Here is a 115343-nt window from a genome sequence, read left to right on the forward strand (position 1 = left end):
TGGCCAAAATTGAAACCAGTAAAGCATTCGCCAGAGAGTTGATGGAAAAATACGGTATTCCAGGTTTGCCTAAATATAAAGTATTTACAAGTATAGAAGGAATAAGAGAGTTTTTATCAGAGTTAGGTGAAAATAATTACGTTGTTAAGGCCAATGGATTAATGGCGGGCAAGGGTGTAAGAGTAGGAGGGGAACATCTGTTGTCATTTGAAGAGGCTTTACACTATTGTAAAGAGATTTTTGATCATAATCAGTCTTTAGTTATTGAAGAAAAATTAATAGGTCAAGAGTTTTCATTTATGTGCTTTTCTGATGGCATCTCATTAATTCCAATGCCTATTGTGCAAGATCATAAACGAGCTTATGAGAATGATGAGGGTCCTAATACAGGTGGTATGGGGAGTTATTCAGCGGCAGATCACAGTTTGCCATTTTTATCTCCAGAGGATGTTCGTACTGCTTTTGAAATTAATCAATCAGTAATCAATGCGCTTATGGCGGAAATGTCTGATAAATATATAGGGATACTTTATGGTGGATTTATGGCTACCGCACACGGGGTGTACGTGATTGAGTTTAATGCTCGCTTTGGAGATCCTGAGGCTCTTAATGTGCTTAGCTTGTTGGAGTCTGATTTTGTCAGATTATGTATTGCGATGGCTAACGGCAATTTACAAAAAGAATCTATTCGCTTTTTGAACCAAGCCACAGTTTGTAAATACGCTGTCCCTGATGGTTATCCCGATAATCCATTGCGCCATGTTGAAATTGATATTTCTGCTGTCGAACCTAAAGATACTCTATATTTGGCTGCAGTGAATTTTAAGGATGGCAAACTCTATGCCACAGGTTCGAGGACAGCCGCTTATGTCGGTATAGCGAATACTATCAGTGAGGCAGAAGAAATTGCTGAACAACAGATAAAAAATATAAAAGGCCCTTTATTTCACAGAAAAGATATTGGCACATCGCCTTTAATTAATACACGCGTTGAAGTAATGCGTAGGTTGCGTGCCTTATGATTCGTTTAGGAATATTAGGATCTACGCGTGGAACCAATATGTTGGCTCTTGTTGATGCAATCAATGAGGGAACTCTTAAGGCAAAGATAGAGCTTGTTATTAGTAATAAACCTGATGCCATTATTCTGGAAAGAGCCAAATCGTTGGGTTTGAATGCACAGTTTGTCAATCCTGAGGGATTAAACAGAATTGATTTTGATAAAAAAGTAAGTGACATACTGATCAACCATCAGATTGATTTGATTGTTTTGATTGGGTACATGAGAATTTTGTCGGCGGATTTCGTAAATAAATGGAATAATCAGGTAATTAATGTACATCCCTCTTTATTGCCAGCATTTGCAGGGAAAATGGATATAGATGTACATCAAGCCGTTCTTGATTCCGGCCTAAAGGAAACAGGTTGTACTATCCATTTTGTCACTGAAGAGGTGGATGCTGGTCCTGTTATTTTGCAAAAAAAATGCCTTGTCTTAGAAGGAGATACTGCTCAAACGTTAAAAGCAAGGGTGCAGCAGTTGGAAGGAATGGCTTTGGTAGCTGCAATTAACCTGATTGCATCGAAAGGTCTTTAATACTAGATTGTATTTCCACTCAGAGCAGTATGGTCTTCATTTCCATGAGAATAGTTTTTTTCTTTTTCAATTGTAAAAAAAGTGTTTAACGAAGTTTCTTTAAACTCAAATAAATGGATTCCATTCAGTTTAATACTGGTGTCTGTATGGACTCGATTATTTAAAGCGGATTTTAAAACATGTGAATATAATTTTTCACGTAAGCTATCGCAAACACTCGGTTTATTTTTAGAAAAATATTGATTACAATAGCTTTTGGCAATTAATTGAAAATCTTCTTTAGTTAATGTTTGTCGTTTTTCCTGTTCAAGGTTAACAACAACAATATCAATTGGAGCACTTAATTCATTACCATTTTTTCTTACTATAATAATGAGATGCGGTTTTCCAGTGAGTCGAACCAACTCACTGGAGAATCCGGGTAGTGATGCAGGTAGTGTTTTTAATAATGTATTTAATTGTTTGATAAATAGAAAATTATTCTGTAATCCAAGCCATCCATTTTCGTGGGTTCTTGGATTCTCTAAAAAATCTTGAGATGTGAAACCTATATTTAAACTTTCACTGGCAAGTAGCCTGGAAAATTTTTCTTGTACATGATCTATGCCGGCATTTATTTGGTGTTTAATATTATCAATATGAGATACTAAAAGACGTTTTTGCATTTCAGGAAAACTTGATAAACTTCGGTAAAGTTCCTGCATCCACTTATTTTCCGAGTTTTCTATGAAGAAATTCTCTTCTGCCATTTTTTCTAAAATTTTGTGAGCAATAACTGGTTTTTCACTAAAAATACGATGTTCACGTTGTGGGTAATAAGATTTATCAACAGCACCTTTTCTCTGAAATACTGTTTTTGCAGTGATATCGCATGTTTCATCACCAGATAATAAAAACCATCCGCCACTGGCTGTAAGAGCGGATAAAGCCAGTTTTTCTAATACCAGAGTTTTAAATTCTTGTGCTGTTTCATCTTTATTATCTTCCAACTCCTTTTTGATTTGATCAACATAAGAGTAAAGTAAGGTTGTTTTCAAAGGCTCCTTGAGTTCATGTGGTTTTTCTTGCTCGGCGTTAAACTTAAAGTACAAGTCTTGATAGGAAGACATTAAGTCATTATAAAAAGTGTCAGATTTCAGTCTTTTTTTGGCCATTTGAAATAAAATAGTCATCGCCAATGAACGATAGTCGTGATTCCCACAAAAATTAATGCAGCCCCCCTTCGTGTTTTCACGCCATGTCCCATCTTTTTGTTGGAAGACTACACTGGCCTTTAACTGCTCTTCCAATGTTATTTCATAAGGCAGATAAGCGCTGGCAAGATCAAATTCAACATTATAAGCTTCTGTAGTGATGTGAGTTGGGCCTATGCCAGGTAATTTCAAATAATTTACTTCATCTGCAAGTGGTCGTTTACTAAATAAAGCTTCATCAAGGATAACCGGCTTGGGTTTACTATATTCAGCAGCAAGAGAGTGAATATAGGCATATATTTCACTTCTTACTGCAGGATGTACATAACCTACAGCATCGACTCGAACACCATCAAAACCGTACTCGATCATGTAACGTTTGATATAAGGTTGCCAAAATTCGGTTATTATTTCTTTTCTTATGCTTTCATCATCGTAATTGAAGCCGCGAACATCTTTGAAGTCTTCATGAACTCCTTTGAACCAATGAGGCTTATCCTGACACAAGGGAGAATCAATGGCGACATGATTTAAAACCAGATCAAACATTGGGACTATTCCGAGGTTCCTTGCATTTTGAGTGAATAACTGTAAAGCTTCTGAGTTTAATCGTTGGGTTGTCTCCATGGAGTCTTCAGGGGAGCCCAAACTGAATTGAGGATTAAATAATAACGGGTGACTCATGGCATATAAGCTTCTAGTGACCTCATTTCCTGTTTTTATACCATTATTTTTATCCGTTTTAAAAAAGCCGCTAATGTCACCGGGCATTTGCATGGGATTAATCCATAAGGCATTAAACTCCATCTGCTTTAAGACAGGCAAATAATTAATCATGTCCTTAATAGAATGAAACTGAGTTGGGTACATGTCATAACATGCAATAATCCCATTTCCTTCTGTTAAAAAATGATATCCCATAGAATCGATCACCGTAGAAAATTATTAAACTACAAAACTGAGAAAAATCGAATTGTTGGTTACAACTCCACTTTTATAAGTCGAATCGCTTGCTATTATAGCGTTAAATAGACAAAGTAGGAGTTACTTCATTTTCCAATTTTTCTTCTTCTGGCATATCTTTTACTTCGACTGCGAATTCATCCAATATCCCTTTGGCTTTTTCAGATGCTTTATCATAAATTTTATTAAACAAAGTAGAGGGGATTTTGCCTTTGGCAATAGTTTCTGATATTGCTTTATCCCAAGACTCTATCTGCGTTTTATTGCCATGAATCAGGCCCTTGCCAAAGTAGGCATTATTGATAGCACTTATTGAATATTGATGCTCAGATAATTTTCTGGCAATCAAGATCGCTTCTAATGCTTCCTGGTAAGATAAAGAAGGGGCGTTCGATAAAATGGCTAAATTTAAACAAGTCTTATAAAATAATAAATATCCTGGAGTCCAATGATATTGACTGGCCTTTTGAGCATAGTTCAAGGTTAACAAAGAATAATCATTCAAACCCATTTTGTATTTTTCATAAGCCCAGGTCGATAAAGAGTTATAAGCATAAAAACAGTGTTGATGAGCGCTCTTCTTAAGAAATTCCAATTCATTATCACCAAATGGTTTACCTTCTTCTTCCCGGCATTCAGCTGCTTGTCCATAAAAATAGATCCCTTTTACTAATTGGGACACTGTGAGTGGGGGGTATTCTTCAAACGAAAAATGTTCTTCGTTAAAATTTTGCAGATGAGTCCGCCAAATATCAGCTTGCTCTGCTTCTTCACAAAAATCTGTAATTGTTTTACTTAATTCGGTGTATTTAATGAGGGTAGTGAGATCAAGATTATTTAAGAGCATTTTCGCCTTGGCAAAATTGTTTTCTTTTATCAGATTTTCGATGATGTTTATTTTCTTTAATTCGCTATATGACAACTTCAGCCAATCATTATAGGAGCTACCCATAAATCCTCCACAAAATTTTTAAGTTCAAGACATGTTAGAGGTTAAAGTCTAAGTCTTGACACCAACATTCGTTAATAATTGGTGATATAAATATGGTAATATTTTAACACAACTTGATTTATTTAAAAACTACCAATATCTATTTAGCCGCTCAATAACCTTCAAAAATGAGAAAAATTACAAGATAACTTTCCCTATTGATTATACAACGGCTATTTTTGCTTGATTTTTAAGCTCAAGAGGCATAATCCTGAGATATGTACTATATTTTATCTAAAAGATAATGATATGGGCATATTATTATGGCAGAATCAAAATTAGACATAGTCAATAAAACAGAGCGTGAAGAAAGTGTAATACTGGATGGTAATGGAATTTTACGTTGTTATAACATGTTTCCTACTCAATTTGGAAGCATAGAGGAGATGGTTGACTATCTTCCTCAATTGCAGGCCATGGGATTTAATGCTGTATGGATAAATCCTGTACAAACAGCAGGGGATGTTCAGGGTTTATTTAAGCGTGATAAGACAATTGGCGTCAGAGCTTATAATGAGGTGACAAGAAGTCTATATGCTATGACAGATTGTGATCTGATAAGTCCTTATTTTAACCCGCTCCCTCCCAATGTTGATCCTAAGTTGAAAAAGCAGCTGGATATGGAAGCAATGCAGAAGTTCACTTCAGAAGCCCGCAATAATGGTTTGGTACCGATGTTTGATTTGGTTTTAAATCACGTTGCCGCCGATTCACGGCACAGAAAAGAACATCCTGAATGGTTTCAAAATGATGTGCATCCTGATTTTAAGGATGCTATCGCGTTTAACTACAGTGACCCCCAAATCCGAGATGAAATTATTGAACAATTTTGGAAGCCTTATATTTATAAGTACATGATTGATTATGGCTTTGAGGGTGTTCGCATTGATGCTGTAGGCTATTTAAATCCAGAATTACGCAAACAAATTTATGCTTATATTTATGATCTTGCGGAGAAGTTTAATAAACCTAAACCCGTTATATTGGATGAACTTCTTTTCAGTGGGAGTCAGAAGCTTACCGATGTGGTTGATGGATTATTGCTTCCAGAAAAAGGGCCAACCCATATTACTCGAGGTACCTATTATGCGCAAAGAGATGGTTATGGTGGTTTACCCGGGTGGTGTAAGGAAGAGGAGGGAGTTAAGGCTCAAGTAGTATTCCTGGATAAACAAAAGAAATTGCATTCCCATGCCAAAGGCGGATGTATTGCTTTCTCTGGTAATCATGATCATAATTCCTTAGCCATGACAATATTGGAAGAAATGGCAGAACACCGTTTGGCAAATCATCACACTTTGCACGGTGCGCAAGAAAAATTTAAACATGATAGGAGCTATGATTATGACGAAGCTTTAGAGTCAGTCCTGCGCTATTCTTTTGTGAAAGATATTCAAAATGAGATTCTAAACGGTAATGAATCAACAATCAAAGAAGTAGAAACAAGAATGCGTGAAAAAATAGCTTTCTGTGCTTTAACATCAAGCGGCGGGTGGTATGCTCTATCAGGTGATGAAACAGGCGATTTATTGGCAAAACCTGTATTCAGAAGGGCCCATGCTCTGGAACAAACCTATTATGCACAACGCATTCATATAATCTTTGATAAAAAATATCCTGACAACAAAGCAGCTATGGAGGTATTAACCGAAATGGCTATAGAGAATATCCAAAAAGAAAAAGCTGGAAGCATCTATAACAGTTTAGAGCATGATAAACATTCGCAAGAGCGATTACTCGTTCCATATCTGGAGACTTTGCAAAATCAAATTAATTGTGGCGATACAGTTGTTTGCAACGCATTTCGAGAAAAACTTGCTCAGAAAAATATAGCGATTGGTTTTACAGACGAAAGTTATACTCCTGCTCCCAGAACACCTCAAAATGGTTGGAATGGCCAACATGATATGAGAAAATTTATGTTTGAAATCAATAGTATATTAAGTTCCTTGCCGAGTTCCAATATGGGATTTTGGAGTGAAGTTATCCCAATCCAGTCAAAATCAGGGTTGCTTGCAGTAGTACGTAAGAATGGGCTAGGCTTGAGTTCTGAAACTGATATTGCAATCGTTAATGTGGATCCAAGTCAAAAAGTTGAGTTAACCAGAGACGATATTCATCAATTAGCCTGTAATTTCCAGAAACGAGTAATTCCTGAATATACTTACTACAATGATGGTAAAGACAAACAGTATAATTGGCATACAAATAATCCTGATTTTAATATGGCTTATCATACAGTGATGTTCTGTATCGAAGCCAAAAGGATACATGTTGATGATTCGATCAAAACTAATTTCCCTGTTCATTCAGCAAATCCCTATGGTATGTTTAGCAAAAAGCAATCATCGAAAATGAATATAGCCAAGATAGCAAAAATGTCCGGGGAAGATACCACTTTAATTGAAAAAGGTACTAATGATACTGAGGGTATCATACACGATGGTGAGCAAATTCAACCCACAATAACTGTAGAAAACAAAAAATAAAGAAGTACTATAATAAAAGTTGTTTCAACTTGGCGACAGGGTATTATTTTGATAAATTGGATACCCTGCAATATAACTAATTACAAATACCGTATAACAATAGGGAATTCTGAATACTGCTCGGCCATAATAAGCGGTAAGATACAGGACTTACGAAAAACCCCAATCTCTATGTTAAAAAATGTTTTTAATTCGGTCATTTAGTTTATCTAAACTCCCTCATTAAAAGCATTTTTTGCCTTGACCTTGGAGTTTTTCGTAAGTCCTGAGATAGTAAGTTTAGGTTAATATGATTATTTTCTAAGTCATACCTATTTCATCTAACAACTACGGGCTGTAAATCTGTTGTTGTTTTTCCTCATTTGTATTGCTAGGAGGGGGAATTAGTTTGCTGATTCTCTGTTCTAATTCTGATTGGTAGGATTCACTTGAGCTTTCGGAAATAGCAAAAGCGTTAGTTAGTAGGATTCCTCTTACAGCATTAGTAAACCAATAATCCTCTTCTTTGTTTTCTGTTACACATTTATCCAAAACTGTTCTAATATTTTCAAGGCTAGTAACTTTTTTTGATTCAAATTGATCAAGTAATGAGTTGATGGCGATATTAGGTCCTGAGCCAAATTTTTTATCATAATATTCTTTATAAATGCTGGATGCTAGATCTTCTAAATAAGCTAAAAATAAACCTTGTAAATGTGCGCGCTGGTCTTCGGAAATTTTACCCCATAGAAATTTTACACCTGCTCGAGAAATAATAACATCATCAAGCTTAGCATCCTGAAATTGATTTCTAAATACAGGCTCACGGAACAGGTCCTTTTCTGCTTGATAATAAAGATTTAACATTTTTTCTCTTAAGCCTGAAAAAGGGTTATCACTAGCCATAACTAGCCTCTAATCTATAAATTGATGTATGTCTAAATTATAGATCATTATTATGAGAAACAAATTTTAAGGTCAGTTCAATTAAATTCAGCATTTTGAATGCTTACACTGATAAGAAATATAAGTCATTATGTTTTTGACTTGATATGTTTTGACTACTGATAGTCCATATGACTAATACACTAGTCTTTTCAATCAGTTCATGCTAATTATAAAGAATGTCAAGGACGACAAACATTGGTAAAATATCAACCAATATTATAAATACTCAAGGATTGCTATGAAAAAAATAGCCATTATTTTATCATTATTTCCTTTTTTGATTTGTTGCGGCTTGGCAAACGCAACTGTTTCACAAAAACGGTTTCCAGGAGAATCTTATCAGGATGCAATGAAACGTATCATAAATAGCAAACCACAAAATGAACTGAAGATGTTAATTGCCAGGGGAACTCCTTATTCAAAGAAAGTCTCTTTACAGAAAATAGATTACTCCACCGTGCCGAAGGTTAGCAGCTATGACGAGTTGACGAACATGTTTAACCTGATACGAGATACTCGTTTTTTGAATTCACCTGATAAACCTGATTTTCAAAGAAGAATCAGTTGGCTTTATCCTGATGATGGTTGCTTTGCCAGAGCAGCACTATCCAGAATTAAACTGGATACTGAGCATTTTGTTATTCCAGCAAAAATTTTTGCTTTTGGTGATTTGGAAATGCAAACACCATACTCTTCTGAGGGAACAGTAAGTTGGTGGTATCATGTGTCAGCTGTTGTCAACTACATGGGTACCATTTATGTGCTCGATCCCGCTGCCAAACCAGAAGGTCCAATGTTGATTGATGATTGGTACAACAAAATTGGGATAATCGATAAAATGGAGGCGGTAGTTTGCAATCCCTATACCTACGATCCTTTTGATCGTTGCTATGATGCAACAAATAAAACAGATAACAAAGCGTTAAATGATCAATTGAAATATTTGGATAAAGAGTGGGTTAGAATCGAATCATTAGGTTTTGATCCGTCTGTTTTATTAGGTGATAATCCTCCATGGATAGGTGACATGGGTAATTCTACTCTTTTGTCTTATAAATCATGATTTTTGTGAGTCGTTGTTACGATACCCAATAATTAATACGCTTTCGTTCAATCTGGCGAAATATCAAGTTCGATAGATAAAAGAGTATTCGTTAAACTCGGTTAACATTTGTAGGAAAATCTACAAGTTAGTATGGGATAGTAGTTCTGGAATACAAGGAGGTCACACCCATGATAAGATTTTTTATCATTTGCTTTATTTTTTTGGTTTCCCATCAGGCATACGCTAATCCCTATTGGGACCGCTATAAAGTGCCCAGAGACAGTCATTACCCAAATTTAAAGTTTCATTACATCAATCCTGATTCTTTGAAGATTGTGCAGGAAAATGTAGGGATTGATGTATTAAGAATTCAAACCGATTGGTTTGAAGAAACAGATTCTTATCAGGTTGGTACAGTAATAATAGAGTCCTCTGGAACACCGGCATTATTATCACGAAGTATTCACAAACCCAAATGGGGGAGTTATTTGGGGGTTTTAAAAAGCAGATTCGGTGGTGATACGGCATATTATGATGCGATTGGTACTGGTAAGGAATATCGCAAGCTGGCACGTGCTATTAATTTGCGTTTTCCCGTTCCTTCCCATGATATGATCTTTGAACTTTATGCAGAAAACCCGCAAACAGGTTTAATGGAAAAGGTTGTTGAGAAAAATATCATTGCTAGTGAATTAACAAGAGATAATCGTCATTTCAATGATTTGGAAGTGAGGCAACTATTATCCGCAGTGAAAACTCCCTCTTTAAGAGTGAATATATATGCTGAAGGGTATACTCAAAGTGAGAAGTTGAAATTTTGGAATCGAGCGATTAAAACTGTGCAGGCATTACAAAGTCAACAGTTTCCTGGTATCGATTATATGGATTTTTATGCAGTCTTTAATCCATCTCATAAGCGTTTGGGAGTCGCTGAAGATTTAGGTTTACCAGTACCAGAATTTGATTCTTTTCTGGGTTTATATTATCCATACTGGGATAATTTTGGACGTTGGTATCATATAGTATATCCTACACGAGAGAACAAGTTTCGTCAGGGATTGGCGTCAGCACCTTATGATTATCCAATAGTATTGGTTAATAACAGTCAGTACTGGGGTGTAGGTAATTACAAATCACACACCGCAATACCTGCTGATAATTCAACTTATTTTACCTACATTCTGATACATGAATTGGGTCATTTTTTTGGACTCAATGAAGAATATGAGGGTGGTGGACGGACTGAGTTGGAATTTGCCCCTGAGATGAAGGAACCGTGGTCACAAAACATCACTTTTCTGACTACTCCAAGCTATTCGGGATTAAAATGGAATGAATTAGTCAATCCACAAATGTCTATTCCTACTCCCTATAGTGACTGGCAGTCAACCCCTCCGCAATATGGGGCATATCGTGGCGGCTATGGAGATTCACCATCTCATCAGGGTGCAAGTCATAAGCCAGGCTTGAATTGTGTTATGGAATCTCACGCATCATTTTGCGATATTTGTCAAAAAGGAATTATGGATGTAATTCGTTTCGATTTGGGAACCTAAATTAGGGGTTTCAGGTTGGAACCCCCAGATCAGAGTTTAGAAAAATTAATAATCAACATGCTACTCTTCCTATACAAAAAGAGAGTCTACCTGAGTTTTGTCCTGAACAGCGGGGCATTGGCAATAGAAATGCTCACCTAATAATTTCTTAACAATTAAATGCTAAAATTTGTCATTTATTTTAAGTAGTAGAGTCCAACTTATGGGAAAGAAAGTATATATCATTGGCATGGGGCCGGCTGGCTTGGCTAGTGCTCTCGCATTATTAGCTAAAGGGTATTCCGTTGAATTAATTGACCGCCGATCCGAAGATGATGTTTTTAGTCGCAAACAAGGGGTATTCTTAAAGGATGATACGATCAGAGATTTTTTTGCTCTAAGTCAACTGGCAAGCAAAGGATATTCCTTGGAATTCAAAGATAATTTTATCTGTAAATTAATCCGTCCCATTGATGAATCCAACTTGAAATTGAGTGCAGAAGATCAATTGGATTTAGCTTTCTTTGAATTAATTGAAAAAGAGCGCACTGTAATTCCTATCGCAGAGTTGCAGCGTTATCAGTATAGTAAATTGAAATATATTTATGCCAAAGGTGGCTTTACTTTTCAGGACGAAGAAGATCCTTATACTGTAAAATTCAATAATGCAGAGCAGCAGCTCATTTTTCACTTGGGAGACACGCAAATTGCCAAGGTTGATGCTGAGAATCAGGAGTTAACCTTGGATCATAATGGTAGCATACAAAATCACAGTTTTGATTTGCTAGTTGACGCATCCGGAAAAACATCAAAATCATTTACTCAGTTGTGGAATGCGCAAAATCCAGAGTTCGCAATTGGTTATGAAAAGTTAGATAATCCTGATCACAATGCTTTTGGTGTGATGTATCTGTCGATCAATAATCCGCCTTTGGCAATGATAGCTAATCCGGTGTTAAGTCCAATTGAGGGGACCAGCTTCATCCCTTTAGATAAGATTACTCCGTTAAAGGCCATGGGCTGGACGCATGATTATCCACCTTTAATTTATTTGAAATATTCAAAAAAGAATGGAGCTGTTTATCTCACTGGAGAAATTCCTGAATCGATTCTCAAGGATAATAATAAAAAAGAGTTAAAACAATGGTTTGACTTGGTATTGCAATTGTTATTTAACAATACGAATTTTAAAACGAGCGCCCCTGGTTTAGCTTCTGTTTTTAAAACAGATATTGAAATTGCTGATAAATTCGCTTTGCCCCTTCCTAAGGGGGGTGTGTTTTGCTTGGTTGGAGATGCTTTGATGTCTGCTAATTTTTTATTGGGTTGTGGCATTAGCAATGCTTTGGATGATGCTAATCAGTTACCAGATATGGTTGATAACCAATTTAGCCAAAGTGAAGCTGAAGCCTATCGTAATCTTCGCTATTTAGATTATAAAGATGATTGGTTGTTTTTTAGGGAGCATATTGCTCTCAGGCTAAAGTCTCTACAGCTTGAACAGCAGTTGGATTTAAGTAGGCAGGAACTGGAATTGAAGCAACGAGAGTTGGAGAATATCCAGCAACAATATTCATTTTATTAGTCTTTTTATCCTCCCTGCGACAAGGCAAAACCATACTTTAACTATATGATGCAAAACTTAAGTCATTCCTGCGCAGGGGCTGAGAAATCTATCCTTTCTTATATTATACCAAATGCTGGAAAATCAAAATGTGGTTCTCATGCTTGGAATCCAGAGGATTTAATTTTGAAGCAACTCACATTAGCGCTGTCGGAATGAGTAAATATGAGGGCAATTAATAGTTGTTTTTTAGCAAGCAAATTCAAGAGTTAAAATCTGACTTTGCTTGCCAGCAATTAATCTTCTTCTCGGGACACAGTAATGACTGATGCTGAACCTCTTGCCTTCGTATTTGGGTTATACATTGCTTCTGCATAGGGCGGCGGAACTATGTATTTGCCAACGTTCGTTGCTTTTATTTTATAAACTAACTCTTTTGCAGTTAAATCTACCCAGCCAAAGAAGTTAACCCTGTCTTCCCGGACATCGGCATAATCCATATTGTCCGTTTTTACTGAATCTCTAACGACCTCAAATCCGCCTGGCAAGAGATCCTCAATGGCAATGTTGCTCAGATAATTATTATCTAATGACCGGACTTGCAGGTGTACTTCAATTTCTTCACCCAAAGTCGCTGAATCAATGACATTACCTTTCTCATCCCGGTATTCTCTGAAAATTTCTATACCTTGTTTTAAAGGTTCTGTCGGGATTACTTTATCAAACCCTGATTGAACAAGTTGATAAAAGAATGTTTGTTTGTCAGGATTATTAAAGCGGATTGTTTTGACTGTTTCATCAATATTTAATTTTTGATAATTATTTTGATCGGTAGGGATGTTTCTCTGCTGATTGTTTGCCAGTACTTCTGTTATGGACAGCTTATCAGATAGCTCTATTGATTCATTTTGTGAGTAAGCACCCAAAGCCAGACTGGAAAAACCTGATAAGACTGTATTGATTTCATCATTATTTATTGCTTGTACCAAATTCATGAGTATATTGTCGCTTACTTGAGGCAGTAAATTAGGAAAATGTTTTGCAACAAGATAGAGATATTGTGCATCTGCGATATTGCGATCATAAAAATCAGTCGTAAATGCATTATTTGTTGGTGGTTGATATTGGCCAATCAATTGATTCGCTTCACTATAACTTTTTAATAATTGATAGGTGGCTGCAATGTAAACTGCTGTGATGTCTTTTAGCCAGTTTTTTGAAGAATCTTGCTGTAAATACAATTGCAAATTGGCTAAATAATTTGTAGTGACTAATTCATTACGGGTTAAAATATAGATGGCGTAGGCTTGAATTCTTGCTGAGTCTGCATCTGTGGGATTGCGACTAGCCAATTCTTTAAGGTAATTAATGCCATTGTAGAACATCTCTCCGGGGACGTTGAATCCTTGTGCTCTTGCTTCAGTTAAGAAATGCATGGCATAAACTGATGCAAAACTATTCGCTGAATTGTCACTTAGACCAGGCCAATAGCTAAACCCACCATTAGACATTTGTCTTTGGCTTAACATTTGAATTGTGGTATTAATTTTTTCGTGAATTGGGCCACTTTCCGAACTGAACCAGGGTAAACTGTTCATAACCAGCCAGGGCAGGGCCTTGCTTGTCAATTGCTCCGTACAACCATATGGGAAATTATCCAAATATCTTTGTAATCCAAAGATTAGAACTAATGGACTGGTCGATATAGTCGCTTCTACCTTGCGATGCTCCGGATATAAAGTCTGGATAACCTCTAACGATTTTTGAGAATCTTGTGATTTGCCACTATTAATATATGTTGTGAAAGGATTGGCAGGCCTGACGCTGAGCGTGCTATCCATCTTGCTTGTTTTATCTCCTGATTTGGCAGTGATAGCAATCCTTGCTGATCCCAACAGTGATTTAGCGCGCAATTTAAAATACACAGTTTGCTCATTGCCTTCGCTGATTTCCAGAGACTCTTTCGCACTACCGATTATTTCTAGCTCTGGTGATGCGGTAAGTTCTACTGCAACTTGAGCGTGTTCTCCTGAATCTTTAATATTATTTGCCACAGTGGTTGATATTTCAAATTCATCTCCGGGTGCAACGAAAGTAGGCACATTTGGACTTATAATAAAATCACCGCGAACCTCTGCTGAAACTTCGCGAGATCCCACTGAGTCATTAGCAACTGCCACAGCGATTACCCGAATGGATCCGTTAAAATAATCAGGTATTTGATAAGTTAATTGCCTGTCAGTACTGTCTGTGTCAAGAATACCGGACCAGTAAACAACTGGTAAGTCAGTCTTTCTTTTGAATGGATTGAGGCGACTTGCTAAAGCCGCTTCACCTTCATCACCTCCAACAGCAGATATTTCTCTATCCTGGATAAACTTGGGTAGAATTTGATCAACTGTTTGTTGGGTTAATACTTCTAATGCTCGTTTCTGGAAAAAGAAGCTAAGTGGATCGGGTTTAGTATAATTGGCAACCTGCAATATTCCTTCATCCACTGCAAATACGATGATCTTACCGGGTTTGTCTGTGTGATAATCAATCGTAAAAGATTCTCCGGGACGGGCTAATTCAGGTGTTTTTAGTCCAATTCTTATATCGTGCTTATCATGGTTCACATTGAATGGAGCAACGCTATAACTTAACGGGCTAATGAAGAGTTCAGGAGATTCCCAATCACGAATAAACGCCACATTCACATATCCATTACCCTGAAAATCAGCAGGTATGTGGATGGTTTGTACAGAGTTTTGGGTTTCCGTCTTAAACCAATGCACAGCATAGACTTTGTCTCTCTCAATAGTGATCAAGCCTGAGCCAGTATAAGGAGCAGTGATTTGGATTTCTATATCTTCATTGGCTTGATATTCCTCTTTATTAAGTTTGATAGATAGTTCGGCATTTTTAGCGAGAGGAGCCTGGCTGGTACCAACTACGCTAAATTGCAGCTGGCTAAGAATACTATCATCCTTATCTAATACGTTGAGGGAGTAATCACCAATAGTATTCGTTGGCAGGCTGTAGTTAATGCCAGATTCTTTAATTTCGAATGGATTGGTATTGATGACTGTTGATTGTATTGTGGATTGATATTGATAAGTGCCGTCAGCTTTTTTAACCAGAGTTGTGACGGGGCGCAGGGAAATTAATTGTATCTTTAAATTTTTTACGTCTTCTTTACCCAACTGTGGATTAATTGCAATGTAATTAACATTTCTGACGCTGTTCTGTTTAATAAAATGCAAGTCGCCATCAGCTTTATAGCCAATGAAATAGGGTAAAGGGCTGACCAATGTTCTAGTTTGTGTAGTAACACTTCTCCCACTACCAGGCTCAAAGCCTTTAGCAAAAAAAGTTAATTGATAAGTTGCCTTTTCAAAACGTTCAAGATTCAGGCTAAATTCAGCCTGCCCATTCTCGTTAGTTGTTGCTTCTGCCAGGTTTTCTGTAAAAACTTTTGGGGGCTTTTTCGGATCATACAGTGGATCCGCAAAAATATAATCAGGATAGTTGTCAAATTGCACTCGCTGAGGAGTTAATAAAATTTTGCCGCTTACCCTTCTATTGGCAGCTGGGGCACCATACAAGTTCCAAAGATCTACCTTTGCTTTCAGATCAGTGGGTGAGCTCCAGCCATCAAAAGGTTTGGGTTCAAAGCTGGAAGTAATGCGCATTCTGTCGGGTTGGAATTCGGAAATACGGACACTGGTTGAACCGAGAAGATTTTGCGGGTGGTTATCTTTTACCAAGTATAAATAAACTATATACTGACCAGTGGGAGAATTGGCACTGGTAGTAAAATCAAGCTCCATATAACCGGTGTCATTTAATGTCACTTTTTGGTCTTTGATAGTAGTTCCCCTGGCATCTACTACAGTGGCTTGTAATGGCAGACCAGAAGGTTGTGGTTCTGCAAAGGCTCGTTTTACAATCATTCCAACATGCACTGTGTCTCCGGGCCTATATATTCCTCTATCAGAAAATAAATAAGCTGTTAAGTTCTGCAAATCCTGATCATTGGTATAGATTCCTCCAATATCAAATTTTGAAAAATTCAATTGCCTGTTGTAGTTATTGAATGGAATAAAAGACACATCATTATTCAGGTTTGCCAAATACACGGTTGGTTCTCTGTCTTCAATAAAATCTTTCAGAGTAGGAAAATTTGATCGCCCTTGTTCATCTGTAACACGAGATAAAATGGGCAAGCCATTTTTACCTAAAATCGTAACTGTTGCCCCTGCAACTGGGAGTCCTTGTGTAATGGAGCTAATAAAGACATCATGACTCCCGTCATTATTGTCTTTTACCACCATCCCCAAATCCGTAATCAATATCAAACGACTGGCCTTAACATCGAGAGCATATTGATTAGCTACATCCCAACCTGTTGCTTGTAATAAGAACAATCCTTGCGGTCCTGAGGCATTGGCTTCAGATGCTAAATATTTTCCCAGATCCAGGGATGTGTATTGCTGTCTGGTTAAATCAGTGGAGTCATATTGCTGGATTTCCGAGAAAATTTGACTGATGTTTTGTTGATTAAAAGAGGGATTAATAAAATAAGGATTGCTGAAATCGCCTTGGGTTTGCGTAACCAGCTGATTGACATTATCAGGCAACACACGCGCGAATTCATACTTAACTGCAGGCACTCCGCGTATCAGAACTGACAGTTTTTTCTCGCCACTCAGTGCTAACAAAGAGCCTTTATGCAAAAAACTGATTTCTTTGGGGTATTCTGGTACTGGCACGACAGCGGTGTAATCATTGCTTAATTTAAAACCACCAAAACCCTTCATTCCTTTATCAATCTTGATATACAGGTATCTAGGAGTTTGAGCTTTAAATTTGAAGCCATGCAACGTAGTATAATTTTGCTCAGAAGGGATTACCTCTTTGGGTAATGGAGTCGACAGAGACAAAATGTTATTCGTTACTTCACCTGGATTTCGCCATTCGTAATTGGATTTTTCTGGTTCTGCAGCAGTAGCAGGATAATTCTTAGGGAGCAAATAGACATGTACTGATTTATTAAATTCACTTTCATTAACACCCAAACTGGTCTCAATACTAAGTACCTGTTCGGGCCTGTCTTTATCATTACGGACTATATTAGCCGATGTTGAAACTATTTTTAGAAAGTTACTTGCATCGGGTATCAGCAAATTTTTACTAATTGATTGCCCAAGAATTGCTGAATCAGTTGAAGAACTAACGTTTTTATCCAAAGTTAAAAGTAAATAACGCGATACATTTTCTATTTTGATATTTGCCGAATGAAGATAGGCAATTCGTTTATTATTATCATAAGTATAAGAAAAAGGAACGGATTCTGCAGTGAGGTCTGCTTTTCCATTTTTAATGGTTTGGAATACAACGGAAGTATTTTTTTCAAGATTTTTTGGATTTACAGGATAGTTGAACTCTATAGTGGCTACAGCATGCCTTGTTTCTGTATTCACGGGATCTTGATAAAATTTGAACTCGCGGATTGTGGCCTGAAAGGGCTTTGTTGTAAAGGATAAATCATAACTTTCAATATTCGCATTGGGTGCAAAGAAATTTTTTGCAAAATGAATAGTATATTTTTGCCCTGCAGGCCAATCTTCAGCGGGAATAAAAATTAATTGGCTATCACTATTCCAGCTCCATTTACCCGCAATTTGTGGAGCCATTTCTATCCCTTCATCAATTTCTTTGCCAATTAAATTAATGGGGGCAACTGATTGTGGGATAAATTCATTACTTCTAATGCCGAAATCAATAATGAGATTATTGGGAACAAGGTTTTCCTCATTAGGTGTGATGTCTGGTATTGTGATGGATGCAGTAGTATAAGTTGGTTTTGGCAAATTATTATACCAATAAGCACCATATGCTCCTGCGCCCAATAACACGATAAATAATAGAGTTGTTCCCCAAAATATTTGGGGAGAATTTTTTGATTTGTGTTTTAAATAAACTAACCAGGTTGGGTGATTCCATTTTATTTTTCCGAATAGAGTTGAAAATATTGAACACAATACATTCATAATTAGGGAGAATGGGTTTTTGTTCATGGTAATATGGAGTCCTGGTTGGTCTAAGTTTATTTTAGGATCTGGTAATGAGGGTGCGGTAAAGCATACACCCCCCGCAATAAATTATTAATTTATAATTATTAGTCTATCCTTTGCCAATTCTAATGCATTTCAATATTAATTTGAATATAATTTAACCTTTATATCATCCCTGTTGTGGGCAATGAGAAAAGTAATAAAATATCTTAGCATAATCCTGGGTTCGTTATTTGTCAGTGGGTTTTTATTATTATTTTTTTCTCCCAAACCTTCTTTATTAGAAGAATTCAATTTTTCTAAAGCGGTATATGATGATAATCAACAATTATTAAGATTAATTTTAAGTGACGATGACAAATACAGACTTTATGTACCGTTATCTCAAATACCCAAAGAGTTAATCGAGGCTACACTTTTACAAGAAGATCAGTATTTTCGCTGGCATAAAGGAGTGAACCCTTTTTCCATGGTGAAAGCCATTTGGCAAACTTATGTGGTTAAATCGCGCAGAATCGGGGCTTCAACAATCACAATGCAGGTGGCGCGAATTCGTTTTGGAATTAACTCCAAGAAAATTTCTGGAAAATTATGGCAAATTATTAGGGCGTTACAAATAGAGCGTCATTATGATAAAGATAAAATTCTTGAGGCTTATTTCAATTTGGCGCCTTATGGTGGAAATATAGAGGGAGTAGGGGCGGCGAGCTTAATTTATTTTAATAAGCCTGTTAGTAAACTTGGTTTACCAGAGGCACTAACTTTAAGCATTATCCCTCAAAATCCAGTAAAAAGGACATCAAAAAACAGTGAATTAAAAAAAATAAGAAATCGTTTATTTGCCAGATGGCTGAATCAACATCCGCAGGACCAGGAGAAGCAGCCTCTGTTTGGACTGCCTTTAGTTATGCAAACCAATCAAAACCTACCCTTCCTGGCTCCTCATTTTGTAAATATGGTACTGAAGGAAAATCCTGGTTTATCACAAAGTATTTCAACAACTTTGGATTACAGGCTTCAGTTAATAGTTGAGCGAATTACAAGGCATTATTTAGCAAGAAAAAAAATGTTTGGTGTTCACAACGCGGCGGTATTACTTGTGGATAGCCGTACTATGAGTATTAAAGCGTTGATGGGATCTGCTGATTTTTTTAATAACAAGATAAGTGGACAAATCAATGGTGTAGAAACCAAAAGGTCACCTGGCTCAACTCTGAAACCATTTATTTATGGATTAGCCCTTGATCAAGGTTTAATTCACCCCAATACAGTTTTAAAGGATGTACCACAGAGTTTTAATGGTTATAATCCGGAAAACTTCGATTATGATTTTATGGGACCCATCAAAGCAAAAGATGCTTTGATACTTAGTCGTAATATCCCGGCCATCGAGCTTTCCAATCAATTAACTAATCCAACATTACATAAATTACTTGAACAGGCGCATGTAACTCAGTTGCGTTCCGAATCATATTATGGCTTGTCTCTTAATTTGGGTGGTGTTGAACTCACTATGAAAGAGTTAGTCGGTTTATATGCTATGCTGATTAATGATGGGGTCTGGTATCCAATCAATTCATTAAAAGGGGTTCCGCGACAAAAAGGTCGACGCTTGCTTAGCACAGAAGCAAGCTTTTTAGTTTTCGATATGCTAAAAAATACTCCAATGAAAGAGTCGAATAATGAGGGCAGCTCACAATTACCAATTGCCTGGAAAACAGGAACTTCCTCAGGATACAGAGATGCCTGGACAGTTGGAGTTTTTGGTCCTTATGTATTGGCAGTTTGGATAGGAAATTTTGATAATCAGGCAAATCCGGCTTTTATAGGTAAAGAAATTGCTGCGCCTTTATTTTTTGAATTGATTGATGCAATAAAACATGAAAGAGGACCAATAGCTCGAGTTGAAAAATACCCTGAACACATGCATTTGGAAAAAATAGAAGTATGCAAAGCCTCAGGTATGCTTCCTGGTAAATATTGTACGGATACAGAATGGACCTGGTTTATTCCAGGTAAATCCCCTATTAAAACCGATACAATTTTTCGAGAGGTGGCAATTAACGGTAAGACGGGGCTTCGTACTTGTCACATCGATGAAAATACTCGTTTTGAAGTGTATGAGTTTTGGCCCTCCGATTTATTAAGAATATTCAGGAGGGCAGGGATTCAACGCCATACCCCACCATTTTTTGAACCGGGTTGCGCTTTGTCGGGAAATAGTGGTATTAGCCCCCAAATTACATCTCCCCAGGCAGGGGTAAGTTATCTTGTCCATGCTAATACCCAATCAAACAAGATAATCCCATTAACAGCGGTAACAGATGCTGGAATTGCACATTTATACTGGTTTATCAATGAAAGTTTTGTAGCTGAAACAAAATCAGATGAACCTTATCTCTGGCAGGCGAAACCTGGTAAATATGTGGTAAGGGTGGTAGATGACCGTGGTTTATCTGATGCGCGGGATATTACTATTCAGATGGTTAGTTGACGCATATTTGATGATGTATAAGTGATCCCTTGTCCTAATCGGAGCAAGGGATTTAAAATTAAACTGAGGCCGAGTTTCTTGACTCTTCATCTTCGTTCTCTTCTTCAGATTCAGCATCAGATTCCGCTTTGTCTTCTGATACAACTTTAGGCTCAGCATAGGGATCCTTGGAAAATTCACTAGGAGCCCAGCCCACTAGCAAGGTTCCTCTGTATATTAATTGTAATAGAAATATTGCCTTGCATAGATCAGCATCCGTATATTGCTCACACTCTGTTCCAGTAAAAAGCAAGGCGATGCCAAGACCCATTTGTGTTGCCGCTATACTACCTTGCAAAAGATGGATCAGTTTTTCAGAAACATGAGTATCAAATCTGAATAGGGAATAAATTGAGATTAAAGTTTGAGCGAGTTTTGTTGGAATTGATGCGGCAGGATCAAATGTTTCAAGCGTTGTGCTCAATACTTCGGATCCGGCATTAGCGCGTTGCGCGTTGCGATGTCCCGGTGTCGAGGCATACGGAGCTCGCATAGAAATAGCAGACAAACATTTTCGAAAAGATTCAAACATAATCATATCCTTATAACAATTTAATACGTGATATCTTTAATAAAAGCGGACATTAACAGACAAGTTATTTTGATTCCAGTATTTCTTGATGAATTTAGCATCAATCTACATCAAAAAATGTTCATTTGATTTGACAATTCAACATCGCTTTCAGATTTTAAAATTAATTTTTAGCCAAATTAGGATTTCTAAAACGCCTGATAATTTTGGGGTGTTCGATAAAGATGAGCTTACTGACATAAATAGTTGCTATAAATTGAATACATCCCATGATGATAAACAAAACATCAAATGATGTTTTGGCAATAATTAGACCACCACATAACAAGGCGATCCCAGTGTAAATACTTGACAACCCATTGGCCAAACCCCAAGTAAGTCCTTCATGCGTTTTATCTTCATAGCGGGCATACAGAGCATACCAGGTTGTAGTAGAGAGTCCACCTGATATTCCAAGGCCAATTTGCAATAAAGCCAGTTGCTTTTTGCTTGTTATAAAGATGTAACAAAAGGTAAATATGGTTTGGAGTGCATACCCCGCAACCAGCAATTTTTCTTTATGGATAAAATCTGAAATATAACCCAAGCCAATTACTACAATTCCAACTGAAATTAAATACAAAGACCATACCCATGATATGTCTAAGGGAGACGAGTTGAACCTTTCGCAAAAAATACCGAAGAGCGGGCCTAACATTCCTTCTGACAAGTACCACAAATTATTGGCAAATAATAATGTACGTTCTTTTTTACTAAACATTAATTCAACTTCAAGTTAAGTCAATCATGACTAACATACAAGTTTAAAAGAGATTTTCATATAGATTTTAGAAATTTAATTTTTATTTTTGATATTACAATTTGCCATTCGTGGTAAGATAATGGGGCTCAGTTTTTTATAAATCCATTTTAAATAGCGCATGAATACTGTTCCCTTAAAACCCCAACGCCTTTTATCCCTTGATGTATTTCGCGGGATGACCATTGTATTGATGATTTTCGTTAATGGTCAGGCAGCTATTGATCCCTATCCGATTTTTGAGCATGTGGACTGGAATGGTTGTACTTTGGCGGATTTGGTTTTCCCATTTTTCTTGTTTATCGTCGGCTTAACGAGTGTTATAAGCCTGAAAAACCAAATGGAACGAAAAACAAAAACCTCATTATATTCTCCCATCATAGAGAGAAGTGTTGTTTTGTTTCTTCTAGGATTATTTTTGAATGTTTTTCCCCATCCTATTGAATTTGATAGCATAAGGATATATGGGATTCTGCAGCGAATCGCTGTTTGTTATTTAATTTCCGCTTTCATTTATCTGAATACTTCAATTAAAACTCAATTTTTTATTTTTCTTGTTCTTTTATTAGGATATTGGATTATTATGACTCAGGTACCTGTCCCAGGATATGGAGCAAATCAATTAACCAAAGACGGAAGTTGGGTTTCATACTTTGACCAGTTATTTTTTTCAGCCTCCCACTTGTATGAAAAAACGTATGATCCCGAAGGTTTTTTAAGTACTTTTACATCTATTGCCACTACTTTATCAGGTATCCTGGCCGGTAGTTTACTAATCAATCCATGCAATCAATTCAAGAAATTTTATCTATTAGCAGGGGTTGGCTTGCTATTTTTGTTATTGGGATGGTTATGGAATATGAGTTTTCCTATTAATAAAAATTTATGGACTAGTTCTTACGTACTCTGGACCAGCGGCCTGGCTCTGCTTGCCTTTGCTTTTTGCTATTTGCTGATTGATAGACTTGGGGTTAAAAAATGGTCCGTTTTTTTTAAAATATTTGGCATGAATGCATTATTTGCTTTTGTATTTCATGTCCTTCTTTTAAAACTGCAATATGCTTTTAAAATAACAACACCTGATGGCTCTAAAATGGCATTGATATCCTATCTCAAAGATTATTTTTTTGGAGGATTCAGTAATCACAATGCAGCATTGCTGTATTCTATGTGTTTTCTTTTCCTGAATTTTCTGGTTGTTTTGATTTTATATAAACGTAATGTATTTATTCGAATATAAAGAAGTAAGGTAGGTTGGGCCTCGCAGATTGCTCAGCGCCAACTGTGTACATCGCCAGTGAGAAATTATAATAGAGTGCAATGTGTGTTGTCCCTAATGGAGATGGACACTATGACTCGGTAAAGAAGAAAGTTCATTTTTATTCTCTTCTTGCCGACTCTTTGGGGAAATAAAAAATAATGGAGCACTTTTGCTAGTCGGATCCGTATTCAAAGTATTTGGGGCTTTTTCTTCTTTAGGATTGTCACTTGAAAACTCATTTTCATTCAAATCACTGGAATTATTTTTTCCAAGAATTCCCTCAAGAATATTCTGATTTCTAAAATTGAAATCAATGTATTCTAGTGTTTTGTTAGAGTTCAGAGCATGTTGCAGCATAAGGTACTGTGCCAAAGTAATATCCTGGTTAAATTTTAGTTCTTTTAATTGACATCCAGGATCACGTAATAAATCACATAGACTGTGAATTATTTCGTTAGAAGGTGTATATCGACAGGTGTTTGAAATGGATAGAGACGTTATATTTTTATTGGTTTTTACCAGATCGATGATGGCTTGTAGTCCCTCATTTTCAATATAGTTATCATCCAGCACCAATGTTTCAATATGAGCATTGAAAGTTAACGCTTTGGCAATCTTTATCGCATCGTCACCCATATAAGCATTTTTGGACAGATCCAGTTTTTTCAAAGCCTGGAGATTATTCGCTAATAATTCGCATAAACTATCCACATTAAGCCTGCTTAGATTATTGTCAATGAGTATAAGACTATTTAAATTGGGGCATGCACTGAGCCAGGTGAGTACGTCTGGCGAATTGACTTGTCCAAGATTAGTTTTACCAAGGATTAAAGCAACCAGTGACGAGTTGGATTTCATAATATTAGTCAGCAATTTCAAATCATGTTCTTCGAATTGCATGTCATCAATAGCTAACATTTTTAAGGCTGCTGTTTGGGGTAAATATTTCAAGGTATTTCTACCTGAATTAAAACCACGAAGGATTAGGAACTCAAGAGTTTGATTCGGTTCTTTCGTCTTAAATAGCGGTATTTGTGTTTCTTTGGTCACTGAAAGGCCCAAATTCAAATAATTAAGCGGGATTTTATTGATAGATCGTGCTAACTGGTTGAGATGTTTATTGTGAAAAGGAGTTTCCATCGCTAAAAAGTCTATAGTTAACTTATTTAGAGCAGGTTTGTTTTTTAGCATGTTAACCAATGCCTCATGGAGTGGCGCCGCTATTTTTTTTAACCGATAATCGTCTATAAAATCTAACCAACCAATTGGCAGGTTATGTTTAAAATAGAAATCGAAGTCCAGTTGCACTTCAAATGTTAGTTTTTGTAGCAATGAATTTTTAGCAATAACCTGACTTAAATCCCATAGCGCTTTAGAGTTTTCCCTGGTGATGGTCATTGACAAGTCAAGATCTGTTACGGATGTGACTTTTATATATTCAGCTAAAAATAATACATCTTCATAAGATAGAGGGCCTAATAAATCCAAATCTTTGATGGCAAATGCCCCATTCTTTGTTGCATTAATACATTTGGCAAGTGATAAAGTTAACATAATTACTCCTCAAGTCCTTTTGAAAGAAAATAATGATGAACTCATCTATCTTCTACTTCAGGTACTTGAAAGTAAAGAGTTACCTGCAATTTATCTAAAGAGTAATAGAATGTGATAGGACGAGAGAAAATATTTCATTAATCCATACTGTCCCTTGCTTCCAATAAGTCTCTTAATGGTTTGGGAAGTATGGACCGGAGCTCTTTAGTAAGTTTCGCTTCATTTCTTTGCCAGATTATTCCTAAATAAATGATACCAAAACCTATGGCAGTCAAAGCAACAGGGAAAAGCATACTGAATTTAAACACCTGGAATGCCAGATGCCCCAGATAATAAGAACATCCTAACGCACCAAAAATAACGAATACTTTTCTGTTTAAAATGACTCCGGTCAGAATCATGAAGAGGTTAATGCACATATAGATAAATTTGGATATTTCACTGTCGGAGGATTGGCAACTTAAACCCAACCAAAAAGCCATGACACCGAATATATACAGCCAAAAAGCATAATCTGCTGATTGACTGGATCGAACATCAACCCAAAAGGCAATCAATACAGTAATTAAGCCAAAGTACATTGAAACCATTGCCCTTAGCTCAAAATCAAATTGACCGTCACCCAACATGGCTGCTATATCCATGGACATATACCAAAGAGTGACCGCAATTGGCATAATCATAAAAGGGTAGCGATATATCCAGGCCAGGATAATACCTACCATTAGCGTACCCAACTCCATGAAGATCCAATGCCATTTGATATAAACATGATAGTCATGATAAACGCTGTCATCTGGCCACCAGCCCATTCCTTTTTGTAAGCCATAGATTGCCAAAGGAGTAAGGCAAATGACAAAAGTAGCGCAAATGCCAGCAGGAATGACATATCCTTTCCCATTGAATTGACTGCAAAGGCCTAGGCCGAGTAGGGCATAACAAACTGACAAATAGAAAATACCCCAGCCTCCAAACAGTTCCCATCCAAGATTCATAAACAAAGTCATTGCACCAATAGCTATAAGTCCTCCAAAATAATAAAGGACATTGGTTAGGTTAAATCCTGGAGTTTGTTCGGGAAGGTTTTTTATGAATTCAATGAGGTTCTTGGCCTGTTCTTCTGTAATTATTTTAGCCTGGACAGCCTGAGCAATCATATTCCGTGTCAATTTCATCATCATCTCCGATGAGTACTGAATTCCTGCTAAAATTTAACCTGATTTTACAATAACTAATGATTAATATTTCAATTATAGCTGAGAGTACGAAACTTGCGTTTGAATTTGCAAAGCAGGATTGGATATTTCTTTTTATGTAAGAACTTTAGGTCTCCTCCAAATAGGAATCAAGGTCATTATGACCAGGAAAATTGCGCCAAGCAATGCATAAATCAATTTGGAGCTAATGGCGAGTGATGGCGGTGGCGTCAAACTTACAATTAAAGTAATGCTACTGCCTGCCAACCCTAGGTAAGCGAAAATCATTATATTTAGCTTACTTAAAATCGGTTTTGAGGAAACTATTTTGATAGCGCTAATAAAGAGCAAGAGGTACATTAATAAATTGATCTGTGTCGCTGCATTCAACATGATCCAGTAAGATGCATTAATCGAAGGTACGATAAGAAATAAAGCACTAATAATCGATACACAGAAAGCTTGTGCGACTAACAATCTGAAAGGTGCGTTATGTTTATTCACTTGACTGAGTTGCCTATTTAAGAACCCTTCGGTTATTGCAAATTCCAATCCTTTTATAGGTGCAATGAGCCAGTTATTTGCTGCACCTATACAGCCTATTGCGATCAAACCATTAATAATAAAGGCAAAATATCCATAACCAATTTTATTAAAAAATAATTGTATGAGCTGGGGAATGCTGCTGATAAAATTTAATTGTTCTGGGGGAATGATCATAGCCAATACGATCGAACCAAATAACATCGTCAGAAAGATTGTAATAACTGAAATAGCTATGGCTTTAGGGAAAGCCCCTTGTTTACTATCCCGTGCGTGAACCGCGGCTAATTCAATACCGCAAAATGACAAAATAATTGCAGTAAGCGAAGTCCAGGAATAAGATTCGGCTGGTGGTAGAACTGTGGTACCAGGTTTAACCTGCGTAATCCACCAGTACAACCCCACGAACAGGATAATAATAAAAGGAAGAATTAATCCCGTTATGGAGCAATAAGAGTTAAAACGACTTGAGAGATGAATTCCTTTTAAATTAATCCAGGTTAAACTCCAAATTAAAAAAATAATAATTAGAAAAAGCATACTTTTGTTTTGAACTAAATCAGGGGAGATGCTGTAGAGCAGGGTGCCAGCAATAAAACTCAATAGGGTAGGGTAAATTAAAACATTTTGAATACATTGAAACCAAATGGCAGTGAATGCCCACTGACTCCCTAGACCCTGTTTTACCCACCCATACACACCTTGTTCTGATTGCCTTGAGAACCAAACTGCAACAATGGCGCAAGGGAGAAGAAAGAAGAGTAAGGCCAATGCAAAGTAATAAAACAGCTGGTTCCCCGCTAAAGCAGCTGCTGGAAGGTTTCTAATACTATCAACCGAGCAAACAGTGATTAAGGCAAGGCTTAAAACAGATAAGCGGCTTTTCATTAAAATCTCAACGACAAGCAGCTTAAACCACCATCCAGCTTTTTAAATTCGCTCATATCCAATTCAATAATTGAAAACCCCAGTTCAGATAAATGATGGCTTATTTTAGGACACCCTTTGGGTAATAACACAGTCTCATTAATCATAATACAATTAGCGGCGTACGCTTCTTCAGGACTTACTACTATTTGTTTTAAATGACCAAATGCTTGATGATTGATTAATTCTCCACTCACCAATACGTAATCATTATTCAGGTAACTTACTCCTGTTTTAAGATGCAGAAATTTTTTTAGCTGAATTACTGAGGCTGTATAGCCATGCTGATTCAGTAAATAAATTAGTTGCTCAGCCCCCTCTTTGTTAGTTCTTTCCGAGAGGCCAATAAAAAAATGATTGTCTATTCTGAGCACATCTCCAGCCTCAAGTCTGCCAGGTGGGCTTATTCTGAAAATCCTGTCTTTAAAGAATGCTTGAATGCTGGGTTCAATTTCCTGAACTTCGTCTCGCCTGGACTCTGCGCCAGGGCATGTCAAGACAGCAAATTGTTCAGTTAATAATGACACGTCTTCTACAAAACAAGCATCCGGAAATTGTGCAAGAGCCGGAAGTACAGTTACTTCAAGATCACATTTTGATAAGGCATTAACGTAATTTTGGTGCTGTATTAATGCAAGCTCATAATTAGGTTTTCCCAAATCAGCCGATGTAGTTAGTCCATTGATCAGTGTAGAAGATGGTGTTCTTACTATAGCATTTTTAAACATTCATCATGTCCTTAAATAAGTGATTTCCAATAAACATACAACCAGAGATTAAACAAAGAGTCTTCAAAATGCAATCATTGTTAATTTGATTAAATTAGCTGGTTGATTTGCGATGGGGTATATAGATTTAGTTTAAAAAGATAAGTATTCTTGTATCATTTGATACGGATTGTTTCTATCATGACCTCTAACAAGTGCGATATTGTCTTACTAACGCAGAAGGATTTTATAGACCCGGCCGATATTACTCCCTACATTCAAAATGTGCTAACAGAAGATCGATTATTAACCGAAGCTCTGGAGCAAAAGGGATTAAAAGTTAAACGAACTCATTGGGACAATCGACAATATAATTGGTCAGAGACTAGATATGCCCTGTTTCGTGCCACCTGGGATTATTTTCATCGTTATGGCGAGTTTCATCTCTGGTTACATGATTGCTCAAAAAGAATTCAATTTATAAATCCGATTTCTATTATTCAGTGGAATATTGATAAACATTATTTGAGTGATATACAGCAAAAAGGAATTAATATCCCTCCTACTTTATTTTTAAAAAAGGGGGAACTAAATATCTTAAATAGTTTAATGAAGGAATCGAGATGGGAGAAAGCGATATTAAAGCCTGCAATTGCAGGCGGAGCACGCCATACTTATTTATTTGATCAGGATTCCGCGGATCATTATCAAGATGTATTTGAATCGCTAATTAGCAATGAGTCGATGTTACTCCAGGAATTTCAGGAGAACATTGTAAATAAAGGAGAAGTGTCTTTTATGGTGTTTGGGGGTAGATATAGCCATTCTATACTAAAAAAAGCAAAATCAGGTGATTTTAGAGTACAGGATGATTTCGGTGGGACTGTGCATCCTTATGAGGCATCTCAAGAAGAAAGGGAGTTTGTTGAGAATGTCATAGCTCAATGCGATGAGTTACCTGTTTATGCGCGTGTTGATGTCATGTGGGATAACAATAATAAATTGTGTTTGAGTGAGTTGGAAATGATAGAACCTGAACTTTGGTTCAGGGAATGCAGTCAATCCGCGTCTGCTATGGCTGATGCAATATGCGATCACATATCAGGAGTCAGTGAATATCGATAAACGCTGAAAGACACAACAATAGTCAAAGACAGGGAAAAAATATGAAAACACGGATAGTTTCATTATTAGTTTTTTCTATGGCAAGCGCTAATTTGCAAGCTGCTTCAGAAAATATTATTTGGCAGGCGGGCGAAAACAATTTAAAAAAATACAATTTTAGTATCTTGCAAAATAAAAAAGGATTTAAATCAATTACTAATAAAATCACGCCGTTAAATTATCAACTGAAACCTGTTGATCATGAGAGCAATCCTGATTCTAACGATATTCGTTACCAGGTTTATTATAGAAATATTCCTGTTTGGGGTCATGAGCTAATCCTTCATAAGGCCAGCAAGTCAAAAGTTTTTCTGACTGGTGTCGATGTGTCTGAAATTGAAAAGGATGTTCATCAGACTGATGGGAAATTAAGTGCTGCTGATATTGAAAGCCAGATAATAAAATATAATAACAATTCGATCATTTACAAAAATATAAAAAAAATCATTTATCTGGATTCACATAAGAAAGCTTATCTAGCTTATCACTTATCGATGTATACAAATGATCCATTACATTTTGTCTCTGCTCCGAATTATATTATTGATGCCAATTCTGGTGAGATTTTAAAAAACTGGGATGATTTAACTCATAAGAAAGTTGGTCAGGGCTTGGGTGGTAATGTATTCATTCTTCCCTATCGGTCGGGATTGTTTCAACATGGTGATTCAATGAAGGATATTCCTTCTCTCGGCAAATTTGAGGTAACGATCAAAGGGAAAAATTGTGTTGTAGAAAGCCCTGAGGTAAGGGTCATTAATGCTGCGTATACTGATTTGGACAAGAGATCTTTCCCCGTTCTAAGTATCGTGGAAATTTATAAAAATATACCAGCATTTTCCTACCCCTGTAGCAAAGAATCACAATATATCAATATTAATGATGGAGATACATCACCTGCAAACTACAGTTTTTCTTCAGTTAATGATGCTATGTATTTTGCCGGAGTCACACTGGGAATGTACAAAGAGTATTATGGCGTGGAAAAACCTTTAGGTGACGATTTGCCTTTACGAGCCTATACACATATTAAAAGTTTTGATAATGCCTTTGCTGTGCCTTCTATTAAAATAAAAGGATTGTACTTAATGCATCAACAAATTGTGATTGGTGATGGGGATACTCAATTAACAGCACCGGCACAGAGCACTCTATCGCATGAGTTGTCTCATAATTTTACCAGATTGCATTCTAACTTGGTCTATAATGGGCAATCCGGAGGAATCAATGAAGCCTTCTCGGATATGGCATCGATTGCTATGCAGGATTACTTACGTAAAGATTTTCCATGGTATTGGGATGGTAAAGATTGGTCTATAGGACGTGAGGCTACTATTAGTGGTGAGCCAATTCGTTATATGGACTATCCAACGAAAGATGGTCATTCTATTGAGCATTTCGATGATTATCATGATGACTTGGATGTTCATCTGACCAGCGGGATCTTTAACAGAGCTTTTTATCTTTTAGCTCATCAACCCAACTGGTCGGTGAGAAAAGCATTTCAAGTGATGGTAGATGCCAATATAAAATATTGGACATCAGGGACTTCATTTGAAGCAGCCTCTTGTGGTGTTATCCAAGCAGCAATTGACAGGCAATATAATAAGCAGGATGTCATCAATGCTTTTAAAGAGGTAGGAGTAATTTGTCCTGTTATTGCTTTGGTCAATTAACCACTGTCATTCGACTAAAAAATTCCCTTCATTAATGGAGGGGATTCTACCCAACACCATCATATCATCTGTGAGGGGAAATTCTTACTTTATGTTTGATGCCAAATCCTGGCGATTTGAGGTATCTCATTTTATAAATGAATTTGGAGTATCTGAATATAATAGCGAGTAAATAATAATTTACACTTTGATATTTTTCTTGCAACCTGACCGTGATAACATCATGCACGAACAGAATTTTCATTAGGGACAGATAGTTACATGAACAAGGGAATGAACGCATTTGTATTCCTGATCGCGATAATTGCCGGATTTGGCGGTTTTTTATTCGGATTTGATTCCAGCGTCATTGCTGATGTGAAAGATCAGGTTATCTCCCAATTGGCACTAACGGACTGGCAATGGGCGCAAGTTGTCAGTAGTAGTTTATTGGGATGTATATTGGGAATACCCATAAGTGGTCTTGTCGCAGATAAGTTAAGCAGGCGATCCTTATTAAAAATAGTAGCTTTAGGCTTTATGCTGGGGAGTAGTTTGTGTGCTTTGGCTCCCGGCTTCATTTCTATATTACTCGGCCGATTTATTATCGGCATTTGCATAGGTATTGCCTCCTATATCGCTCCTTTATTCATTGCAGAAATCGCACCACCTCATCAGAGGGGAACTTTAGTATTGATTAATGGACTAACCATCACGTTTGGTCAGGCTATCGCCTATTTAATTGGCTATTTTCTCCATGACTATTCTTTAATGAGTTGGAGATATTTATTTTGGATAGGGAGTCTACCTGCTCTCGTTTTATTTTCAGGAATGTATTTTGTCCCTCATTCGCCCCGCTGGATAATGATGAAATATGGAGCTGATGCTACTTTAAAGATCTTAAAGCAAATTAGACCAGTTGGATATAATATTCAGCAGGAATTGACTGAAATTAGTAATAATTTAGTTAATCCTGCACCAGCCTATATCCAGATGTTTAAAAAACCAATTGTTTTTGTTCTCTTATTAGGAGTTGGTTTAGGACTATTCCAGCAATTTTCCGGGATCAATGCCTTGATGTATTATGGACCTGTTGTCTTTGAATCATTTGGGTTTTCTCCAGTTAAAAATGCAATTCTCGCTACTTTTTTTTTGGGTCTGGTCAATTTTATTTTTACAGTGGTTACCCTTTTTTATGTTGATAAATTAGGCAGAAGGTTTTTGTTAATCAGTGGTACTTTGATCGCATCTATTAGCTTATATTTTGTTAGCTTACTATCGTGCAACCCTTTATTTGTCAATAAATTCTGGATTTTAGGAGGCTTATCATTTTATGTGATGGGGTATTGCATTAGCCTGGGGTCTCTGTTCTGGGTTTTAATATCCGAAATATATCCCTTATCAGTGCGTGGTTTGGCAATGAGCATTGCCACAGTGTTTCAATGGGGCGCTAATTTTGTTGTATCACTTTTGTTTCTTCCCATTTATCAATTCTCAGGTCAAACAGTTACCTTTGCTATATTCGCTACCTTTTGCATGCTGGCATGCTGGTTTATTTATTATTTTGTCCCGGAAACCACGTCAGTATCGTTGGAAAAACTGGAAGAAAATTTAAGCTCTGGAAAAAAAATAAGAGATATAGGTCAACCAGTATCGAAAAATATAAAAATAGCAAAATTTAATTTAATTATGGATTAATCATGAAAAAGAAAATATGTCGAATTGGGATAGTAGGTGCGGGAAGAATTGGTAAACTGCACGCAGAAAATATTCTATTTCATTTACCGCAATTTGAATTAGTAGCCATAGCTGATCCTCAGATCGATAGGAATTGGGCAGAAAAATTAGGGATTGCAATCGTGTCTACTCAATCAGAAGATGTGCTATGCCATCCTGATTTGGATGCTATCTTGATTGCTTCACCATCTCATTTACATCTCGAACAAATTATTACAGCGAGCATTCATGAGAAAGCAATTTTTTGTGAAAAACCGATTGGTTTGAATGAAGAAGAGATAGAGAAAACATTAAACATAATCAAAAACAATAATACTTTATTGCAACTTGGATTCAATCGTCGATTTGACCCAAGTTTTGCCAACATTCAGAAAAGAGTACAGTTTGGTGAAATTGGCACTCCCCATATTCTTCGAATTACTTCTCGTGATCCGGCTTGTCCATCCAAAGAGTATTGCGCGACCTCTGGTGGAATATTTATGGACATGTCTATTCATGATTTTGATATGGCACGTTTTTTAATGCAATCCGAGGTTGTGGAGGTTTATGCAACAGGGGCTGTCCTAATTAATCCTGATTTTGAGCAGTTCGATGATGTAGATACAGTAATCATTCAACTACGGTTCGCTAATGGCGCATTTGGTGTCATAGATAACAGCCGTCAAGCAATCTATGGGTATGATCAAAGGATAGAAGTATTCGGTTCTGGGGGTATGTTATTGGCTGAAAATCAGTTGGAGCATACGGTATCTCGATACTCGGCTAATGGAACGGATGGAGCAAAACCTCAATATTTTTTCCTTGAGCGTTATCATCAAGCTTATCTGGCAGAGCTGAATGCGTTTTATAGTGCCTGGAATGATAATCAAATAAGTCCCGTTTCAGGATTGGATGGACTACAAGCCTTGCGCATCGCAAAAGCAGCGAAACAATCTTTAGAAACGCATCTCCCAGTTGTATTGAGTTGAGGCTGCTATGAAACAGTTTCCCGGATTTTATTTTGATAAGAATAGAGCGATCGATTTGATTTGTATGGGACGCGTAGCAGTTGATCTCTACGCGGAGCAAATAGGATTGGATTTGAAGGATGTTGCAAGCTTTAAAAAATATTTGGGTGGTTGTGCAGGAAATATTGCCGTTGGAGCTGCCCGATTAGGATTAAAAAGCCAGATGTTTTCCTGTGTTGGCTCAGATGAGTTAGGTAAGTTTCTGAAAGAAGAATTGGAACGTGAGGGAGTTAATATTGAGTTATTATCGGAAACAGATAATCATTTAACTGGCCTTGTACTTTTGGGTATTAAGCCTCCCTCCAATTTCCCTCTGCTTTTTTACCGCAATGATTGCGCAGATATGCAGATTAAATCAGATCAAATTAGTTTTACTGATTTAAAAAATGCAAAGGCATTATTGATAACTGGCACTGGTTTATCCACAGAATCAATGAAAAATACTACCCTGGAAGTAGTTCATTTAGCCAGAAAAGCAGAAACAACAATAGTTTTTGATCTCGATTATAGACCTGTCCTTTGGCGGTTAACTGTTATTGGCAATGGGGAAAGTCGTTATTGCCAGAATGAATATGTAACTCAAGTGTATCAACAAGTTTTGCCTTTATGCGATTTGATTGTTGGGACTGAAGAGGAAATATGTATTGCAGGCGGTTCGAATGATATTGAAGTTTCATTAATCAATATCAGGCAGCGAACCGATGCGCCAATAGTTGTTAAATTAGGAGAGAAGGGTGCCCGTGTGCATTTTGGAGCAGACAAAAGTCTATTACAGGCAAAGTCTTTTCCTGTTGAAGTATTGAATGTTTTGGGAGCAGGTGATGGTTTTATGTCCGGGCTTTTAGCTGGTTTGCTGCAAGGAAAATCATGGGAGCAAGCAGTAACCTATGCTAATGCATGTGGCGCCTTGGTCGTGACTCGTCATGGTTGTGCTCCTGCAATTCCATACAAGGAAGAATTGGACTATTTTATTCAAGAATATGAGCATGATCCTGAAATATGGAGCAGCTCCCAGTTAACACAACTGCATGAGAAATTAAGTAAAAATCAAAGGATACAGTTGCTTATTAAAAATCCATGTGGATTTGCCGATGGTTTAAATTCGATTGTAACGATGCAAGATTCACCTACAGCAATGAGTTTTAGTTCCCTTAAATTAAATAAGGGGCAAAGCCATCAATTTAACTCGAGTTATGAGTTTGCCGCCCTCTTAATGACAGGAAAAGTTGTTTTCCAGTATGGCTCTTATAGCCAGGAGGTTGAACGTACAGATTATTTTTCTCAATCGCCCTATGTCTTGCACTGCTCAAAGAATGAAGTAAGTTCAGTAATCGCTCTGACTGATTGTGAAATTTTATTAATGGAAACGGAAAACGAAAATTTATTTTCTCCGATTTTATTTGACGCATCTAATATGCTTGAGTTAGACAATAGGGGAGAAGGAATTCTTGAAAATACTTCATATCGACTTGTCAGAACGGTATTTGATAAACGAAACAGACCCGAATCTAATTTGGTAGTTGGGGAAATTATTACGTTTCAAGGACGTTGGTCAAGTTATCCTTCGCATTATCATCAACAACCTGAAATTTACCATTACAGGTTTTCAGAGCCCCAAGGCTATGCTTTTGGCGAAAATGGTAAAGAGGTGATGCGAATTGAACACTATGATACCTACCAGATTGCCAATAATCAGGAGCATGCACATTGTGCAGCGCCCGGTTATGCACTTTATACACTGTGGTTTATCCGGCATTTAAATAATAACGCATATACCTTGCCTACCTTCACAAAAGACCATGAATGGGCAAGGACAAGCAGGGCAAATTTAAGAGCATGGCAACAGAAACAGTAGTAATCCTTATCTGCAGTATGATTTTGAGAGTCAAATAAATGAAGATTAAATTAACTATGGCTCAGGCCTTATTAAGATTTTTAGCTAATCAGTATGTCGTTCTGGATAATAATGAATACCGTTTCATCAATGGTGTATTTGGAATATTTGGCCATGGTAATGTAACCGGATTAGGTGAGGCATTGGAATACGATGCTCAGGGTTTAATTTATTATCAGGGACATAATGAACAAGGAATGGCTCACGCAGCAACCGCCTATGCCAAACAAAAAAATCGGCTAGGGATAATGGCTTGTACTTCATCAATTGGTCCTGGCGCTACTAATATGATTACTGCAGCGGCGACAGCGACAACCAATAGAATTCCATTACTGTTGTTGCCAGGTGATGTATTCAGTTGCAGGCAGCCAGATCCGGTTCTCCAACAATTGGAGGTGCCACATGACTACACCATATCTGTTAATGATTGCTTTAAGCCAGTAAGTAAGTTTTGGGACAGGATAACCAGACCTGAACAGTTAATTACAGCGTGTATGCATGCCATGAGGGTATTAACCGATCCAGTTGAAACAGGTACTGTTACTTTGTGTTTGCCTCAAGATGTTCAGTCTGAAGCTTATGAATATGAGGAATCCTTTTTTAAAAAGCGCTTATGGCGTATTGAGAGAGAGAGGATAAGTGATGCAATGTTGGTAGAGGCCATATGGCATATCAGAAAGGCTAAGCAACCATTAATCATTGCAGGTGGTGGTGTGCATTATTCACTGGCTTCGGAGACTTTATCAGAGTTTGCATTAAAACATCGCATTCCTGTTGCTGAAACCCAAGCAGGAAAAAGTAGCCTGGCAGCGAAACACCCCATGAACGTTGGTGGAATAGGTGTTACTGGATCTGAAATAGCAAATTCTCTGGCAGCTCAGGCTGACGTCATTTTGGTTATCGGGTCTCGATTACAGGATTTTACGACAGCTTCCAAATGGGCTTTTAAAAACCAGGACTGCCAAATCATTCATCTTAATGTATCACGTCTTGATGCCATGAAAATGAATGGAGTTATGTTAAAAGGAGATGCTAAAACTGGTTTGGAGCAATTGGGGAAAGAGCTGGCAGATTATCAAACCTCTCTCTCTTACCAGCAGTTAATACGTCATTATCAAAATGAATGGGCCCAAGAGTTAGATAAATTGACTCAGTCTTATTCTACAGAGCAGGCTGGGTTACACCAAACTACTGTTTTGGGACTACTCAATCAGTATGTTACTGAAGAGGATGTGATAATTAGTGCAGCAGGGAGTTTGCCAGGTGATTTGCATCGAATTTGGCAATCCAAAAAGGCAAAGGATTATCATTTAGAGTACGCTTATTCCTGTATGGGATATGAGGTTGCAGCGGGTCTAGGAGTACGTATTGCAAAAGAAAATCAGGAAGGAGAGGTCTACGTTTTAGTTGGGGATGGCAGTTTTATCATGATGCATTCAGAGCTTTTAACCGCCATTCAGGAACGCAAGAAAATTACAATTCTCATTTTTGATAATCATGGATTTCAGTGCATTAGAAATTTACAGGAAGGGAATGGTAGTCTGGGTTTTGGTAATGAATTTCGTTATAGGGAGCCAACTACTAATGCTTTAAATGGCGATTATTTACCCATAGATTTTTGTAAGTACGCAGAGGGATTGGGGGCAGCCACTTATTTTGTTAAATCCTATGAGCAATTCCGGACTACTTTAGACTCAGCAAAAAAACAGGAAAATACTACGGTTATTGTTCTTCCTGTATTACCCAAGACCATGAGTCAAGGATATAAAACTTGGTGGCGGGTTGGAGTTGCTGAGGTGTCTCAATCAGAATCAGTGAGTAAAGCTTACCAAATGATGCGAGAGCAAATTGAAACAGTTAGACAATATTGAAGATGGAAGTGAAGATGGGTATTCAAGTTGGTATCGCACCAATTAATTGGTGTAATGATGATGATCCGAATTTAGGTAAAGACATTAGTTTTGAGCAATGTATTAACGAAATGGCTATGGCAGGTTATTCTGGCACTGAGCTGGGGAATAAATACCCACGAGATGTAACAACGTTAAAGGCTGCTTTGGAACAACGAGGTTTACAATTATCCAGTTCATGGTTTAGCACTTATTTTACTGAGGCCAATGCTTTTGAAAAAACCGTATCAAGATTTCTTGAACACTTAAGTTTTATGCGCGCATTAGGTGCGTCGTATATCAATGTTTGTGAATGCGGTCATGCTATTCAAGGCACTGATTTACCAATATTAAGTGCTTATATCCCTCAATTTACTCAAGAGCAATGGAGTTTATTGATTCAAGGGCTGCATACCTTAGGCCGAATTGCTTACGACTTCAATATGAAGATTGTTTACCATTATCATGCAGGGACTGGGGTATTTTGGGAGAAAGATATTGATTTTTTAATGACCAATACCAGTCCAAAATTGGTTTCTCTACTACTTGATACAGGACATGCTGTCTTTTCAGGAATAGATCCGGTTAATTTAATAGATAAGTACGGTGATCGCATTTTGTATGTTCATCTTAAAGACATCCGCCCTGAGGTCTTGAGACGAGTTGAAATAGAGAGACTCAGCTTTATGGATGCAGTAAGAAGAGGGGTATTTACTGTGCCCGGTGATGGAGCAATTGATTTCATACCTATATGGGCAGGGCTGCAAAAACATCGCTATAATGGATGGATGATAGTGGAGGCAGAGCAGGATCCGGAAAAAGCGCATCCTTTGGAGTACGCCAAAAAAGCATATGATTATTTGCATTCATTTATTCATTAAAGAAAGACTAACGATTGAAGATTTAATAAAATTTACTTTATTAAAAATGCCAGGGAAGCTTAAGAGACATCTGTTTATAGGCTGAGATCTGGTTAAGTTCACTATAATAAGGAGATTATCCATGTCAATGAAGGATAAATTGATACAATCTACCATAAGTGCTTTTTTAGTTCTCATTGCATCAAACACAGCAATAGCAGAGGATTTGACTAAGGAGAAATGTTATGGTGTGGTTAAAAAAGGGATGAATGATTGTTCAACAGCAACTTCAGATTGCGCTGGGTCTTCAACCAAGGATAGCCAAAAAGATGCTTTTATTTTATTGCCCAAAGGGATTTGCGAAAAACTTGTTGGTGGATCATTGGATATGGGTAAATAAAACATTAATTTAATTTGGGAGTTGAATATGAAACGGATTTACAGGCATTTTATTGCTCCGATATTGGCAGTCTTTGCATTGTCATCTTATGTCTACGCAGAACCACAAACCTTGACCTTAGATAATCAGCATACTTATGTATTATGGAAGGTAAAGCATTTAGGCTTCTCAACTCAAGCTGGAAAATGGTATGCAAGCGGTCAACTTGTTCTTGATAAGGATAACCCGCAGCAGAGTAAAGTGAATGTTACTATCAAGGTCGATGATATCGTCACAGGTATACCCGAGTTGGATAAGCATTTGAAAGGTAAATTATTTTTTGATACCAAACAGTTTCCAACAGCAACTTTTGTTAGTGACAGAGTGGAAGTAACGGGAAAGAATAAAGCAAAAGTGTATGGGATGCTTACTTTGCATGGCGTCACAAAACCCATCATATTGAACGTGATATTGAATAAAGCAGGAATTAATTTATTAAATGACAGAGAAACAGCTGGGTTTAGTGCTACCACTTCATTAAAGCGTTCTGATTATGGAATAAAAGCTTTAATACCAGAAATAGGAGATGATGTTGAAATAGAAATAGAAGCAGAAGCCTATCTTGATAAGAAATATGGATAATCTATGCAATTAAAAAATACTTCAACCAGCTTTGGTCTGGTTGCGATTTTTTTCCATTGGATTATAGCCGCTTTAATTATTGGGCTATTGGGAGTGGGTTTATACATGGTCAGGATCCCTATTAGTCTTGAGAAATTAAAATTATATGGTTGGCATAAGGAGTACGGATTTCTGGTATTGTTTTTGGCTTTTTTCAGATTGATTTGGCGTTTGACTAATCAATTACCGGAATTAGCTATTCCCCTGTTAGAGAAAATTGCAGCTCGCAGCATGCACTGGGCTTTTTATTTTTTCATGTTTGCTATGCCCATCAGTGGATGGCTAATTACCTCGGCTGCAGGATTGCCTGCTTCTTTTTTTGGTTTATTTGTTTTACCTGAGCTTGTTGCGCCCGATGAGAATAGAAGAATTTTGTTCCAATTGATTCATGAATGGTTGGGTTATGCATTAATTATCGCCATAATCCTGCATGCAGCGGCGGCATTAAAACATCATTTTATTAATAAGGATGATATATTACGGAGAATGTTATAGTGAATGTCTATATTAAATCTTCCCTTTGGGTATTGATATTTTTTCTAAATACATTGATTTACGCCAGTAAACTCCCTGAATGGGAAATCGTGCCAGCACAAAGTGAGATTACTTTTACTGGTACTCAAAATGGTGCCCCGGTTACAGGGCGATTTAAGAAATTTACTGGTCAAATTTTTGCTGACCCTTCAAACTACAAGACAGCGTCAATTGATATCACTATTGATATGAATTCGATTGCAGCACCTTTTGAGGACATCGTAACGACATTGGCTTCCCCTGACTGGTTCAACGTCAAGACATTCCCTAATGCAGAGTTTAAAGCTTCAAAATTTAATCAATTGGATGATAAAACCTATGAAGCCGAAGGTATTCTAACTATAAGAGATAAATCAGCTCCAGTTACTCTGAAGTTTGTTGTGGATCAAATTTCTAACTATCAGGCTTTAGTTGAAGGTAGCTCAACAATCAAACGCAGTACATTCGGGGTAGGTCAAGGTGAATGGGCTAGTACTGATGAAATACAAGATGAAGTGATCGTACGCTTTAAAATAACTGCGACACGAAAAAAATAAACTCTAGGCTAACATATAATCAATAAATGAGTAGTCTATTATTTTAGATTTTAAAGCATTATCTGACCTGGCATTATGCACATGGAAGAGTTTTATCATGAAAATATAGAGTTTTAGTAACAAGATACGTAGAATTATTATTTTTATCGTTGATGCAAAAAGGAATTGTTCGTGTATTTAGGTTTCCCTGTTCAATCAATCTTGTTGTTTTTGTTTTTCAGCTTTGCTCCTTTGTTTGTTTTGGCGGCTGAAAAATCACCTCTGAATTTTTTTCTAAGACCCGATACGTATTTTGGATTTTCAGTTATTAGAGACACAGCTGATTACAATTTTAAAAGGAATGAAACCAGCCTAGAGCTCAATTTTACTGACTTTGATCATTTTGACTGGTATGGATCGGGACTTGGAGGAGAAATTTATTTAGGCTATGAAAAACTTTTCCGGACACATTATTATTTTGGTTTAGAAGGTTTTTTTAACCGCAGTTCCAATGAAGGAAAAATCTATTTTTTTGATTCTAACGAACTTTACTCAAGAATATTAAAGGGTTCATTTAAACAAAAATGGCAGTCTGGTTTAGCTGTACACCCTGGTATTTATTTGCCTTCTGTGGGAATCATCTATGGACGAGTAGGCTGGATTATCAGTGATGTCAACCTAAGTGGAAGCATTACTCAGAGTGGTCCTTTTGGTTCATTCAGTGGTAGATTTTCAAATACCAAAAAAAAGAATGGAGTTCAATTAGGTACAGGCCTCGAGTTGGAGTTAACTCAAAATTGGCGTTGCCGTGTAGAGTGGGATTGGAATCGGTTACAAGATTTTACCTTTGATACACAGGGTAAGGACTCTAATAATCACAGGTATCAAACGACCAGAATCGCCAAGCATCCAATTTTAGAACAATTCAAATTGGGTTTGAATTGGCGTTTTTCCTGATGCCATTCACGTCAATCTTAATAAATTTCTAAAAAATAAACTAAACTTCCATTATCTTCTAAATTAGATTGAATTAAATATTGCTGTGAGCAATATACCGTGAAGCAATAGTTGTCTTTGAAAGTGATTTATTGGTTGCCAATATTTCATCAGAAGGTGCAAAGGCTGCAGATGAAAATTAGAATAAAGAGTACGAGAGGACAATGTGTCTCCACAATAGACGAAGCGATACTGTCAGGCCTGGCAGGGGATGGCGGGTTATTTGTACCTGACAGGTTTCCTAATTTAACAATAAAAAAATTTTATGAATACGGTAATTTAATCGACTTTTCAGCTCATTTACTCTCGCCATTTTTTTCAGATAGTAAAATTGATGTAAATAATGCTTTTTTTCAAAAATTCCTCAACTTCTCCTTTCCGTTACATCATCTTTTTAAGAAAAGTTATGTACTGGAGTTGTTTCATGGCCCAACCCTGTCTTTCAAAGATTTAGGAACTCAATTTTTCAGTGAATGTTTATTGCATCTGATAGAAAACAAGAGCGCCAAAGTCCTGGTCGCAACATCTGGTGATACTGGCGCTGCGATTGGTCATGCTTTGCATGGGAAAAGCGATCTGGAAGGAATCATTTTATTTCCCAAAGATAAACTTACTTTCAGACAACAATCTCAAATTACTTGTTGGGGAGAGAATATTCGTGCATTGGCTGTTAATGGCAGCTTTGACCAATGTCAACAGCTGGTGAAGCTGGTATTTGCTAAAAGAGAACATAAAGGAATATTGACTACAGCCAATAGCATGAATATAGCCAGATTATTACCACAGATTATTTTCTATACTTTTACCAGCATTCAACTGGCATTAAGGCATAATCATTCTGTTAATTTTATAGTTCCAGGCGGAAACCTGGGTAGTGTTACGGCTTGTTATTGGGCAAAAATGCTAGGTTTTCCGATTGAGCAAATTTTAATAGCTAATAATACTAATAGTGCACTGAGCGAATTTTTGTTAACGGGAGCTTATCAAGCCAAATCGGTTACTAAAACATTGGCAACATCAATGGATGTAGGTGAGCCAAGCAATTTAGAGCGTTTATTCGTTTTATTTAATAATTATTCTGAATGTAAAAAACAGATGAATGCAGAATCTGTTAGTGATGAGCAAATTAAGCAAGCTATCCTACATTGTTACAATAAATATCATTATATAATTTGCCCTCATACCGCCACAGCTTATCATCGTCTAAGTACAATCAATCAGGACAAACCCTGGGTTATTGTGGCACCAGGGCACCCGGCCAAATTTGAAGAGGTATTAGAGCCACTATTGAAAAAAGAAATTCCTGTCCCGGAACAGCTGAAGGTCCTTTTAGGCAGAAAACAACATTATTCAATCATAGAGCCAAACTATCATTCTTTGTATCATTTCTTAGTTGAATGAAGGCCATTACATAAGTAAATTATTGTGATGGCATATAATAGCATCGGTTAATTATCACCATTGTAATTGATTGGCTCAAACTCATAAGCTTAGTCAGCATAATGATAGAATATTGAGCGATCACGCATCCTTTACTTATTTTTACTTCACAGATTAGGACATTTTTTTAAGTTTATAATATTCAGCTTAAGGTTAAATTAATATTAACTGTATATAATACGAACAATTTTATGTAAACAGGATTGAACTCATGGCTAAAATTTATAATGCACCAAAACCTAAATATAGTGGTTGGGAATGGTTTAAATTTATTGCAATTCGAACGGTTTTCCCCCCTGTTTTATTATGGGATTTAATAAAAATTGGGGCAAATAAACTGCTTGGTGAATGGGTTAGTGGTTTAGTGCTGCCAGCACAAAATGAAAATTTTGATGATTTAGCGGTTAGTGATGATACTGTAAGTAATTATAATGAAGACGATCTGATTTGTGAGAAACATGATGTAATTACTCATGATGGAGCGCATTTAGATACATTTGAAGTAAGGCATAGGTCACAAGAAAGTATCGATCCCAAATACCAAAAATATATTATCAATTTGGTAGGGAATGGTATGTGTTATGAACATATCATTGATGATATAAAAGAAGATTCGAAGGCTCTTAAGGCCAATGTTATTGGTTTTAATCTTCGTGGTGTTGGTCAAAGTACAGGCAAAGCCAAATCAAGTGAGGATTTGGTTGCAGATGGTATTGCACAAGTGCAAAGACTATTAGATCAAGGTGTTTCGCCACAAAATATTACCCTGAAAGGTCATTCTCTTGGTGCAGGCGTGGCTTCTTTGGTAGCGCAACATTTTCATCAACTTGGACAGCCAATTAATCTATTTAATAGCCGTTCTTTCTCTACTATTACTAATTTCTTAGTAGGGAATATGCGTTTAGAGCGTGATGAAATTGGTCGAGCAATAGGTCATAAAGACAGCACAGTAGGGACAATACTTGGATGGTTGGTTAAGCCCTTCATTAAATTCGGTGTTGCTTTAGCTAAATGGGAAATTAATGCAGGCAGTGCATTCAAGAGTGTTCCTGAAGCATATAAAGATTACATAGTGGTTAGGTCAAGAAAAGAGATAAGGGGTGAGCGTATCGATGATGCTGTGATTCCACATTATGCATCTATCCATAAAGAATTGACTTCTGAGCGGCATAAGAAAAAGGCGGAGATTGATGAAGAAATTGCAAATCTGGATGGTATCATTCGAAAAGCTGATCCTCTTGCGAAACCAGGGTTGGCTAATGCAAGAGACGCTTTAGTTCAAGCTAGGGAAAAAATCAAAAGTGACAGAAAAATGGAGACTGATGTACAATATGCAAATGGTCATAATTCAGACTGGAATGCATTGCATAATCGATCAGGTAAGAGCGCGCAGACTTTCTTTAGAGAGTTTGTTCAAAGAACAGAAGCGGATCATGCCGTAAAAAGTATACCAGAAATAAATTAGAAGCTTTTTATGATCCTCGTTGAACAGACGGGGATTTCTTTATTTCTGAAGAGTTTCAGCTACGATTCTAAATCAATGGCACCAGACTGTATTTATTCCACTCAAAATTTGTTTGCTGATTGCAGGTAAAATCATATATAACAAATTTATTCTATACTTTTTAAGGCACTATAAGTCTCTGATTTTTCAGCATAATAAGGATGATTGTCATGAAGGGAGTATGTCTGAGTCTAATTATTTGTCTTGTTGTATATCATGATGGATGGGCTGGGAAGCGTTTGCCAGAGCTTGATGATCTTTATCGTATACAAGATATCAGCGAGCCAGATTTGTCACCAGATGGAAAATGGGTTGCCTATACTGTATCCCAATTAAGCGCCAAAGATAACATTTCCACTACTGAGGTATGGAAAGTATCAGTGGATAGTAAATCCAGTCAACGAATTACCTTTGCAGAAGATTCATCAAGCTCGCTACCCAAATGGAGTCCTAATGGTAAATGGTTAGCTTATTTATCCGATGGCGGAAAAGTGGGTACGACACAAATTTGGATAGCATCTGTCCAGGATAATAAAGAACATCAATTAACTCATATTGATGGCGAAGTGAGCGATTTTACATGGTCCCCAGATTCTAACAGGATTGCATTTATAGCTCAGAAGAGTGATCCATCTGATGAGGAAGAACAACCCATAGTTGTAGATAGATATCAATTTAAGGTTGATGGTGTCGGTTATCTTGGTAAGGGAAGAGATCATTTATATTTGGTTGAACTTAAGAGTAAGGCTATTACTAAACTGACTGATGGGAATCATGATGAATATTTACCGGCCTGGTCACCTGATGGAAAATACATCGCGTTTGTCACAAAGCGTGGTAAAGATCCGGATAGGCATTTTAATTATGATATTTATTTGATCGAACCCAAGTCTGGGGCAAAAGAGCGGCAACTCACTCATTTCCCCGGTAGTGATATGAATCCTGATTATGATTCAAATCTTTCGTGGAGCCCGGATAGTTCAAAAATAGCTTATCTTCGCAGTAATGAACATCAATGGACCTATTACTCTCCCAATCAATTGGCAATTATTGATATCAATACTAAAGATGAAAAAATCATTGCACCTCGGGATAATTGGTATTACAAGCCAAAATGGTCTCAAGATGGCAAATTTATTTATGCATTAATAGAAGAAAGTAGAAACACCTATTTGAATCGCATAGACATTCATTCCGGCCAGGTAAAAAAATTGACAGGCGGCTTGCGCTATGACATGGATTATTCGCTTGCCAAAGAGAAAATTATTTTGTTAACAACAGATGATACACATCCCTCTGAATTATTTATTTTGAATTCTGGATTAATTCCTTTAACACAACATAATAAAAAGCTATTGGATGAAGTTAAATTTCAACCCGCAGAAGACATACAGTGCAATAGCTTTGATGGAACAAGAGTTGATGGATTATTAATGAAGCCAGCTGAATACCAGTCGGGTATTTTATTTCCTGGTTTTGTCTATCTGCATGGAGGACCAGTCTATCAATTTAGCCATGAATTTAACTTTGATATGCAGTGGATAGCAGCCAATAATTATGCCGTCATTGCTCCTAATCCAAGAGGGAGTTCCGGAAGAGGGTTTCATTATGCAAAAGCAATTTTTGCAGATTGGGGTAATTTGGATGTAAAAGACATATTGGCTTCTGTTGATTATGTCATAGGGAAGGGAATGGTCGATCCGAATCGTTTGGGAATAGGAGGATGGAGCTACGGAGGAATGCTAACCAATTATGTCATAGCTACAGATAGCCGTTTCAAGGCGGCTATATCAGGTGCTGGAGCAGCGAATATTTTAGCTGGTTATGGTGTCGATCAATACACCCCGGAATACGAGCTGGAATTAGGAAAACCCTGGGCCAATCCTGAATTGTATCTAAAATTAAGCTACCCTTTTCTTAAAGCGAATAATATAAAAACACCTACATTATTTTTGTGTAGTGGCCTGGATTTTAATGTACCTTGTGTTGGGTCAGAACAATTATACCAAGCTTTGAAATCACTCGATGTGCCCACACAGCTGGTTATTTACCCCAATGAATACCATACTTTGGAGAAACCAAGCTTTGTCATCGACAGATTAAAAAGATATACCAACTGGCTAGATGCTTATGTTAAATAACAATCCTGCATAGTCGGTCAAAACAGAATGGTAATGAGTCCAATAATTAAAAAAGCGCATGCAGCTACAGCATGAATTATTTTCATGGGAATTTTATGGGAAAATAAATTTCCAAAATAAACAGCTGGTAAATCAGCAAGTAGCATTCCAAGGGTTGAACCGGCAATAACCAGAAGCGGTGAACCATAGTGTGCTGCCAGTGCAATGGTTGCAATTTGCGTTTTATCTCCTGTTTCTGACAGAAAAAAAGTGATAAACGTTGCTCCAAAAACACCTAGATATTTGGAAATTTTTTTTTCATCCTGTTCAATTTTATCGGGTATCAGCGTCCATATTGCCATCAGAATAAACGATATGCCAAGTATCCAGCGCAGGACATTCGGCTTTAATAAAGTGGTAATCCAGACCCCGATAAGTCCAGCCAAAGAATGATTTATCAAAGTAGCAGTCAATATTCCAAAAATAATGGGCAATGGCTTTTTAAATTGTGCTGCCAGAAGGAAGGCGAGTAATTGTGTTTTATCACCAATTTCTGCAAGGGTAATCACCCCAATTGATACGATTAAAGCTTCCATTGGAAAGTATGTAAGGAATCTAAATGAATCATTATACCTCTATTTTGCAATGAAAGAGAGGAAACAGTTATTAATTCAAATAAAAACTCATTGGCAGGTATATACTTAAAATATTACGTGCCGGTGAGTCAAATTGGGGAGAACATGATGATTAATCCAATTGAATACCATCCCAAAGGAGATAAAGTCAATTCAGACTATTTTAATGAATATAAAACCAAGATTTATGAAAGGCGCTTGTCATCCGGACTTGAGGATTTATATGGTGATATGTGTGGGGTAGTTGTTCAGGTACAAACGGGAGATGCTATTCCATATATTAAAGAACTCTATTCAATGACTCCTTATCGATATTCTCGAAGTTATATAAGTGATACACATAAAATTTATTGTTTACTCAATACCAAAAATTCTCCTGCCTTTTTGGTGCTTGAGCCCCTGGATCATAATTTTAAAGACGATATCACAAGATTAAATAAGATGTATCCCAACTCAAGAGCCAAATTTAATGCTCGTTATGTAGGTGAGATTTATAAATGCAAGGATAAGGATGAGACGCGTAACATATTAGTTTCTCATGATTTTAATTTTCATAATCCTGATATGACTGAAAACAAGTTCTATTGTAATAAGCATATTCATTTTACCCGGTTATCGGATTTTACCTATAACTGTGTTGGGTATACCGACGATAATATTTATGATTTTGACTGTCTGGAATTGGGACAACGATTTTATTTAACCAAAGAACAAGAGGCGATGCTGGATGCGAAAGATCAGGAAAGCCACGATAATGGGATCAAGGACTTGATCAAAGGCATTGACCATATGGCTACTCGAATCCTGGCTGGTGAGCGTGAGGATGCTATTTTAGAGTTTTTATGTTTATCCAAATATTATTTTTGGGGTGCTTATAATATCTATGATATGAACTCCTCTACCAATGTAAATAGAAATCCACACGGACATGACATCAAGTCGCCGGCAAAAGTGTTTACTGCTAACAACACTCCGTTCATGGTGAATTCCTTTGAAAATCTCCCTATGCCCACAGAAACCTTTGTGCGTAACTACGGAAGAAGAATGCATCATATTGCTTATGAAGTAAAAGACGGGGATCACTCTTCTGGTAAAAAGAATATTGATTTTGTCGTTGAAACTCTTCGAGATAAATTAAATATTGAATTTTTAGCTAAAGTATTTGGGGCTTGCTCGGATTCGCCTGATTTAAAGCAAATTTTCTCCAAACACTCCATTTATTCCATATTAATTACTGAATATGTTGAAAGATGTCACAATTTTGATGGATTTTTTACCAAGGAAAATGTAGCCGCATTAACGGAAGCGGCCAGTTTGGATGAGACTACCAAGCAACAACATAAAAAGGCCTCTATTATTGGAGATTAGTAAAGTGGTTAATTACTTTGAATGATAATTCCAAAATTTAGGCAAGGTATAGCAACATACAGTCACTCCTATAATACATAAAATACCGCCAGATATTAATGCAGCAGGTATGCCTAAACCTGCTGCAACAAAGCCTGCTCTGGTATCACCCAGTCTTGGGCCGCTCAAATAACTAATCATTTCAATTCCAGACAGGCGGCCTCTCAATTCTTGCGGGATGGTATGATTCCATAAGCTGCTTCTGAAAATACCACTAATGGCATCAAATGCTCCTGCAAGAGCAAGAAACAAGAGAGATAACCACAAAGAAGTGGTGAGACCAAATCCGATAATTGCCACTCCCCACAAAGCAGCAGCAATTGCGATCGCTTTTCCATCATGAGTAATTTTTGCGGTCCAGCCACTAACAAAAGAAATAATCAGCGACCCTATAGCTGGAGCAGCATAAAGCAGTCCTAGTGTTTTAGCTCCTCCAAATTGTTGGGCAATAGCGGGCAACAATGCATTTGGCATAGCAAAAACCATCGCAAAGAAATCAACGAAATAACTACCCATCAGCTCTTGTCGGCGCAAAGCAAACCCTATACCCTCTTTCAAAGAAACTATAATGGAGGGATGCTCTTTTGCTAAAGGCTTGGGTATGGTGTGCATTAAGCTCAAATTGAGAAGTGAAATGATAAAGGTTAATAAATCAATGAGATAAGTGATTACAATACCATATTGCGCAATAATCAGGCCAGCAGCAGCTGGTCCAATAATCATACAAAAGCTGAATTTGAAGCTGCCAAGAGCACCTACTTTCTTGTAATCCTCTGGTTTCACGATTTGTTGTATCACGCTATCAAACGCAGGCCTATGTAAACCTGTAATGGCGGACATTAATGAGGCTATTATAAATATCAAGCTAACATTTGGATTAACCAGTTTGGAATTGAAAGCCAGAAAAAGACAACCAACAGCAAGTAATAATTCACTAATGATTAGCAATCCGCGTCGGCTATATCGATCAGCAAACACTCCACCAAGCAATGCAGTAATCAGTAGAGGCAGTAATTGTGCCAAGCTGAGTAATCCTACCATCATGGTCGATTCGGTCAAATGATAAATTTGATAGGGAAGGGCGACACTGGTAATCATTGTGCCTATGAATGAAATGAATTGGCCCAAATAAAGCAAAGTAAAGTCGCGATTTTTTTTAAGGATGGATAAATCTAGCAAATGACTCATATTGGCAATCTGTAAATTATAGTGGGGTGAATTATAAAGATTTTGAGATATGAATTTTAAGCTCTTTTGATGAAACAGTACAGAAATTAATAAGATCAGAGTATAAGAGCATTGAGCAGAACTTATGAAAAACCTCACGATCAAGGCAAAAAATGTTTTTAACGGAGAGTCTTAGATAAGCTAAACGACTGAATTAAAAACATTTCCTGACAATGAGATTGGGTATTTCATAAATCCTGCTTAATCTGGGTGTGCTTGGTTAACCAGTACAGTGCAATATCTATTCTCTTTGCTATCCATATATTTTGAAATTGTCGAATATAGCTTAGAAATTCATTAAGAGCATGGCAACGATCAGGTTTGCCGCTTAAACGCGGATGTAAACCAATAGTCATGATAGATAATCGACCTTCTTGATAAAGGTAATCAAAAGTATTTTTAAGGCGTTGATAGAAATCCTGTGCTGTGACAAAGCCGGGAGAAATTGTGAAACGAAAATCATTACAGTCTAATGAGTATGGGATTACAAGATGCTTGTTAATGAAATAGGGGAGTTCATCGGCGTAACTATCTGAATCATAAACAAACCCACCAATTTGAGTTAGCAGATCGCGGGTAAATGGACTTCTTCTTCCAGTATACCAGCCCAATGGCCTTTGTCCAGTAAGTTCCTGCAAGGTATCAATACAGCGAGAGATGTGTTTTTTTTCCGTTGCCTTACTTTCTTTTGAATAATCTATCCATCGCCATCCATGTCCAGCAACTTCATGGTTATGACTTGCAAGATAGCTTGAGAATTCAGGATTTAATATTAAGGCATAACCTGTTACGAAAAAAGTCAAGGGGATGGAATGCTTGTCAAAAAGACGGATTAAACGCCAGATCCCAACTCGACTTCCGTATTCATAAATAGATTCGATACTATAATTCCTTTCTGAATTTCCTTTAGGAACGAAAGGAAAATCACTTCCGTAAAATTCAGCTTTTGTATCACCGTTAAGTGGAGTTAACTCTGCTCCTTCTTCGTAATTAATAACAAAATTAATAGCGATTTTAGCCTTATTGGGCCAGGTCAAATTAATTTGTTCTGATCCATATCCAGTGAGATCTCGGGTCATGGTTTATCCCAATTCAAAAGTAGTAATTCCATAAATGCTTTCTTTTTTAACCAGGGGTTCTCCTTTTAAATACATACGTGCTGTAGCGAATACCTTCTCCATTTGATATTGACTGGCCAGCTCAATTGCTAAAGGGTTATTCTCTGGAATATCCAGAAATATCAATTGACCCTTAGCATATGGGACCAAATTAGTGAAAAGTTGGTTTGCAATTTTCGGAGTGTCCGCAAATAGTGGTCCAATCTTAAATCCTTTATGACAGGTTCTGATAACACCATAACCCTTAATTTGGCCATCAATTAAATAAGCCAGAGCCAAACTTTGTGGCTGATTTATCCAGCATTTTAAAAATTGAGGACGAGGTGCTGGAAAATGTAAGCGGTCATAGGATGATAATTGCGAAAAATCGATTTGATTTAATGGAACAATATGAGGTTCAGCTGATATTGGTTTTATTGTCTTATTAAGACAATATCTGGCGTTATTATGTACTAATTGATAACCAATGCGGGCATATTTATCCAGCATGTTGATCACACCATCAATTCCCGCGTTTCTGTTACCAATATAAGCTAGTCTTGCTTTGGTTAATTCCAAGCCATAACCTTGATCCCTATAGGACTTATCAACAATATAGAAACCACAAAAAGCAAAAAAATCATCATAGATAACAGCAGAACCAATGGCTATCGTTTTTCCATTCAGCTTACCTGCAAAAAAACCATGAGGATCAGTTTGATAAAAGCATGTCGCATCATGAATTCCTGGATTCCATCCTTCCCGGGCAGCCCAGGTTATAGCAAGATTCACTTCATCCTGATTCATTGTTTCTATAAGATAATCTTTTATCATGACGATCCCTGTATTCTTTAAAAATAATTATAGTTATAAGTAAGCGTTTTTTCTTACCTAGTCAGACTTCGTGATATCAGTTCCCTTATCTTATTGGTGGCTTCTACTCCATGAACGGGTAGTTTATCTGAATTGAGTAAACCGAGTTGTACAAGAACAGATGCCTGATCCCAATAAATATGTTCGCTTATGATTTTTCTATTATGAAATCTGGCAATCGCAATTAGAGGAATTTCTACACGTTCTCCATTAGGCTCGATGCCATTTAATATCCAATCCATCCTGATATTATGAGTAAATTTAAAAATGAGTTCATCTACAATTTGATGAGTACCTACTGTTCTTGAAATCAGTTCAACCTCAGTATCATCCGGTTTTTGGGGTATAAACAATTGGCTGTAAACTTGTTTGACTTCTTCTTGTCCAAATCCGACTGCCATGGTAGGTATGTTATTGACATAGGGATTGTCTTCCATGGTTTTCATAGTATCTGCAACATTTTTAGTGTCAAATTCATAATGAGTATGATTTTCCCATACTTGAACCATGTATTTTTGTTCTTCAGTCAGAGAATCTTCTGTTATTGTGTTCATATCGTTTTAATCCTTTAAAAAGATGTCTGTATCCTTAATTTAGACTAAAAAGACTATTTTTTCTGATTGAATGGTAGTCGTCTTTATGATTTAGCCCTAATTATCTGGTAGTCTATAATGAGAAGATTAATGGAGGAAAAGCTAGGAAAAATTATGATGCCGCGTTTGACCTCTTCCACTGCAACACCCAGAAAAATCAGGTTATTTTTACAGCAACTTGAGAAAATACCCGATTTTCATGGTGAGATTGATGAAGCTTTAAGTAGCCGAATTGTTTTATCAACGGATAATAGTGTTTATCAAATTATTCCTGAAGCCATTATTTTCCCTAAAAGCGAAAATGATATATCTCATATTTTTAAATTAGCCAGTAGCGAGCAATTTCGTGACTTAACTTTCACCCCCAGGGGTGGCGGCACTGGAACTAATGGCCAATCATTAAATGCTGGAATAATCATCGATTGTTCTCGTTTCATGAATCATATTGTGGAGATAAATCCGGAGGAAGACTGGGTTTTGGTCGAGCCTGGAGTAGTTCTTGATCAATTAAATGAATATCTGAAACCTTATAACAAATTCTTTGCGCCTTCTTTATCTCCGAGTAATCGCGCTACCATTGGAGGTATGGTCAATACAGATGCCAGCGGCAAAGGCTCAAGATTGTATGGAAAAACCAGTCAACACGTACTTGCGTTGACAGCAGTATATCTTGGAGGAGAAGTCCATACCAGTGAAGAGATAGATATCAGTCTTCTTGATAATATGAAAAAATTACCAGGGCAGGTAGGGCAGTTTTATAAGCAATTGGATAAGACTGCCCAGGAACATCGAGGGGCGATTGACAGGCAATTACCTAAATTGCATCGGTTTGTCACTGGCTATAATTTAGCAAAAATTTATTCGGATGATGGAAAGCGATTCAATGCCAATTATATTCTGAATGGTTCTGAAGGCACTTTAGCCTATGTCACTAAAATCAAATTAAAATTAACGAATATACCCAAATACAAATGTCTGTTTGTTGTTTTGTATCCTTCATTTAGCGACGCTCTTGAACATGCAAAGCATTTGGTGGCATTTGAGCCAGAAGCCATTGAAACAATGGATGGAACGATTTTAAACCTGGCCAAGACAGATATTATTTATCATTCTCTGAAATCCTTTCTGTGCTCTGGAAGCAACGCCCCAGTCGATGCAATCAATTTAATTGAGTTTGTGGCAAATGATGAAAAAGTATTATCACAACATGCGCAATTATTGAAGAACACTTTAAAAGGTACTGATTTTCACTTTATCACTAATCATGAGGATATTATCAATCTTTGGGAGCTTAGAAAACGCACTGTAGGACTTTTAGGTAAAGTAAAGGGTGTAAGAAAGCCCATATCAGGGGTTGAAGATACTGTGGTTCCTCCTGAGCGTTTGGCTGACTACGTCAAGGAATTTCGTGCCTTACTTGATTCTCATGGGGTTAGTTATGGGATGTTTGGTCATATTGATGTAGGGTGTTTACATGTTCGACCTGAATTGAACTTGATGAATGCAAAAGATAGGGAAATCTATTACGAAATAATAGAAAAGGTAGCGCAACTTGCCCATAAATACGGTGGGGTATTGTGGGGCGAGCACGGTAAAGGATTTCGAAGTGAATTCGTGCCTGCATTTTTTGGAGAGGAACTCTACAATGAACTCAGGAAAATTAAATCAAGCTGTGATCCTTTCAACCAATTAAATCCAGGAAAAATTGCCGTCCCCTTAGGTAGCCATGATTCACTTGCCAGCATCCGTTCAGAAAAAACCAGAGCAGATGTGGACAGTCAAATTAACTACCAGTTCAGAGATTCTTATCAATTACCTTTAAACTGCAATGGAAATGGAGCGTGTTTCGATTATAAATTACAAGATGTGATATGCCCTTCTTATAAAATAAGCAGGGATAGAATTCATTCTCCTAAAGGAAGAGCCAGCTTGGTTAGGGAATGGTTAAGGCAATTAAGTGCTTTGACAGGAAAGCGTGAATTAACATGGCCGTTGAAAAAGCAATTAAATGCTTACAAAAGGAATCACGGCCAATATGATTTTTCCCATGAAGTTTATACTGCGCTAGAAGGATGCCTGGGATGCCAGGCATGTCGTTCTCAATGTCCGGTTAATATCAATGTTCCTTCGTTTAAAGCAAAATTTTTGCAAACCTATCACACACGATATTCTCGCTCAATAAAAGATTATCTTATTGCTTACAGCGAACGTGTTGGATATTTTCAAAGCCTGTTTCCAGAATTAACTAATTTCTGTCTCTCAAGTAAATTAGTGAAATATTGTTTACATAAATACGCAGAGTTGGTTGATCTCCCTTTGTTTAGTAGTCCAAATCTGAAGACACTCTTAAAGGCAAATAATATTCCATGGCTTGATTTAAACCATTTACCTGTCAGTGAGAAAACTATAATTTATATACAGGATTGGGTGACCAGTTTTTATGAAGCTGAACTTGTGCTGAAAGCTTGTCAGTTAATAAAAAAACTGGGGTTCCAGGTTTATTTATTACCTTGGTTTGAAAATGGTAAAACTCTGCACGATAATGGAATGCTTCAGTCATTTGCAAAAATTACCAGAAAAAATGCTTTAATGCTTAAAAAGATATCAGATCATGGATTGACCATGGTAGGACTTGATCCTGCCATGGTATTAACCTATCGATATGAATATTCTGAATATTTGCACGAAAACTACAATAGCAAAATCCTGTTGATTCAAGAGTGGCTCTCGCAAATACTGGGTAATGAAAAAATCAACGAGTTACCAATAAAAGCTAATGAAAAGCTTAATCAGTATTTATTGCTAAGTCATTGTATAGAACAGGCAAATTGCAGTGAAGCTTTAATACAGTGGCAGAAAGTCTTTCAATTTTTTGGATTGACTCTAGTTGCTGAAAAAACAGGGTGTTGTGGTATGGCTGGAGCTTATGGACATGAGTCAATCCATCAACTTAATTCCCATGGCTTGTTTGATTTATCATGGAAGAATTATTTTGAAGACAGTACTGGTTTATCTAATATTTTAGTCGATGGCTATTCATGTCGAGCACAAGTCAAACGATTAACTGGTTTAAAAGCTTCTCATCCTGCTGAAATATTACTGGGATTATTTGAATAGGTATAAGCTGGAATTGATTATTTCAGCCAAATATTTACTGAATTACTTTCTCATGCGGGCTAATCCTACAGTATGGCGCAACTGTTATCAATTTCCGGTAGATGATGTAAGTTCTGATTTTAGCCGTTGATAATCTGATGCAAACAGAAATTGGCTTATATGAAATATTCCATAAGTAATAAATGGGGCTGCAAAGACATCAATACTATAATGAATATGACCAATCAGCACCGTATAAGCGAAAAAAACTGCAGCAGCAAGGCAAATATAACGTAATGTTGTCTTATTCCAAAAGATAAGCATCATTAAAAAAGGGCCTCCGACATGTCCAGAAAAAAATAAATCTCCATCAAATAAAACAAGAGATGAAAAATTATCTGGAATAGCCAGTTGATTAGGAGGTGCACCGAGATGGGTCATACTAATAAAGGCACAACGTATCAATATAAACAGCGCGGCACTTTTAGTAATAAAAGGAATGAAGGCTGGATTTAACAAGGTATAAATAGTAAAAATTGTCCAAAAGATAATAGCTGCATTAACATGAAAAACAGTTACATCACGTAGAGGTAAATTATCAAGAATTAAATCATTTACCGGATTACCGGCCATAAGTGAAGCATATTTTCCTGCAAAATTCATAATGAGAAAACTTATAAAAAGCAAAAAAAAGCCACTAAGCAGACTTCTTATGAATACTTTTTCCTGACAAAGAACATGGTAGCGATTTGCGACTGCTTTCATAAACTCACCATCGATTGATAGAGTGTTTCATATTGTTCGATAGTTCGTTTGATATCATGCTCTTGAGATAATTTTCTGCTCTCTCTTCCCATTTGTTCACTGAAAGTACGATCACTAAGAATCTTGACCATATAATAAGACAATGTCTCAACGTCATTAGGGTCAAAGAGATAACCATTTACTCCTTCTTTGACAAGTTCAGGCAAAGCCATCGCTTTTGCAGCCAAAAGAGGCAATCCAGAAGCAATTGCTTCCAAGGCAACAATACTTTGTAATTCAGCAGTTCCCGGGTTTACAAAACAATTTGCTAAACTATATACCAGCGGATATTCCGCGTCTGATAGATATCCTGTAAAAGTGACATGCTCAGTGAGATTCAGTGTCTGAACCAGTTTTTTTAATCTTTGTAATTCTGCGCCACGACCGGTTAAAATAAAATGAGCATCAATGGATTGTCTTGCTTTATAAAATGCTTTTATTGCTATTGATAAATTTTTTTCTTTATCCAAACGACCAGCATACAATAGAATTGGCTTATCAGGGATTTTATAACGTTGTCTAATGAGATTGGCATTTTGTTTTGGTTGAAATTTTTGTAGATCTACTCCACAAGAAACAACATGAATTTCTTTTTGTACGTGTACTTCTTTAAGTAAGTTAGCTGCAGTGTGGGTAGGAGTAGTGACTATCTTTACATGATTTAGCATGTCAATCACAATATTCCATGTGGTGCGATGAAACCATTTTTCAAAATACTTGGGAAGATGAGTATAATGGAAAAAGTTTTCTGGCATGAAATGATTAGTGGCTATTAACGGGATACCCTTTTTACGACAGGCTCGATAGCAAATTCCACCTAAGAAAAATTTTCCCTGCAAATGAACAACATCGGGATTAAAGTCTGTTATTGCTTTTAAAATACCCTTCTTGATGAAGAAAGGCCAGCAAACACGAAAGTTTTTGTAACCAAGGGCTGGCCATGATCGTACTCCATAAAGATTGACTCCCTCATAGCTTGTATAACCTTGCTTCAGGCTTCGAGAGGGGCATATCACAAGAACTTCATGCCCTTTGGCTTGTAAGAATTTTGCCAAACGGTGAGTAAAATAAGCACCACCATTTAAGTTGGGAGGATAGCTGTCCAGTACAGTCAGGATTTTCATGCATATTTTAGATAACATATAAGATTAGATAGATTATCATTTATACAAATACACGGCAATTATTTGCCTACCAACCTTTAAAAAGTTCTCTTTGACTATAATAAGCCTTATAGTACAATAATTGCTCCATCCTTTAACAAGTCAGTTCTATGTCGTCAGCAAAAATCATTGGAATGGGAAAATATTTACCCGCAAACATAGTGTTTTCATCTGATCTGGATAATAAACTTAATCTTCCTGAAGGCAGTGTTCAGAAGAAGTCCGGATTAGTTTCCAGGCATTTTGCCAGAGTCAGTGAAACAACCTCCTATATGGCAAGTCAAGCTGCATTACACGCTGTGGAACAAGCAGGAATTACTTTAGCTGAGATTGATGCCATTATTGGGGCTTGTGGAGCAGGAGAACAACCTATACCATGTACGGCGGTTCTGGTTCAAAAACAATTGGGATTAGATAATTCAGGAATCGCCTGTTTTGATATTAACAGTACCTGTCTTAGTTTTCTCACTGCACTCGATGCGGCATCATATATGCTCTCAGGGGGCAGATTTAATCGTATACTTATTGTATCAAGTGATATCCCTTCATTTGGCCTGGATTGGAGCGACTTGGAAACCTGTACGATTTTTGGTGATGGGGCAGCTGCTTGTGTTGTTGAAAGAAGCAATGACTCCAGTCGAATTCTTGCTGCTCATATGAAAACATACAGTTTGGGTGCTGCCTTTTGCCAGGTCCAGGCTGGAGGAACATTCATGCCGCCTGCGAGTGAGTACGATAAGAAATACGGTTTATTTAAAATGGATGGAAAGCGTGTATTCAAACTGGCCAGCCAAATGATCGGGCCCATGCAAGAGGAGTTATTTGCTAAAGCTAGTATAACTCTAAATGATGTTGATTGGGTTGTTCCACATCAAGCCAGCTTGCTTGCTATGCATCATATACGTAAAAAGCTTGGCATCCCTGGTGAAAAATTTGTTGATATTTACACAACGCATGGTAATCAAATGGCTGCTTCTCTGCCTTCTGCATTGTGTCATTTGATCCATAATCATAATTTAGAACGTGGGCATTTGGTTTATTTATTAGGTACGGGCGCTGGATTGTCAGCTGCTGGAATGATACTGGAGTATTAGTATGATTTCAGTTGTAACCGGCGCTACAGGATGTTTAGGTTTAAATCTTACAAGACGCTTGATTAAGGAAGGCCATGCAGTCATTGCATTAGGACGCAATTTGCAGTTGGGAGAAATAATAAGCAAAATGGGAGCAACGTTTGTTCCACTCGATCTAAAGGATCTGGAGTCTTTGTCTTTGATAAGTCAAAATGCGGATTTCATATTTCATTGCGCGGCTTTATCAAGCCCCTGGGGAAAATATAAAGATTTTTATCAGGCTAATGTCATAGGGACTCACAATGTCGTTCAGGCAACTCCCAGTCAGGCTCGACTTGTTTATGTCTCCACTCCCAGTATTTATTTTGATTTTACCGAGAAGCGCAATATTAAAGAAAATGCTCCTTTACCAGCAAAAACAGTCAATTATTATGTGCAAACCAAATTAATTGCTGAATCCATCGTAGATAAAGCTCAACTGGAACATGATCTGGATGTGATTACCTTACGACCCAGAGGAATTTTTGGACCATATGATCGCGCTATTTTCCCTCGCTTATTGAAAGCAGAGCGCCATGGGGTGCTTCCAATCATTGGTTCAGGTAATCATTTGATTGATATTACTTTTGTAGAAAATGTAGTGGAGAGCCTGATCCTGGCTGCTTTGGCAGATAAATGTTATGCAGGGAAAAAATACAATATCACCAATGATGAGCCAAGGACCTTTATTGATATTATTTCAATGATATTTTCTGCCCTTAATAAACCGTTAAAAACCAAAAGTATTCCTTATAATCAAGCAAGATTTGTCGCAAAGTTTCTTGAGTTTTTGCATCGGGTGCTCTATCTGAAAACAGAACCAAAGATTACAGAGTATGGTGTCGGAGTGTTAGCTTTCGGACAAACATTAAATATTGAAGAGGCAAAAAAAGATTTAAAGTATAAGCCAATTTATAGCATTGATGAGGGTATAATGAAATTTGCTGAATGGTATTGTTCATGAATATAGAGTATCAGTTATTTGAAGCTGGCTATTGCAAACATTGCGAACGCATGACTTTAAAAAATGGGAAAATCAGACAGCGTGAATATCCATCCTTCTGTGCTCTTATAAAACACCCAAGTCATGGATATATTTTATTTGACACAGGATATTCTGACCGTTTTACCCGCTTAACCCAAAAATTTCCAGCCTCTATATATCGTCGTTTAACTCCTATGACACTAGTAAAATCTCTAAAAGAACAGTTGTTAGAAATTCATATAAAACCCGAAGATATCAATTATATTGTGATTTCGCATTTTCATGCTGATCACATTGGAGGATTACGTGATTTTCCTAATGCTCATTTTATATGTCATTCTGATGCGATAGACGATATTCAGCATAAAAAAGGGTTGAAAGCGTTATTAAATGGTTTTTTACCTGGACTGCTACCTGAAGATTTCTTTGAGCGTTTATTGCCACTTCAAAAAACAATCCAACTTGACGAACATCTTTTACCTTTTTCTGATGGTTTTGATGTATTGGGTGATAACTCATTGATTGCCATTTCTTTACCGGGACACGCTAAAGGACAAATCGGCTTATATTTTAAAGCACCTGGCGACATTTTCCTGGTTGCGGACAGTTGCTGGCACCAGGAAACTTTTAAAGAACTCATTTATCCGAGCGCTTTGACCTATTTGATTCATCATAACAAGCGTGCCTATTTAAAGACAATTCAAAAATTGCACGAACTGTATCAGAGAAACAAGACTATTGAAATTATTCCTTCTCACTGCCAACAATTGCGCTCGAGAATTGGGAACCCATGATGTTAGCACGTATTCTATTTCATTATTTTAATACACTTTATCTTAATAAAACTATTACTACTCCGGAAAAATTAAAGACTCATCAAGCAAAACAATTTAAAAAACTTATAAAAAATTGTTTGCATCAATCCGCATTCTATAGAGATTATCTAAAAACTCCTTTGGAACAATGGCCAATTGTTAATAAAAAAATCATGATGGAACACTTTGATGATGTTAATACAGTAAATGTCAAAAAAACTGAGGCATTGGAAATTGCTTTACGTGCTGAGCATACACGTGATTTTTCCCCAATGATAAATAATATTGCTATTGGTTTATCTTCAGGGACTTCAGGGAGCAGAGGCTTGTTTTTAGTAAGTGAGCAGGAACGTGATGCCTGGGCCGGAATAATCCTTGCCAAGGCTATGCCGAACGGTTTGCGTTCACGAGAACGAATTGCTTTTTTTCTAAGAGCAAATAACCAGTTGTATACCACTTTAAATAAAAGCAGAACAATACAATTCCATTTTTTTGATCTTTTTGCTGATTTTGATACTCATATCCAGAGATTAAATGCCATTCAACCGACTATTATTTCAGCTCCAGCCAGTGTGCTTTTAATGCTTGCTAGTCATCAAGATATTTTAAAAATTACACCAAAAAAAATATTTTCTGTGGCCGAAGTACTGGAACCAAAGGAAGAAGAGATTTTAACTAAAGCATTTGGTTGTACCATATCGCAAATTTATCAATGTACAGAAGGTTTTCTGGCTATTAGTGAACGTAAAACCAATCGTTTATTGATGAATGAAGAGTTTCTTATTATTGAAAAGGAATGGTTGGATGAAGAGCGATTCGTGCCAATTATTACTGACCTGTACAGATCTACTCAGCCAATTATTCGTTACCGTCTTGATGATATTTTGGTGGTTGAAAGATCGAATGGCGTATTTACTGAGTTAAAGAATATTGAAGGCCGTTTAGGTGATGTTTGTTATGGAAAAAGAGGGCAAGAAATAGTTCCCATTTTTGCAGATGTTATTCGACAGCATATGATTAGCAGTGGTGTAAATTTTGAAGATTATTTAATTTGCCAGCAGACATTAACCCAATTTACAATTCAGATATCACCCGAAATAAGCAATAAAAATCAATTCATTGAACATTTGAATCAACTTTTTATCTATAAAAATTGCGAATTACCCCAATGGAATTGGGAGCTCTATGATAAAAATAAACCTGGTGTGAAACGCAGAAGGGTCCGCTCACTATATTGCCCTAAAACAGAATGAGCGGGTACAAAGAACTGGTTTGCTCTGCACAACACGAGCCAGGAGCTTACAATAATATTTGCGTCTGTAAAAGACAGGTTCTTAATTTAGTCGTTAAGCATTTTTTACTGTGAATGCAAATGGTGCGTAGAGTACTTTCCCATCAATTTGCACCTGGGCAAACATTTTAATGAAACCTGCTTTATTAGGCTCAATATGGAACTGTAATTGAGGTCCTCCACGTTCAGTGCTATTTGCAGGCTCTTTGCCCATGGGGTGGACATGGATAACGGTTTTAAAATCTTCATTAAAGCCGACAATGTGTGCATAGGCCCCCATAATTGGTTCTAGTGTACGGACTGGATGCCCTTTAGAATCAGTCACATCGATTTCACCCATAGCAGGTTTACCTGCTAGTAGAGGCATTTTATTGAAGGTTAATTTGAATTGATATCCATTCACTGTACTCTCTAATACTGTTCGATGATGTACAGGATTCATTGTTCTCGTTATTGTCTGGGGAGATGTTAGATCTGCAGTGGCATACTCCTGTTTATTGGTATTGGTTGGTAATAGATCAGCCCATGCCCGATAGGTGGCATTCTTGAAATTGGGTTGCCATTCAAATTGATAAATCCCCGGAGTAGCAGTTTCTGCGGGATGAACATGACTATAGTCAATGAGATGATTATCAATGATCAGTAAATGAAATTTTTTTGTATGTATCTCAGTAAGATCATTGAAAGTAATTGGTTTATTCGATTTTATATCAGTGAGTTTGACAAATACCAGTTTCTTATCCTTTTTATCAATTATCTTCTGGACTTCCAATTGTATTGTGGGTGTATTCTCCAATTTGGAGGAAGACGTTGAAAGATGTTTCACCGTGTGATGATGGGAATTATCGGCATAGAGCAAATGATGATAGGTGTTTATGAATAATAAGCCAATTAGCGTGATGAGAAATTTTTTCACAATACAATGATCTCCGTAATTTTTATTGCCAAGCTAAATTTTTCTTCTGTCAACGATGAATTATAATTGAAAGTAGCTGATTCTTACAGGGTAAAAAATGCATTATTTATTATGACCTTGTAGATATAAACCAGTACAACAGGGTATCATGAGCTAATTTAAATGGTTATAAATTCCAGGCAGAATAAAACTACGGATAGGTGAATAATGGCACACAACCACCATGAAGGTCATTCCCATGTTCATAATGAACACCTTTGCTGCCACAAGAAAGATAATGCACATAAACCGCAAATTATTTCAGATGCAACAATTTTCTATACTTGCCCCATGCATCCCGAAGTTCGCCAGGCTACCCCCGGGATTTGTCCACTTTGTGGAATGGCATTAGAACCAGAAGCAATTTCCATTGGTGAAGCAACAAATCCGGAATATCTTGATATGAAGCACCGATTTTGGGTGGCGTTGATATTGACTTTGCCCTTAGTAATCTTGGAAATGGCAGGGCATGGATTCCAGCATTTTGTTTCGACAAGTATTTCAAATTGGATTCAATTGTTGTTCGCAACACCTGTGGTGCTATGGTGCGGTCGGCCTTTTTTCCTGCGTGGTTGGCAGTCACTCAAAACACGCCAATTAAATATGTTTACTTTGATAGCGATGGGTATTGGTGTCTCATGGATTTATAGTGTGGTGGCGGTTTTTTTCCCCGGATTATTCCCCGCTGCGTTTCGAAGTCAGGAAGGGGTGGTCTCTGTGTATTTTGAAGCCGCCGCAGTGATAGCCACACTTGTACTGCTGGGGCAAGTACTTGAATTAAAGGCACGAGAGCAAACAGGTAGTGCCATTCGTGCTTTACTGAAATTAGCACCAGAAAATGCGCATCGCATCAAGGAAGACGGTAGCGAAGAGGAAATAGCACTCAATCAAGTAGAAGTTGGTGATTCGCTGCGTGTACGGCCAGGTGAAAAAATACCTGTGGACGGTGAAATACAAGAAGGACGTAGTTTTATAGATGAATCTATGGTAACGGGTGAACCTATGCCTGTTGCTAAAGAAATTGGAGACAAGGTTATTGGAGCTACAATTAACCAAACGGGTAGCTTCATTATGAAAGCATTGCATGTTGGTGCAGATACCATGCTGGCACGTATTGTTCAAATGGTGAGTGACGCTCAACGAAGCCGTGCTCCAATTCAGCGTGTCGCGGATACTGTCTCGGCCTGGTTTGTTCCCGCAGTGATTTTGGTAGCGGTACTGTCTTTTATTATATGGGGGCTATTAGGTCCCCAGCCATCTCTTGGTTACGGCTTAATTGCTGCTGTATCAGTTCTCATTATTGCTTGCCCATGCGCATTGGGTTTGGCAACACCAATGTCTATCATGGTAGGTGTGGGGAAAGGCGCGCAAAATGGAGTATTAATCAAAAACGCTGAAGCGCTTGAGCGAATGGAAAAGGTAAATACGCTCATTGTAGATAAAACGGGCACACTTACGGAAGGACACCCGAAACTTACCCATATTGAAACCAGCGAAGATTGGGATGAGAGACAAGCATTGCTATTAGCTGCTTCTCTGGAATTTCACAGTGAACATCCCCTGGCTAGCGCTATTGTGAAAGCAGCACAAGAAATGCAAATAGCTTTCAGCTCAGTTCAAAATTTTGAAGCGCCAACCGGGAGGGGGGTAGTAGGTAGAGTAAATAGTCATCATGTAGCTATCGGTAATGCAAAATTAATGCATGAGTATGGAAGCGACGATGTTTCTCTTTTTGAAAAAGCTGATAAATTTCGGGCAAAAGGTTCTTCTGTTATGTTTATGGCAGTTGACGGTAAAACAGTAGCGTTTTTAGTTGTAGAAGATCCAATTAAATCTACTACCGCAGAAACCATTCATGCACTTCAGAAAAAGGGTATTGAGATTTACATGCTGACTGGGGATAGCAAAAAAACCGCAGAAGCTGTTGCAGCTACTCTGGGTATAAAAAAAGTTATAGCAGAAATAATGCCTGAAGATAAGGGTCGTATTGTCAGCGAATTAAAAGAAAATGGTTTGGTTGTCGCAATGGCAGGCGATGGAGTAAATGATGCTCCTGCATTGGCGAAAGCAGATGTTGGTATTGCTATGGGTACAGGCACTGATGTTGCTATTGAGAGCGCTGGCGTTACCTTGCTACATGGAGATTTACGTGGTATTGCCAAAGCTCGATATTTATCAGAATACACAATGAATAACATACGACAAAATCTCTTCTTCGCTTTTATTTATAATATGTTGGGTGTCCCCATTGCCGCAGGTATTTTCTATCCATTAACAGGTCTGCTCTTAAATCCAGTCATTGCAGCAGCAGCTATGGCACTTTCTTCTGTATCAGTTATCGTTAATGCTCTGAGGCTGCGACAAGTTACACTGTGAATCGGTAGTAAAGTGTATTAAATCTTCTGTAATGACTCCTGATTATATACTAATCAGAAATATATTTTTTAATAAACAACAATTTACAGTCTGATATGGAATTTCATCGATCAACTCGGTTTCATCTGAGTTTCCAAATAGGCGCAACTTTTAAAATATCTTTTGAGTTCATATTTTCTTAAGTATTTATTGCTAATATTGTTTAAATTTTGGTTGGTTATAGAGAGGTTTGTATGCAAAATGAGAAAGAAGTGAAAGAACTCATTCAATCAGATAAGAAAAAAAGAGTTACTTGGAATGATAATCAGACCGAAGGGCAGATCGAGGAAAAATTTCTGAAAATTGGCACTGCTTCAACACTTTATAAAAACAAATTGGATGAGAGTATTGCCCAATTGATGGAAGATGGTTATTCAGAAGTTGAAGCAACATCAATTACAGGAAAACCAATAACACCGAGTGGTGAGGTTATTTTGAATAACCCAATTTTTTATAATTCTAAGGAAAGTATAGATACAGAAAAAGCGAATCGTTATAATTTTTTCTCAATAAGAAATATTGGATTAGGCGTAGTGGCTATAGCAGCAGCTGCTGCAACAGTCGGGCTGGTTGTATCAAAAAATAGCTAAACGTATTACATTCCCATTGATTTTTTAAGATAAATAATCTAGCAAAAATTCAGGAATGCGCTGTTCAAGCCAATACACAGGTTGGCTTGAGCGTTTTCCAGTCCCGGCAATAAAGCCTACATGCCCGCCATACTCGCTTAATTCCAAAGTGGTTTGAGAAGATAATTCTTCCAATGTTGGGATAACATCTGGTGTCATGAAAGGATCATCCTGCGCATGAATAATTAAAGTTGGCGTACTGATATTCTTAAGGTATTGTCTGGAGCTTGCTTTTTGGTAATATTCATGTGCACTTTTAAAACCATTGATTGGTGCTGTAATTTGCTCATCAAAATCCCAGAAAGTTTTTAAGGAAAGTAAATCATTTTTTGAAAATGGTGAATTATTTAAGTGATTTAGTTTTTTTAGAAAAATACGGCGCAGTCGACTTAATAAGTAAGCTTGATACAGGCGAGAAAAACCCTGATTCATTCTGTCAGCGACTGAACTTAATTGGAATGGTACGGAAACAGCAACAGCTGCATCTGCCCATAAAGGTGATGCTGTTTCGCCCAACCATTTCAGTAGAACGTTGCCTCCCAAGGATATGCCGACAACCGCTTTTTTTGTCGCAGGTTCTCTCTTTGCCAAAATTTCAAGAAAATAGGCAAAATCAGCCGTGTCACCGGAATGATAGGTACGTAAAATACGGTTGGGTTCTTCACTGGCTCCGCGAAAATGCATTAAAACACAACGAAATCCCGCATCTGCGAATGCTTGCATTAATCCACTGACATAGATGGAGTTAATTCCTCCACCCAAACCATGCAGTAATATGACTAAGGGTGTATTTTTATTTAATTCATTAACAGACCAGGCCAGATCAATAAAATCACCATCAGGTAATTCCAGTCGCTCATGAAAATCAATTCGCGGTTTTAACCGCTTTTTTACTAAAGTAGGATACAAGGTTTGTGCATGCCTGTTACTTAGCCACCACAGTGGCCTAAATGAACTGTTTACAATCATATATAACCTGAAAATAAAAAATTTAATTCTAACTGGATAACGCAGACCATGATCAGAAATTGCAAAAGAAAATATCTATTTAAATTATAGTCAATCAAGAATTTAAACTAATTTTTGTTGGTAATCTTGAATCATAATGTTTTATAGTCCCTATATCAAATGACAAACGATAGTTAAGATAGGTATTTTGCGAAGAGATGCATTATCTCAACCAATAAGTTCTGTATCTCTGTGAGCTTATAGTGAATTTGTGGATTTAGTTTAGAACCCTTTTTTGTTGAAGGAGATCTTGATGTACTCTTTGGATTGGCCACGAGCCTATGGCATGCCAAACTCTACAGCTACTTTTAAGTCGTTGCCGGAAGATTTTCAAGTGAATGAATTGTTTGAAGGACAATTTAGTGGTGAAGGAGAGCACATAGTTCTTAAAATTGAAAAAAGAGGATTAACTACCGAAGAAGTTGTTAAATCATTAGCTAGGTTAATTAATAAACCCATAAAACTTATAAGTCATGCTGGATTAAAGGATAAACAGGCATTAACAACTCAATGGCTCAGTGTTCATGCACCCGGGGAGATAATCGATGGCATAGAAAAACTGGAAGCGCCAGGTTGGAGAATACTGGAATGTACACGTCATAACAAAAAACTCAAACCAGGTTTTTTATCGGGCAATCATTTTATAATCACTTTAAGAAATGTCTCTGATGAGAGTGATCTAGTACATCGTATTGAGCAAATTAAATTAAAAGGTGTTCCAAATTATTTCGGTGAGCAGCGTTTTGGTCGAGATGGTGGAAATTTAACAAAAGCAGAGGAATTACTAGTACACGGTCGCAAAGTAAAAGATAAATTTTTACAAGGAATGTATTTTTCCGCAGCTCGATCATGGTTGTATAATTTGGTCTTGTCCCGGCGTGTCAAGGAATCATCGTGGAATTTGCCTTTATTGGGGGATGTCATACAGCTTAGGGGATCAAACAGTATCTTTGTCACTGATAAAAATATAGATGAGCAATTATTAATACGTATCAGTGAAAAAGATGTTTCTCCTGCAAGTCCTCTGCCCGGGAAGAGTAAGTATCTGGTAAAAGGGCCAGCCTTGCAAATTATAAATGAAGTTTATTCAGAATGGTCTGCTTGGCTGAAAGGGTTAGAAAAAAATGGTTTGGAAGAGGCCTGGCGTGCGAATATCCTTTATGCGGAGCAGATTGAATATAGGATAAATCAAAACACAGTAGAGCTTTCATTTGCCTTGCCGGCTGGTGCATACGCGACAGTGGTATTACGTGAATTGGTTCAATATTAAGCTTTGTTAGCACTTGAACAGCATTTTATTCGATGTGGAATAATTATTTTTTAATTGGATTGATGAATTAATTACTATATTTGAAGTTATGCCATAATAAAGAGAAATGTTTATTTAATAGAAGGACGCATTCATGAATCTGGTTCAAAGGGTGAACCCTTTTTTTTGGCTAGTGATCCTGGCTATTTATTCTACTCCATCCATGGCATTGAGTGTCGAGCTTATCGAAACCAGTCCTAAATCTCCTATTACATTAAACCAGGATGAGGCTTTGTATGTGCTTATTCGATATAAGAGTGACCAACCTTTGCGATTCCAGGCTATTGGGGAAAATCTGCGGCAAAAAATAATGGATAGTGCCAGGTTTAACCCATCACAAGCGTACCCAGCTGGAGAAGGTGAGGCTATTGCCTGGGTAGCTTACGATAATACCACAGAAATTGATTCCATTACTGTCACAATCTATGATGCCAATTGGAGGACTTTGCAAGCCAAATCAATTCCTGTGTCTGCAGTCTGGCAAAATGAGAATGGCATAAACAATCAAGCAGCAGCTCCCTGGGTTCAAAGACTGAATCAACAACAGCAATCCAGTGTGTTTCCTCAGTCACAAACTCCCGTTTCCTCTGGTAATGTCCTGTTTGTTCAACTCCTTTTTTTACTAATTCTTTTGTATTGGTTTTTGCAAATTATTGTTATTTTTAATTGGACGGGGAGATGGAAGAAATTGGCGTGTTTCCCTTTATTATTTAGCGTACCTTTGCTGTTGTATACGCTTTACGCGTTATATGCGGGCTCTAATTTATGGCCTTTGATGATGTTATTTGTGACACCATTTATCTTGGCACTTTTATTGATCATTATCGGGTATAAAAAAGCCTATTCCAGATGATAAGATGCATCCAATTTAATCTATTATTATATTTTATCTCTTAATACTTGCTTAATAATGATTCTTTATGATCAAAAATCAATTTAATTATCTCAAATAACAAAGTGATAGATTAAATTATGTACACAAAAAGGATAAAAAAGTAATATCACTTCAATAAAGAGTAGAAAATGCAGTTGATGTTTCGGGGGCTTTTGATAACTGCTTTTTCCATAATTTTGCACTTTACCTGTTAACGAATAATTTACCACTTCCTGATGATTTATTTTACTTCAAATCAATCATTAATAGAAATAGTAAGGCAGAACAATTATTTGAATTTTTTCATAACCCGGAATCATTGAATTTATTTTCTATATTAGATAAGAAAAATGATGTTTTTAAACCGTCTGGTTATCTCTTTGAAAAGAGCTTGATTTTAGGATTTCTGCTTAGGGAATGGTTCCCAACTCAACTTGTTAATAATTCAGTAATTAAAACAGAAAAGCTGGAAGGTGAGAAAGGAGTATTCAGTGCTTTTAAAAATTATAAAGAGTATCGCTCATTTATGCCGAAGGAAGAATTAAAAACAACGGAATTTGGTGTGTTATATGAAGCGAACGAGGCTTTTTTAGAGTATTTTTATAATCGCTCTGAAAGTACTTTAATAAATAAGGATTCACCTTTTGAAAAATATTTTGTTGACTCGTCATCGGATGAAGAAGCAATCAAAAATTATTGGGACGCAGAAGGGTATACATTATATTGTCAACATTTGGCAAAACCTCAGGTTAAATTATCATATATTGAAATTATGACCATGATGAAGGCCATTAATCAGCCACTTACAATATATGATCGTTCTACTTCCTCAGTTGTAGCCGAATATGTGAACCCAAAGGTCAATTTACCTGATTTTGAAGTGGCAATTGATGCTCTTCAAGGGCATTATTTTCTTTTAAAAACTGAGGATACGGAAAAAGAGTTAGAAGAATATGAAAGAAGTTATGCCCAGTATAAAAGAGATAGAAGCGAAATCCTTGCACACTCCGATAAGCCTGTTTCTTCCTTATTGGTTCGAGCTACTTGCCCCAAAGGTCATTTGGATGAAGATCCTTTTGTTTCATTAATTGAAAGCCTATCCGAAATAAACAGCCTTAGCCAAATTGATACAAATTTGAAAAACCAGAATACAGATACCCCCAATTGCAACTTCCTTTTAAAGGCAGGTGCTTCTGTAGGTGGTACCTCTTCTGCACTAATAACTTTAATGGGGATAGCCATATTATCTGGCCAATATGATCCCGGAAACAGTCTGGCTGAAGAGGCATTAGCTACTACTGTTGTATCCAGTATTGTTGGTTTAGGTTATGGGCTTTATAGCTTCTTTAGTTCTAGCCCTAAGGTATCAGAGCTTGATTCTACCAATGGATTATCGCAAAAACTTATAATGAACTAACCTCCTGAATTAGTAAATATTGTCTGTAAGCCGATCGTGTTGATATTAGGTATCAACACGATTGCGCCATTCAAGTAAACCGTTCTCGCGTGTAGAGAAGTATTTTTCCCATGACTATTTCAACTCTACTATTTTTATAGTAGAGTACTACTATAAAAATAGTAGAGACTTATGTGGTTATTGGAGAGAAACATGTCGGCAAAAAAAAATTCGATAGCTCATGATCGACTTCTTACAGAAGTAGAACTTGAATTAATGAATATTATCTGGAGCCTTGATAAGGTAACTATTAAGGAGGTTGTTTCACATCTGCCTAAAGAAAGGCCTTTGGCTTATACAACCGTGGCAACAGTACTAAAAGTGCTGGAACAAAAGGGATTTCTTGAGTGTCAAAAAAATTCCTATGCTCATGTTTTTATGCCCATAGTTACAAAGTCAGATTATGAAAACACTTGTATTGATCATATGGTTGTCAATGTTTTTGATGGAGAACCCCGAGCGCTTGTCCAAAGACTTTTGATGGCCAGAAAGTTACAACATGATGACATTCAAGCAATTGAAGAGGCACTTAAGAAATTAACAGATGGTGAAAAGCAGGCTGAGGTTTTGTAATGTTATTGATAGAAATTTTATTAAGTATTCATTGTTTGCTTCTCATCAGCTCACTATTTATAGGGCGTCATTGGTTAGCGGATAGACCATCTTTTAAACTGAAACTAGTACGCTTTTTATTAGTTAGCTGTATCATATCTCCATTAGCAGTGCACTGCATAAATCCTGATCAAAAACCTGAACGACTAAACTATGCATCATTTGATGCTCTGCAAGAGTATGTAAAACAACCCATCTTTAAAGAAGAACCTTCAAAACTCAATCATGAGTCGCTTTCTAGCTTTACATTGATCAATATAAGTTATTTTCAGCTTTTTTGTGTAGTGTTTTGTTTGTTGGTCTTGTTTCGTGGTTATCACCTGTTATCAGGTTTAAGCCACTTGAAATTGATGTTGACTGAAGCAATTCTTTATCGAACTTCCGGTAAATTAATTATTAAGGTTTCTCACCGATGTCATGTCCCTTTCTCAGTATTGCTGTTTAATAAAGCTTACATTGTATTACCAGTCTCTTTGCTTTCTTCTTCCAGGAATGTGAGGATTGCGATTGCTCATGAAGGACAACATCATCGTAATGGAGATTGTTTATGGGCTTATTTCATCGAAATCATACGCATTATCTTCTTCTGGAACCCGGGTGTTACTCAATGGTGTCGTGTTTTAAGAGACTTACAAGAACTTTCATGTGATGAAGTATTGGTTGGCCACCAAAAAATTTCGGCACATGACTATGGCCGCTGTCTGTTTAATGTTGTAAAGACAGTATCTCAATGTTCTCTGTCATCTAACCGAAAATTTGCATGCACGGTAGGTATGGCTTTGGGCAAACAAAACGAAGACTGTACTTTTATCATCAGGAGAATTTCAATGTTATCAACTTATCCACCCAACTCCCCTAAATCCTTGTTATTAAGGATAGCATTTACAGGGTTTTCTATTTTAATGCCAATATGTGTTGCCTATTCAGCAGCTGGAACCTTGAGCGGCACCAAGGCAAAAGTTGTCGATACTTCTCACTTGGATCCTATAATGCAAAACATTGCCGAGAGAGAAATTGCAGCTGCGGTCAAGCGCTATCACGCAAAATCAGGGGTTATTGCGATAGCTAATCCTAATACTGGCAATATTATTGCATTTGCTGAATCAAGCCAGAATAAAGAACAAAACAGTTGGAAGTCACGTGTTTTTTCACCTGGGTCTACCATTAAACCTTTTATTGCAGCTGCTGCAATTGATTCAGGGAATAGCTATGAAACAAAGAGCTATGATTGTCATTCACCTTATTATATAGAAGACAAAACATTTACTAACTATAACCCCAATGTTGGATCAGCTTCTTTAGCAGAGGCTATCGCAAAATCTATCAATGTGTGCCTAATCAAGGTTTCTCAAGAGGCTGGAGCACCAGTAATCCGTAAAAAACTCTCTGAATTTGGTTTTGACATGAACAGTTGGTGGCAAGCGGATCAAAGTGACGATTTACAACTGGCAATGGCGTCACTTGGAGAGAATATTCCTGTCACAATCGAATCGCTAGTACAATCTTATGCCATCCTTGCTCACAATGGACACCAATTTGATAGAGGAAATAGAGCCATTATTTCAGAAACAAGCACTAACTCAATAAATCATATGCTAGAGAATGCTGTTACTAATGGCACTGGAAAACTCGCAGCTATCCCTAGTGTTTCTGTGGCTGGCAAGACAGGAACTGTTATTGAAAATAATGATAAACATCTCGCATTGTTTGCCGGGTATGTGCCAGCAGATAATCCGCGTTATGTTGTGTTAGTCGTGATTGAACAAGGTTATTCAAGAAAAAATGGAGAGACATTAACTTCGGGAGGGGAATTGGCTGCTCCAGTATTCCGAAATGTCGCGATGGATGCTCTTGGTAGTACAAATCGATAAGTAGCTTATGGGTGTGGTATCTATTTTCACACCCGGATATTCAAGAATGTTGGGGTTGTTATGAAGAAAATAATTGTGTTTTTGTGTATGGGATTATTATTTTGTGTCTCTACTTGGGCTCAAGGTACCTGTTTTTTGGCAAAAGAAAATCAAACTGTTTTAAAACGCGAGGGCAATGATTGTGATCAACACTATTCGCCAGCATCAACTTTTAAAATTGCACTGAGCCTTATGGGTTTTGATTCTGGTATATTAAAGGATGAGCTTCATCCTGAATGGCCATACAAAAAGGAATACGAACTTTATTTGAATGTATGGAAATACCCTCATAACCCGCATACCTGGATCAGAGACTCCTGTGTTTGGTATTCACAGGCATTAACTCGGCAATTGGGCATGAAACGGTTTAAAGGGTATGTCGACGCATTTCACTACGGTAATCAGGATGTTTCGGGAGACGAAGGTCAAAATAACGGTTTAACCCATGCCTGGCTTTCAAGCTCACTTTCTATCTCACCCACAGAGCAAATTCAATTTCTACAAAAAATAATCTATAAGAAACTACCGGTGAGTCAAAAAGCTTATACTATGACTAAAAATATCATGTACATCCAGGAGTTGCCTGGTGGGTGGAAGCTTTATGGAAAAACAGGTACTGGTCGGCAGTTAACAAAAGATAAAAGTCAAAAATTGCCTTTGCAACATGGATGGTTCGTAGGTTGGATTGAAAAGGATGATCGTGTAATTACTTTTGCAAAGCATATTGCAGATAGTAAGGAGAATAACACTTTTGCCAGTTTTAGAGCGAAAAATGATGCTCTGATTCAATTGTTTAACCTCATTAATGAGTTGGAGAAATAATCTAAAAAATTATCGGATCAGGGCTCTTCTGATCCGTTTACCTAAATCTGCGAACTATATGTACGCATATTTCAGAAATTGTTGCTGCTTGTCAATGGTAGCTACAAAGTCCTGAACTATATCCCTAGTCATTAATTTCGCATTTTAGTTTGGATGATTGTCCGCTAACCCAGTTTAAAAATTCAATGAGATCATTAATTTCTTCCGGGGGAAGGTTTTTGCCTATCGGCGGCATGTATCCTCTGCCATTCTTTACAAGCTTACTGATATCAGAAGGTGTTAAGTAGCTTGTCACCATGCCTAAGTCCGGTGCGCGTCCTTGAGCTCCCTTGTAAAATAGAGAGTGGCAAGTGGAGCATATATTATTAAAAATATGATGACCATTTTTTATAGACTCTGATTCTTGCAAAGGATTTAAGAAAAGAGAAAAAGCCAGGTCTTTTTTATTCACTATTTGCATCGAAATAACCTGGTATGGCCAACTGGCAGGGTAGGTGCTTGTATTATCCCATACAATATAGAAAGGACCGGGATTATCTTTTTTACCGTGTTGATTAATGTAACTCCAACGACCATCTTTGGTGATGTTATTGCCAGAAATTGTTTCGGGTGCTTCTTGATAAGCAAGATAGGCTTGACCTTTTGTCGTAAAATACAACAGAGGGGTTTGAGACATATAGTTATCTGCTGTTTGAGCTAATAATACCTGGTCTACATTGTTCTTTTGTAAATCTACTGCCAACAATTTTGTTAAAATCTGATTCATATCAAAAGCATAATATACTTTTTTCACATTGTTATAAGCAGGATTAAAGGGGATGCTTACACGTATGGTTTTAAACTGTTTTTTAAGATCTGACAGCGTATATGCCTTATCAGCAATAATTATTTTAAGTTGTTTTTCTATTGAATTGGGTTCCCCAAAACAACAAGCTGAAAGTAATACAAGGTTAATTGCATAAACCAGCAGAAACATTAATTTTAGGTTCTTATCCATAAGTTCTTCTTGTTTTTTGAAAACAATTCAGATTTTTTCTATCCTGTCACTAGTTATTATGGTTTATAATAGAAGCACTTCCAAGTGATATTTCCCGGTAGGTAAAGTCATTTATATATAGAGTATAAAAGGAAAAGATAATCAGGAAAAAATAATTTTGAATATAATATTGACATCTTCAACTATTTTAATTTATTGTTGAAAGAGTTATTATTTTATCACATAAAAGGTAGGTTTAAAGAGTCATGAAAATTACATCTTAAGTACGCCCAACTATAGGGCAAAGTGAACAAAGTCCTTTGTGACTTTTAGTTTTTACTGTCCTGGCAGACATGCTTAAGAGTAAATCATGAACCATAAACCGATTCAATTTAAAGACCTCAGTCTTATCTATCCGCATAAAACCTGTTTTCAAGACTTTAGTGGTGAAATCCATTTTGCTGATCGCATTGCACTGATTGGCCGTAATGGCTCAGGAAAATCAACGCTACTCAAGATGCTTTATGGTCTTTTTTTAGCCCCTGCGGGCGAAATTAAAATACCCCATGATGTTCGCTTTGGTCATTTACCTCAAGTGCTTGAGGATTGTCCTGATTTAAGTGGGGGGCAACGATTAAACCAGGTATTGAGCAAGATACTGTCCGATAAGCCTAATGTTTTATTGTTAGATGAACCTACGAATCATCTGGACAGCCGTAATCGTCGTTCTTTAATGCGCATGCTTAAGTATTATCCCGGAACGTTGATCATCGCCTCTCATGATACAGAACTTATCAATACAGTCACAAATACTCTATGGCATATTGATTTAGGTCAAGTGATTGTATTTAGAGGAACTTATTTTGATTATCAACAAATGCTTGAGGACAAAAAAGCATCGATTAAGCAGGAATTATCAAGGATTGCAAAACAGAAAAAGGAATCACATCTTGCTTTAATGAGAGAACAAGAGCGCAATAAACGCTCGCGTGTTCAGGGCGAAAAGAAGATAGCTCAACGCAAATGGCCAACGATTCGGTCTCATACCAGGCTTGGCTCAGCAATTACAACGGGCAATAAACGATTAAGTGACATTTGCCACAAAAAACAACAATTGATCGAGGAGCTTTCCTCTCTAAACCTTACAGAGGTGATTCAGCCCAAATTTAAATTAAAGGGACTTGAGCATCATAAATCCTTAATCAGAATTCAAGACGCTTCGATTGCCTACGAATCTAGCATGATTCTTAAAGATATTTATTTTCACTTGAGTGGTTGCGAACGAGTGGCATTACACGGAAACAATGCTTCAGGTAAGTCGACCTTTGTCAAAGCGATCTTGGGGGATAGTCAAATTAAGAGGACGGGAGAGTGGGCTGTGCCTAATTACAATACAATAGGCTATCTCGATCAGCATTATCAACATTTGAACTTCAATGAAACAGTCCTGGATTTAATGAGCTCTAAGATGCCTCATGCAACTTATGCAGAAATTCGTGCTCATTTAAATGATTTTTTATTTCGCAAAAACGAAGAAGTAGAAATTAAGGTCAAAAGTCTTTCTGGTGGTGAAAAGGCAAGGCTTTCTTTAGCATTGATTGCGGCTCAACCACCTAAACTACTTATTTTAGATGAGATCACTAACAATGTGGATTTGGAAACACGTACTCATATCATTGAGGTTCTAAGTGAATTTCCAGGCGCAATGCTGGTTATTTCTCATGACCATGACTTTTTAGAATCCATTCACATTGAAACCAAGTATCAGATTCATCAAGGAAAATTATATGGTTTCAATGATGCCTATTTAGAGGGAATCCATCATGACTAATCGTTTGCCCAATCACTTGGGTTCTTTTGTGTGGCATTTTTTAAAACCATATCGAAGCATCGTGATGTTATTTATCCTGTTTGCTCTATTGGCTGGTTTTTGGGGACCGTTTAATAGTTTATTGGTTAAATTTTTCATTAATACTTTAGCTGCAAAGGCAAGTAAGGACCTGTCTTCTTTGTATTGGATTGCTGGATTATTGGTATTGAACTTTGTTGTTTTTGACAATATAACCTGGCGCACCCTTGGGTACTTGAACTATAAATATGAAGCCGTGATTAAAAACCAGATTATTAGCCAAACGTTTGAGTATGTGTTGGGGGGTAGTACGCAATTTTTTCAGGATAATCTCTCCGGACGGATTGCCGATCAAATTACGACACTTGCAGATAATCTTGAGATTATTTTACATCGCGTGTCTGTAGATTTTCTTCGTGGTGCTTCATTATTGGTGGTTTCATTTATTACAGCCTATTTTGTTAATGTTTTGTTTTTCTATATTTTATTTCTCTGGTTCATTGCCTTTGCCTCATTTAGTATTTGGATGTCAGCACGATTAGTCCAATTGTCTGATGATCATGCAAGCTCTGAATCACAGCTTTCCGGGCAATTGGTAGATAGTCTGGCGAATCAATCCAACATTCGTATCTTTTCAAGAAAAATCTACGAAGTGGAACGTATGAACGCTTTCTTTCGTATGGTACAACGGGCTTTTCAAAGAAAAGAGCTGTTTATTGTTTTGTTATGTTGCGCACAAGGTGGAATGATTGCAGTGATGATGGGTTTTGCATCGATTACTTTAATCCATTTATATGGCAAGGGTCTTGTAAGCATAGGTGATTTTGCCTTAATTCTTGGACTTTCCATGGAGTTGGGCCATATGATGTGGTACACCATGTATCAAGTGGATCAATTTAACCAAGCCTTAGGCAAAGCAAAACAAAGTTTAAATGCATTGGTGATACCCCACGAGATTAAGGATAAAAGCAATGCATCTCAATTAGTCGTTACTCAAGGACAAATTGAATTTTCCAGGGTGAAATTTCATTACCAAGGCGGTTATTCTCTGTTCCAGAATAAATCTGTAGCGATTAAAGCAGGTCAAAAAGTGGGTTTAGTAGGTTATTCAGGCAGTGGTAAATCGACTTTTGTGAATCTGATTTTACGACTTTATGAGGTTGTGGAGGGGCAGATTCTTATTGATGGTCAAAACCTATCTGAAGTCACTCAAGAGAGTTTAAGGCAAGCCATTGCCATGATTCCTCAAGATCCAACACTTTTTCATCGAAGCTTAATGGACAATATATGCTATGGCAGGACGGATGCAACGGATGAAGAAGTTATATTAGCCTCCAGGAAAGCACATGCTCATGAATTCATAAGTCTTTTGCCAGAAGGCTATAAAACCCTGGTAGGAGAACGTGGGGTTAAACTTTCAGGTGGTCAGCGTCAGCGTATTGCGATTGCACGGGCTATCTTGAAAAATGCCCCGATTTTAATACTGGATGAAGCCACGTCCCAGCTTGACTCCATTACAGAATCCAATATTCAAGAGAGTCTCTGGGAGTTAATGCAAGGAAAGACAACCCTGGTTATTGCGCATCGCCTGTCTACTCTCCTGCATATGGACAGAATTTTAGTCTTTGATAAAGGCCATATTGTTGAAGATGGGAATCATGATGAACTATTGAAGCGTGGTGGTTTGTACAAAACCTTGTGGAATGCGCAGGTTGGTGGTTTTTTGCCAGATCAACAGAATGAGAAAGGAGATTAAGTTATGTTAGTCAAGCAAGAACAGCATCTCATCAAAGTAGTACCTTATGATTCGAGTTGGTCTATGCAATTTGAACAGGAAGCAGAACAGATAAAAAAAGCGTTAGGTAATAATTGCATTGATATTCATTATATCGGTTCCACCTCAGTACCTGGTTTGGCTGCAAAACCAGTCATCGATATGATTCCAGTTGTTTTGGACCTAAGCAAAGTAGATAGTGTCAATACTGCCATGCGAACACTTGGTTATGAAGCAAAAGGAGAATACGGTATTCCCTTTCGCCGCTATTTCCAAAAGGGTGATAATCAACGAACACATCATGCTCATGTTTTTGAGCTTGGAAACTTCGAAATTGAGCGCCACTTAAAGTTTAGGGATTGGATGAGATCTCACCCGGAAGATAGAGAGGCTTATGCGCGTTTAAAACAAGAGTTGGCACGCCAATATTCTGATGACATTACCGCCTATTGCTTGGGTAAAGAAGATTTTATTGTAATCATTGATAAAAAAGCAGGGTTTAATGGATTAAGAATGGTTAAGGCATTAACACCTCGTGAATGGGATAAAGTACGCAATTTCAGACAATTTTATTTTTTTGACAAGGCCGGTCTTTCTGATCCTTATACCTGGACTTTTGAGCATGATGCGCATGTTCATTTTGTTTTATTTCAAGGAAGCGAAATCATTGGCTATACTCATTTGCAATTATGGCCTAATAACAGAGCAGCACTACGTATTATCGTTATCGATGAGCTTAAAAGAAACCATCAATACGGTAACCGTTTTTTGACATTATGTGAAAAATGGCTCAAAAGTCATGGCTATCAAAGTTTGCATATCGAGTCGTCACCAGATGCTCTAAGATTTTATCGAAATAATGGTTATATCGATATGTCTTTTGATGATCCCTATGGCTATGAAGGTGATGCCCGAGATACTGCAGTAGGGAAAATATTATGATTCAAATAGAAAAAATAACAGGGGAATTAGCTCACGCTTTGTGTTCGACAATTACAAAGGATTTACCAGAATATTTTGGTTTGCCAGAAGTAAATGAGCACTATGCAATAGGTGTGAAAACACGCACTAATTTTGCAGCAAAAAAAGGGAATGACGTTATCGGGCTTATTTCAATTGATTTTCCTTATCCTAATAATGCCAATATTTATTGGATGGCTGTCAGACGAGATTTTCATCGCCAAGGTGTAGGTAAGCAATTAATTGAAGCGGCCTGTTATTTTGCTAAAACGCAGAGGGCTATAACCATAACAGTTGAAACGCTAAGCCCTTCAGAGTCAGAAGACAATTACCTTAAAACGTATCAATTCTATCAATCAGTTGGCTTTCACTCTCTTTTTGATTTAAAACCCAAAAGCTATGAGTGGAGTATGGTGTATATGGTAAAAGAGCTTGGCATTCCAATTGAGCCTCAACAAGCTAATGTCATTATTAAGGTACTTGAATTATCCGAAATCCCCATTCTGGTCAATGCGTTTCAGAAAGCAAATTGGCAAAAACCTGCTTCATTGTTTGAAGCATATTACCAAGAACAGCAGAAGTTTCTTCGGGTGGTATGGGTGGCATATTTTCGAGAACAAATTGCTGGCTATGTTACTCTAAAATGGATATCACAATACCAGTCGTTTGCTCATCAAAAAATTCCGGAAATTATAGACTTAAATGTGCTGCCCTCTTTTCGTAAACAGGGAGTGGGAACTGCTCTACTGCAGGCTGCTGAAGAAAAAGCGGCAAGTGAAAGTGATGTCGTAGGTATTGGCGTTGGTTTATATGGCGGCCATGATGGAGGATATGGACAAGCTCAACGGCTTTATGTCAATAGGGGTTATATCCCTGATGGTTTAGGTGTCACTTATGGTTATAAGCCAACTGTTCCGGGGCAGGTCTATCCTTTAGATGATGATTTTATTTTATGGTTTACAAAAAAATTAAGATGAAATGCTTGACCCTTACGTTACGTGAGCACTTATCTTTAAATGGAATCATTTGAGAGGATAGTTTAATAATGGCTTATACGGTAAAACAATTAGCAAAAATATCGAATGTCAGTGTGCGCACTTTACATTGGTATGATGAAATAGGTTTATTAAAACCAGCCTATCAAGGTGCTAATGGCTATCGTTATTATGAAGAAAAACAGTGCTTAAAATTACAGCAAATTTTATGAGCAGCAGCATCCTGCTCTACTCGAGTTTATTATTGAAGGAATGCTATTTTATGCAAATAAAAACCTTTGATTGAGATGATAGAAGGGCTGGCCTTATCAGCCCTAAATGACATTGGATTGAGAGTATTATGCGTGTTAGCAAAAAAAATTGTGATTTATACAAATCAAATTATTACGATACCCTCAAAAAAAGGGAGTTGTATCACGCTATTTTTACTTCCCAGCAAGAGCAAATACCTTATTCCGAGGCTGGTTGTGGCGTTGCCTCCTTGCTCATGTTACTTAAACTCATTCAGTTTTATCCTCTGCCAACATGGAAAGAACTTTGTGAAGCATTAAGACTTGATGAACAATTTAAAAAGCATTATACCGGCATTGCTTGTCAAATTTTAAAGAAGGAACTCTTTTGAAGTTTTCTTGCTTAATAATTCATCTCTTAGTAAGTTGGGAAAATAATTACTCAAGAAATTTTAAAAACTGCTTGACCCTATTGTTGCTATAGGCCTTACCTTTGTCTTGAAGGGGGAAACACAATGACACAATGGTTCGTAAAAGATTTAAGCCAATTAACGGATGTATCGGTACAAACGTTACATCACTATGATCGTATAGGATTGCTAAAGCCTTCATTACGACTTACCAATGGGTACCGTGTTTACTCTGAGAAGGATTTATTGAAATTACAACAGATTATTGCTTTGAAGTTTTTCGGTTTTGAGTTGTCACAAATCAAAACCTTGCTCGCTGAAGAAAGTAATGCGCTCAACCATTTTAACAGCCAAGCTCGGGTGTTAGAACAAAAAGCATCCACTTTACTTGAGGGAGCTAAAACTTTGAGACGTATCATTGACTCTGTTGACATAAATCAATCTATCCCTTGGGAAACCATTATTCAACTTATAGAGGTATATAAAATGACAGAACATCTTGAGCATGGCTGGGTAAAGGAAATATTCACGCCGGATGAATTAAAACAGTACGCTGAGTTTGAAAAAGAAATGAAAGCCAATGCCACGCCTGAGCAAAAAGCGGCTATGGAAAACAATTGGTCTCAGTTAGTTGATGAGGTAAAAAATAATCTGAAGCAAGAACCAGACTCAAAAATAGGAATTTATTTGGGAAAGAAGATTATGGATTGGGTAAATGGGGTCTATGGTAAAAAATATGCTCATTTAAGGACTAAAAAATTTGAACAGGGTTTTGGGGAAGGAAAAGGTCTTGATGAGGTTGGATTAACACCTGAAATCGTATCCTGGATGGATAAAGCGATGGATGCTTACTGGCGAGACAGAATCTATGGGATTCTTGATCAAGTAGGAAAAGTTCCTTCAGCAAGCGTATTAGCTCTTTGGAATGAGATGCTGGTTGATATGTATGGTGAGGAAACATCACGTAAAAACGCCATATATGAAATTGCTTTAAATGACGATCAGGTTAGTCCTGAGGCAAAAGCCTGGCTTAGAAATATTTTAGATTCCTAAAAATATGAATAACACTGTTGGATCGGTATTGTTTTACCGATCCATTCAACTCGATTTGATACCTTCAATTATTAATTGATTTAGCATCTTAGGCAGACCAATCGTCTCTAAATAAATTTAATTGCTATAGACACAATAAACCATGATTTTCAAACTTCTGCTTAATGACATAATTTAATATTTTAAGGAAAAGTTATAAATGAAGTATCAATTAGAACTTGTTGCAGATCTTGTAATGCCCTTAATAAACCTTAGTTTGAATCTGGTGTGGTCACGTTTGAAGGTGAACTAAAATGGTATATACCCATAGCGATAAAAAAACATGGTTTTTGCCCAGAATAAGTATTATGGGATCTTTATGATTATTGGAAAGACAAATTTAAAGCATACTGATATTCTTGATATAAAGAAAAGCTTGTTTAGAAATATGAAATGAAAATTATAATAAAAGTCGGAACACAAAGTATTTTATCGGTCGACGGAAGTCCAATCTATTCCGTACACCGGAGGGAGTATGTTTTGAAAAAATAAAAAAATTAAATAAAAATCAATATATTATAAATAAAGAAAAAATGTTTTATTGGGATATGATGTTACATGAATTAAAGGTCATATCTTTTCCGTTATTAAAAGAAAAAAGTTAGAGAAATTTCAAAAATGAGCTTCAATTAAAAGATAATCACGATGCCAGCTCGCAAGATTTAAGAATAATAACATCTTATACGGGTCATACCTCTAGATTATCTCTATCTTTTTTTGTGGCTGAAAATATAACAAAATGGAACAATCCTAAAAGTGGCGGTCATAATAAGCAGACTTCATTAAGCCTCTATAAATAAATTATTCAATGTTTTGGAGGGCTGAAATCCAGAATTAAATAGCCTATTAGGTGTGAGGTTTTTCAATTTTTTCATAATCAAATCATTATGATAATTAGCTATTTGAATGCCTCATTGTCTATTTTATAGCTATTACTAACTTCTTCGGAGTTACGATTGAAAGTTGTGTACGGGAGTAATTGAAAAACAGGTTGGGTGGTGTAACCTCATTAACTATCAAAGGTTAATGGAAAAATCCAAAGAGGAGACACCACGATGGGAAACGATACCGTTGTTTCATTGAAAAAACCAGTAGTTATTGATGATTTGTTGACAGAAACCCTTCGTGCCGGAGCGAGGCAATTATTGGCGGTAGCGATTGAAGCAGAAGTTGCGGAGTTTCTGGAGAATTATAATGGAGCGGGAGAACAAGCGCGCTTTGTAAGGAATGATTATTTGCCGGAACGAGAGATTCAGACAGGAATAGGCCAAGTGGCGGTTAAAGTTCCACGGGTGGGGGACCGTTCTAAGTCATCGGATGGGATTGGTTATGTTTCGAATCTGGTTCCCAAGTATTTAAGGCGAAGCAAAAGCCTAAATGACTTTTTGCCGTTACTTTATCTCAAAGGGATTTCCACGAATGATTTTGTAGATGTTTTAAAATCATTGATTGGCAGTGAAGGAAAAAATTTATCTCCTGGAGTCATTAGCCGCCTAAAAGCGACATGGGAGCAAGAATATAGGGCATGGCGAAAACGGGAGATGACTGACAAACATTATGTGTACTTCTGGGTAGATAGGATTTATTTGCAGGCCAGAATGGAAGAAAGCAAGGAATGTGTTCTGGTGATAATTGGTGTTGATGAGCGCGGTCAAAAAGACTTGATAGCCATGGAAGCCGGTTACAGGGAAAGTAAAGAGTCCTGGCTTTCGGTGTTACGCGATTTGAAAGCACGCGGACTCGACAAGGCACCCAAACTGGCTGTTGGCGATGGGGCACTGGGTTTCTGGGGTGCTATCGATGAAATCTATCCTGAAACTCGCCATCAGTGTTGTTGGTTTCACAAGATGGGCAATGTGCTGGACAAATTGCCAAAATCGCTACTCTCCAAAGCGAAACAACAACTGCAAGCCATTTGGATGGCTCCAACACGGGAGCAAGCTTATAAGGCATTTGGCCGATTCATCGAAAGTTATCAAGCTAAATATCCCAAAGCGACGGAGTGTCTGCAAAAAGACAAAGATGATTTATTAGCCTTTTATGATTTCCCGGCAGAATACTGGGTTCATCTGCGCACCACCAATCCGATTGAATCGACCTTTGCCAGTGTCAGGCACCGCACTTATAAATCCAAAGGCGCGTTCTCTCGAACAACTATTTTGACAATGGTTTTCAAGCTATGTGACAATGCCAAACATCATTGGCGTAAACTGCGGGGCTTCAAGATGCTCGCTGAAGTGATTCGCGGCGTTAAATTCGTCAATGGTATAAGAGAAATTAAACAAAATGGTTCAGTGGATGAGGGGAAAGCTACCTGATCTTTTTTGACCATACACAACTTTTTACCGTAGCTCTTATCTATTATGGATCCTCCACTTTTTTAAATGAATTTAAACAATCTCATTCTGGCTCATTACAAGACCTTGTTAAAGTGGCAGGATCCATACTATTACGTCAGTTCGTGGGCTAAAAATAATTTAGTTAAAAAACCTTACTTAAGTGATAAAAATGCTTGCTCTGGCTTTTTAATATAATTCAATGCAAGCTCAAAATCAGGTCCATAATTTTTTGAAGGGTCAATGTCAGGTGATTTAGCTGGATGAGCTGCCGCAAATAGACTGATTTTTGCTAGAATAGTTTTAGGAAGAACTGGTAAATGCGGTGGTTTTTTAGACAAAGTATCAGCTAAATTGCTTGCAAAATATCCAATACGCTTTTCGTCATCTTTTGCTTTTTCCTCTATATCTTCCTTAATGGTTTTATAAACATCTTTTATAATATTTTTTGCAGTAATAATACCGGCAACAGGAAGACTGAGAAGGGTTCCTGCCAATGAAAAAGGTAATGCTATCGCCCATATCGGATTTGAATGTTCTATCATAGCTACAGGGGTTACCCATAATAACATATTAAGATTCGTCATGGCTCTGCCGGTTTGCTCCAGATCATCACTAATGCAATTTTTTAGATTAGCAGTTTTTTTTCGAAATTTTTCCAATGCTGTTATTTGATTACGCCTGGAAGGATAAGTTTTCATCGATTTTTTTTTGTAATGCACTGTTAGGAATCCTTGTTTTGGTTAAATTAGGATCCAATTATATTAAATTAATTCATAAAATTCAAATTTTTTTCAAAAACGAATTGGTCGCGAATTGCCTCAAATTACCTGTTGCCGAAGCTATGTCCAAATAAGTATAGTGTTTTGATTTTAAAAAGTGAGTATACTAACACAACTTATAAGTCAATTTAAAATCAAAACACTATACCTGACCAATGCTCAAACGGCTATTGCCATTTGGGTAAGAGAGCCTATAAACAAAGATGACATACTTTAATACTTTACTGTGCTAAATATTATAGAAGGAATCAATAACACTGTTTACTTCTATTATCCTGTTGTCAACATACCACAAGAAATGCCTGTGACTGTTTTTCTTAAAAGAGGTAAGTCTTTCCTTTTCATAGCTTCAATCTGAATAAGATTTAAAGGATGAATCAATGTTGATCGTAATTGAATACTTTCCCCAAGCCAGGGTTGGTGAAAACAGAAATCTTTCTCATCGGTTATTTGATAGAAGAACTGAATAGTTGACTCTAGTTCTGATTGAAAAGGCTTTAGGTATTCAATAGAGCCAGTCAATTGAAGCAAGTACTGTTCCCAGACGGGTAGATAAACCTTGGAGAGTGTTACACCTAATTGCTTTACAAAAGCAGCAAAAAGAGCATTTTCTTTATAAAGAGCCTTAAGTCTGTTTTTTTCAATGCCATTTAGCTCTGACCAAGTGGAACCTATACCCCACCAGGTTGGAAAAAGAAGCCGTGTTTGAGTCCAGCACAGAATCCATGGGATGGCGCGAAGCTTTCGTTGATCAGGGCCTGATTTTCGTTTGGTTGGACGAGAGCCAATTTTCAATTCTTTCAGAAAATGATAAGGGGAGGCTTGTTCTACTATTTGCCAAAACCAGTCACTTTGGATAAGTGTTTTATATTTCTGGCTAACTCTTGTCGAAAACAAGGACAACTCTTCCGGATAATCATTGTCATTGCTTTTGCCTTTCTGCGAATAGATATCAAGAAATTTGTCAATCTGGCTTTTGAGTATGGAACTGGAACCAAAGAGTCTTGCAACCATTTCTCCCTGGACAGTCACTTTATAATTAGACATTATTTCCTTCGACCAGGAGGCTGTTTGTTCTTTGATATCCCCGCCTCCTCGCTCAATACTACCGCCCGAACCATGAAAAAAGATGGGCCGAAGGTTTTTATTTTCCAGGGTAGACTGAATGTTTTTTAAACTTTTCGCAATCATAAGCCGAGAGGGCAGTACGCCATTTTCTTTGGACGAGTCGGAGTAACCCAACATGACTTCATAGTTTCCATCCCACTGTTTGAGATGCTTCTGTCTGATATCCTCAGTGATTGAATTATTTAATATTGTATCTGCGTCAGTGAGGGCAAGTTGATTTTCAAACAAAGGCACAACTGGCAGGGCATAGCTTTTAAAAACTTTTTTAACCAGATTAATTCCATTTTTTATATCCTCAGCTGATTCAACCATACTAAGGATAAAACCGCGTATATAGTTTTTAGGATCAGTTCCATGAGTTATAGAGTGTACCTGTTCAAGCATTTTAGTAATTGTTGTTTTTTTTATGCTTGTTAAACTCTCTTTTACAACGGCTGAGTCCTCTCTAAGCTCTATAGGCATGACCAAAGCGGGATACAGATGAAAAATACTGGAGATGATGGAGAATTGCTCAGGTTCGAAATTTAAAAATTTTAGGGTATTTATCTGTGTAGCAGTCAATTCATTTTTGAATATCGATATTTTTTCATGTTCTTTTGATTGTATCTTTTTAAGACCATAGGCTTTTTTAACAAGCTGATTAATCTGATCTGCCAAGGGTTTATTTTTATCTAATGAAGTTGAAAGCTTAATGATTTCCAGCACTTCTCTTAAGCATTCCTGAATGTAGGCAATAAAAAAAGAACGAGAAAGTTCTAGGCTTTTAAGCATGATTTTTTCATTAACACCAGAGTGCCCATCCTTATCACCTCCTACCCAGGTGCGTAATTGAATAGGGACGCCTTTTGCTAAAAATGAATGATACAGTTTGATGTTAAGTGGATGGAGTGCGTACTGATAGATGTATTGAGCCTCGTCTTCCACGCTTGGTTTTTCATGATAGGAAATATTAATTTGAAGTGAGATTTTAAGCATTTGATCAAGATGAGATTCATTCATCAGATAGGGGGATTTAAGAACTTCTATAAGATAGTCACGAATTTCTTTGAAAAGTTTTAAAAACTCATTGGTACGAGCCTCTGTTGGGTGTGCTGTCAATACATAATGAATACCTTGAGGCATATCAGAATAAACTTGTTCTTTTCTTTGGTTGATACGAAAAATGCGGTAGGCATTTTCACAGGTATTAATCAGCTCCATCATAAGGGAAAAACCATGAGCTATTTGATATAACTGTTTTTTCTCAAGTTTGGAAAGCTCGATTTGAAGACTATGAAGAGATTTTCCAAGTGAAAAAGACTCACTTCCGATCGTGTCTTGCATGGATAGTCGAATTTGCTCGATTCTTTCATATGTTTCTTTTCCATAGACTTCTGCAATGGCTTTCTTTAAACAGGTAAGTGACCAGAAAACCATACGGCTGAGCTCTCTTGGCAGGTGGGACACATTTTCTTTCATCGAAAACTCCATTTTATCCGAATGGTTTATTCTGTAGAGGAACGCTGTCTGTTCGTTATCTAACTCTGATGCAGTAAATACTTCATTGTCTACTTCTCTCGTTGATCCTCAAAGGATTTTGGCACAACTATTCAAGAATACTTTGGCATGCAATTTTAATATACTTAATTTGTGTTGGAAAATATTTTTATTTTTCAAGGCAGACCAAAATCAATGTCCTATAAAGAATACTACTATTCATTTCAGTTTTTCCAATAAAATAATATCTGTACCACGGATATGCGATATTTTTGTTGCTGTTACTGATGTTTCCTGCAGGATTTTTTGTATATCAGAAAATAAATCAAGACCATGGTGTTTTAATGGACGTAATAAAAAATAAGCTTTACCTCTGTTTGCAAGTGAATTGCCCAGCGCTTGAATATAACTCTGAAAGGAGCTATCTAAATAAAATCTGCACCGATTTTTAAATTTTGAAGGGGAAAGTATTCCGTGACCTGGTTGGAAATAGGGTGGATTACTGATAATCAAATCGAATTTTTCTTCCCATTTTTTTTTATGTAGTTCATCATAATTTAAGAGATGCCAGCGAAATTGCAGCTCAGGTCGATTAACGTTAGCTATGTTTTGATAAAAATATTCAGTATAAATATCCTGGATCTCAATAAAATCAATCTGCCGGATTGCTTGAAGATACCATGACAGTTCAATTCCAATTACTCCACAGCCTGCGCAGAGATCTAATACTCTTAATGAACCAAGATCTGGATAGGATTCCAATTGTATTGCAACAAACTTAGCCAGATGAATTGAATCAAGACTGAAACGGTAGTCGTCAGGTTGTTTGTAATTATAAGTAAAATTTATTTTTGGTTCGCTCTGTATTGTATCAATCATATTGAAATTATTTTCGCTCAACTATGGTTTTAAAGCGCCTTATTCCCTTGCTTCTTGCACTGTTAATTAATTTTTGAAATTTATTTCATATTCTGCATGTCAGATCAATGTATTTTTCATTAAATGAGCATTTAATTCACTTAACATGTCTTTTTATAGACAAATGTCTCTTTGGAGACTATAATATAGTGGAAAGCAGCCAGGAGTTTAGTATGCAAACTAATACAAGGTCTTTACAAAGCATACCAGATGAGGTGGTATGGAAGTCTTTAACCAATCTTGTAGAACGTTTTGATTTAAAAGAAAGTGAAGCCCGTATTTTGATGGGGGATATGCCACGCTCTACGTACACTTCCCATAAAGCGAAACTAAACAGGGATCAAAAAGAACGAGTCTCCTATCTTTTAGGAATTTATAAATCTTTACGTATATTGTTTGAAGATGGGGAACAAGCCAGAACTTGGATTAATCGTAAAAACGACTTACCTCCGTTTAAAGGTTTAACACCCAAAGAATATATGCTGGAAGGGGGGATGGTTCGTCTTGCAGATGTAAGGAAATTTCTGGACTTTTGGCGAGGTTATTAGGATGTATTCCTATATAGATTTTAATGATAAAGTGCATAGACTAATACCTTCTAAATTCCCTCCCGTGACTTTATTCGATTGGGCAGATTCTGCAGAAGAGCTCGAACAAATAGCTCTACTTGAAGGCTTAACCAATGAAAGGATACTTGCAGAGTTCGGTAAAATAAATTTGATAGATCAAGAGGATTGGATTGGTGGTCCTGGATCTACTCCAATTATGGCTGCTTTTACACATACTGGATTTGAATCAAGATTTAGTGACGGCAGTTTTGGTATTTATTATGCCGCTTCATCACTTGAAACAGCAATAAAGGAAACTTGCTTTCATCGAGAACGGTTTTATAGCGCATCAAATGAAAAACCTTGCTCCATCTCAATGAGAGAGTATATGGCTAATATAAAAAAACCATTAATAGATATTACAGATAAAAATTATAAAGACTTGTTTAATCCTGATCCTGCTTGTTATAGTAAAAGTCAGGAATTTGGCAAGAAAATTTGTGAAAAGAAGGAATGGGGCTTGCTATACCCAAGTGTAAGAGATTTAAATGGCTTATGTGTGGCTGTATTAAGACCTCCCGCGCTCACTATACCGATACAAGGATGCCATTTAAGATATATTTGGGATGGTGAAAAAATTTCAGATATTTATAAAGAAAGTAAAATTACCAATATTTAAGATATTTTTTTCCAAATTGTGGCTAGATGACTTTTTTCTCATTAATGATGCAAATGCATCAAACGAAAGAGGTATCAATCTATCTTTTTGCCAGTTGGCTTTCCACTGATTTTTGCCGGAGTAAGGTTGTTGTTGATACGGAAAACTGTCCTATCTACTCGTCTTTGAAGCATGATTTCAACCATTACGGTTTCATTCGGATGAAGTATTTTATGAATGTCAGCAAGCGATGAATGAAAATCAAGTAACCTGTAATAGGCAAGGGCTTGGTCACTTGATTCTGGATATGCTTTAACACGAAACCCAAGATTACCCTGCATTTTTGGGGTATTAACTCCACCTTCCATGATATCGTAGTCAAGAAAATAAGTCAGTTTACCTCGATTATTGAGATTTCGCTGACGATCTACAAAAAAACCTGCAGGAAGCGCCTGCTCGCTATATTGTGGTCCGGCAGTTAGGTAAAGATCATAATCGATAAGGTGATTGCCGCGGTCATCAATAAGCCGGAAAATAATCATAGAGTAACGATTGGTTATATACTCGCGCGTAAAGACAAGTGTTTTCACAAATTCCTTATGCTCATTTTTCTGAGTCTCTTTAGTAATATTGTCCAACTCTTTTACTAATTTATTATAGGAGCCGCGACTTTTTACTTGCAGGCATCGCAGGACCCATATCGCCGTGGGGTGAGTAGCTGCATTGGCCATAGTTATACTACGGATGATACCGATATTTTTACCGGAATGTGAAAGTCCAGGTAGAACTCCAAATGCCATTGGCTGTGTTCGTGTCATTTTGGCGACAACAAGGCTTTCACCGTTATCCCCCTCCTGATGTAATTTCAATAAGCTATAATTCATATTTGTTGCAGCAACGCGTACCACCCCATCGGATCCAGATTCCCCTGTGTAGGAGTTCACTGCATCATAAAGTTGGCGATCAATTTTCTGGCCAGTAAGTACAAAGGAATAGACACCATTGGCAGTACAATCATAATCAAGCCAGCTTTCATTAAGTTGCCAGCTCATATCGCTTCCGAGTTCAAGCCAATCAAGTACACACTTTCCCGGTTCAATGCCTTCAAAAAAACTCTTTATGCGGCCTAGCCGGGATTTACCAAGCTGTGCAAGAGCAGAACCGTGGTTGGCAGGAGCCAGCATGATAAGGTGACTCAACGGACATTTTGCAAGATTATTTTTAAAGTATAAATCCATCCATTTGCGGACAATGGGCCCACCGGTAGAGTGAGTGATACAAGCAAAACGCTGACCATCTCGTAGCTTATCAGCAATTTCATCACGTACCGCTTGATCAAATGCGCGTGCTATATCGTCAACCGTCACCGTATCATCAAAACTGATGTAGCGCCCAAGATAAATATTGCCGACTTGAATATCCAGCTTTCCCTGTTTGCTCTGATTTTCAAGCCATTGAGGAAGATCCCCATAAGTATTGGTATGCGTGACACTCCAGCCATGGACGAAGATAACAATCATAACGCTCCTTGAATCGTTGGCTCACAACAAGACATTGTTGAGTAACTTGATGATATTAGATTATTTTATACTTAATCCTCAAGTTTTTAATTATGGCCCCAGAATTTTCAGTATTAAAAAATAAGCAGCCTTTTAATGAATATTTTGCCAACTGCTAAAAGACAAGAGCTATATAAGTTTGAATGATATCTTTTTGAAATATTTTTCATCAATTTTATTCTAATTAATTAACTGAAGGGAATCGATTGTTTATATATGACTTATACAAAATTTCTAGTTGATTCAACGACTGCTTATGCGGCTTAGAAGTTTTGAAAATTATAGGTTAAGGGTTAAAGTTTTGTGTTCTTGATTAGTGCCCCCGGATTTGGGCTGAATCTTCTACACATCTTGTTTATTCCAAACAAACATGATCAAATCACCTCTTTTTGAGGTATGTATGGACTTAGCAGTTGAAGATACTACAGCATGGTCGGAAGCTATTTTTGGTTCAGTTGCTTTAGGGGATAAACGACTTACTCGTCGGTTAATTCAAATAGGCAAACAATTATCATCGACGCCTGGTGGTTCTCTTTCAGGAAGTTGTGGAGGGCAGGATGCGCTTATAGAAGGTAGTTATCGTTTTTTACGAAACAAACGAGTCACAGCGAATCAAATTGCAGAGGGTGGTTATCAAGTAACAAGCTGGTTATCTCAGTCAATCCCCACGCTTTTAGCCATTGAAGATACAACCACGCTCTCCTATACCCATCAAGTAAAAGAATCATTAGGTGATTTAGGCGGTCCTAAAGAAAAAAGCAATCGAGGTTTTCATGTTCATACAACTATGCTCATGGATGCAGAGCAAGAGAAAACAATAGGATTAATTGCGCAAGAACGTTGGTGTCGAGATATCAAAGAAAGGGGCAAAAAAAATCATCGACGAGTAAGGTTATATACAGAGAAAGAAAGCTATAAATGGGAAAAGAATACTCGGGCATTAGAGAACCGATTGGGTTCTAAAATGTCTGATGTGATTTCTGTTTGCGATAGAGAAGCTGATATTTTTGAATACATTCAGTACAAGTTAGACCATGCTCAACGTTTTATTGTTCGAGCGAGCCATAATCGAAAACTAGAAGGAAGTAACTGTTATTTATTTCAAATGTTACCTTCAGCAGTAAACTTGGGTACTTATACAATTAAAGTGGCTCAAAAAGCAAATAGAAAGAAACGCCAAGTGACTCTTGAGTTAAAAACAACATCTGTTACTTTCTCACCTTCTGAACGAAGAGCTAAAGCACGTGAATTAAAACCAATCACTTTAAACGTAGTAATCGCTAAAGAGAAAAATCCATCTGAAAGCGATTGCCTTGAATGGATTCTATTAACAACAGAAGCCACAACAACATTAGAGTGTACCCGAAAAATAACGCGATATTATGAAATGAGATGGCGCATTGAGGATTTTCATAAAGCATGGAAATCGGGGGTTGGTGCTGAAGAGCAGCGTATGCAATCAATTGAAAATTTAGAGAAAATGATTGTCATTCTCTCATTTGTAGCAATTCGATTACTCCAATTAAAAGAGTATTTTGAATACCCGACTACTCTAGTTATCAATGATAGCAGTACTTCTTGCGATGAATTGCTCACTGATGCTGAATGGAAAGTCTTATGGAATAGTGTTGAAAGAAAATCATTACCTGAAAAAATACCTACTGCTGCTTGGGCTTATAAAGCAATAGCCAAGTTGGGCGGTTGGACTGATTCCAAAAGAACTGGGAAAGCAGCTTGGTCTACTATCTGGAAAGGATAGTTCCGATTACAGGAACGAGTAGAAGGGCTTAGGATAGCTAACGAGTTGATGGAGATGTGATCAAGAGACAGCGGATTTGGGGAAGAGCCATAATTTGTAACCGATGTCTTCGAAATAGACCCCCATCATAAATGGCGCGCCCGGAAGGATTCGAACCTCCGACCCCCTGGTTCGTAGCCAGATACTCTATCCAACTGAGCTACGGGCGCGTTGATTGGCGGAGAGAGAGGGATTCGAACCCTCGATGGGATTTCTCCCATACTCCCTTAGCAGGGGAGCGCCTTCGACCACTCGGCCATCTCTCCAATCAATGGTAGCGGAGTATATCAGGTATTTAACATGCGTCAATAATTCTTATTGCATAAAGTGATGAAATTCAAAATTGAGCATAATAAATATCATTAATGCATATAAAAATATCAGTAGATTTTTTTTAAAATGTATTTATGTTATGACACTACCTATTTAAGGGATTTAAAGGATTATTATGTGGTATGACACTCTATTGGAATATTTAGGTGAAACAATTTGCCCATCAAACAAAGAAAAAGCCAGGTTATTTATAAGCTATTTATTCGAATTATTAAAAGAAAACTCTGATTTTGGAGAAAATTTTGAGCCAGAGTTTATTTTTGGTGTGATGTTCGCTCTTTATAACTATTCAATAAGCCATGAAAATCACAACGTCACCTTAGATGAATTTGGGAAATATTGTATGGGATTAATTATGTTATTTTCCAAAATATCAGACGATCTATCTATTTACTGTTCTGATTTTATATATTTCGTATCAGATAAGACCATTTTACAAGAATTAAAAATTGAAGGGGAATTAACCGCAATTAGAAACGATTATTTAAGGAAAAAAAGAACAAACCCGGAGGTTACTCCATTTATTGATCAAAAAGATGTAGCAAATCCTTTTGAAATATACAAAAAGATAGGTGAATTAGCCAAGATAGATCTACTGAAGGATTTAGAAAACCGTACACTTGCCTATCTGAATTTCTCAGTAAAAATCCAGACAGAAAAAATAGCCGACATGCTAAATGATTTATTAAATCGTATACAAAATCAGCAAGTTATAGTCTCTGAACTGTACCAATATCTTCTACCTTATAAAGGCAAGGATGATTTGTTCGATGCCTTGATCTTTTCACTCAAAAGAGAATTAAAAAAATTAAGTCATAATTTCTCTCCTAAAACACAACTTTCCAGCATATCAAAGATAAATCTCGTGCTTGTTCCAAGTTTAAAACTTGACCATCTGCCCAGGTACAATCCAGAAATAGTGAATATTTGTGAAAAATTGGAAAACTATGTCTTTAGAGGATCCAATAAGAAAAGTTCATTTTTTTCAGCAAAAAATCATTATGCCTACATCAAAGAGGTAAATGAAATAGTGCAAAGAATATTGAGGGGAGATCTTTTATCAGCAGAAGCAATTTTTCATGAATTAGCTAAAATTAATATAGAGAGTCGTAAAGATGAATTGATTTTGCTTAGAAATGATTTGCAAAGTGAAAAGGTATGCGTAAGAAAGCTTTAACAGAATAAGGCTTAAAGAATAAACACTTCCAGGAATGATTTACGTAATTTGATGTCACCAAAAAAATCATCTTAAGATTTCCAAAATATCAAGAATACTGCTAATCTTTGAATCTGTTGATTTTAGTATACATTCTTATGCAGAGGCCCTAACAAGGAGGACTAATGAAACACCAGTCGAATTTAAGTGGTCGTAACGTTTATGTTGTCGATGGAAGTCGAACGCCTTTTCTTAAAGCAAAAGGAGTAGGTCCATTCTGTGGTTCAGATTTGGCAGTTGCGGCAGGAACAACTTTGCTAAATCGTCAACCATTTTCTCCGGACGAGCTTGATGAGGTCATTATTGGTAGCGCTATGCCTGGACCAGACGAGGCCAATATTGCTCGCGTGGTTGCTCTGCGTTTGGGATGTGGTGATAAGGTGCCTGCATTTACTGTAATGAGAAATTGTGCCTCAGGCATGCAGGCATTGGATAATGCCGCAATCCAAATTGCCACAGGGCGCAGTAATTTGGTCCTCGCTGGTGGAACAGATGCCATGAGTCATGCACCGTTGTTATTTAATGAAAAAATGGCTTCCTGGCTGGCAAACTGGTTTGCAGCTAAAAGTATGGGGCAAAAGCTGGCTTTAATTACAAAGTTTAAACCTTCTTATCTGGCACCGGTAATCGCTTTGCTCAGAGGCCTGACTGATCCTATAGTAGGATTGAATATGGGACAAACAGCTGAGAAAGTAGCTTATCGATTTAACATCACAAGAGAGCAAATGGATGAATTCGCAGCTCAAAGCCATTTAAGAATAGCTCAAGCTTATGCTGAAAATAGAATGTCTGAAGTTGCCCCAATTATAGATTACAAAGGTTGTATATATCCTCAAGATGATGGGATTAGGGCAGATTCCACGGTGGAAAAATTGTCAAAATTAAAACCTTTTTTTGACAAAAAATATGGCATGGTCACTCCAGGTAACAGTTCACAGATAACTGATGGTGCCTGTTTGTTGCTATTGGCCAGCGCTGAGGCTGTAAAAAAATATGCTTTACCGGTATTAGGTCGAATAGTTGATTCACAATGGGCTGCTCTAGATCCCTCTCAAATGGGTTTGGGTCCTGTTCACGCGGCAACCCCTATATTAGAAAGACATAATTTAAAGCCACAAGATTTGGATTGTTGGGAAATCAATGAGGCCTTTGCCGCTCAAGTCTTAGGGTGTTTGGCTGCATGGAACGATGAAGAGTACTGCAAAACACAGCTTGGCCTTAAGGAGGCAATTGGATCGCCATCATTGGATCGGCTCAATCGAGATGGAGGAGCAATTGCGTTAGGTCATCCTATTGGTGCCAGTGGGGCTCGTATTGTGTTGCACGTTCTTAAATCTTTAGAACAAAGAAATGAGTCGCGAGGTATGGCAGCAATTTGTATCGGAGGTGGTCAGGGAGGAGCTATGTATCTTGAACGAGTTACTGAGGTGAAAGGACATGAATAATTATAAACATTGGGATTTACAACGAGATAAAGACGCCATTCTGTGGCTTGGATTAAATAGAAGAGATGCTGCTGTTAATAGCATTAATGAAGAAGTCCTGGATGAGTTAAACAGCTTGTTGCATGAAATATCGCATGATAAAAAAGCAATGGGATTAATTATTTATTCGCTCAAGGAAAAAGGGTTTATTGCGGGTGCTGATGTTAACGCTTTTTCACAATTTGAGAGCTCCTCACAAGCAGTTGATTTTTTGCAGAAAGGACAAACTGTATTTGCCCGGTTGCAAGCCTTATCAATTCCAAGTGTCGCAATGATCGATGGTTTTTGCATGGGCGGTGGTTATGAGTTAGCTTTAGCCTGTACCTACCGAATCGCAACGGATGACAAAGACACACGCATTGGTTTGCCTGAAGTAATGCTGGGTATTCATCCAGGGTGGGGCGGTACTGTGCGTTTGCCTCAGTTAATAGGTGGTTTTAAAGCTTTATCACAAGTCATATTAACCGGTAGTGCAATACCTGCTGCAAAAGCTAAAAGCCTCGGTATGATTGATGAGGTAGTACCTGTTCGTCAGCTAAGAAGAGCTGCTGTTTATTTCATAAAGAATAAACCACCACGACACAGGGCATCATTTATTGAAAGTTTAACGAATAGCTCTCTGCTTAGAAAAGCTATTGCTTATTTGCTGCGTTATAACGTAGCCAAGCGAGTTCGAAAAGAACATTATCCTGCACCATATGCCGTGATTGACCTGTGGGAAAAAGAAGGGGGAGTGGGAGAGAGGGCTTATCTTAAAGAAGTGGACTCTATAGAAAAACTTGTATCCCAAAATGATACCGCCAAGAATCTTATCAGAGCATTTTTATTGCGTGAGCGATTAAAAGGGTTTGCCAAAGACAGCCACTTCAAAGCGGCTCATGTTCATGTGATTGGAGCTGGAGTTATGGGAGGGGATATCGCGGCCTGGTGTGCTTTGCGAGGTCTTCAGGTCACATTACAGGATAAATCTTATGAACAAATTGCCCCTGCAATAGGGAGAGCACATAAACTTTATAGTAAAAAATTGCGTAAGCCGCGATTGATCCAGGCAGCAATGGATAGATTAATCGCAGACCCCGAAGGGCATGGGGTCAAAAGAGCAGATGTCATTATTGAGGCTGTTTTCGAGAATTTAGCTGTTAAACAGGAAATAATGAAAACTGTGGAAAAAAATGCCAAAAAGGATGCGATCATAGCGACAAACACCTCTAGTATCCCACTTGATGAAATCAGTAGTGTAATGAGTAAACCAGAACGCTTGGTAGGCATTCATTTCTTTAATCCTGTAGCTAAAATGGATTTGGTAGAAATAGTCAGCAGCTCATGTACTGCAAAAAAAATTCAGCAGAGCTCTTGCGCGTTCGTCAATCAAATTGGCAAATTGCCTTTGCCTGTCAAATCAAGCCCTGGGTTTTTAATAAACAGAGTGCTCATGCCTTACCTGATGGAGTGCGTACAGTTATTGGATGAAGGATATAGTGCGGAAACAATAGATGAGGCTGCATTGCAGTTTGGTATGTTTATGGGCCCTGTTGAACTGGCTGATACAGTAGGAATGGATGTTTGTCTTGCTGTGGCCGAAAATCTGACCAGTCACTTTGGTGGCACTATTCCACAAAGATTACGTGATTTAGTAAAAGAAGGTAAGCTAGGCAGAAAAACTGGAGAAGGTTTTTATAAATATAAAAATGGAAAAGTAATTAAGAAAAAAGCCCCGTCACATGTCGATAAAACCATTGCAGACAGACTAATTTTACGCATGGTGAATGAATCTGCGGCTTGTATACGTGAGAAAGTGGTTGAAGATTCTGACTTGTTGGATGCTGGAATGATCTTTGCCACAGGTTTTGCTCCATTTCGTGGAGGCCCTATGAATTACGCAAATGATTTTGGTAAAGATAAACTGGAAACTTTATTTAAAACATTTGAATCTAAATACGGCGAACGTTTTAAAGTAGATACCAGCTTATAATTTCTCTGCAAGGTAAAACGTTATGGTTTTACCTTGCTTTTTAGAGAGAAAAGCATCATATGGAGCAAAAATCAAAATCTATAATAAGAGTTTGGTATTTAATACTTTTACTCAGTCAATATTCTTTTGCGAATATTTATGTATTGCCTGAAGCGGGAAATACCATCGGTGAAATTCAGGTCGCATTTTCAGAGTATGGAGAAACTATAGATGAGGTCGGCCGGCGTTTTAATGTCGGTTATTATGAAATGGTACGTGCTAACCCGGGAGTGGATGCCAGATATCCGCTAGCCGCTAACACAAAATTAATTATTCCATCTCGTTTTATTCTCCCCAACGTGCCCAGAAAAGGTGTTGTGATTAATTTAGCAGAATATCGATTATATTATTTTCCTCCAGATGACAATGTTGTCATGACTTATCCTGTTGGGATTGGTAAAAAAGGATGGGAGACTCCTTTGGGATTAAGCAGAATCACCTCCAAGGAAATTAATCCTACCTGGCGACCTACAGTAAAATTACAAAAGGCAGCTGAAAGCATTGGTGCTCCTATTCCCAGTGAGTTTCCCCCTGGCCCTCACAATCCTTTAGGGCAACATGTATTGCGTTTAGGGTGGCCAGCTATCTTGATACATGGTTCTAATCGAGTTGATGGGATTGGGTCCAAAGTCAGTGCGGGATGTATTCGTATGCTTCCTGAGGATATTGAGCACCTATACAGTTTAGTGTCTGTAGGGACGCCAGTAAGAATTATAAATGCTCCTCTACAAAGGCAAGCTGATTTTAAGCAATAACTATTTTCAGATATAGATTTTCAGGTTAATGCTTATAAATCCAAATAACGGGCCTCAACTTTAATTACAGTTAACAGATAATAAGATAATACAACAAGTATTATGGCCGCCAAAATGTCAATCGGGTAATGCCATCCCAGCAGTACACATGAAAGGATTAATAGAACATTAATGATTGACAGCAATAGACAGGGGATAAACCAGTCTTTGATTAAGTAGACACACAAAATTGCCCAGATTGTATGAAATGAGGGAAGGGCTATTAAACCACCTTCAATGGTTGTGGGTTGTATATGATTATGAATTTGGTGAAATTTAAGTCCTGTAGCTATTTGTTCAGGGACAAATAAACTGCTTTGTAGTTCACTTGCAGGTGCGGTGGTTGGGAAAAAGTAGTAATAAGAAAAACCCATTAATGTTGTGCAGAGTAATAGGAAATAATAATCTTTAAGGATATAAAATCGCCCTGATACAATTACGCATAGGGGTAAGATACTCATTTGATATGGTAGAGTATCATATATAATCGCTAATAAGTATTTAAAATGTTGATATTTATTCATCCACTCCAGAATAGATATCATATTAATGCCGAATTGCGCCTCCAGTTTAATGATTTGTTTGTCTATAGGAGGATAGGGCGTTAATTGAACAGCGTTTGTCGCTAAAGCAATGATCGACATCACAACAAAAAAGTTGATCAATTCTAATCCAGAGCTGGTCACTCTATTTTTTTTACCGAAAAATAAAATTAATCCAATATAATTTAACAAGATAATGCAAGCCATGACTGGAGTGTTAGGTGGAAAATAATTATTCCCGGGGAATTGATAGATAAAATGATTGATAACTAAAGCTACTAGCGATAGAACTACTATAGTTCCAGCCAATAAAATAAAGTATCTGAAAGGTATAACTTGCATTTATTTGTTGTTAGTCGGCTGTGCTAAGAGTTTCTTTTTGCTTAATTGCATGGAAAACCTCTTCTCTGTGAATATTGATTGACCTGGGTGCCTCCACACCAAATTTTATATTTCCATTTTCCTGAGTTTTAAAAGCCAAAATTTTAACAACAGTATTCGAGATACGAATGATAAGTGGTTCTTCAAATTGAAGATTTATTATATCCATTTAAAAAAAACCTCTTTTTTCATAAATTATTCCTAAGGCTAATATTCACTGCTGAACGGTACCTTACTTTGGTGACAGTTGTCACTATAAATTGCTGTAAAATTTATAAAAAAATTTATTTAAAGCAACTATGTAATTTTATTGCCTATAAAATAGGCAAAGTTATGATACGCAGCTCTAATAAATATCTTATTTTAAATCGCAATGAGATTGTAAGGACTAAATAAAAAAGTTATAATTGGCAGCTTTTTAAAACCCTTGCCTTACCAGTACTCAATGCTGGAAGGCTTTATCCATAAGGAGAATTCATGAGACATTATGAAATTATGTTTCTAGTACATCCAGATCAAAGCGAACAAGTACCTGGTATGGTTGAGCGCTATGAAGGGATTATTACCAAACATAACGGCAAAATACATCGGAAAGAAGATTTAGGTCGACGCCAGCTGGCATATTCCATTAATAATGTTCATAAGGCACATTATATTTTAATGAATGTTGAGTGTAATCTTGATGCACTTAATGAAATTAAGAATGCATTCAAGTTTAATGATGCCATTTTAAGACACTTGATCACTGTTCAAAAACAAGCGATTACTACAGAATCTGTCTTAATGAAAAAAGAAAAAGAAACTAAAGTCGCTTAAGAGGAGAACGTCTATGTCAGCTTATTTTCGTAGAAAAAAAATGTGCCGCTTTAGTGCAGAAGGTGGTAATGAAATAGATTATAAAGATATTAACCTATTAAAGAACTACATAACTGAAACTGGTAAAATTGTACCAAGCCGTATTACTGGTACTCAAACTCGTTTTCAAAGACAATTAGCCAAGGCAATAAAACATGCCAGATTCATTGGTTTATTGCCTTATTGCGACAGCCATAGATAAAAATGAATCTTGCAGGTAATTTTATACTTAGAAAAAGTAGAGCAATTCTTGAAAATAAACAATATGCTATTGTTTGTGCAGTTGTTCTTTCAATAGTCCCATTCGCCTCTTGGCTATCGGTGGCTTTAATGAGTTTAATTACTTTGAGGAAAGGTGAAAAACCTGGATTTGAAGTCATGTTACCTGCGATGATTGTTCATTCTGTGCCTTTAATGATGTTGCTACCTGTGGAAGGGGCTTTGATTAATACATTGGTTGCTTATTTGCCTTGCTATATTGCTGCTTTGACTTTACGTAAAACAGCCAGCTGGCCAAATGTATTTGGGACGTTTCTAATTCAAGCATTCCTTGTATTTCTGTCCATTCAGATATTGATTCCTGATTTTGTAAGAGGTCAATTTAATCATTTTACAATGCTATTGTCTCAATTTCAGGATTACAAACAGTTGGTAGAAAACAGCACAAATGGATTAAATAACTTAAGTTTGGCTCAGTTATTTTTTGGTCTCCAGATATTAAGTGTGATTGGTTCAGCCTTAATCTCACTAATGTTTGCCCGATCTATACAAGCTAAACTTTTCATGCCCGGTGGTTTTAAGCAGGAGATATTGGAATTTCGTAGTGGAAGGGTTTCATTTTTGATGCTAATTATTGTGTCTGTTGCCTCTTATTTTGAGGTGTCAGCGGCTATTAGCACTTTACCACTACTTCTTGCTTATTTCTTTTTATCGGGTTTTTCTTTGGCCTATTATATTTTAGCCAGAAAGTGGCAAGTTAGAGTGGTGATTTTGTTATTTCTATTGATCTTGCTAAAACCATTCTTTGTCTTATTTGCCTATATTGTATTTGGCTCGCTAGATAGTTTATTTAATTTTCGATTATATCTCCCTGCAAGGGTGAGAGAATCAACGTAAGGGGTTATTAAGATGGAAGTAATCTTATTAGAAAAAGTACGTAATCTGGGAAATCTAGGTGATAAAGTACACGTTAAATCAGGTTATGGACGTAATTATTTGATACCACAAAATAAAGCCGTCTTTGCAACAGAACAAAATATTGATTTATTTGAAAAACGTCGTTCTGAACTAGAGAAAAAAGCTCAACAAGCTTTGGCAAATGCAGAACAACGTGCTGCTAAATTCAACGACACCACTGTAGTTATTAGTGCTATGGCTAGTGACGAAGGTAAATTATATGGTTCTGTTGGCGTTAATGAAATTAAAGACGCATTGCTTGAAAAACAAATTGAAATTAGCAAGCGTGAAATTGTTATGCCTGAAGGCCCTTTACATTCTATAGGTAATTATGTTGTTGAAGTACATGTACATAGTGATGTAGTAGCTAACCTTCAAGTTGAAATTATACCTGCTAAATAATTTGTTTGATACCGACCTAAAAATATTCAAATCAACAATATTTATATAAATTCTTACTTCAAGTTGTGCGTCATAACGCACAACTTGTTTTCTATTATTCAATGTGCATTAAGATATTGTAATTTTGTAAAAAATTGCCCAATTAAATGTGACAAAATAGTATTCTTTGCTTATAATGCGAGCACACTAACTATCAAGGAATCATTCTATGTCTCATTCCAAAAGAGAGCAAAATCCTATTGACCGGAATTTAAGTGACTTTAGGCAAGTTGCAACACTATTAAATAACGAGGGTCTTGTTGTTACTGAACATAACTATAAAAAAGTCGAAAACTTATTAAATAGATATAAAGAGCTAGCAACATTCAATGATCAAAATCAAAGCAAATTAAATGGAAAACAAATAGGTGAATTAAATAAAATTAGATTAATTATTTCTCCGGAAGAGCGGCGAGAAATCAGAAAAAGTGTTACAAGTATCGAAAATGGAATAAAAAATAGAGAAAAAAGAATAAAAGAAGAATATACGAGAATAGAAAAACAACAGGCTAAGGCAAGAGAAGCAGTTCAAGTTTTATGGCCACAGTTGCAAGAAGCAGCAAAAAAATTTATAAATTCTGGAATAGTAAACATGGAAGAGCTATTGAAAGAATATAAATACTTAAGAAACGAATTATATAATCATGCGCTTAATCTTCCTACTCAGGAAAGAAAGCAAAAAAATCAAGAGATGGCCGAGTTATCCCGTCTTGTCAATATACATGAAAGCAAATTATACGAAGAAATTAATCGAGCCAGGAAGGTAATTGAAGCTGCAGTGACTCAAGCACAAAAGAATGTAGACAGTATGTCATTGCTGCAAATGGTTCGACTCATGCTGCCTAAATTGAAAGAAGCAGATATATTAAAAATTGCTCAAAAATCTGGAGTACTTTCCTTACAGGATACAACGACCTCTGAACATGGGGCAAATTTAGATAAATTGGTCGTAAGAGAACAGCCATTAGAAAAACAGTCTGCTCTAATTTCTATAATGTTCAAGGAATTGGCTCTCAATGGTGCTCAGGCTGGTCCTCTGGCAAAATACCTCCAGGCAGTTCAAGAAAATGCAAAAGATCTAATAAGTGGTAAAAAAACTCACTTTACTCTGCTTTATCAAACAAATGAGGGTGAAATTGGAGGGTTTTATTTTAACATTCATGAATTGTTGCAGAATCAGCATCAAGCAATTTCCAAGCTTGTACATGAAATGTATAAGAGAGGAGTAGATCAAAACAGTCGAGTTGTAATGGCTTTTGCTAGTCCAGAACAAGTTGCGTCTTTGATGTTAGCTAATGGAGAAAATATTAAAGCATTAACTGAAACCGGCAATTTACAAGAGTTAACTGAACAATTATTAGAAAATGCTGGAGATTCAAAAGCATTGGCTCGCATTGTAGGACATGATGCTGTAATTAGCCAGAAAACTTCAGAAATAATTAGAGATCTTAATCGTTCAAAAGAGCAAAGTGGTATAGAGCCAGCTGAAGTAATGAAATTATTTCAAATAATTGCAATAATATTTGAAACTCGAAATATTTTAATTAATTGGATAACTGCTCCTGTGCATTTGAAGGAGCAAACGGAGCAAGCTTTATTGGGCGCAGGTAAAACTCCTGCCATCGTTGAGGGCAAAGGCACCCAACCCAAACGCGTAAGATTCCTACCTGATTTAGTGGAAAAGCCAAAAGCTACATTGTCAGATATTGAACAACCCGCTACCAAAAGAAAAGATGATGAACTACTTGATAAGAAAATACAAGTTGCATTAGAAAAGGTTGATCAAGCATTAGAAGAACTGAAAGGTAAAATAGGGGATATCAACCAACATAAATATGACAAAGCCTATGAAGCAGCAAAAATTCTTCTAAGACAATTGCAAGAAACGCGTGATCAATATGCTATTGATTTAGCTAATCCTCAAATCAATTTCAAAGAGGCGGGGCTTAAATTTAAAGAAGCTAGTAGCCTGGTGATTCAACAGGCCAAACCTATCCTGGAAAAGGATCTAGGTTGGGGAGAGTACCTCAAGAACCTGTTTAAAGTGATAGTAAACGCTATTGTATTTTGTGTGACTTTTGGAGCAAGTCAAGGCTTTTTTGCTACGACACGTGCGAAATCTGCTGAAGCAGTGGAGAAAGCGGAGAGCGAACTGGAACTAAGTCAACTCAGTTCATTACCAAAATAATACATATAGTTAACTAGTTTGTTATGAGAGCAACATACGATTTTTATTATACATATAATGAGTAATGGAAATCGATGTTGCTTTTTTGAATTAAAGATAGCTTCAGCCTATATTTTCCACTTGATGTTGCATCCAATACTTGGTTTTTGTTCAAAATCAAAAGGTTTATTATTTAATAAGCAATCCAAAGCCTGGCGTATTGAGTTGCCAGTTACAGGAATACCATTTCCTGGTCTTGAATCATCTAATTGTCCTCGATAAACTAAAGACAAATCAGAATCAAAAACAAAGAAATCCGGTGTGCAAGCTGCATTATATGCTTTTGCTACTTCCTGAGTTTCATCAAAAAGATATGGAAATGGATACTGATGAACTTTAGCAGTTTGAATCATATTTTCAGGTGAGTCATCAGGGTAACTCTCTACATCATTGGAGTTAATAGCTAAAAAACGAATTCCTTGGGGAATATAGTCATTAGCAAGTTTTGTTAATTCATTATTGATATGTTTCACAAAGGGGCAATGGTTGCATATAAACATAATCACAGTAGCCACATAACGTGGAGTCTCTCTTAATTTAACTTTACTTCCACTAACCACATCCAATAATTCAAAATGAGGAGCTACTGTACCTAATGGAAGCATGTTTGATAGAGTTCTAGCCATTTTATTAAATCCCTCAAATAATCTTAAAATACCAATTGATAAAGAGCATATGACGCAAATATTGTATTAAGAATGCCCCATATGTAACAGATGTATTGACCTCTATACGCACTATAATAAGAATATGCAGCTACGCCTGAACTTCCAGAAAAAAATATGATTTGATTATGGTAAGCAAGCCCCATCGAAAGCAGTGCTATTCCTATAATGCCGGTTAATAAAAAAATACTGTTTCCCTTGCCAAACATTAAATAAAAAATCAGTAGCTGTAAACACAGCAAAGAAGGTAAAGCTAATCCAATATATCTCCCCATACCAAGAAGTAGGGAGGTATGGCCTGCCCCCAAAATTAATTCCAGAGCAATAAAATAAATCAATTTATAGTGAATTGCTGTAATCATGAGAGCAAGTGAGCCAGTAATGTAATAGACTTGGGGATTATTCTGGCTCAGCCCATAAATAAGTAACAAAGCACCAACAATACCTAGTACCAGATATATCGTGTCATACTTTGTTTTACTCACGGATCACCATTTTAGGTAAATTCCTTTAGCAACCGATTCCTGTATAACTTCATTTTGTGATTTATTAGTAGAAATCCAATAGTTTCCCATATTACTAAGTGCAAATTTAACACGAGGATATTGGCAGACTTCGAGAACATCTCGACAATCAACTAAAGCAGTATTTTCATCAACATGCTTATAACACTTAAAGTTTAAATTTTTTACATCTGAGGCGAATGCTGCCCAACTCATTGGATCTAGCGATGCTTGTAAGGGAGGAATCATAAACGCATCTGAGTTATCAAAACGTTCAAGCTCAATTTTCGAATCTGAACGGTTTTGAATGAGATAATAGGTTTGATTACCTGTTTCATTTAAAATTAAATAATTTTCACTATAACCAAAACCAGTGACTTCACAGCCACGGGGAAAAATCGAAGCAGCCTGGACTGCATTGGTCGCAAAAGCTGTGATTAACAGCGTTTTAGTAAAATAATTAATTAATGACATAATTTCCTCAGAAAACAAAATTAAGATGCTATTTTAATCATTAAATAGACAAAGTCTATCACGGAATAAAAAAATCAAACGCATAGAAGCTATTAATTCGTCTTTATTATATCTTTGTTATCAGGTATTCATAAGTTATTGGCATAATTTAACTTCTATAGAGGCGTAGATCTTATATCAATTGCTTGCATTACCTCTCTATTTTTTCAGTAAACAGATACTATTTAAAGCAATAAGAAAAGAAAAATTCCTAAAAGAGTACGATAAAACAGTGCCACCAGAGATCTAATATCTGCATGGAAAACATAAATTACATATAAACTCAATCTTTATTATTTGCCGTAATCTTAGCTTTGAACATCGGATAATAAGTCCTGTAGAAACTTAAAAATAAATACATGCCCACATAGCCCAAAGATAGGCTTACCCATAATTTATTTGTTTCAGGGTAATTAACTAGCAGGCAAAATGAACTGATGCCATAAAGAGCAGAACAACAATGCATTAATATTTTCAAGATTCTCGACTCAGTCAAGTAATCTAACCTTGATGGGTAAACATATTTTACTGGAATAAAAATCAGTACACAAAAAAGGGACAAGAGGACAGTGTTCACAATCATAGAAGTGTTAAAAATATACATATAGAAGACAGTAATATTCCAATAGCAGGGGAACCCTTTAAAAAAGTGATCAGGGGTTTTGGCGTCATCCTGGCAGAATTGATAGGCCGAAGTAATTGTAATAGCAGCTATAATTGGCACGACATAATCAGCTGGCAGCATACCCGGTTTAACTAGCAAGAAAAAACATGGAGTAATGACATAATTCAAATAGTCAACTATATTGTCTAATAAAGCGCCATCAATTTTAGGCAATACGCTTTTTACATGAACCAATCGAGCAAGGCTACCATCTACTGCGTCAATAAATACAGTAATTGCCATTAGCCATAAAGCAAATACATAATCATGCTGGTAAATTTTATATAAGCTAAAGACACCAATACAGGCAGCGCTGGCAGTAAATACATGGACAAACCAGGCGGCAAAATACTGATTAAGGGTAAAGGGAGGCTTTATTGGATTCATTACTTATCCTAGAGTTAATCAATGTCATCTACTACTAATTAGGGCTTCAGTTTTTTTGTAAAAGCAAAAAACAAATTACCTTTAAAAATATCCAGTGCAATGATTAAATCTGGATTGCTTTGTTCATCAAGACGATGTGTTTTTACTTTTTACTAAAACAGTGCAAGTCCTTTTTACTTAACAGGTTGATTTTTATTACTGTTCTTTAAGACAATGTCGTTTAAAATAAAAATAGTATCAATATTCAAAAGCAAAGTGCAAGTTAGGTTAATTATTTAAAATAAAAAAAAGCCTTGATTTGGTCTAAACTATAGGCAACGTTAATCATATCGAGTAATTAAATGAATATTCAAACTGTCAACCCGACAACTGAAGAAGTTCTAAATAACTACACATGCTTGGATTTTGATTCAATAGACAAAAAAATAGCGTGTGGATATGAGGCCTATTTAAATTGGAAAAATTCTAAATTCGACATAAGGCGCTCTTTAATGCTCAATCTTGCTCAGATATTAAAAGATAAAAAGCAAGAGTTAGCACATTTAATGGCTTTAGAAATGGGTAAACCCATTACAGCAGGTCATGCTGAAATTGAGAAGTGTGCTTGGGTATGTGAACATTATGCTGAAAATGCAGAACAATACCTAATGCCAAGAACTGTTCAAACTGAAATGAAAACAGCAAAAGTTTGTTACAGACCACTAGGAATTGTATTTGCCATAATGCCTTGGAATTTCCCATTTTGGCAGGTTTTTAGATTTTCAGCACCAACTATCATGGCGGGTAATGGGGCTATTTTAAAACATGCCCCAATATCGAGTGGAACAGGAAATAAAATCGAAGAATTATTCAGAGACGCTGGATTTCCTTCTTCATTATTTCAACACTTAATTGTAGATAATGATGGGGCATCTCATATCATTGAAAATCAATTTGTTACCGCTGTTACTTTAACTGGAAGTGAACGTGCGGGGCAAAGTGTTGCAGCGCATGCAGGTAAAAATTTGAAAAAATCGGTTCTAGAATTAGGCGGTTCAGATCCCTATTTGATTCTGGAAGATGCGGATTTAGATCTTGCTGCTCAATGCATTGTGGCTTCACGATTAAATAATACCGGGCAGGTCTGCATTGCGGCCAAGCGAGTTATAGCACTTCAATCGATTGAAAAAGAATTAATTTCTAAAATCAAAGAACTCATCAGCAAATACAAAATGGGAGATCCATTAGACCCCAATATTAATTTGGGACCTATGGCAAGAAAAGATTTACGAGAAAATTTGCATTCACAAGTAGAAAAATCTGTTAAACAAGGTGCTAAATTATTGCTTGGTGGTATAATTCCGGAGGGTAAAGGGTACTTCTACCCGCCGACATTATTAACTGATGTTAAACCTGGAATGACAGCTTTTGATGAGGAACTATTTGGGCCTGTTATTGTTATTATTACTGCTAAAAATGAGAGTGAGGCAATTTCACTGGCCAATATGAGTCAGTATGGTTTAGGTGCTGCTGTATTTACAAAAGATCTTAATAAGGGAGAGCATATTGCTACTTATGAAATTGAAGCAGGAACCTGTTTTGTTAATGCTTTTGTAGCCTCTGATCCAAGACTTCCATTTGGGGGAATAAAGCGATCAGGATATGGTAGAGAGTTATCAAGAGAAGGTATATTAGAGTTTGTAAATACCAAAACAATTGCGATTAGTGACCCAAAACATGGTAAAAAATAGTAAATTCATTTTTATTTCAATTAAAAAACAGGAGATGAGTTGTTTTGAAAAGGATCATTTAATTGCAAACTATGCTATTTCATCCGGGAAAAATGGCGTGGGTGAAAAAATTAATAGTGGATGCACTCCGAGAGGTTGGCATAAGATCCATTCTATACTTGGCATTGATCTGCCAATTAATAGTGTGATGGTTGCCAGAGAATGGACTGGTGAGATTTATTCAGAATCATTGGCAACTCAATTTCCAGAAAGAGATTGGATATTAACCCGAATTTTACAATTGGATGGATTAGAGCCTGGTCGAAATAAGGGCGGAGATGTAGATACTTTACATCGTTACATTTATATTCACGGCACACCAGATACAACTCAACTAGGTATACCTGGCTCACATGGATGCATTCGCCTGAATAATGATGCAGTTATTGAGCTGGCAGCTTGGGCAACAAAGAATACTTTAGTATACATACAATGATTAATAACAATTAATGCTTCGGAGCATAAGTGAACCTGAAGGGGTAAATGAATGTCCTATAAATTTGAAGAAGGTAAAGACGCAATAGTAAAAAGCGTTGTTGAAAAAATTAAGCAAACAATGACTGGCGAACAAACAGAGTTTTGCGCTGAATTCGCAAAGCAATTTTATGGGACTGTCGCCCTTGAAGATCTTCTAGAGTGGGAGGTTGATGATCTTTATGGAGCAGCAGTCAATTTCTGGTCTTTGATTTGTGAACGCGCTCCACACGAAACAAAAATTAGGATTTATAATCCTGATTATGAACGTCATGGATGGCAAACTACGCATACTGTTGTAGAAGTTATCTGCGAAGATATGCCTTTTATTGTAGACTCTCTGAGGATAGTAATTAATCGAATGGGATTAACATCTCATCTTACTATTCATATGGGAGGAATTAGGGTTAAAAGAGACAGCCATAACAGGGTTACTAAAATTCTTCCAAGAAATGGTGGAGCTGCTAGAGATGATGTTTTACATGAGGCTCCCATTTTTATAGAAATTGATCGACAAACAGACCCGGCTACCTTATCGGAGCTCCACAAAAATTTTGAACGTGCTCTTGAGGACAATCGAGCAGTATTTGAAGATTGGGATAAAATGCGTACTAAAGTACGAGAAATTATCAAGGAGCTTGATACTGTACCAAAGACAATTGATATCAGCGAAATTGAAGAGACGAAAGCCTTTTTAAATTGGATGGAAGATCACCATTTTACTTTTTTAGGATTGCGAGATTATGATTTGATTAAAAAAGGAAAAGAAACCATTTTACAACCTATTCCTGAAACAGGATTGGGCGTTTTACGCCAAAGTCTGAGCAAATCAAATGCAAGAAGTATTACGGCAATGGGGCCAGAAGCACAAGGATTAATTTCATCACCCCGCATTCTTGTAATGTCCAAAACAAATACTTTAGCCTCTGTTCATAGAGATGCTTATACCGACTATATTGGTGTTAAGCGCTTCAATAAAAAAGGAGAGGTAATTGGCGAAAGGCGTATTATAGGACTGTATACTTCTGCTGCTTATCATACAAATCCCAAGCATATTCCGTTTTTGCGACATAAAGTCGCATTAATTATGAAAAATTCTAATTTAAATCCCTATAGCCATGCAGGTAAAGTATTATTGAACATACTTGAAACTCTTCCAAGAGATGATTTAATTCAAGGCACTGAGGATGAGTTACTGGAAATAGCTATGGGTATTTTCTATATGCAAGATAGAAAACGTATCCGCCTGTTTGCTAGAGCCGATGTTTACAAGCGATTTATTTCATGCTTGGTATATGTTCCCAAGGATCGATTTAATACTGAATTAAGATATGCCATGCAAAAAATTTTGGCAGACAGTTTTAACGCTGAAGAGATTACCTTTTCTACTCAGTTTTCGGAATCGGTATTGGCAAGAATTCATTTTATAGTAAGGGTTAATCCCAAAAATTTACCCGATTTTGATTTAAAAGAAATAGAGCAAAAATTGATTGAAGTGGGGCGGTCGTGGATTGATGATTTGCAACATCATTTACATGAAATCTATGGCGAAGAACAAGCCAATACACTTTACTCTCGGTATAAAAATGCGTTTCCAATATCTTATTCTGATACCTTTTCACCAAGAACGGCTGTCTATGATATTAAGCATATTGAAATGCTAAGCCTTGAAAATCCGCTTGGTATTAATTTCTATAAGCCATTGGATGAGTCTGAGAAGAGCTTTAGGTTAAAGGTTTATCAGCATGACACCACTATTCCTTTGTCTGATGTATTACCTATCCTGGAAAAACTTGGTTTAAGAGCAATTAGTGAACGTCCTTATGTTTTAAAATTTGAAGATGGTAAAGTAGCATGGATTAATGATTTTGCCATGCAATACAATAAAGAAAGCGAGTTTAATATCGACGAAATAAAAGAGTTATTTCAAAATGCATTTGCCAGGGTATGGTTTGGTGATGCGGAAAATGATGGCTTTAATTTATTGGTATTAGCGGCCGGATTAAATTGGAGGGAAGTTGCTGTATTAAGAACCTATGCAAAATATTTCAGGCAAATAGGGTTTACATTTAGCCAGGATTATATGGAAACAGCACTAAATAATAATGTAAACATTGCCAAGAAATTAGTTAGGTTATTTGAAATTCGGTGCAATCCCCATGACTCCAAAAGGAGAGAGGATAGATACGTTGCACTTGTCGCTGAAATTTTATCTGATCTTGATAATGTAGCCAATCTGGATGAAGACAGAATTATAAGACAATACGTGCATGCCATCGGTGCCACTCTTCGTACCAATTTTTATCAAGTTGACGCTCAAGGTAATCCTAAGAATTATATTTCTATAAAATTATCCAGCAAACTCATTCCTGGTGTACCAAAACCATACCCCATGTTTGAAATTTTTGTTTACTCGCCACGATTTGAAGGGGTTCATTTGCGCTGTGGTAAAGTAGCTCGCGGAGGTTTACGTTGGTCGGACAGACGTGAGGATTTTCGAACCGAAATTCTTGGCTTAATGAAGGCTCAACAGGTAAAGAACTCTGTAATTGTTCCCAGTGGCGCGAAAGGTGGTTTTGTACCCAAACAGATACCGGCTAGTGCTACTCGTGAAGAAATTATGGAGGAGGGAATCAGCTGTTATAAACTCTTTATAAGAGGTTTGTTGGATATAACAGACAATTACAAAGAAGGATTCATTGTAAAACCCCAAAATGTTGTTTTTTATGATGAAGATGACCCTTATCTTGTGGTCGCTGCAGACAAAGGCACTGCTACATTTTCTGATATTGCCAATTCAATTTCCCAGGAATATGATTTTTGGCTTGGAGATGCTTTTGCCTCAGGTGGCTCTGTTGGTTATGATCATAAAAAAATGGGGATTACTGCTAAAGGGGCATGGGAATCTGTTAAACGCCATTTCTATGAATTGAACAGAGATATCCAAAACAATGATTTCACTGTGGTTGGCATAGGAGATATGGCCGGCGACGTCTTTGGAAATGGCATGTTGTTGTCCAGGCATATCAAACTCGTAGGTGCTTTTAATCATATTCATATATTTGTAGACCCTAATCCTGAAGCTGAAGCTAGCTTTAAAGAACGTGAGCGATTATTCAATCTTCCCAGATCTAACTGGATAGACTATGATAAAAAACTCATTTCCAAAGGAGGAGGGGTTTTTTCTCGTAGTGCAAAATCTATCCCGGTTAGCCCTGAAATGCAGAAAGTGTTTGGAATAAAACAAACTTCAATTGAACCTAATGATCTAATTAAAGCAATATTAAAAGCCGATGTGGATTTACTTTGGAGTGCTGGAATTGGAACCTATGTCAAATCGAGTACTGAAAGTAATACTAGCGTAGGAGATCGAACAAACGATGCAACTCGTGTTAATGCCAATCAGTTAAGATGCAAAGTTATAGGCGAAGGTGGGAATTTGGGATTAACCCAGTTAGCACGCGTGGAGTATAGTTTACACGGCGGCAAAGTCTATACAGATTTCATAGATAATTCTGGTGGGGTTAATTGCTCAGACAAAGAAGTTAATATTAAGATTTTATTAAATAATGTTGTATCAGCTGGGGATCTGACTCCAAAACAAAGAAATGAGCTTTTAAGTAATATGACTGATGAAGTAGCCAAATTAGTGCTCAGAGATAATTTCCTACAAACCCGAGCCATTAGCTTAACTGCTTCTCAAGCCTTAAGAGCCATTGAATTACATGCAAGATATATTAACGAACTAGAAAAATCAGGTAAAATTGACAGAACTTTAGAGTTTTTACCTGATGAAAAAGTCCTAATGGAACACAAACTAATGGGGAAAGGATTAACTCAACCTGGAATTGCTGTTTTAATGTGCTACAGCAAAACCATATTAAAAGAGCAAGTTCTTGCTTCTGAAGTTCCTGAAGAAGATTATATGAACCAAATACTTATTGGTTCATTTCCCAAGCCTCTGCAAGAGCGTTTTAGTAAACAAATGCAAGATCATCCCTTAAGAAGGGAGATAATTGCTACCCGTTTAAGTAACATTATTGTTAATGAAATGGGCTTCACGTATGTTTACAGGTTACAAGATGAAACTGGGGCCTCTGTTGCGGCAATTGTCAGGGCCTATATGATTGCCAGAAGTGTCTTGAATCTGGAAGCAATATGGAAACAAATTGAGGAGCTTGGCACAAAAATCAGCGCGCAAACTCAAGTTGATATGATGATGCTGTATGTTCGACTATCCAGGAGAGTGACAAGGTGGTTTTTACGGACACATAGAAGGTCGATGAGTATAACGCAGGCAATAGAGTTATACGTAAAAGGGGTTGATGAACTGAAAAAATCCATGCCTGCCGTTTTTGGCGAAACAGGCCGGATTCAATATGAGGAGCATTTCCAAGAGCGGATAAAAGAAGGGATACCACCTCAACTTGCCCATGAATTAACAGTGACTCGAGGCTTGTTTGCCGCAACAGACATTATAGAAATTGCCTATGAGGAAAATATAAAAATACCAAAAGTAGCTGAAATATATTTTGGTATTGGCGAATTTCTTGACATAGCCTGGCTTAGAACCCAAATTATTGTTCACACAACTGAAAATAATTGGGAATCTTTATCTCGAGAGGCATTACGCGATGATTTAGATTGGCAACAACGACAGTTAACAGCTGCCATAATGGGTTTTGAGCCTAATAATAAGGATTTGCAAGAACGATTAACAAGATGGGGAGAGACACACGTTTCTTTAATTGACAGGTGGAATTATATTCTGACAGCTCTGAAATCAAGTACAGCCTTGAACTATACTATGTTTTTAGTTGCCACCCGAGAGTTGCTGGATTTAACCCAAACGACATTACAATCCAATTTAAAAATGGAAGAGTCATTTTGACATGAAAGGAGTTAAATGAAATGGAGGCTAAAACTGCTTCAGAATATTCAACACTGAGCAAATTATTTCATTGGATTATTGCATTGGCAGTTATAATCATGCTAATAGCAGGTTTTTTTCTTGATGAAATACCTGAGCAATTTCAGGGGGTTGCTTATATGCTTCATAAATCAACAGGAATTACTATCCTTTTCTTGATGATTTTGCGGTTTATTTGGATCCATGCTAAAGGAAAACCTGCTTTACCTGACTCTGTTAAATCTTGGGAGAAAATATTATCAAGGTTTGTGCAATATGGTTTTTATGTGCTCTTGATTGTTATGCCATTGAGTGGTTGGATCATGTCAGTTGCAGCAGACAGAATACCAAATTACTTTGGCTTGTTTAAAGCGCCACTTCCATGGATTGAACCTAATAAATCTCTAGCAAAATTAATGGCTGAATCCCATGAAATTATTGCGTGGATTTTAATCGCCTTCATCACATTACATGTTTTGGGTGCTCTTAAGCATCATTTTATTGATAAAGACAATGTATTGAAGCGTATGCTGCCTGGAAAAAGCAAATAGCCTTCTGTTTTTGAAAATTGAGCCTGAACTTCAAAGTTCAAGCTCAATTTTTTCTTCTAATTCGATTGGAAGTTTATTGCC

Annotated in this window: 89 protein-coding genes, 2 tRNA genes and 4 pseudogenes (2 of these 95 cut by a window edge); 62 read left to right on the plus strand and 33 right to left on the minus strand. The window is 37.0% G+C overall.

What is annotated here, in order from left to right; all coding sequences use genetic code 11:
- Positions 1 to 1022 carry the 3' portion of a phosphoribosylamine--glycine ligase gene (purD, locus tag OQI99_RS04190; protein WP_265731352.1) on the plus strand. It extends 298 nt beyond the left edge of the window, so the window shows 1022 of its 1320 coding nt (coding positions 299–1320); its start codon lies beyond the left edge, outside the window; it ends in the stop codon at positions 1020 to 1022.
- Entirely contained in the window at positions 1019 to 1597 is a 579-nt protein-coding gene (purN, locus tag OQI99_RS04195) for a phosphoribosylglycinamide formyltransferase (RefSeq protein WP_265731353.1), read from the plus strand. The genes purD and purN overlap by 4 nt, the downstream gene beginning before the upstream one ends.
- Before the next feature lie 2 nt (positions 1598 to 1599).
- Here the strand turns inward: purN and OQI99_RS04200 are convergent, their stop codons facing one another.
- Positions 1600 to 3711 (minus strand): alpha-amylase, encoded by a 2112-nt coding sequence (locus tag OQI99_RS04200; RefSeq protein ID WP_265731354.1) that lies wholly within the window; start codon positions 3709 to 3711, stop codon positions 1600 to 1602.
- A gap of 103 nt (positions 3712 to 3814) precedes the next feature.
- Positions 3815 to 4705, minus strand: coding sequence for a lpg1670 family Dot/Icm T4SS effector (locus tag OQI99_RS04205; protein ID WP_265731355.1), 891 nt, complete (start codon positions 4703 to 4705; stop codon positions 3815 to 3817).
- Positions 4706 to 5007: 302 nt separating this feature from the next.
- On the opposite strand from OQI99_RS04205, the gene OQI99_RS04210 reads away from it, so the two are divergent.
- The gene (locus OQI99_RS04210) at positions 5008 to 7233 is read left to right on the plus strand and encodes an alpha-amylase (protein WP_265731356.1); all 2226 of its coding nucleotides are present in this window, start codon (positions 5008 to 5010) and stop codon (positions 7231 to 7233) included.
- A 327-nt stretch (positions 7234 to 7560) separates the two neighbouring features.
- Here OQI99_RS04210 and OQI99_RS04215 read toward each other — a convergent pair whose 3' ends face one another.
- A complete protein-coding gene (locus tag OQI99_RS04215) occupies positions 7561 to 8118 on the minus strand; it encodes a hypothetical protein (RefSeq protein WP_061512607.1) in 558 nt (185 codons plus the stop codon).
- 280 nt (positions 8119 to 8398) lie between these two features.
- Between OQI99_RS04215 and OQI99_RS04220 the strand changes: the two genes are divergently transcribed.
- The 3 genes and pseudogenes from OQI99_RS04220 (at position 8399) to OQI99_RS04230 (ending at position 12325) form a co-directional block, all read left to right on the plus strand.
- Positions 8399 to 9223 carry a protein-glutamine glutaminase family protein gene (locus tag OQI99_RS04220; RefSeq protein WP_061512608.1) on the plus strand — a complete coding sequence of 275 codons (825 nt, stop codon included), beginning with the start codon at positions 8399 to 8401 and terminating at the stop codon, positions 9221 to 9223.
- Between the two features lie 146 nt (positions 9224 to 9369).
- On the plus strand, positions 9370 to 10761 hold the full coding sequence (locus tag OQI99_RS04225) for a lpg1667 family Dot/Icm T4SS effector (protein ID WP_265732349.1): 1392 nt from the start codon (positions 9370 to 9372) through the stop codon (positions 10759 to 10761).
- Between the two features lie 159 nt (positions 10762 to 10920).
- Positions 10921 to 12325: pseudogene (locus OQI99_RS04230) on the plus strand (lpg1666 family Dot/Icm T4SS effector).
- 275 nt (positions 12326 to 12600) lie between these two features.
- Here the strand turns inward: OQI99_RS04230 and OQI99_RS04235 are convergent.
- Positions 12601 to 18366, minus strand: coding sequence for an alpha-2-macroglobulin (locus OQI99_RS04235; protein WP_265731357.1), 5766 nt, complete (start codon positions 18364 to 18366; stop codon positions 12601 to 12603).
- Positions 18367 to 18550: 184 nt separating this feature from the next.
- Here OQI99_RS04235 and pbpC point away from each other — a divergent pair, with 184 nt between their 5' ends.
- Entirely contained in the window at positions 18551 to 20857 is a 2307-nt protein-coding gene (gene pbpC, locus OQI99_RS04240) for a penicillin-binding protein 1C (RefSeq protein WP_265731358.1), read from the plus strand.
- A gap of 58 nt (positions 20858 to 20915) precedes the next feature.
- On the opposite strand, the gene OQI99_RS04245 is transcribed toward pbpC, so the two are convergent.
- The gene (locus OQI99_RS04245) at positions 20916 to 21428 is read right to left on the minus strand and encodes a hypothetical protein (RefSeq protein ID WP_265731359.1); all 513 of its coding nucleotides are present in this window, start codon (positions 21426 to 21428) and stop codon (positions 20916 to 20918) included.
- A 163-nt stretch (positions 21429 to 21591) separates the two neighbouring features.
- Complete coding sequence (locus tag OQI99_RS04250; protein ID WP_014844064.1) at positions 21592 to 22188, minus strand: MFS transporter; 597 nt, start codon at positions 22186 to 22188, stop codon at positions 21592 to 21594.
- Positions 22189 to 22348: 160 nt separating this feature from the next.
- On the opposite strand from OQI99_RS04250, the gene OQI99_RS04255 reads away from it, so the two are divergent.
- Entirely contained in the window at positions 22349 to 23467 is a 1119-nt protein-coding gene (locus OQI99_RS04255; RefSeq protein ID WP_061512612.1) for a lpg1661 family Dot/Icm T4SS effector, read from the plus strand.
- 93 nt (positions 23468 to 23560) lie between these two features.
- Here the strand turns inward: OQI99_RS04255 and legL3 are convergent, their stop codons facing one another.
- The 4 genes from legL3 to OQI99_RS04275 form a co-directional block, all read right to left on the minus strand.
- Positions 23561 to 25042, minus strand: coding sequence for a Dot/Icm T4SS effector LegL3 (gene legL3, locus OQI99_RS04260; RefSeq protein WP_265731360.1), 1482 nt, complete (start codon positions 25040 to 25042; stop codon positions 23561 to 23563).
- A gap of 137 nt (positions 25043 to 25179) precedes the next feature.
- Complete coding sequence (locus OQI99_RS04265; protein ID WP_265731361.1) at positions 25180 to 26217, minus strand: DUF2157 domain-containing protein; 1038 nt, start codon at positions 26215 to 26217, stop codon at positions 25180 to 25182.
- Positions 26218 to 26352: 135 nt separating this feature from the next.
- Complete coding sequence (locus tag OQI99_RS04270; RefSeq protein ID WP_061512615.1) at positions 26353 to 27669, minus strand: APC family permease; 1317 nt, start codon at positions 27667 to 27669, stop codon at positions 26353 to 26355.
- Positions 27669 to 28436 carry a dimethylarginine dimethylaminohydrolase family protein gene (locus OQI99_RS04275; RefSeq protein WP_265731362.1) on the minus strand — a complete coding sequence of 256 codons (768 nt, stop codon included), beginning with the start codon at positions 28434 to 28436 and terminating at the stop codon, positions 27669 to 27671. Before OQI99_RS04275 ends, OQI99_RS04270 begins: the two co-directional genes overlap by 1 nt.
- A gap of 180 nt (positions 28437 to 28616) precedes the next feature.
- On the opposite strand from OQI99_RS04275, the gene OQI99_RS04280 reads away from it, so the two are divergent.
- The 15 genes from OQI99_RS04280 to OQI99_RS04350 all read left to right on the plus strand — a co-directional run bounded on the left by OQI99_RS04280 (position 28617) and on the right by OQI99_RS04350 (position 46811).
- A complete protein-coding gene (locus tag OQI99_RS04280) occupies positions 28617 to 29540 on the plus strand; it encodes an ATP-grasp domain-containing protein (protein WP_265731363.1) in 924 nt (307 codons plus the stop codon).
- 41 nt (positions 29541 to 29581) lie between these two features.
- Positions 29582 to 31255 carry a M4 family metallopeptidase gene (locus tag OQI99_RS04285; protein WP_265731364.1) on the plus strand — a complete coding sequence of 558 codons (1674 nt, stop codon included), beginning with the start codon at positions 29582 to 29584 and terminating at the stop codon, positions 31253 to 31255.
- Between the two features lie 261 nt (positions 31256 to 31516).
- Positions 31517 to 32932, plus strand: coding sequence for a sugar porter family MFS transporter (locus OQI99_RS04290; RefSeq protein ID WP_322783691.1), 1416 nt, complete (start codon positions 31517 to 31519; stop codon positions 32930 to 32932).
- Positions 32933 to 32934: 2 nt separating this feature from the next.
- Positions 32935 to 33939 carry an inositol 2-dehydrogenase gene (iolG, locus tag OQI99_RS04295; protein ID WP_265731366.1) on the plus strand — a complete coding sequence of 335 codons (1005 nt, stop codon included), beginning with the start codon at positions 32935 to 32937 and terminating at the stop codon, positions 33937 to 33939.
- A 7-nt stretch (positions 33940 to 33946) separates the two neighbouring features.
- Positions 33947 to 35833: a 5-dehydro-2-deoxygluconokinase gene (gene iolC, locus OQI99_RS04300; protein WP_265731367.1), complete on the plus strand. Its 1887-nt coding sequence runs from the start codon at positions 33947 to 33949 to the stop codon at positions 35831 to 35833.
- A 38-nt stretch (positions 35834 to 35871) separates the two neighbouring features.
- A complete protein-coding gene (gene iolD, locus OQI99_RS04305) occupies positions 35872 to 37743 on the plus strand; it encodes a 3D-(3,5/4)-trihydroxycyclohexane-1,2-dione acylhydrolase (decyclizing) (RefSeq protein ID WP_265731368.1) in 1872 nt (623 codons plus the stop codon).
- A 2-nt stretch (positions 37744 to 37745) separates the two neighbouring features.
- Positions 37746 to 38642, plus strand: a complete 897-nt coding sequence (gene iolE, locus OQI99_RS04310) for a myo-inosose-2 dehydratase (protein ID WP_061512623.1) — start codon at positions 37746 to 37748, stop codon at positions 38640 to 38642.
- A 121-nt stretch (positions 38643 to 38763) separates the two neighbouring features.
- The gene (locus OQI99_RS04315; RefSeq protein ID WP_265731369.1) at positions 38764 to 39021 is read left to right on the plus strand and encodes a DUF2282 domain-containing protein; all 258 of its coding nucleotides are present in this window, start codon (positions 38764 to 38766) and stop codon (positions 39019 to 39021) included.
- 27 nt (positions 39022 to 39048) lie between these two features.
- Positions 39049 to 39642, plus strand: coding sequence for a YceI family protein (locus tag OQI99_RS04320; protein WP_265731370.1), 594 nt, complete (start codon positions 39049 to 39051; stop codon positions 39640 to 39642).
- Positions 39643 to 39645: 3 nt separating this feature from the next.
- Entirely contained in the window at positions 39646 to 40176 is a 531-nt protein-coding gene (locus tag OQI99_RS04325; protein ID WP_265731371.1) for a cytochrome b, read from the plus strand.
- Positions 40176 to 40751, plus strand: coding sequence for a YceI family protein (locus OQI99_RS04330; protein ID WP_265731372.1), 576 nt, complete (start codon positions 40176 to 40178; stop codon positions 40749 to 40751). Before OQI99_RS04325 ends, OQI99_RS04330 begins: the two co-directional genes overlap by 1 nt.
- A gap of 171 nt (positions 40752 to 40922) precedes the next feature.
- The gene (locus OQI99_RS04335; protein ID WP_265731373.1) at positions 40923 to 41687 is read left to right on the plus strand and encodes an outer membrane protein; all 765 of its coding nucleotides are present in this window, start codon (positions 40923 to 40925) and stop codon (positions 41685 to 41687) included.
- Between the two features lie 171 nt (positions 41688 to 41858).
- Positions 41859 to 43127, plus strand: coding sequence for a threonine synthase (gene thrC / locus OQI99_RS04340; RefSeq protein ID WP_265731374.1), 1269 nt, complete (start codon positions 41859 to 41861; stop codon positions 43125 to 43127).
- 250 nt (positions 43128 to 43377) lie between these two features.
- Positions 43378 to 44631 carry a Dot/Icm T4SS effector SidB gene (gene sidB, locus OQI99_RS04345; protein ID WP_265731375.1) on the plus strand — a complete coding sequence of 418 codons (1254 nt, stop codon included), beginning with the start codon at positions 43378 to 43380 and terminating at the stop codon, positions 44629 to 44631.
- A 209-nt stretch (positions 44632 to 44840) separates the two neighbouring features.
- The gene (locus OQI99_RS04350; RefSeq protein WP_265731376.1) at positions 44841 to 46811 is read left to right on the plus strand and encodes a S9 family peptidase; all 1971 of its coding nucleotides are present in this window, start codon (positions 44841 to 44843) and stop codon (positions 46809 to 46811) included.
- Between the two features lie 17 nt (positions 46812 to 46828).
- On the opposite strand, the gene OQI99_RS04355 is transcribed toward OQI99_RS04350, so the two are convergent.
- Positions 46829 to 47386, minus strand: a complete 558-nt coding sequence (locus OQI99_RS04355; RefSeq protein WP_061512632.1) for a TMEM165/GDT1 family protein — start codon at positions 47384 to 47386, stop codon at positions 46829 to 46831.
- Between the two features lie 90 nt (positions 47387 to 47476).
- On the opposite strand from OQI99_RS04355, the gene OQI99_RS04360 reads away from it, so the two are divergent.
- A complete protein-coding gene (locus OQI99_RS04360; protein ID WP_265731377.1) occupies positions 47477 to 48793 on the plus strand; it encodes a lpg1639 family Dot/Icm T4SS effector in 1317 nt (438 codons plus the stop codon).
- 12 nt (positions 48794 to 48805) lie between these two features.
- On the opposite strand, the gene OQI99_RS04365 is transcribed toward OQI99_RS04360, so the two are convergent.
- The 4 genes from OQI99_RS04365 to OQI99_RS04380 all read right to left on the minus strand — a co-directional run bounded on the left by OQI99_RS04365 (position 48806) and on the right by OQI99_RS04380 (position 52583).
- Entirely contained in the window at positions 48806 to 50020 is a 1215-nt protein-coding gene (locus OQI99_RS04365; RefSeq protein ID WP_265731378.1) for an MFS transporter, read from the minus strand.
- A 227-nt stretch (positions 50021 to 50247) separates the two neighbouring features.
- Positions 50248 to 51138: a polysaccharide deacetylase family protein gene (locus tag OQI99_RS04370; protein WP_265731379.1), complete on the minus strand. Its 891-nt coding sequence runs from the start codon at positions 51136 to 51138 to the stop codon at positions 50248 to 50250.
- Between the two features lie 3 nt (positions 51139 to 51141).
- Positions 51142 to 51990 (minus strand): GNAT family N-acetyltransferase, encoded by an 849-nt coding sequence (locus tag OQI99_RS04375; RefSeq protein WP_265731380.1) that lies wholly within the window; start codon positions 51988 to 51990, stop codon positions 51142 to 51144.
- 53 nt (positions 51991 to 52043) lie between these two features.
- Positions 52044 to 52583 (minus strand): hypothetical protein, encoded by a 540-nt coding sequence (locus OQI99_RS04380; protein WP_265731381.1) that lies wholly within the window; start codon positions 52581 to 52583, stop codon positions 52044 to 52046.
- A gap of 153 nt (positions 52584 to 52736) precedes the next feature.
- Between OQI99_RS04380 and OQI99_RS04385 the strand changes: the two genes are divergently transcribed.
- A complete protein-coding gene (locus OQI99_RS04385; RefSeq protein ID WP_265731382.1) occupies positions 52737 to 55739 on the plus strand; it encodes an FAD-binding and (Fe-S)-binding domain-containing protein in 3003 nt (1000 codons plus the stop codon).
- Positions 55740 to 55826: 87 nt separating this feature from the next.
- On the opposite strand, the gene OQI99_RS04390 is transcribed toward OQI99_RS04385, so the two are convergent.
- Both OQI99_RS04390 and OQI99_RS04395 read right to left on the minus strand, forming a co-directional pair.
- A complete protein-coding gene (locus tag OQI99_RS04390) occupies positions 55827 to 56483 on the minus strand; it encodes a phosphatase PAP2-related protein (RefSeq protein ID WP_061512637.1) in 657 nt (218 codons plus the stop codon).
- Positions 56480 to 57646: a glycosyltransferase family 4 protein gene (locus OQI99_RS04395; protein WP_265731383.1), complete on the minus strand. Its 1167-nt coding sequence runs from the start codon at positions 57644 to 57646 to the stop codon at positions 56480 to 56482. The genes OQI99_RS04390 and OQI99_RS04395 overlap by 4 nt, the downstream gene beginning before the upstream one ends.
- 149 nt (positions 57647 to 57795) lie before the next feature.
- Here OQI99_RS04395 and OQI99_RS04400 point away from each other — a divergent pair, with 149 nt between their 5' ends.
- The 4 genes from OQI99_RS04400 to OQI99_RS04415 are packed head-to-tail and all read left to right on the plus strand — an operon-like array spanning position 57796 to position 61850.
- Positions 57796 to 58779, plus strand: coding sequence for a beta-ketoacyl-ACP synthase III (locus OQI99_RS04400; RefSeq protein ID WP_265731384.1), 984 nt, complete (start codon positions 57796 to 57798; stop codon positions 58777 to 58779).
- 1 nt (position 58780) lies between these two features.
- On the plus strand, positions 58781 to 59761 hold the full coding sequence (locus OQI99_RS04405; RefSeq protein WP_265731385.1) for an NAD-dependent epimerase/dehydratase family protein: 981 nt from the start codon (positions 58781 to 58783) through the stop codon (positions 59759 to 59761).
- Complete coding sequence (locus tag OQI99_RS04410) at positions 59746 to 60576, plus strand: MBL fold metallo-hydrolase (RefSeq protein WP_061512640.1); 831 nt, start codon at positions 59746 to 59748, stop codon at positions 60574 to 60576. Before OQI99_RS04405 ends, OQI99_RS04410 begins: the two co-directional genes overlap by 16 nt.
- On the plus strand, positions 60576 to 61850 hold the full coding sequence (locus tag OQI99_RS04415) for a F390 synthetase-related protein (RefSeq protein WP_265731386.1): 1275 nt from the start codon (positions 60576 to 60578) through the stop codon (positions 61848 to 61850). Before OQI99_RS04410 ends, OQI99_RS04415 begins: the two co-directional genes overlap by 1 nt.
- A 93-nt stretch (positions 61851 to 61943) precedes the next feature.
- On the opposite strand, the gene OQI99_RS04420 is transcribed toward OQI99_RS04415, so the two are convergent.
- A complete protein-coding gene (locus tag OQI99_RS04420; RefSeq protein ID WP_061512642.1) occupies positions 61944 to 62804 on the minus strand; it encodes a hypothetical protein in 861 nt (286 codons plus the stop codon).
- Positions 62805 to 63011: 207 nt separating this feature from the next.
- On the opposite strand from OQI99_RS04420, the gene OQI99_RS04425 reads away from it, so the two are divergent.
- The gene (locus OQI99_RS04425; protein WP_061512643.1) at positions 63012 to 65219 is read left to right on the plus strand and encodes a copper-transporting P-type ATPase; all 2208 of its coding nucleotides are present in this window, start codon (positions 63012 to 63014) and stop codon (positions 65217 to 65219) included.
- A 233-nt stretch (positions 65220 to 65452) separates the two neighbouring features.
- The gene (locus tag OQI99_RS04430) at positions 65453 to 65848 is read left to right on the plus strand and encodes a hypothetical protein (RefSeq protein ID WP_061512644.1); all 396 of its coding nucleotides are present in this window, start codon (positions 65453 to 65455) and stop codon (positions 65846 to 65848) included.
- A gap of 24 nt (positions 65849 to 65872) precedes the next feature.
- Here the strand turns inward: OQI99_RS04430 and OQI99_RS04435 are convergent, their stop codons facing one another.
- The gene (locus tag OQI99_RS04435) at positions 65873 to 66856 is read right to left on the minus strand and encodes a hydrolase (protein WP_061512645.1); all 984 of its coding nucleotides are present in this window, start codon (positions 66854 to 66856) and stop codon (positions 65873 to 65875) included.
- Between the two features lie 292 nt (positions 66857 to 67148).
- On the opposite strand from OQI99_RS04435, the gene truD reads away from it, so the two are divergent.
- The 6 genes and pseudogenes from truD to blaOXA all read left to right on the plus strand — a co-directional run bounded on the left by truD (position 67149) and on the right by blaOXA (position 73878).
- Positions 67149 to 68165 carry a tRNA pseudouridine(13) synthase TruD gene (gene truD, locus OQI99_RS04440; protein ID WP_061512646.1) on the plus strand — a complete coding sequence of 339 codons (1017 nt, stop codon included), beginning with the start codon at positions 67149 to 67151 and terminating at the stop codon, positions 68163 to 68165.
- Between the two features lie 133 nt (positions 68166 to 68298).
- Positions 68299 to 69057 carry a hypothetical protein gene (locus tag OQI99_RS04445; RefSeq protein ID WP_061512647.1) on the plus strand — a complete coding sequence of 253 codons (759 nt, stop codon included), beginning with the start codon at positions 68299 to 68301 and terminating at the stop codon, positions 69055 to 69057.
- A gap of 145 nt (positions 69058 to 69202) precedes the next feature.
- Positions 69203 to 70495, plus strand: a pseudogene (locus tag OQI99_RS04450) (type IV secretion protein Dot).
- A 192-nt stretch (positions 70496 to 70687) separates the two neighbouring features.
- Positions 70688 to 71107, plus strand: a complete 420-nt coding sequence (locus tag OQI99_RS04455) for a BlaI/MecI/CopY family transcriptional regulator (protein ID WP_061512648.1) — start codon at positions 70688 to 70690, stop codon at positions 71105 to 71107.
- Positions 71107 to 73017 carry a M56 family metallopeptidase gene (locus OQI99_RS04460; protein WP_265731387.1) on the plus strand — a complete coding sequence of 637 codons (1911 nt, stop codon included), beginning with the start codon at positions 71107 to 71109 and terminating at the stop codon, positions 73015 to 73017. The genes OQI99_RS04455 and OQI99_RS04460 overlap by 1 nt, the downstream gene beginning before the upstream one ends.
- A 60-nt stretch (positions 73018 to 73077) precedes the next feature.
- Entirely contained in the window at positions 73078 to 73878 is an 801-nt protein-coding gene (gene blaOXA / locus OQI99_RS04465; RefSeq protein WP_061512650.1) for a class D beta-lactamase, read from the plus strand.
- A 124-nt stretch (positions 73879 to 74002) separates the two neighbouring features.
- Here the strand turns inward: blaOXA and OQI99_RS04470 are convergent, their stop codons facing one another.
- A complete protein-coding gene (locus OQI99_RS04470; RefSeq protein WP_061512651.1) occupies positions 74003 to 74875 on the minus strand; it encodes a c-type cytochrome in 873 nt (290 codons plus the stop codon).
- Between the two features lie 349 nt (positions 74876 to 75224).
- On the opposite strand from OQI99_RS04470, the gene OQI99_RS04475 reads away from it, so the two are divergent.
- The 9 genes and pseudogenes from OQI99_RS04475 to OQI99_RS04510 all read left to right on the plus strand — a co-directional run bounded on the left by OQI99_RS04475 (position 75225) and on the right by OQI99_RS04510 (position 84482).
- The gene (locus OQI99_RS04475) at positions 75225 to 76685 is read left to right on the plus strand and encodes an ATP-binding cassette domain-containing protein (protein WP_265731388.1); all 1461 of its coding nucleotides are present in this window, start codon (positions 75225 to 75227) and stop codon (positions 76683 to 76685) included.
- Positions 76678 to 78459: an ABC transporter ATP-binding protein gene (locus OQI99_RS04480; protein ID WP_080447165.1), complete on the plus strand. Its 1782-nt coding sequence runs from the start codon at positions 76678 to 76680 to the stop codon at positions 78457 to 78459. Before OQI99_RS04475 ends, OQI99_RS04480 begins: the two co-directional genes overlap by 8 nt.
- A 3-nt stretch (positions 78460 to 78462) precedes the next feature.
- Positions 78463 to 79419, plus strand: a complete 957-nt coding sequence (locus OQI99_RS04485; RefSeq protein ID WP_061512654.1) for a GNAT family N-acetyltransferase — start codon at positions 78463 to 78465, stop codon at positions 79417 to 79419.
- Positions 79416 to 79850, plus strand: a pseudogene (locus OQI99_RS16165) (GNAT family N-acetyltransferase); the annotation flags it as partial. The gene OQI99_RS04485 and the pseudogene OQI99_RS16165, both read left to right, overlap by 4 nt.
- 6 nt (positions 79851 to 79856) lie before the next feature.
- Positions 79857 to 80414 carry a GNAT family N-acetyltransferase gene (locus OQI99_RS16170; protein WP_322783715.1) on the plus strand — a complete coding sequence of 186 codons (558 nt, stop codon included), beginning with the start codon at positions 79857 to 79859 and terminating at the stop codon, positions 80412 to 80414.
- A gap of 68 nt (positions 80415 to 80482) precedes the next feature.
- Positions 80483 to 80641, plus strand: a pseudogene (locus OQI99_RS04495) (MerR family transcriptional regulator); the annotation flags it as partial.
- Between the two features lie 131 nt (positions 80642 to 80772).
- A complete protein-coding gene (locus OQI99_RS04500) occupies positions 80773 to 81054 on the plus strand; it encodes a hypothetical protein (RefSeq protein ID WP_061512656.1) in 282 nt (93 codons plus the stop codon).
- Between the two features lie 123 nt (positions 81055 to 81177).
- Entirely contained in the window at positions 81178 to 82125 is a 948-nt protein-coding gene (locus OQI99_RS04505; protein ID WP_061512657.1) for a MerR family transcriptional regulator, read from the plus strand.
- A gap of 1094 nt (positions 82126 to 83219) precedes the next feature.
- Positions 83220 to 84482, plus strand: coding sequence for an IS256 family transposase (locus OQI99_RS04510; protein ID WP_265731389.1), 1263 nt, complete (start codon positions 83220 to 83222; stop codon positions 84480 to 84482).
- A gap of 173 nt (positions 84483 to 84655) precedes the next feature.
- On the opposite strand, the gene OQI99_RS04515 is transcribed toward OQI99_RS04510, so the two are convergent.
- The 3 genes from OQI99_RS04515 to OQI99_RS04525 all read right to left on the minus strand — a co-directional run bounded on the left by OQI99_RS04515 (position 84656) and on the right by OQI99_RS04525 (position 88765).
- Positions 84656 to 85222, minus strand: a complete 567-nt coding sequence (locus OQI99_RS04515) for a hypothetical protein (protein ID WP_265731390.1) — start codon at positions 85220 to 85222, stop codon at positions 84656 to 84658.
- A 330-nt stretch (positions 85223 to 85552) separates the two neighbouring features.
- Positions 85553 to 87868 carry a phosphoenolpyruvate carboxylase gene (locus tag OQI99_RS04520; protein WP_265731391.1) on the minus strand — a complete coding sequence of 772 codons (2316 nt, stop codon included), beginning with the start codon at positions 87866 to 87868 and terminating at the stop codon, positions 85553 to 85555.
- A gap of 237 nt (positions 87869 to 88105) precedes the next feature.
- Positions 88106 to 88765 (minus strand): methyltransferase, encoded by a 660-nt coding sequence (locus OQI99_RS04525; protein ID WP_061512660.1) that lies wholly within the window; start codon positions 88763 to 88765, stop codon positions 88106 to 88108.
- Positions 88766 to 88977: 212 nt separating this feature from the next.
- On the opposite strand from OQI99_RS04525, the gene OQI99_RS04530 reads away from it, so the two are divergent.
- Both OQI99_RS04530 and OQI99_RS04535 read left to right on the plus strand, forming a co-directional pair.
- The gene (locus OQI99_RS04530) at positions 88978 to 89352 is read left to right on the plus strand and encodes an antitoxin Xre-like helix-turn-helix domain-containing protein (RefSeq protein WP_011213883.1); all 375 of its coding nucleotides are present in this window, start codon (positions 88978 to 88980) and stop codon (positions 89350 to 89352) included.
- 1 nt (position 89353) lies between these two features.
- Positions 89354 to 90031: an RES family NAD+ phosphorylase gene (locus OQI99_RS04535; RefSeq protein WP_061512661.1), complete on the plus strand. Its 678-nt coding sequence runs from the start codon at positions 89354 to 89356 to the stop codon at positions 90029 to 90031.
- A gap of 74 nt (positions 90032 to 90105) precedes the next feature.
- Here OQI99_RS04535 and plaB read toward each other — a convergent pair whose 3' ends face one another.
- Complete coding sequence (gene plaB / locus OQI99_RS04540) at positions 90106 to 91530, minus strand: phospholipase PlaB (RefSeq protein ID WP_265731392.1); 1425 nt, start codon at positions 91528 to 91530, stop codon at positions 90106 to 90108.
- A 439-nt stretch (positions 91531 to 91969) separates the two neighbouring features.
- Between plaB and OQI99_RS04545 the strand changes: the two genes are divergently transcribed.
- On the plus strand, positions 91970 to 93328 hold the full coding sequence (locus tag OQI99_RS04545) for an IS4 family transposase (RefSeq protein WP_265731393.1): 1359 nt from the start codon (positions 91970 to 91972) through the stop codon (positions 93326 to 93328).
- A 132-nt stretch (positions 93329 to 93460) separates the two neighbouring features.
- Here OQI99_RS04545 and OQI99_RS04550 read toward each other — a convergent pair.
- Positions 93461 to 93537 (minus strand) — tRNA-Arg (locus tag OQI99_RS04550).
- Positions 93538 to 93543: 6 nt separating this feature from the next.
- A tRNA-Ser gene (locus OQI99_RS04555) sits at positions 93544 to 93633 on the minus strand.
- A 182-nt stretch (positions 93634 to 93815) separates the two neighbouring features.
- On the opposite strand from OQI99_RS04555, the gene OQI99_RS04560 reads away from it, so the two are divergent.
- The 4 genes from OQI99_RS04560 (at position 93816) to OQI99_RS04575 (ending at position 99166) form a co-directional block, all read left to right on the plus strand.
- Positions 93816 to 94877, plus strand: coding sequence for a hypothetical protein (locus tag OQI99_RS04560; RefSeq protein ID WP_265731394.1), 1062 nt, complete (start codon positions 93816 to 93818; stop codon positions 94875 to 94877).
- Between the two features lie 164 nt (positions 94878 to 95041).
- Positions 95042 to 96361: an acetyl-CoA C-acetyltransferase gene (locus OQI99_RS04565; protein WP_061514399.1), complete on the plus strand. Its 1320-nt coding sequence runs from the start codon at positions 95042 to 95044 to the stop codon at positions 96359 to 96361.
- The gene (locus OQI99_RS04570) at positions 96354 to 98372 is read left to right on the plus strand and encodes a 3-hydroxyacyl-CoA dehydrogenase NAD-binding domain-containing protein (RefSeq protein ID WP_014843904.1); all 2019 of its coding nucleotides are present in this window, start codon (positions 96354 to 96356) and stop codon (positions 98370 to 98372) included. Before OQI99_RS04565 ends, OQI99_RS04570 begins: the two co-directional genes overlap by 8 nt.
- Positions 98373 to 98431: 59 nt before the next feature.
- Positions 98432 to 99166 (plus strand): L,D-transpeptidase family protein, encoded by a 735-nt coding sequence (locus OQI99_RS04575; protein ID WP_265731395.1) that lies wholly within the window; start codon positions 98432 to 98434, stop codon positions 99164 to 99166.
- 32 nt (positions 99167 to 99198) lie between these two features.
- Here OQI99_RS04575 and OQI99_RS04580 read toward each other — a convergent pair whose 3' ends face one another.
- Together OQI99_RS04580 and OQI99_RS04585 are read right to left on the minus strand one after the other, a co-directional pair.
- Positions 99199 to 100089, minus strand: coding sequence for a phosphatase PAP2 family protein (locus OQI99_RS04580; RefSeq protein ID WP_265731396.1), 891 nt, complete (start codon positions 100087 to 100089; stop codon positions 99199 to 99201).
- 10 nt (positions 100090 to 100099) lie between these two features.
- Entirely contained in the window at positions 100100 to 100297 is a 198-nt protein-coding gene (locus tag OQI99_RS04585) for a carbon storage regulator (protein ID WP_011213868.1), read from the minus strand.
- Between the two features lie 308 nt (positions 100298 to 100605).
- On the opposite strand from OQI99_RS04585, the gene rpsF reads away from it, so the two are divergent.
- From rpsF to legC6, 5 genes are all read left to right on the plus strand, one after another.
- Positions 100606 to 100944, plus strand: coding sequence for a 30S ribosomal protein S6 (rpsF, locus tag OQI99_RS04590; protein ID WP_027221780.1), 339 nt, complete (start codon positions 100606 to 100608; stop codon positions 100942 to 100944).
- 13 nt (positions 100945 to 100957) lie between these two features.
- Positions 100958 to 101185, plus strand: coding sequence for a 30S ribosomal protein S18 (gene rpsR, locus OQI99_RS04595; protein ID WP_010947320.1), 228 nt, complete (start codon positions 100958 to 100960; stop codon positions 101183 to 101185).
- A 2-nt stretch (positions 101186 to 101187) separates the two neighbouring features.
- Positions 101188 to 102099 carry a hypothetical protein gene (locus OQI99_RS04600; RefSeq protein ID WP_061514402.1) on the plus strand — a complete coding sequence of 304 codons (912 nt, stop codon included), beginning with the start codon at positions 101188 to 101190 and terminating at the stop codon, positions 102097 to 102099.
- 12 nt (positions 102100 to 102111) lie between these two features.
- Positions 102112 to 102561, plus strand: a complete 450-nt coding sequence (gene rplI / locus OQI99_RS04605; RefSeq protein WP_061514403.1) for a 50S ribosomal protein L9 — start codon at positions 102112 to 102114, stop codon at positions 102559 to 102561.
- 208 nt (positions 102562 to 102769) lie between these two features.
- The gene (legC6, locus tag OQI99_RS04610; RefSeq protein WP_265731397.1) at positions 102770 to 104788 is read left to right on the plus strand and encodes a Dot/Icm T4SS effector LegC6; all 2019 of its coding nucleotides are present in this window, start codon (positions 102770 to 102772) and stop codon (positions 104786 to 104788) included.
- Positions 104789 to 104895: 107 nt separating this feature from the next.
- Here legC6 and OQI99_RS04615 read toward each other — a convergent pair whose 3' ends face one another.
- From OQI99_RS04615 to pcsA, 4 genes are all read right to left on the minus strand, one after another.
- On the minus strand, positions 104896 to 105453 hold the full coding sequence (locus OQI99_RS04615; RefSeq protein ID WP_014843897.1) for a thioredoxin family protein: 558 nt from the start codon (positions 105451 to 105453) through the stop codon (positions 104896 to 104898).
- Positions 105454 to 105476: 23 nt separating this feature from the next.
- Positions 105477 to 105977 (minus strand): hypothetical protein, encoded by a 501-nt coding sequence (locus OQI99_RS04620; protein WP_014843896.1) that lies wholly within the window; start codon positions 105975 to 105977, stop codon positions 105477 to 105479.
- Positions 105978 to 105980: 3 nt separating this feature from the next.
- Positions 105981 to 106469, minus strand: a complete 489-nt coding sequence (locus OQI99_RS04625; RefSeq protein WP_010947314.1) for a hypothetical protein — start codon at positions 106467 to 106469, stop codon at positions 105981 to 105983.
- A gap of 322 nt (positions 106470 to 106791) precedes the next feature.
- Complete coding sequence (pcsA, locus tag OQI99_RS04630) at positions 106792 to 107559, minus strand: phosphatidylcholine synthase (protein ID WP_011213862.1); 768 nt, start codon at positions 107557 to 107559, stop codon at positions 106792 to 106794.
- A gap of 341 nt (positions 107560 to 107900) precedes the next feature.
- On the opposite strand from pcsA, the gene OQI99_RS04635 reads away from it, so the two are divergent.
- Genes OQI99_RS04635 through OQI99_RS04650 form a run of 4 tightly spaced genes read left to right on the plus strand, consistent with a single transcriptional unit; the run spans position 107901 to position 115262 of the window.
- Entirely contained in the window at positions 107901 to 109289 is a 1389-nt protein-coding gene (locus OQI99_RS04635) for an NAD-dependent succinate-semialdehyde dehydrogenase (protein ID WP_265731398.1), read from the plus strand.
- Entirely contained in the window at positions 109276 to 109764 is a 489-nt protein-coding gene (locus tag OQI99_RS04640; protein ID WP_027225500.1) for a L,D-transpeptidase, read from the plus strand. Before OQI99_RS04635 ends, OQI99_RS04640 begins: the two co-directional genes overlap by 14 nt.
- A gap of 51 nt (positions 109765 to 109815) precedes the next feature.
- Positions 109816 to 114693, plus strand: a complete 4878-nt coding sequence (locus tag OQI99_RS04645) for an NAD-glutamate dehydrogenase (protein ID WP_265731399.1) — start codon at positions 109816 to 109818, stop codon at positions 114691 to 114693.
- Between the two features lie 20 nt (positions 114694 to 114713).
- Complete coding sequence (locus tag OQI99_RS04650) at positions 114714 to 115262, plus strand: cytochrome b (RefSeq protein WP_061514410.1); 549 nt, start codon at positions 114714 to 114716, stop codon at positions 115260 to 115262.
- A gap of 30 nt (positions 115263 to 115292) precedes the next feature.
- Here OQI99_RS04650 and OQI99_RS04655 read toward each other — a convergent pair whose 3' ends face one another.
- On the minus strand, positions 115293 to 115343 hold the 3' portion of the coding sequence (locus OQI99_RS04655) for a YgfZ/GcvT domain-containing protein (protein WP_265731400.1). Its footprint extends 939 nt past the window's final position; the window shows 51 of its 990 coding nt (coding positions 940–990); its start codon lies off the right edge, out of view; its stop codon occupies positions 115293 to 115295.

It is taken from the genome of Legionella sp. PATHC039 (assembly GCF_026191275.1).
In the GTDB taxonomy this organism is placed as follows: domain Bacteria; phylum Pseudomonadota; class Gammaproteobacteria; order Legionellales; family Legionellaceae; genus Legionella; species Legionella pneumophila.

Coding starts and splice junctions, on each gene's coding strand:
- OQI99_RS04485 (WP_061512654.1), top strand. CDS start 78,463: ATGTTAGTCAAGCAAGAACAGCATCTCATCAAAGTAGTACCTTATGAT.
- OQI99_RS04535 (WP_061512661.1), top strand. CDS start 89,354: ATGTATTCCTATATAGATTTTAATGATAAAGTGCATAGACTAATACCT.
- thrC (WP_265731374.1), top strand. CDS start 41,859: ATGAAAATTAGAATAAAGAGTACGAGAGGACAATGTGTCTCCACAATA.
- OQI99_RS04500 (WP_061512656.1), top strand. CDS start 80,773: ATGCGTGTTAGCAAAAAAAATTGTGATTTATACAAATCAAATTATTAC.
- OQI99_RS04265 (WP_265731361.1), bottom strand. CDS start 26,217: ATGAAATTGACACGGAATATGATTGCTCAGGCTGTCCAGGCTAAAATA.
- iolC (WP_265731367.1), top strand. CDS start 33,947: ATGAAACAGTTTCCCGGATTTTATTTTGATAAGAATAGAGCGATCGAT.
- OQI99_RS04415 (WP_265731386.1), top strand. CDS start 60,576: ATGTTAGCACGTATTCTATTTCATTATTTTAATACACTTTATCTTAAT.
- OQI99_RS04315 (WP_265731369.1), top strand. CDS start 38,764: ATGTCAATGAAGGATAAATTGATACAATCTACCATAAGTGCTTTTTTA.
- OQI99_RS04405 (WP_265731385.1), top strand. CDS start 58,781: ATGATTTCAGTTGTAACCGGCGCTACAGGATGTTTAGGTTTAAATCTT.
- pcsA (WP_011213862.1), bottom strand. CDS start 107,559: ATGAATCCAATAAAGCCTCCCTTTACCCTTAATCAGTATTTTGCCGCC.
- OQI99_RS04580 (WP_265731396.1), bottom strand. CDS start 100,089: ATGCAAGTTATACCTTTCAGATACTTTATTTTATTGGCTGGAACTATA.
- OQI99_RS04235 (WP_265731357.1), bottom strand. CDS start 18,366: ATGAACAAAAACCCATTCTCCCTAATTATGAATGTATTGTGTTCAATA.
- OQI99_RS04220 (WP_061512608.1), top strand. CDS start 8,399: ATGAAAAAAATAGCCATTATTTTATCATTATTTCCTTTTTTGATTTGT.
- OQI99_RS04545 (WP_265731393.1), top strand. CDS start 91,970: ATGGACTTAGCAGTTGAAGATACTACAGCATGGTCGGAAGCTATTTTT.
- rplI (WP_061514403.1), top strand. CDS start 102,112: ATGGAAGTAATCTTATTAGAAAAAGTACGTAATCTGGGAAATCTAGGT.
- OQI99_RS04645 (WP_265731399.1), top strand. CDS start 109,816: ATGTCCTATAAATTTGAAGAAGGTAAAGACGCAATAGTAAAAAGCGTT.
- OQI99_RS04475 (WP_265731388.1), top strand. CDS start 75,225: ATGAACCATAAACCGATTCAATTTAAAGACCTCAGTCTTATCTATCCG.
- OQI99_RS04425 (WP_061512643.1), top strand. CDS start 63,012: ATGGCACACAACCACCATGAAGGTCATTCCCATGTTCATAATGAACAC.
- OQI99_RS04650 (WP_061514410.1), top strand. CDS start 114,714: ATGGAGGCTAAAACTGCTTCAGAATATTCAACACTGAGCAAATTATTT.
- OQI99_RS04460 (WP_265731387.1), top strand. CDS start 71,107: ATGTTATTGATAGAAATTTTATTAAGTATTCATTGTTTGCTTCTCATC.
- rpsF (WP_027221780.1), top strand. CDS start 100,606: ATGAGACATTATGAAATTATGTTTCTAGTACATCCAGATCAAAGCGAA.
- OQI99_RS04635 (WP_265731398.1), top strand. CDS start 107,901: ATGAATATTCAAACTGTCAACCCGACAACTGAAGAAGTTCTAAATAAC.
- OQI99_RS04385 (WP_265731382.1), top strand. CDS start 52,737: ATGATGCCGCGTTTGACCTCTTCCACTGCAACACCCAGAAAAATCAGG.
- OQI99_RS04585 (WP_011213868.1), bottom strand. CDS start 100,297: ATGGATATAATAAATCTTCAATTTGAAGAACCACTTATCATTCGTATC.
- OQI99_RS04205 (WP_265731355.1), bottom strand. CDS start 4,705: ATGGGTAGCTCCTATAATGATTGGCTGAAGTTGTCATATAGCGAATTA.
- OQI99_RS04245 (WP_265731359.1), bottom strand. CDS start 21,428: ATGTTTGAATCTTTTCGAAAATGTTTGTCTGCTATTTCTATGCGAGCT.
- OQI99_RS04560 (WP_265731394.1), top strand. CDS start 93,816: ATGTGGTATGACACTCTATTGGAATATTTAGGTGAAACAATTTGCCCA.
- iolD (WP_265731368.1), top strand. CDS start 35,872: ATGAAGATTAAATTAACTATGGCTCAGGCCTTATTAAGATTTTTAGCT.
- OQI99_RS04525 (WP_061512660.1), bottom strand. CDS start 88,765: ATGATTGATACAATACAGAGCGAACCAAAAATAAATTTTACTTATAAT.
- OQI99_RS04505 (WP_061512657.1), top strand. CDS start 81,178: ATGACACAATGGTTCGTAAAAGATTTAAGCCAATTAACGGATGTATCG.
- OQI99_RS04455 (WP_061512648.1), top strand. CDS start 70,688: ATGTCGGCAAAAAAAAATTCGATAGCTCATGATCGACTTCTTACAGAA.
- OQI99_RS04565 (WP_061514399.1), top strand. CDS start 95,042: ATGAAACACCAGTCGAATTTAAGTGGTCGTAACGTTTATGTTGTCGAT.
- OQI99_RS04370 (WP_265731379.1), bottom strand. CDS start 51,138: ATGACCCGAGATCTCACTGGATATGGATCAGAACAAATTAATTTGACC.
- OQI99_RS04395 (WP_265731383.1), bottom strand. CDS start 57,646: ATGAAAATCCTGACTGTACTGGACAGCTATCCTCCCAACTTAAATGGT.
- OQI99_RS04530 (WP_011213883.1), top strand. CDS start 88,978: ATGCAAACTAATACAAGGTCTTTACAAAGCATACCAGATGAGGTGGTA.
- OQI99_RS04510 (WP_265731389.1), top strand. CDS start 83,220: ATGGGAAACGATACCGTTGTTTCATTGAAAAAACCAGTAGTTATTGAT.
- OQI99_RS04390 (WP_061512637.1), bottom strand. CDS start 56,483: ATGAAAGCAGTCGCAAATCGCTACCATGTTCTTTGTCAGGAAAAAGTA.
- OQI99_RS04280 (WP_265731363.1), top strand. CDS start 28,617: ATGACCTCTAACAAGTGCGATATTGTCTTACTAACGCAGAAGGATTTT.
- OQI99_RS04250 (WP_014844064.1), bottom strand. CDS start 22,188: ATGTTTAGTAAAAAAGAACGTACATTATTATTTGCCAATAATTTGTGG.
- rpsR (WP_010947320.1), top strand. CDS start 100,958: ATGTCAGCTTATTTTCGTAGAAAAAAAATGTGCCGCTTTAGTGCAGAA.
- OQI99_RS04445 (WP_061512647.1), top strand. CDS start 68,299: ATGAATCTGGTTCAAAGGGTGAACCCTTTTTTTTGGCTAGTGATCCTG.
- OQI99_RS04410 (WP_061512640.1), top strand. CDS start 59,746: ATGGTATTGTTCATGAATATAGAGTATCAGTTATTTGAAGCTGGCTAT.
- OQI99_RS04365 (WP_265731378.1), bottom strand. CDS start 50,020: ATGAGTCATTTGCTAGATTTATCCATCCTTAAAAAAAATCGCGACTTT.
- purN (WP_265731353.1), top strand. CDS start 1,019: ATGATTCGTTTAGGAATATTAGGATCTACGCGTGGAACCAATATGTTG.
- iolE (WP_061512623.1), top strand. CDS start 37,746: ATGGAAGTGAAGATGGGTATTCAAGTTGGTATCGCACCAATTAATTGG.
- sidB (WP_265731375.1), top strand. CDS start 43,378: ATGGCTAAAATTTATAATGCACCAAAACCTAAATATAGTGGTTGGGAA.
- OQI99_RS04200 (WP_265731354.1), bottom strand. CDS start 3,711: ATGGGATATCATTTTTTAACAGAAGGAAATGGGATTATTGCATGTTAT.
- OQI99_RS04285 (WP_265731364.1), top strand. CDS start 29,582: ATGAAAACACGGATAGTTTCATTATTAGTTTTTTCTATGGCAAGCGCT.
- OQI99_RS04400 (WP_265731384.1), top strand. CDS start 57,796: ATGTCGTCAGCAAAAATCATTGGAATGGGAAAATATTTACCCGCAAAC.
- OQI99_RS04270 (WP_061512615.1), bottom strand. CDS start 27,669: ATGAAAAGCCGCTTATCTGTTTTAAGCCTTGCCTTAATCACTGTTTGC.
- OQI99_RS04470 (WP_061512651.1), bottom strand. CDS start 74,875: ATGGATAAGAACCTAAAATTAATGTTTCTGCTGGTTTATGCAATTAAC.
- OQI99_RS04570 (WP_014843904.1), top strand. CDS start 96,354: ATGAATAATTATAAACATTGGGATTTACAACGAGATAAAGACGCCATT.
- OQI99_RS04215 (WP_061512607.1), bottom strand. CDS start 8,118: ATGGCTAGTGATAACCCTTTTTCAGGCTTAAGAGAAAAAATGTTAAAT.
- blaOXA (WP_061512650.1), top strand. CDS start 73,078: ATGAAGAAAATAATTGTGTTTTTGTGTATGGGATTATTATTTTGTGTC.
- OQI99_RS04600 (WP_061514402.1), top strand. CDS start 101,188: ATGAATCTTGCAGGTAATTTTATACTTAGAAAAAGTAGAGCAATTCTT.
- OQI99_RS04255 (WP_061512612.1), top strand. CDS start 22,349: ATGAATACTGTTCCCTTAAAACCCCAACGCCTTTTATCCCTTGATGTA.
- truD (WP_061512646.1), top strand. CDS start 67,149: ATGTACTCTTTGGATTGGCCACGAGCCTATGGCATGCCAAACTCTACA.
- OQI99_RS04520 (WP_265731391.1), bottom strand. CDS start 87,868: ATGAAAGAAAATGTGTCCCACCTGCCAAGAGAGCTCAGCCGTATGGTT.
- OQI99_RS04615 (WP_014843897.1), bottom strand. CDS start 105,453: ATGGCTAGAACTCTATCAAACATGCTTCCATTAGGTACAGTAGCTCCT.
- OQI99_RS04625 (WP_010947314.1), bottom strand. CDS start 106,469: ATGTCATTAATTAATTATTTTACTAAAACGCTGTTAATCACAGCTTTT.
- OQI99_RS04435 (WP_061512645.1), bottom strand. CDS start 66,856: ATGATTGTAAACAGTTCATTTAGGCCACTGTGGTGGCTAAGTAACAGG.
- OQI99_RS04210 (WP_265731356.1), top strand. CDS start 5,008: ATGGCAGAATCAAAATTAGACATAGTCAATAAAACAGAGCGTGAAGAA.
- OQI99_RS04290 (WP_322783691.1), top strand. CDS start 31,517: ATGAACAAGGGAATGAACGCATTTGTATTCCTGATCGCGATAATTGCC.
- iolG (WP_265731366.1), top strand. CDS start 32,935: ATGAAAAAGAAAATATGTCGAATTGGGATAGTAGGTGCGGGAAGAATT.
- OQI99_RS16170 (WP_322783715.1), top strand. CDS start 79,857: ATGGTAAAAGAGCTTGGCATTCCAATTGAGCCTCAACAAGCTAATGTC.
- OQI99_RS04325 (WP_265731371.1), top strand. CDS start 39,646: ATGCAATTAAAAAATACTTCAACCAGCTTTGGTCTGGTTGCGATTTTT.
- OQI99_RS04320 (WP_265731370.1), top strand. CDS start 39,049: ATGAAACGGATTTACAGGCATTTTATTGCTCCGATATTGGCAGTCTTT.
- OQI99_RS04430 (WP_061512644.1), top strand. CDS start 65,453: ATGCAAAATGAGAAAGAAGTGAAAGAACTCATTCAATCAGATAAGAAA.
- plaB (WP_265731392.1), bottom strand. CDS start 91,530: ATGATTGTTATCTTCGTCCATGGCTGGAGTGTCACGCATACCAATACT.
- OQI99_RS04640 (WP_027225500.1), top strand. CDS start 109,276: ATGGTAAAAAATAGTAAATTCATTTTTATTTCAATTAAAAAACAGGAG.
- OQI99_RS04355 (WP_061512632.1), bottom strand. CDS start 47,386: ATGGAAGCTTTAATCGTATCAATTGGGGTGATTACCCTTGCAGAAATT.
- legC6 (WP_265731397.1), top strand. CDS start 102,770: ATGTCTCATTCCAAAAGAGAGCAAAATCCTATTGACCGGAATTTAAGT.
- OQI99_RS04350 (WP_265731376.1), top strand. CDS start 44,841: ATGAAGGGAGTATGTCTGAGTCTAATTATTTGTCTTGTTGTATATCAT.
- OQI99_RS04380 (WP_265731381.1), bottom strand. CDS start 52,583: ATGAACACAATAACAGAAGATTCTCTGACTGAAGAACAAAAATACATG.
- OQI99_RS04575 (WP_265731395.1), top strand. CDS start 98,432: ATGGAGCAAAAATCAAAATCTATAATAAGAGTTTGGTATTTAATACTT.
- legL3 (WP_265731360.1), bottom strand. CDS start 25,042: ATGTTAACTTTATCACTTGCCAAATGTATTAATGCAACAAAGAATGGG.
- OQI99_RS04480 (WP_080447165.1), top strand. CDS start 76,678: ATGACTAATCGTTTGCCCAATCACTTGGGTTCTTTTGTGTGGCATTTT.
- OQI99_RS04275 (WP_265731362.1), bottom strand. CDS start 28,436: ATGTTTAAAAATGCTATAGTAAGAACACCATCTTCTACACTGATCAAT.
- OQI99_RS04375 (WP_265731380.1), bottom strand. CDS start 51,990: ATGATAAAAGATTATCTTATAGAAACAATGAATCAGGATGAAGTGAAT.
- pbpC (WP_265731358.1), top strand. CDS start 18,551: ATGAGAAAAGTAATAAAATATCTTAGCATAATCCTGGGTTCGTTATTT.